The following is a 111,886-nucleotide window of genomic DNA, read 5'->3' on the forward strand; positions in this document are numbered from 1 at the left end:
AGCACTACCGCCTGAAGCCCGATGGCAACGCCGAGACGTGGCTCGGCTGGGGGGTGTTGCCCAAGCTCGACACCGACGACCCCGAGACCCAGGACAAGCTCCTCGAAGTCATCGATCGCTGGCCGGGCGTGGATGCCTGGCGGCTGGATGCGGCCCAGCACCTGCCCGCGAGCTTCCTGAGGCGCTTTCGCGAACGCCTCAAGGCCCAGAATCCTCATGCGATCGTCATCGCCGAAGAGTGGGAGGCGGTCCCTACCCAGCTGCGCGACGGCCTCTACGACGGGGTGCTCAACTTCCAGTTCCGGCGGCCGGTGGTGGATTTCTTCCGCGGCGAGATCGGGGCCGAGACCATGGTCCGGCGCCTTTCGGCCTACCTGGACGCCTACCCGCCGGAAGCCCTGCGCCACTGCTGGAACCTGCTGGACAACCACGATACCGAGCGCTACTTCGGTCATCACGCCCACGACGCACGGCGTCTGCGCCTGGCCCTCGCCCTCCAGATCCTCCTGCCCGGCACCCCGCAGCTCTACTACGGCAACGAGATCGGCATGACCGCCCGGGACTCGCACGCGGCGCGCGCGCCCATGGTCTGGGAGCCCCGGAAGTGGGACCGCTCGGTGCGCGCGGCCTACGACGAGTTCCTGGGGCTGCGCCGGGCCCATGCGGTCTTCGACGAGGGAGGCCTGCGCTGGGTCCACGCCTCGAACCGGACCAAGACGGTGGCCTTCGTGCGTGAGAGCGACACTGCCCGCGCCCTGGTGGCCGTCAACGCGGGGGACTACGACGAGACCCTGGACTTCGAGGGCGAGCGCATCCTCGTGAAGGCCCAGGATACGCGGGTCGTTTTCGCCTGAGCGCCTGATATAATCCTTTAGCTTGCTTTGATCAGCTCGACGTAAGGACCCGCGATGAAGCTTTCTTCTGGCTTGGGAGCGCTCTCGCTCGCCGCTTTGCTGGCGACGAGCGGGTGCGCGGTACTGGTCCCCTGGCGCCTCGCCTGGGGAGGCTGGCAGGAGGGGATCCCCCACGAGCCGCTGCTCTTCAAGAACGTCAGCGACGCCACGGCGCGCCAGGCGGCGGCCGGGGCGCTGGTGGGCCTCAAGGAGAAGCCCTTCGGCCTCAAGGACGTCCGGGTCGTGCCCGCCCCCGCCTCTGACTCGGTGCTCCTGATGGCCTCGCTGCCCTTCGAGCCGCCGAGCGTTTCGCCCGAGACCGAGGGCTACTACCAGGGCGCCGTCCTGCCGGTCTTCGTGAAGGTCCGCTGGGACGTGAAGGCCCTGACCCGCTTCGAGGTCTCGAGCCGCATCATTCGCTCGCCCTTCAAGGCCGACTGGGTCGACGCCTACGACGCGACCGGCAGCGCCGACGCCACCCCCGCCTATCTCATGCGTCGCGCGAGCGACCTGCGGACCCGCAGCGAGGCCGCCCGGATGGACGAGGCCCTGGATCGCTTGAACGTGACCCTGCGCGAGGCGGTCACCGCCGATCTGCCCTGGGTCGTCGAGGAGGTGGCGCGATGAAGACGGCGCTCGCACTCTCGATGCTCTTTGTCCTGGGGACGGCGAGCGGGGCGCTGGCGGCGGATGTCCGTCTGAGCGCAGAGGAGCTGGACCCCTACATGCTCGAGGCGCGCCCCGAGCTGCGCCACCGGATGCAGGCGGCGCACGTCCTCGGCTTCGTCGGTGTCGGCCAGGTCCAGGGCGAGGACGCCTACACGGCGGATCTGGCCGGGTGGTCGTACTGGGATCGTCGCTTCTACGCGGCTGCTCACCTGGGCGGGATCATGCTCTCGCCCCGGCTCTTCGGCATCGCCCGGGACCCGCAGAACCCCCAGGCGCCGATGAACACCCTCATGCCGATCGCAAGCGCCCTCTTGGGCTACAACCTGGTCGGCACCAAGCACGAGAGCCGCGAGCTGGAGCCCCTCTGGAGCCTGGGCGATCGCACTTACCTGAGCGTCGGGATGGGGACGGCCGCCGGCTTCACCGCCACCAAGGACGGCCTGTACGGCCTCGGCCTGACCGTGGGCCCCATGCTCGGCGCGCGCTACAAGCTCCTGGACTGGCGCAACGTGAACGCCTACGGCCACTACGTCTACGGCCTCAACCGGGCCGCCGACTTCTACGAGGCGGGTGTTCATGCCAGCTTCGGCTCGAACGTGATCGAGCTCGGCTACCGCGGCGGCCAGAGCGCGGCCTACCTCCAGCGGACGGTCTCGGGGGATACGCTCTTGGCCTCGCCCCAGGCCATCCCTTACGGGGCCTGGTTCCTGCGCTTCTCTCAGGGGTACTAGCGATGGATGTACGCACGTTCGAAGCCGCCTGCATGGCCAAACCCGGGGTGAGTGCCTCGTACCCGTTTGGGCCGGAGGCGCACGTCTTCAAGGTCCTGGACAAGATGTTCGCCCTGGTGGCGGTGGATAGCGCGCCCCTGCGGGTCAGCCTCAAGTGCGATCCCGAGCGCGCCTTGATCCTGCGCGAGACCTATCCCGCCATCCAGCCGGGTTATCACCTCAACAAGCGTCACTGGAACACGCTGACGCTGGACGAAAGCTTATCGGACGAGCTGGTGCTCCAGCTCGTCGCCCACTCTTACGAGCTGGTTGTTAAGAGCCTGAAGAAGGCAGAGCGAGAGCAGCTGAGCGCTCGGTAGGCAGGTGGGGAGCGAGCAGCTCGACCACGGCCTCCACCCAGGCGGGGTGCGAATTGAGCGAGGGCACCAGGCGCAGATCCTCGCCACCCGCCGCGATGAAGGTCTCCTTGGCGCGCATGCCGATCTCTTCGATCGTCTCGAGGCAATCCGCCGTGAAGGCGGGACACATGACGGCCAGGCGCTTGACGCCCTTTTTGGCGAGCTGGATGAGCGTCTCTTCGGTGTAGGGCTGGATCCAGGGGGTGCGACCCAGGCGCGACTGGAAGGAGACGCTGTACCGTTCGGTCGGTAGCGAAAGGGCCCCTGCGATCGCCCGGGCGCTCGCGTAGCACTGGGCGCGGTAGCAGTTGCGGTTGGCGCTGGTCATGCGATCGCAGCACCCGGCGCTCGCCAGGCAGTGGCTGCCGGTGTCGTCCCCCTTCTTGAGGTGGCTCTCGGGCAGTCCGTGGAAGCTGAAGAGCATGTGGTCGGGGGAGAAGTCCTCCATGACGGGCTGGGCGATCGCCGAAAAGGCCCGGACGAAGGCCGGGTGGTCGTAGAACGGCGCCACCACCTGCAACGACGGGACGTTGTTGCAGGTGCCCGCGGCGCGGTAGACCTCCTGCAAGGACGAGCCCCCGGTGGACGAGGCGTGCTGCGGGTAGAGGGGCAGCACCACGATCCGGTTGGCGCCCTTGCGGCGCAGGACGTGCACGGACGACTCGATCGAGGGGGAGCCGTAGCGCATGGCAAGCTCCACCGGCACCTCGGGCCCCAGGGCCTCCCGCACCAGCGCGAGCAGGTCCCGGCTGTGGAAGCGCAGGGGCGAGCCTTCTTCGGTCCAGATCTCCCGGTAGGCCGCTGCCGAGCGCTTGGAGCGGAAGGGCAGGATGACGAGGTTCAGGAGCATCAGGCGCACCGGAGTGGGCATGGTCAGCACCCGCGGATCCCCCAGGAACTCGGCCAGGTAGTCCCGGACCTCGGCGGTGACGGGGGCGTTGGGGGTGCCCAGGTTGATGAGCAGGACTCCGGTCGATTCCACGTTCTTCCCTTTCTGGCGCGCAGGGGCGCCATCTGGGGATTTTAAGCCGTTTCGAAGGGTCCGTCCAGCGCGGGCGCAGCCGACGAAACCGGGCATGTGACGGCTGTTGGCCGCCCTGGGCGGATCGTAGGAAAAGTGTCATCAGACGCTCAAAGGCCCCCCTGCATGCAGGGGGGCCTCCGGGGGGACGAACTAGGCGCTACATGATCCGGACGAGGGGCTGGTAGCGACCGTCGACGGTCTTGACGTAGATCAGGTCGGCCTGACCCTGGCCACCGCCGCCGCCCTTGAGCTGGAAGACCTCAAGCCCCTCGACGATGCCGAGCGAGACGACCTGGTCGTCCTTGAGGGGCAGCGACTCGCCGCGGGTCTGGTAGATCTTATTCTCGAAGGCGACGGTGCGGGTGCCGACCTTCTGATCGTAGGCGTTCTGGGACTTGCCGTGCATCATCCCGGCGCAACCGCTCATCAGGGCTCCGGTCATACCCAGGCAGAGCGAGAGCACGAGCAAACTCTTACGCATGCGGGAGTATCCTCCTCTATCGAGCCATCCCCCGCTCGGGGGAGGTTTTCGGGTGTTGGAGGGGAGCATAGCCGGCTTGGAGCCTGTGCGCCTCGGTCAGGCCCACGAAAGCCCTTGTGAGCGTTCTAGCTGAGGTTTTCCACCGGGATCGCGCGTAGCTCGGCGGCTTTCTCTTCAGGCAAGGTATCGTTGATGAAAGTGCCAGCGCCCGACTCGCAACCGGCCAGGTACTTCAGCTTATGGGCGGTCCGGTTGGGCGGGTAGAACTCCACGTGGAAGTGGCAGCCCGGGTGGTCCAGGCCATCGGTCGGCCGCTGGTGCATGACCATCATGTAGGGCAGGCTGAAGCCGAACAGCCCGTCGTACTTCCGCATCACCGTCTTGAGCATGCGGGCGAAGTCGAGCCGGGCCTCGCGATCGAACTGGTCGATCGCCTCCACGTGCCGCTTGGCGTAGAGGTGCACCTCGTAGGGATAGCGGGCGTAGAAGGGGATGAGCGCGATAAAGTGCTCGTTCTCGGCGACGATCCGGCGGCCGTCACGCCGCTCTTCTTCGAGCACGTCGCAGTGGAGACACCGGCCCGTCTTGGCGTGGTGCTTGGCCTGGCTCGAAAGCTCGCGCTCGATCTTGGGGGGCAGGTAGCTGAAGGCGTAGATCTGGCCGTGGGGATGGTGGAGGGTCACCCCGATGGCCTCGCCCTTGTTCTCGAAGATGAAGACGTAGGAGATCTCGTCGCGCGCGCCGAGGGCCCGGTAGCGGTCCTGCCAGACCCGAACGAGCCGCTCGATCTCGGGGATCGTGCGGTCCGCGAGGGTGCCCTCGTGCTTGGGGGTGTAGAGCACCACCTCGCAGGCCCCTGTGGCCGGCCGCACCGGCATCAGGTCGCTGCCCTCGACCGCGGGCGCGTCCGGGTGGGGCCTAAAGGAAGGAAACTTGTTCTCGAAGACCACGTACTCGTAGTCGGAAGCCGGCACCTCGGTGGGGAAGCCACCGGGCTTGGTCGGGCAGATCGGGCAGTAATCCGCCGGTGGCATGAAGGTGCGGTCCTGCCGGTGGGTCGCGGTGACCACCCACTCTTCGGCGATGGGGTTCCAGCGCAGCTCGGACATCAGTCGGCCTCCGGCACGAAGCGGTAGTAGATCAGGGTGCGGCCGTCTTCGAGGGTGATCGGCTCCTTCTCCATGCGCTCCGGCTCCTGGGCGGATCCGGCCGGGCCTGCGGGATCGGGTGAGGGCGTGGGCGTCATGGCGGCTCCTTTCAGGGACTCGGGCCCATGGTAACGGAATTCCGTCGCCCGGCCCAGGGCGCGATTTTTTTTCAAAGGAGACGCAAGATCGCTTGTTGGTTAAGCTATATTTAAGTTAAAATTAACCTCAGTTCCGTCGCCCCCTCGATCTCGCGAGGTACTCGTCTTGTTCAAGCGTTCGCTCCGCGCCGCCCTCTCGCTGTTCGCCGCCTCCATGGTCGCGAGCTGCGGCCTCGCTTCCGGCCCGCTGGGCGGTGACGGGGAAGGGGCGCCCATCGCCTTCTCCTCCAAGGACCAGATCGTCGCCGTCGAGATGACCTACAAGCAGCGCGACCAGCTCAACGCCCTGGTCAACGCGGGGGCCGACATCTGGTCGGTGGATCGCAAGGGCATGCGGGTCAAGGGCTCGCTCAACCAGGCCCAGTACGAGAAGGCCAAGACGCTCGGCTTCAAGATCGTCCGCCGCAGCGATCGCTACCTCAACAACACCTTCGACAAGGGCTACCACACCTACGACACCATGCTCGCCGAGCTCCAGGAGGTCGCGGCCAAGTACCCCCACCTGGTCGAGTTGCAGGACATCGGCGACGGATGGGAGAAGACCCAGGGCAAGGGCAGCCGCGACATCTGGGCGGTCCACTTCAAGAAGGCCGGCACGAGCAAGCCCACCGTCCTGTTCGCCGGTTGCCACCACGCCCGCGAGCTCGCCACCCCCGAGGTGGTGCTCAAGATGGTCCACCACCTGGCGGACGGCTACGGCAAGGACGCCGAGGTGACTGCGGCCGTCGACAACCGCGACATCTGGCTGGTGCCCATGGTCAACCCGGACGGCCACGGTCTCGCCGCCAAGGGCAACAACCACCGCAAGAACACCAACAACGTCACCGGCGGCAAGAGCCGCCTCGGGGTGGACCTGAACCGCAACTACGACTCGTCGTGGGGCACCGCGGGTGATTCGGGCAACCCCGAGTCCGACACCTTCCGCGGCACCAAGGCCTTCTCGGAGCCCGAGACCCAGACCATGCGGGACCTCATGCTCCGCATCAAGCCCGTCGTCTACCTCACCTTCCACTCCTTCAGCAACGCCGTCATGTGGCCCTGGGACAAGAAGGACGAGCCCGCTCCGGACAAGCGCCTCGCCCCCATCGGCCAGGCCATGGGCAAGCTCTCGGGCTACGATGCCTACCAGGGCAGCAAGATGTACGTCAACAGCGGCGACGACGTGGACTGGGCCTTCGAGAAGCTGGGCACCCTCGCCTACACCGTCGAGATCGGTAGCTACAACGACGGCTTCGATCCCCCCTACTCGCGCATGCCCCGCTTCTGGGACGAGAACCGCCCCATGATGCTCCTCGCCCTCAAGCTCGCCGACAACCCGGATGCGATCTTCGGGCCCAAGGTCCAGGCGGCAGGCACCGCGGGTCAGCTCAGCCTCCAGGCCGAGACCCCCATCGTCCAGGCCGAGTACTTCGTCGGCCGCCCGGGTGCCGCGGGCACCGGCACCCCGATGCAGATCGGCGATCGCAAGGCCGCCGCAGCCGTTCGCTCGGCCACGCGTCAGGTGGTCTACGTCCACGCCAAGGGTGCCAACGGCGCCTGGGGGCCCTGGGACACCACCTGGAGCAACTAGCAAAAGGATGTTTCGCCGCGAGGCCGCCCCTTCCACGGGCGGCCTCGTCGCGTTCGGAAGAGAGAACCCATGAAGACCAATGCCGTTCGTTTGCTGGATCAGGCCAAGGTGTCCTACCGCCTCGTCGAGTACGAGGTCGACGAGAGCGACCTGTCGGCCGAGTCGGTCGCGCGCAAGATCGGCCTGCGCGACGCGGAGATCTTCAAGACCCTCGCGCTCAAGGGCGACAAGACCGGGGTGCTCCTGGTACTGGTGCCGGCGGGCACCGAGCTGGACCTCAAGGCGATCGCCCAGGTGAGCGGTAACAAGCGTTGCGAGATGCTGCCTCTCAAGGACGTGCAGCCCGTGACCGGCTATATCCGGGGAGGCGTCTCGCCCATCGGCACCAAGAAGCGCTTTCCGGTCTACCTGGACCAGAGTGCCATGGATCAGGCCACCATCAGCATCAGCGCCGGGGTGCGGGGGACCCAGATCCTGCTTGCGCCCGCTGACCTGGTGAAGATGGTGCAGGCGACGCTCGCGCCCGTGGCCAAGCCTGCCGGATCGCCTTCGGCGGAGTTAGAATGAAGCCTGCCCCGATGAAGGGGCGTCACTTTATCACAAGGAGACATCATGGCCACCACCTGTTCGACGTGCGCCGGCAAGGGCGTCACGACCTGCCGCAAGTGCTACGGTTCCGGCAAGATGGATCATCCGGCCGGCTACGGCGAGACCATGTGCGATGCCTGTGACGGCGATCGCGAGGTCGATTGCGCGCGCTGCGAGGGGACCGGCGAGCTGGCATCCGCCTAGCGACAAGAGGGAGTTTCGGTGCACGATCGCGATTTAGACCATCTGCGCGAGGGCCTGAAGGCGATTGATGCCTGGAAGGATACCTTCGCGCCTTTCGAGCCCTCGTCGCTGCTCGCGGTGGAGCCGCAGACCGTCTCGACGGTCCTCTCCGAGCTGGCGACGAGGCTTCAGGACAACTACCCCTTCTTCCACCCCCACTACGCGGGGCAGATGCTCAAGCCGCCCCATCCCGTCGCCATGGCCGCCTACCACATGGCCATGCAGATCAACCCCAACAACCACGCGCTGGACGGGGGCCCCGCCACCGCCGCCATGGAGCGAGAAGCCGTCGCCGAACTGGCGCGGATGTTCGGCTATGCCGAGCACCTGGGGCACTTGACCAGCAGCGGGACGATCGCGAACCTCGAAGCCCTCTGGGTGGCGCGCTGCCTGCATCCCGACAAGGCGGTGGCCTTCAGCCGCCAGAGCCACTACACCCACCAGCGCATGTGCGAGGTCCTCGGCATTCGGGGAGTCGCCATCGAGGTGGACGATCGCGGCAGGCTCTCGCTCGACGATTTGCGCGCGAAGATGCAGCACGAGCCCATCGGGACCGTGGTCGCGACCCTCGGAACCACCGGGCTCGGCGCGGTCGATCCGCTCGATGAGCTGATCCCCTTCGCGAAAGAGGCGGGCCTTCGCGTCCACGTCGATGCGGCCTACGGGGGCTTCTACCGCCTGCTCGCCGAGCTCACGCCGTCTCCGGTGCCTGCGGCCCCCTTCCGCGCGATCGCCCAGGCCGACAGCATCGTGGTCGATCCCCACAAGCACGGCCTCCAGCCTTACGGCTGCGGCTGCGTCCTCTTCAAGGACCCGTCGGTCGGCGTGCTCTACCGGCACGACTCGCCCTACACCTACTTCACCTCGGCGGAGCTGCACCTGGGCGAGATCAGCCTGGAGTGCTCGCGCGCGGGCGCGGCGGCCGCCGCCCTCTGGGCCACCATGCGCTGCCTGCCTTTCGCCCCCGAAGCGGGCCTCGGGCTCAGCCTCCAGGCAAGCCGCCGCGCGGCGCTGGCCTGGGCCGAGCTTCTCACGGACAGCACGGCGCTTCACCTGGTGATGCCGCCGGAGCTGGACATCGTGACCTTCTTCCCGACGGGGGGCGGCTGGAGCGCCAGCGCGATCAGCCAGGAGGCCGATCGGATCTTCCGGACCCTGATGGAGGCCCCCGAGGCCCCCATCTTCCTCGCCAAGCTTCAGCTCCCGAAGAGTCTGGTGGCCCCCCGGGCCCCCGAGCTGGTCTGGGATCAGGACACCGTGACGGTCCTGCGCTCGTGCCTGATGAAGCCCGAGCACGAGCACATCGTCCCGGAGCTCCATCGAAGGGTCGAGGAGGCGGCTAGAGTGCCTTCAAGGCGCTGAGCAGCTCACGGGCCGGGGCCGTGGGGTGGACTCCCTTTCGCCAGATGATGAAGAGGTGATCGGCGAAGGCGCGCGGGGCCTCGGCCACCACGGCGAGCGTCCCCTGCGCGATCCGCTCCTGGATGGAGAGCTCCGGCAGGAAGGCGACGCCCACCCCCGCCTCGCAGAGGTGGATGGCGGTTTCGAGCAGTTCGACCTCCGCGACGATCCGCCGGGGGTGCGTCTCTTCCGGCCAGCCGTCCAGGCTCTCCGGCATCTCGCGCCTAAAGAAGCGGGGCACGATGTAGCCGAGCTCCTGCCATGGGCGCTTCTCCTGGGGGAGCCCCGCGATGACATAGGGCGTTCGCATCCCTTCCACCCACTCGAACTCCGCTCGCTTGGGCGGGGAGAGCAGCAGGCCCACGTCCGCCTTGCCGGTGGCCACCCAGTGTTCGACGTCGTCCGGCGGCATCTCGTGCAACTGCGGCCGGACCTTGGGGAAGCGCTGGATCAGGTCGGCGAGGATCGGGGGCAGCAGGTAGTGGTACCAGAGGCCATCCCCGGCGATGGCCACGGGCCCCATGGGCTCGGAGCCTCGCCATTCCGCCATCGCTCGCTCGGCATTCTCGATGCTGCGCAGGATCGCGCGGGCCTCTTGCAGGAAGACCTCCCCCGCGGCCGTGAGGCCCTCGACGCGGCGATCGCGCTCGACGAGCTTCAGGTTGAGCTGCTTCTCGAGCCCGGCGACCGCTTTGCTCAGGGCCTGAGGCGTGATGTGCAATTCGGTGGCCGCCGCGTGGAAGTTGCGGGCCTGGGCGACCGTGACGAAGTAACGGAGCCATTCTGCGTTCATGGGTCGATAGCCTCTCTCGGGAATAGCCGGTACGGGGTCTTGGGACGCAGAAGCCAACAGGCACGGGCCAAGGGCCGTGCCTGTTGCATGAGCTCGTATGGAGTGGGGGGCTTTATTCAGCCGTTATCGGCAGGACGTTCGCCGGCGAGACGAAGGCGAGCTCTTAACTCAACCATAGCCTTGAGGCCATCATAGGTTCGTTCGAGAGGGATGGAAAGCGATGAAATCTTGGGTTGTCGTCAACGATTGGTTGATAAGGCCTGTTTCCGGCTCAGAGGGCCTTCAGGGCCTTTAGGATCTCGCGGGTCGGGGCCGTCGGCTGGACCCCTTTGCGCCAGATGATGAAGAGGTGATCGACGAACGCGCACGGGGCCTCGGCCACCACGGCGAGCGTCCCTTGCGTGATCCGGTCCTGGATGGACAGCGCCGGCAGGAAGGCCGCGCCCACCCCTGCCTCGCATAGATGGATGGCGGTCTCCAGCAGTTCAACCTCCGCGACGATCCGCCGCGGGTGGGTTTCTTCCGGCCAACCGTCCAGGCTGCTCGTCGTCTCGCGCCTAAAGAAGCGGGGCACGATGTAGCCTAGGTCTTGCCAGGTGCTGCCTTCCTGGGGCCTTCCCGCGATGACGTAGGGCGTGCTGAGGCCCTCCGCCCACTCGAACTCCGCTCGCTTGGGCGGGGAGAGCAACAGGCCCACGTCCACCTTGCCGGCAGCCACCCAGTGTTCGACGTCGTCCTGCAGCATCTCGTGCAGCTTCGGTCGAATCTTCGGGAAGCGCTGGGTCAAATCGGCGAGGATCGGAGGCAGCAGGTAATGGTTCCAGAGGCTGTCCCCGGCGATGGTCACGGGCCCCATGGGCTCGGATCCTTGCCATTCGGCCATGGTGCGCTCGGCGTTCTCGATGCTGCGCAGGATCGTCTTGGCCTCCAGCAAGAAGGCCTCCCCTGCGGCCGTGAGCCCTTCGACCCGGTGGCTGCGCTCGACGAGCCTCAGGTCGAGCTGTTTTTCCAGCCCGGCGATCGCCTTGCTCAGGGCCTGAGGCGTGATGTGCAGCTCGGCGGCCGCCGCGTGGAAGTTGCGGGCCTGGGCGAGGGCGACGAAGTACCGGAGCCATTCTGCGTTCATGGGTCGAGAGCCTCTTTCGCGCGTAGCCGGCAGAGCGACGATGCCCGCCAACTGATATGGTAGGCCATCCCCCTGGCTTCTGTCTGCTAGGAAGGCGCACCATCACTCAGCCGAGCGGTGAGGACGCGGCCCCAAGAAGGCGCCCCCCCGACGTCATCGTCGGGGGGGCGCCTTCTAAGGCTTGATGGTTTAGCGCGTCAGGCGATTCACTTCGAGCCGCAGGGCGAACGCGGCCATGCCGACGCTCCAGGCGATGCGGCGATCGGTCTGCTTCTCTTCGGCCGCGCTGAGCTCCTCAGCGAGGGCCTTCATTTGGGCGGCGGTGGTGACGGCCTTGCCGTTCAGGGTCGCCGAGCCGAAGTCGGGCACGTAGCGATGGGGGTTGGGGTTCATGACGAGGACCAGGTGGAAGTCGCCCTTGGCGTTGCGGCCCTTGATGACCGTGGTCCCGGCGTCGTCGGCGGTGCCGGTCGCGCTGGTCACGACCAGGGTGGAGGTGGCGGAGGCGGCGGTCGCGGTGTTCGAGCTGGCGTTCGTGGGGGCGGCGACGGGGGCGGTACCGCAGCCAACGAGCGCGGACATCATGAGGACGGCGATGGCAACGGTGAACTTCTGCATTTTCGAGGCCCTTTCTTAATCCAAAACTCAACTGATGTTAGGGATATCGGGGGCGCATTTGAAAAGCTGAAGTGAACGATTGTTGACAGGCTGTCAACTTCTGGTTGGCAATCAAATGTATCGGGCCCGGGCAGCTGCCCGGGCCCGAAAAGGGCGGTGCGCTACGCCTCGCTAGGGATGTCGGAAAGGACGCGCTCAAGCAGGCCGCGCACCTGGGTGGCGACCGGCTCGACGGCGGGGTTCTCGACCACCGAGAGCATCTTGGCGGGCTCGATGGCCTTGACCCAGACCCCCTGCGCGTCCTCGTAGACCACCACGTTGCAAGGCAACAGCAGCCCCAGGTCGGGCTCGGCGGTGAGCGCCTGGTGGGCGAGGCCGGGGTTGCAGGCCCCCAGGATCACGTAAGGCGGCCGATCGACGCCGAGCTTGGCCTTGAGGGTGGCTTGCACGTCGATCTCGGACAGGACGCCGAAGCCGTTGGCCTTCAGGGCCTCCTTGGTCTTTTCGAGGGCGGTGGCGTGGTCGAGTTGGACCTTGCCGCCCAGCCCGTACGTCTCCATGGCGAATTGCATGTCTTTCTCCTTTATGGCTTGCGTGCGATGAACCGGGTGACGGCGGCCGCTCCCTGGTGGAACGGCCCTTCGTCCAAGTGGATGACCTCTTCGCGGGCGACCAGGACCTCCCAGCCCTCGAAGGCGCTCGAAAGCTCCGCGAGGGTCATGAGCATGTCGGGATCCTTGGGGCCCCCGCTCTGGTAGGCGAGCTGCTCGGGGGAGAACTGCTCGGTCATGAAGAGCCCGCCGGGCTTCAGGGCCCGTCGGATGGCCTCGTACAGAGGGCCCCTGGCCGACGACGGCAGGTGGCAGTAGATGTTGAGGATCGCATCCCACCGCTCGGTGCCCAGGTCGTGCGTGGTGACGTCGCCGAGGATGGCCTCGACCGCCACGCCCCGCTGCTCGGCGAGGCGCCGCAGCTTCTCGAAGCCCGCCGCCGAGCTGTCCAGGGCCGTGACGACGGCGCCCTGGGCCGCAAGATAGGTGGCGTTGCGCCCCTCGCCCTCGCCGAGGCTCAGGACCCGGCTGCCCGATGGCAGCAGGTGGGCCTGGTCGGCCACGAAGGTGTTGGGGGCCTCCCCGTAGACGTAGGTGTCTTGGCTGAAGCGTTCATTCCAGAAGGTGGCGGTCATGGTGGCGTCGAAGCTCCTTTCGAGGGATCAGTGGATGTCGAGCAGGCGAATGAGCGCGTAGCTCGTCACCGCGAGCAGGCCGAAGCCCGCAAGGCCCGCGTAGATGACCTTCATCCCGGCCTTGCGGATCATGCCGAGCGGGGTGTTGAGGCCCATGGCGGCCATGGCCATGACCATCAGGAAGATGCTCGCAGTCGAGAGCCAGCCCTTGAGGGCGCCGGGGAAGAAGCCGAGGGTAGCAGCCAGACCCATGGCCAGAAAGCCGATGACGAACCAGGGGATCGGCGGCTCCTTCCAGGTGTAGCGCAAGCGCCCCCCTCCGTCCAGGGCGAGCCCGACCACGACGAGGGCCGGGGCGAGCAGCACCACCCGGGTGAGCTTGACCAGGGTGCCCATGTCGCCTGCCTCGGTGCCCCAGGTGAAGGCGGCGGCCATGACCTGGGCGACCTCGTGCAGGGTGGAGCCCGAGAGGATGGCGAGCTGGTGGTCCGTCAGCCCGAAGAAGCGGCCGGTGAAGACGTAGAGCAGCACCCCGGCGGTGCCGAGCAGGCCCATGAGGGCGACGGCGAGGGTGGTCTGATCCTCGTCCGCCTTGGCGACGCTCGACGCCGCGGCCACTGCGCTCGCGCCGCAGATGCTGGTGCCGACGGCGATGAGCAGGCCGAGCTTGCGCTCGACCCCGAAGCGCTTGGTGATCCAGAAGATCCCCGCGATCCCCAGCGCGATCATGACCACGTCGAGGAAGAGGACCTTGGGCCCGGCCTGGGCGACCACGCCGAAGTCGAGCCGGGCCCCCATCAGGACGATCCCGGCGCGCAGCACGGTCTTGGCGGTAAACTTGGTGCCCGGTACCGCGACGGCCGGCAGCCCTGCGGTGGCCCGCCACAGGATGCCGATGAGCAGAGCGACCGTGAGAGCGCCCACCACCTTGAGACCGGGGAAGGTGGCGAGCCAGTAGCTGGCGGCTGCGAGTACCAGCGCCAGGAGCAGCCCTGGCGCCGGATTCGACTTGAGGGGCGGGGCCGGAGCGGTCGTGGTGATCATGGGCGGCCCCTTAGATGAAGAGCGACGTGCGGCTCTTGAGCGCGTCCGCCATGAAGGCCGCCACCCCGCCGAGCTCCGCTTCGGGCAGCAGCTCTTCGCGCTTGATGCCCATGACGTCCATGCTCATCTCGCAGGCGGTGAACTTGACGCCCATCTCTCGGGCCAGGCCGATGAGATCCTCCAGCGAGGCCACGTCCTTTTCCTTCATCATCTGCCGCAAGAGCGCCGCTCCCGCGCCCATGAAGGCCATCTTGGACGGGTTCAGCTCCTGGGAGCTCGAAGGGGTCATGAGGGCCATCATCCGCTCGCTCAGCGACTTGTCGTCGAAGAGGCGCTTCTGCTTGATGGCCGAGAGCCCCCAGAAGGTGAAGAACATGGAGACGTCCATGCCCATGGTGGCGGCACCCGTCGCGATGATGAAGGCGGCGAGTGTCTTGTCCAGGTCGCCCGAGAAGACGACCATCGAGACCTTGTCCTCGGGCACGTTCTCCCTGATCGCGGCGAGTTCCGATTCGAGGCGCGAAAGGCGCGCCTCCAGGGCTTCGAGCGTGGCGGTGGCTTCCATTACGAGTCCCCCTAGCCCTGGCGCTCGATGATGTGGACGTACAGCTCGGAGCCGTCCTCGGTTTTGATGCTCTGCTGGTCGAGCAGGCGGGCGGCCTTGTTGGTCTTGCTCCAGCCCTGGAAGTCCAGCACCGAGCCTTTGTCCGTCGCGACGACCGCGAGGGTCTCGCCGGGGGTCATGGTGTCCAGCGCCTTCTTGGCTTTGACGATGGGCATGGGGCACTTGAGGCCCTTCACGTCGAGGGTCTTGGTGGTGTTCAGGCTATCCATGGGAATGCTCCTCTCTGTCTTCACGGTACATCGGTAGGGTATCTTTGGGCTAAACGATGGCCTTGCTCGCGGCGCACTGGTTCTTGCCGATCTCGAGGGCGGTGCGCTGGTCCTCGCAGGCTTCCACCAGGCCCAGGTTCACCCGGCGGATCTCGCCGTAGAGTTCGGGCTGGGGGCGCATGTTCTCCTGGATGAAAGCGACGAAGGCCTTGGCGTCCTCCAGTTGAAGGGCTGGGTTGTTCTGGCGGATCTCACCGAGCTCGCCCGACACGATCCCGTCGTCGCGGATCTCGTCCAGGCTCGCGTAGTGGCCGGGCAGCACCGTCGTGTCGTCACCGAGCCGGCGAATCTTCTCGACCAGGGTCTGGTAGAGGTCGTGGGCCCACTCCTCGGCGTGCCCGCCCAGGTCGGGACGGCCGACCGACTTGACGAAGAGGGTGTCGCCCGCGATCAAGAAGCGCTCGTCCACCACCAGGCTGGTGCTGCCGGGCGTGTGGCCCGGGGTGTGCTCCTGGAGCACGTCCACCACCAGCTCGCCCAGCCGGATCTGGCCCTCGCCGGTTGCGACCTCCAGCTTGCCGAAGCTCGCGTCCGCCTCGTGGAGGTGGTAGGGAGCGCCCGTCACCGCTGCGAGCTCGGGAGCGCCCGAGACGTGGTCGGCGTGGACGTGGGTGTCCACCACGTGAGTGATGCTCAGGCCGCGCTTTTGGGCCTCTTCCAGGTACTGGCCGACGTGCCGTCCCGGATCCACCACGATGGCTTCCTGGCCCGAACCCACCAGGTACGAGAGACAGCCCTTGCCGACCCGGTTGAACTGCAGGAGGGTGAGGCGATCGCTCGAAGGCACCACCTCGCGCACCTCGTACAGGTCGCCCCAGCCCTGCATGCCCTGCGCCATGTTCAGGGCGTTGTAGCCCGCCTCGCGCAGCATTTCCGCCACGAACTCGGAGGAGCCGCCCTTGGCGCAGACCACCACGATCTCCTGCTCGCGCGAGAAGGGCAGGGAGGCGATCGCCACCTCGGCGTCCTCGATGAAGTCGAAGTACGGCACGTGGGCCATGGGGAAGCCGTGCTTGCTCTCGATGCGCCAGGCCTCGTACTCATCGGCGTTGCGCACGTCGAGCAGGGCGATCGCCTCCTGGCGATCCAGGCGCGCCTTGAGCTCGGCGGGGGTGAGTTCGAACATGGCTACCTCCTGCTTGATGGTTATTTACCATACCCCACTAGGGTATTAGTCGGGCATCGTAGGGGATCGCGATGGAAGAGTCAACCACCGCCTGTTCAACCCCAGGTATCGAGGGCCATCTTGAGGGCGGTCGCGCCGATCACGAGGGCCATGGCCCAGCGCAAGGCTTTGACCGGGGCGCGCAGCGAGGCCTTGGCCCCGATGGGCGCGCCCACGACCGCCCCTGTGACCAGGAGGGCGGCATGTTGCCAGGGGATCTGGCCGGTGAGGGCCTTGGCCGTGGTGGCCGAGAGGGCCGAGAGGAAGACGATGGCCAGCGAGTTGCCGATGATGAGGCGCAGGGGCAGGCCTAGCATCGAGCGCATGAGCGGGGACAGCAAGAAGGCGCCGCCCGCTCCCAAGAGGCCCGAGAGCACGCCCACGCCTGAGGCGATCGCAGCGGCTCGTGCGGGCTTGAAGTCTTCGGGCAGCGTTTCGCCGTCGGCCGAGGCCGGGGCGGGCAGGACCATCAGGAGCGAGGCCGTGGCGGCGAGGGCCGCGAAGAGGCCGCTCAGGGCCCCGGTCGGCACGTGGCGCGAGAGGGCGCCGCCGATGGCCGAGGCCCCGGCCATGGCGAGGCCCATGGGCAGGGCCACCCGCGTCGAGAAGTGACCCGCCTTGCGGTGGGAGAGCAGGCCGATGAGGGAGGCCGCGAGCACCTGGACGATCGACATGCCGCCGATCTCGACGAGGCCGAGGGGCGTAAAGCCCAAGAGCGGGGGCAGGTAGAGCAGCATGGGGATCAGGACGATGGCCCCGCCCACCCCGATCAGGCCCGAGATGAAGGCGCCCACGAAGCCGATGACGAACAGCAGCAGGGTCATGGCGATTCTCCGAGATGGGTAGTACGGGGTAGGGGTATGATAGTTCCAATTCTCGGTGGCCGTCAACGTCCGCTTCTCAAACAAAACAGGGGGCAGGCCATGCCTGCCCCCTATTGTTTCGATGAAGTTTTTACGATTCGCCGCGGGACTTGCGCTGGCGCATGGCCAGGGTCCAGACGGTGGCCGACGCGATGCCGAAGGCGGCGATCGCGACCATGACCATGGCGTTGTAACTGGCGACCAGTGCGGTGGCTTTCTCGAGCATAACTTCTCCTCACGCAGAAAGAACACGATCCGGCCTTCATCGTAGGCCGGATCGTGTTGCGTGCGGGTGATCTCTGGCTTAAGGCCGGATCTTACTTGATCAAGCCGATCTCGCGCAGGCGCTGGTTGAGGAACTCGCCGGCGGTGATGGGGGGATCCTTGCGGGGATTCTCCTCGGTGACGAACATGTCGAGGGCCGTGAGGTCACAGGCGCTGTAGGGGTGGACGAAGAAGGGCATCGAGTAGCGCTCGGTGTTCTCGCCCTCGGGGTTGACGACCCGGTGGGTGGTCGAGGGGATCACGTGGTTGGTGACGCGCTGGAGCATGTCGCCCGAGTCCACGACGATCTGGCCTTCGAGGGCGTCGATGGCCATCCACTCGCCCGTGTGGGTGAGCAGCTCCAGCCCCGACGAGGTCGCCTCGCAGAGGATGGTGATCATGTTGATGTCTTCGTGAGCGGCGGCGCGCACGGCGCGGGGATCGGCGTCCGGCGCGAGGGGCGGGTAGTGGATGGTGCGCAGGATGCTGTTGCCGTCCTTGACCATGTCCGAGAAGGTGGTCTTGGGCAGCTCGAAGTAGTCGGCCAGGGCGTAGAGGAAGGTGTCGACGCAGCTATCGAGCTGGCTGTAGAGCTCGAGGACGGTCTCCTTGAACTCGGCGATCTCGGCGGGCCAAACGTTGTCCGGGTACTCGGAGCGGAAGGGATGGCCGGCGGCCAGCTCGCGGCCGACGTGCCAGAACTCCTTGAGGTCGGGGACGGGGTTGCCCTTGGCGTTCTCCGAGCCGAACTCGGTGTAGCCGCGCTGACCGCCGTGGATCTTGCCGTACTTGCGCTTGGTCTCGAGGTCCAGGGCGAAGAAGTCCTTGTACAGGCGATACGCCTTGCGGATCAGACCCTGATCGATGCCGTGGTTACCGACAGTGATGAAGCCGAATTCCTTGAGCCCGTCGCCGAGCGTCTTGACGAACTTGTCGCGGGTCTCGGGCGAACCCGAGCGATAGTCGTTCATGTCGACGACAGGGATTCCCACGCGTTGGGTGACTTGCATCATTCCTCCTCGAAAGAGTGGTGTCCTGCTCTTATCATCGGACCTCCCGACAGGATCCTTGCGAAGCGGCGCGAAGATTCCCGGGGATTGTCGACTTTATTTTTCTTTATGGTAGCTGAAATGGGCCAGTGGCGCTCCTCTTGAACCACAAATACCTGGGTTTTTGCTGAAAAAAAGCACGAGTTACGTACTTTCTACGTAACGCATTATTGCGAGCGCGGGAATACCTTCCAAGTAGCTTTTCCCCTGAAAGTCGCAGCATTACTTCACAGCCGTTCAAGAGGAGGGCCATTCGATGACCATGCTCCACCAGAAGTATCGCCTCAACGACTCCAACCTCGCCCTTCGCCGGCAGTTCATGCGCTTCACCGCCCGAGAGACGCGCCTGCTCGCGAGCCTTGCGTCCTGGGCGGAGCGCGTCGCCGACGCCATCGCGCGGGACTTCTACACCCACCAGTTCGGGTTCCAGCCGACGCTGGACTTCTTCGGGGCCAACGCCCGGCGCAAGGGCGTGAGCCTGGAGCAGCTGCGCGCGCACCTCGAGAAGGCGCAGGCCGGCTACTTCCGCGAGATCTTCCGGGAGGCGGCGCGGGGCGGGGACTTCGGGGTGGAGTACTTCGAGAAGCGCCTCAAGGTCGGCAAGCTCCACAACGTCATCAACCTGCCCATCAAGTGGTACGTGGGCAGCTACCCTTATTACCAGGAGCTGGTGGCGGCTTATTTGCTCAAGGCCTTCCCCATGCGCCCCCTGTTGCGCGCACGGGCCGAGCGGGCCATTTCCAAGGTCTTCAACTACGACATTCAGGCGATCACCGAGGCGTTCTTGCACGACCAGTTCGAGACCATCGGCTTCAAGCTCGATCGCGTCGCGGTCGAGAGCCCCGCGCACGACCTCTCGGACGGCTACGCCGCGATCAAGGAGGTCCTGCGCCAGTCGATCGAGGGCATCTGCGACACCAGCCACACCCTGGTGGCCTCGGGCGAGATCCTCTCGGCGAGCGCTGCGAGCGGCCTTGCGGCCATTCAGCAGAACAGTCGCAACATCCAGCGCATCTCCCATGACGTGGAGGGCCTCTCGGCGGGCATGGAGACGGCTTCGAGCGTCATCGCCGAGATGGTGACGAGCATCCGGCACGTCGCCCAGAACGCCGATCGGGTGGCCAGCGAGGTGGGCGACACGTCGGCGGCGATCAACCAGATGGCCGCGAGCATCCAGAGCGTGGCTCAGTCCGTTTCGGATGCCAACGGCGAGGCCGAGCGCGCCGCCCGGGTCGCGGATGAAGGCAACGGCGCGGTGGCCCAGGTGGCCGAGGGGATGGCGCGGATCAACCGGGTCATGGCCGAGGTGGTCGAGGTGATGGGCGGGCTCGACCAGCGCTCCGCCGAGATCGGCTCGATCGTCGAGACCATCGACGACATCGCCGAGCAGACGAATCTACTGGCGCTCAACGCGGCCATCGAGGCGGCCCGTGCCGGCGAGCACGGCCGGGGCTTCGCGGTGGTCGCCGACGAGGTCCGCAAGCTCGCCGAGCGCTCGGCTGTCGCGACCAAGGAGATTGCCGGCCTCATCAAGGGGATTCAGGCGAGCAGCCATCAAGCGAGCCTTGCGACCCGCAACGGCGAGGAGGCGATCCGGGTTGGCACCGAGCTCGCGCAGAACGCGGGCGGCTCGCTGAAGGTCATCGTGGGCTCGATCGCGCACGTGAGCGCCCTGATGGCGCAGATTACCCAGGCCACCCAGGAGCAACGCCGGGCCTCGGCCCTGATCACCCAGGCGGTCGGGGCCATCACCGACCTGACCCGGCAGATGACCCAGGCGACCCGCGAGCAGGCCTCAGGCTCCGAGCGGATCGTCGAGGCCGTGACCCACATGGATCGCCTGACCCGCGAGGCCGCGAGTGTTACCGAGGCCCAGAAGCAGGATGGGGTGCAGGTCGAGCAGGCGATCGTCCGGATCGATCAGGTCGCGGGGGGGCTGCGCCAGGTGGTCGAGGGGCTGCAGGAGGCGAGTTCGCACTTCGCGCGCGAGGAGCAGGCCTCTCGCCAGGTGCCCGCGCTGCGGCCGGCGGTGCCGGCGCTGCCCTCGCGCGATTGGGGGCGGTACTCCGTCTAGGCCCCGGAAGGCTCGTCGTCGTGGAGGATGCGATACTTCTCGCCCTCCACGTCGTCGTATTCTCCGGCCCGGATCCCCTTGATCAGGACGTGCAGCAGGTAGGCTGCGCCCAAGAGGGTGATGGGCATGATGAAGAACATGAGTTCCAAGGCGTCACCTCGACAGGCGCAGGGAGTTGAACAGGACCAAGAGCGAGCTTGCGGGCATCAGCACCGCTGCCCACTGGGGCGAGACCCAGCCCATGGCTGCGATCGGCACCGCCACCACGTTGTAGAGTGCCGAGAGGGCGAAGTTGGCGCGGATCGTCCGCACTGTCGCCTCCGAGAGCTGGAAGGCCTCCAGCAGCTGCGCGAGGCGATCGCCCAGCAGCACCACCCCCGCGGCCGAAGCGGCGATCGCCGCCCCCTGCCCCATGGCGATGCCCACGTCGGCGCTCGCAAGGGCCGGAGCGTCGTTCACCCCGTCGCCCACCATGGCCACGGTGCGGCCCGGGCCTCGCTGGGATTGTACCACCGCGCGCTTGCCGTCGGGCAAGACGTCCGAGAAGGACCGCCCCAGGCCGAGCGCGCGGGCGATAGCTTCGACCACGGGCTTGCGATCGCCCGAGAGCAGCATCCCCTCGATCCCGCGGCCCTTGAGTGCGTCGAGGGTCTCGGTCGCGTCCGGGCGCAGGGTGTCGGCGATCGCCAGAGAGCCCACCAGCACCCCGTCGCGCTCCACGAAGATACGGCTCTCCGTTTCCTGCCGAATTTCGGCTTCCGCCTCGGCGCCTAGCCAGGCGGCCTTGCCGACCCGCACGCGAGCGCCCTGAACCATGCCCTCGACCCCGTGGCCGGGCACGGCCTTGAAGCCTTCGACTGAAAGTGGCTCGATCCCTTGCTCGCGGGCGTAGGCCGTCACCGCCCGGGCCATAGGGTGCTCCGAGAGGGCTTCGAGCGAGGCGGCGAGTGCCAACCCCTCGCCCTCCACCTGGGTCACCCGCATCCGGCCCGCCGTCACGGTGCCCGTCTTGTCCAGGATCAGGTGGGTCACGGCGCGCAGGCGTTCGAGCTCCTCGCCGCCCTTGAACAGGATCCCCTCGCGGGCTCCGCGCGCCATGGCCACGGCGATCGCCGCGGGGGTCGCGAGCCCCAGCGCGCACGGGCAGGTCACGATCAGCACCGAGATGGTGTTGCGGATGGCCGCATCCAGCCCGCGCGGCCAGTTGAGCCAGAACGTCACGGCCGCCACCAGCACGAGCAAGGGCAAGAAGACCACCGCCGCCTTGTCCGCGAGGACCTGGGAGGGGGCCCTGGCGGCGTCCGCCTCGCTCACCCACTTTACGATCTGCGCAAGGGTCGTCTCGGCGCCCACCTTCTCGGCGCGGATCACGAGCGCGCCTTCCAGGTTGAGGGTGCCCGCCGTGACAGGGCTCGCAGGCTCCTTGGAGACCGGGACCGACTCGCCGCTGAGCATGGCCTCGTCCACGTGGCCGCTGCCTGACTCCACCCGCCCGTCGACGGGGATGGTCTCGCCGGGGCGGACTAGGAGGCGATCGCCCACCCGGATGGCGGCAGTGGCGACCGTCTCCTCGCCCTCATCGCCGAGCCGGGTCGCGCTGGGCGCCGCCAGCCGCCAGTGGCGCTCGGCCTGACCGAGCACCCGGCGCCTCACCGATCCTTCGAGGGCGCGGCCGAGCAGCAGGAAGAACAGGAGCGCGAGCAGGCAATCGAAGTAGACCGGCCCGCGGCCCGAGACCGTCGCCCAGACGCTCGCGAGGTAGGCCGTCAGCGAGGCGAGGGTGATGGTGGCGTCCATGGTGAGCACCCGGGCCCGCAGCCCGGTCCAGGCGGACTTGAAGAAGGGCCAGCCCACGTAGAGGGCGGCGGGCGTCGAGACCGCGAGGCCGATCCACGCCAGCATCCGGCGCAGCTGGTGCTCGCTCGCGTCGAACCCGCCCCAGTTGAGCCCCTCGCCCACGAACATGGCCCCGAGCGCGGCGAGGGCCGCGACCGAGAGCCGGATCAGCATGGTGCGCTGGCGGACGCGGGCCTGCCGATCGGTGCCGGTGGGGTCGTAGGGGGAGGCAGGGTAACCGAGCGAGGCCAGCAGGCCCGCGATCGCTCCGAGCCCGATCACGGCGGGATCCCAGAGGATGACGGCGCGGCGGGCGGTGAAGTTGACCCGCACCGAGGCGATCCCGTCGCGCTGGCCGAGGATGCGCTCGATCAGCCACACGCAGGCCGAGCAGTGGAGCCCTGAGAGCTCCAGGACGACCTCGCGCATGCAGGCGCCCTGGGGCGTGGAGATGCTCTCCTGGAAGTGGGGATCGTCGTAAGGGAAGTCCTGGGCGGTTTCGGGCTTGAGGCCGAAGCCCTCGCGCTTGGCGTAGAAGCTCGAAAGCCCCTGATCGCCGATCAGCTCGGCAGCGAGCCTACAGGCCTTGCAGCAGAAGGTGCGCGTCTCGTCGCCGACCTGCGCGAGCACGGGGGAGGTGGCGTCGAGCCCGCAGTGGAAGCAGGCGACGATGCGCGGGGTCCCGGCCGTCGGCGCGAGCGGGGTCATGACCCGGGGGCCTCCAGGTGCAGGCGCTCACGATGGTCGTAGCGCGTCGCGCCCTGTTGGATCTCGACCGTGGCGTCCCAGAGGCCTTCGAGCGGGACGGTGACCGGGGCCTCGAAGCGGCCCGCTCCGACGTGGGCGAGGGTGATGCGCTGGTCGTAGCCTGCCTTGGTCGGCCGGAAGAGCTGGAGGGTGACGGTGGCGCCGTCGAGCGGGCGGTTTTCCCGATCCTTGAGCGTCACGGTCGCCTGCGCGGCGCGCTGGGCCGTCTTGGGGGCGTCGAGGACGACCTGCCAGCCCTGCCGGTTTTCGCGCTGCGCGCGCTGGACGTCGTAGTTGAGGCCGTGCTTGTAGTAGTGCTCGACCACCAGGCCGTCGTCGGTCCTGGCCCCCGCCACGATGGTGCCGATGTCGACCGCCAGGGCGATGACGAGGATGCCGATCATGCCGCCGACGAACTTCTGGGCGTAGGTGAACTTCATGAAGGCCTCCTCTTAGCTTCCGGTCCCTTGGCGGACTTGGCGATCGGGCAGGACGAAGGTGCTGCCGCGCTTGGCAACCTTCTTGCCGGTCTCGGTGTCCACCAGGACGAACGTGAACTTGTCGACGCTGGTCGCGTCTTGCACGGGATTGACGGCCAGCGCCACGCTCTGTTGTACCACCTCGCCCGCGCGGGCCGCGATCTGCGACGAGCCGCCGATCACCTCGGCGTCGAGCCCCTCGATTTCCAGGCGGTAGGTGTGGTCGTGGTCGTCCTTGTTGAGGGCCTTGACCATGTAGACGTTGCTGATGCGGCCGTCGGGCAGCTGCTGGTAGACGAAGCTGCGGTTGCGCAGCACGTCCAGGTCGGTGGTGGGGCGCACGGCGATGGAGGTGGCCATGGTGCCGACCACCACCAGGAGGGCGGCGCCGTAGAAGGCCAGGCGCGGGCGGAACTTGCGCGGGGGCTGCCCCTTCATCTCGCGCTCGGTGGCGAGGCGGATGAGGCCCTGCTCGAAGCCGACCTTGCCCATCACGTGGTCGCAGGCGTCCACGCAGCGCATGCACGAGATGCACTCGTACTGCAGGCCGTTGCGGATGTCGATGCCGGTGGGGCACACGTCCACGCACAGGTTGCAGCTGACGCAGTCGCCCGCCGTGCGCTCCTCGCCCTTGCGGAAGAACTGGCGCGGCTCGCCGCGCTTGACGTCGAAGGTGACCACCATCGACTCGGGATCGGTCATGATCCCCTGGAAGCGGCCGTAGGGGCAGGGGAACTTGCAGACCCAGTCGCGGGCGTGCCCGAAGTCGGCGTAGGCGAGCGCCGTGAAGAAGGCGAGCGCACCCCAGTTGGCGGGGGTGAAGCCCAGGGTGACGAGGCGGCGCAGCACCTCGGGGGCCGGGACGAAGTAGGCGAGCAGGTTGAGGCTCAGGAGCAGGGACATGGCGACCCAGATGCCGTGCTTCAGGAAGCGCTTCTTGGTCTTATCGAGCGTCCAGGGGGCCTTGGCGAGCCGCATCTGCTGGGGGCGATCGCCGTCGATCCAGCGCTCGACCTCGAGAAAGAGACTGGTGCCCACGGTCTGGGGGCAGGTGTAGCCGCACCAGGCGCGCCCGACGAGCATGGTCGTGGCGAAGAGCAAGAGTGCGGCGGTGATGAGGAGGAGGGTGAGGAGGTAGACGTCCTGCGGCCAGAAGGTCACCCACAGGATGTGGAACTTGCGGCCGGGGATGTCGAGGAGCACCGCAGGCCGATCGCCGATCCGCCACCAAGGCAACAGGAACCAGCTCACGAGCAGGAAGGCGAAGACCTTCCAGCGTTGGGCCTGGAAACTGCCCCAGATGTTCTTGACGAAGATCTTGCCCTTGAACATCTCGGTGTTGGGCTTGTAAGCGGCGGGATCGGCCATGGCGGTACTTCTTTCTAGTTACTTGTTACTTGCCGGGGTTCTCCAGGTGGTAGATGAAGGCAGTGACTTGCTGGACCTTGGTCTTGCCGAGCACGCCTTCCCAGGCGGGCATGCCCTTGGCGGTGCCCTTGGAGATGATGTGCTCGATGTCGGCGGGGGTGCCGGTGCCGTAGGCCCAGTAGGGGGGCGTGACCAGGTTGGGGCCGATGCCGCCCTCGGCGCTGACCCCGTGGCAGGCGGCGCAGTTGGCCGCGTAGACGGCCTTGCCCGCCTCGATCGCCTTGGGGTCCTTGACGATGGCGTCGATGCCGAGCGCGGCTTCGCTCGAGGCGGCCTTGGCCGCGACCTGGGAAGCGACCTGGACCTCATGGTCGTACTTCTTGACCTGGCTCCACTTGAGCAGGCCGGGACCGAACCAGCTCGGGAAGAGGACCTGATAGACGAGGGCGAAGACGACGGTGGCGTAGAACGTCGCGACGATCCAAGGGGGGCTCGGGTTGTCGTACTCGCCGATGCCGTCGATGGTGTGCAGGATCTTGGGTTCGGGCTTGGGCTTGGGTGCGGACATTCGCTTAATCCTCTTGCAGCGGGATGAGGGCGTAGGATTCCAGGCGGGTCTTGTTCCGCCGCCCGTACGCGTAGAAGACCACTCCCACGAAGATCGGGAAGAACATCAACAGCGAGACGATTTTGCAGGCGGTGGCGAAGGTATCGAAGCTCATGGCTGCTTACCTCTTGACCGCAGAGCCGAGGCCCTGCAAGTAGGCGATGAGGGCGTCCAGCTCGGTCTTGCCCTCGAGCGCGGCGGGGGCCGCGGCGATCTCGGCGTCGGTGTAGGGCTCGCCGAGCATGCGCAGGCCCTTCATCTTGGCCTGGATGCCGTCGGTCTTGAGGGCGGTCTTCTCGAGCCAGGGGTACGAGGGCATCACCGACTCGGGGACCATGCTGCGCGGGTCGCGCATGTGCTGGACGTGCCAGGAGTCGGGGTACTTGCCGCCCAGGCGGGCGAGGTCCGGGCCGGTGCGCTTGGAGCCCCACTGGAAGGGGCGGTCGTAGACCGACTCGCCCGCGAGCGAGTACTGGCCGAAGCGTTCGGTCTCGGTGCGGAAGGGGCGGACCTGCTGGGTGTGGCAGGTGTAGCAGCCTTCCTTCACGTAGAGGTCGCGCCCTTCGAGGGCCAGGGCGGGGAGAGGCTTGACGCCTTCGAGTGCCGGCACCGCGTTCTTGAGGAAGAACAGGGGCAGGATCTCGACCATGCCGCCGATGCTCACGGTGATCGCGACCATGACGCCCAGCTTGAGGGGGCTGTCGTAGAGATTCTTCAGAAAAGCCATCGGTGATCTCCTAACAAATAGCCGCAGGCGCTAGGAGGCCAGGCTCGGCTTGGTGGCCGACTGAGCACGGGCGCGGGGCGAGAGGGTCTTGTAGGTGTTGTAGGCCATCACGAGCATGCCGGCGAGGAACAGGGCGCCGCCGACGGTGCGGATGACGTAGAAGGGGTGCATGGCCGCCACGGTCTCGGCGAAGGTGTAGGTCAGGCTGCCGTCGGCGTTGGTGGCGCGCCACATGAGGCCCTGGCTGATGCCGGACATCCACATGGCCGCGACGTAGAGCAAGAGGCCCACGGTCGACATCCAGAAGTGGGTGTTGATCAGGCGGGTGCTGTACATCTGGGCCTTGCCCCAGAGGCGGGGGATCATGTAGTACATCGAGCCGATCGAGATCATGGCGACCCAGCCGAGGGCGCCCGAGTGGACGTGGCCGACGGTCCAGTCGGTGTAGTGCGAGAGGGCGTTGAGCGAGCGGATCGAGAGCAGCGATCCCTCGGTGGTGGACATGGCGTAGAAGGTGATCGCCGTGAACATGAACTTGATGATGGGATCGGTGCGCAGCATGTCCCAGGCGCCCTTGAGGGTCAGCATGCCGTTGAGCGAGCCCGCCCACGAGGGGCCGAGCAGCATGATCGAGAAGGTCATCCCCAGGGTCTGGGCCCACTCGGGCAGGGCGGTGTAGAGCAGGTGGTGGGGACCGGCCCAGATGTAGATGAAGATCAGGGCCCAGAAGTGCAGGATCGACAGGCGGTAGCTATAGACCGGCCGGCCGGACTGCTTGGGCAGGAAGTAGTACATCAAAGAGAGGAAGCCCGCGGTCAGAATGAAGCCCACCGCGTTGTGGCCGTACCACCACTGGATGAGCGCGTCCTGGACGCCCGCGTAGAGCGAGTAGGACTTGGTGAGGCTGACGGGCAGCGACGAGAGGCCGTTGAAGACGTACAGCATCAAGACGCCCAGCAAGAGCGCCATGGTGAACCAGTTGGCGACGTAGATGTGCTTCTCCTTGCGCTTGGCGAGCGTGCCGAAGAAGTTGATCGTCGCGATGATCCAGGTCACGCCCAGCACGAGCGCGATGGGCCATTCGGGCTCGGCGTACTCCTTGCCGCGGGTGAAGCCCAGGGGCAGGGCGATCGCGTCGGCGACGATGACCAGCTGCCACAGCCAGAAGTGCAGCTTGGAGAGGGTGTCGTTGAACATGCGAACGCGGCAGGTGCGCTGCACGACATAGTACATGGAAGCGAAGAGCACGTTGCCGCCAAAGGCGAAGATGACGGCGTTGGTGTGGACGGGGCGCAGGCGGCCGAACGAGAACCAGGGGGTGTCGAAGTTCAGCGCGGGCCAGGCCAGCTGGCCGGCGATCCAGACGCCCACGAACATCCCGATGATGCCCCAGAAGATCGAGGCCAGGACGAAGTTGCGCACGGTCTGGTCGTCGTAGACCGGTGCCTCCTCCGCATGGCCGGTGGTGTTTGCCAAAGTTTGTTGCATCGTCCCTTCTTCTCCTCCGAGGTGTGCGGGGATCGCGCGTGGGCGATCGCCGCAAAAGACGCTTGATCAGGGAGCTTACCCCTGATGTTCCATCCACATCATAGATAAGTGCGCCGGACGGCAGATCCGTAGTATCTACGGGCCTCGCCCCCTCAAGGGGGTAAGATCAGTAGTTCACCCGGACCCGCCGCGGGGGCTTCGGGCATAGGATCCAGGTGTCGTCTCGCTAAAAGGAGAAGTCATGGCCGGTCTCGAACCCTCCCGTTCCGCGCTCCCCAAGCTCGGAGCGCTCGTCCTCTTGGTGCTCGTCCTGATCGCAGGGGTGCTCTTCTCGCGTCAGATGATCGGGACCCAGCGGGCCTCGCAGGCCCCGGCCGGCGAGTTGCGCCTTGCGATCGCACCGCTTGCCGAGCTCAAGGCCTTCAAGCCCATGCCCTTCGAGGTCACGGTCCGGACGCCGGATGGCTTGCCGCTCGAAGGCGCCGAGGTTCGCTTCGATCTGACCATGCCCGACATGGAGATGCCCCTCAACCGCTTCGACGCCCAGCCGGTGCCGGGCCAGCCCGGCGTGTACCGGGGCGAGGGCAACTTCACCATGGGCGGCCGCTGGCAGATCGAGGCCACCGCGAAGCAGGGGGATCGCACCGGCGCGGCCACCGAGCTGGTCGAGATCTCCACGCGATGATTCCCCTCTGGGCGGCCCTCTCGCTGGGCTTCCTCTTCAGCTTCGCCCACTGCCTGGGCATGTGCGGCGGCATCGTCGCCGCCTACTCCTCGACCCTGCCCGAGGGCGGGCGCGGGAAGTGGACCGTTCACCTCCTTTACAACCTGGGACGGACCGCTTCGTACGCCGTGATCGGCCTGGGAGTCGGGGCCTTGGGCTCTGCGGTCGCCCTCGGCGGGCGCCTCGCGGGGATGCAGGGGGCGCTCAGCGTCGTCTCCGGTGTTCTCATGATCCTCTTGGGGCTGGGGATGCTCGGCTGGCGTCGCCTGAGCCCCGAGGCTCTGCCCTCTTTCGCCGAGGCTCCCTGGTTCAAGGGTCTCTTCCGTCAAGCCATGACTCTCGATCCGCACGCGCGCGCCTTCGGGGTCGGGGTGCTCAACGGCTGGCTGCCTTGCGGCATGGTCTACAGCGGGGCGGCGATCGCTGCCACCACCGGCTCGGCGCTCGGCGGCGGCCTCACCATGGCGAGCTTTGGCCTTGGCACCCTGCCGGCGATGCTCTTGCTCGGCCTCATCGCCTATCGCGTTGGCGTGACGATTCGCCAGCGCCTCCAGCAGGTCGGCGCCCTCGTCCTGATCGGGATCGGGGTCCTTACCGTTTTTAGGGGCCTGGTCTGAAAAATTTTTCCGAGAATTTTTAGAGATTTTTTCGATCGAGCCGTCTCTCCACCCTGGAGGGACGGCTCGAAAGCAAGACGGGGGTTCGCTTTGAGCAATAGGTTAAATAAAGGTTAAATAGTTAAGGTAGGGTTATTGACAGTTAAGGTGGATTAATCTATTCTGAATCTTGTCGATACGTTGCCGGGCCGAAGACGCCCCACCGCGCAAGGAGTCACCCGTGAAGAAGAACCTCGTCGCCTTGATGCTTTCCTCGGTTGCCGCCGCGAGCGCGCTCGTGGGTTGCGGCGTCCCCGGCGCCTCGATGGTCAACGGCGAGACCGGTTCCCTCAAGGGCATGAGCGCCGTCACCGGCACCAAGCGCGCCTTCCTGGTCGGCATCAACGACTACATGATGCAGGGTGCCGACCTGCGCGGTTGCGTCAACGACATCAAGAACGTCCAGGCCAACATGCTGAGCGCCGAGGGCTTCAAGGCGAACGACACGACCGTCCTGCTCGACCAGCAGGCCACCCGCGAGAACATCCTCGCCGGCCTCAAGGCCGCGGTCGCCGCCACCAAGAAGGGTGACTTCCTCTACTTCCACTACTCGGGTCACGGCGCCCAGGTCCGCGACACCAACGGCGACGAGCCGGACGGCATGGATGAGATCCTCTGCCCCACCGACCTGGCTTCGGGCCCCAACGGCTTCAAGAACGCCATCCTCGACGACGAGCTGCAGAGCATCCTCGGTCAGCTGCCCGCCGGCGCCTCGATGCTGTTCGTCTCGGACTCCTGCAACTCGGGCACGGTCGATCGCCTCAACCGCGTCCGCGGCCTGAACCTCGAGAACAACACCCGCAACCTGGACGCCGTCCGCGTCAACACCAAGGCGATGAGCACCTTCGCGGCCCGCGCCAACAGCGGCGCCTACACCCTGATCTCGGGCTGCCAGGACGACCAGACCTCGGCCGACGCCTACATCACCGGCACCTACAACGGCGCGCTGACCTACTACCTCGTCGACTCCTACAAGAAGGGCGGCCAGGCGATGACCTACGCCGACTGGCACAAGGCGACCGTCTCGGCGATCAAGGCCAACCGCTACTCGCAGACCCCCAACCTGCAGGGTGCTGCCAACGCCAAGATCTTCAGCATCGTCAACTAACAACCAGACCTCTCTGGTTCAAGGGAACAGGCAGTCGCATCACGCGACTGCCTGTTCCCTTTTCGGGGCCGCTGCAACAGTGGCGTGCGCTGGATAAGAAGCCCTTGAAGGGTCTTGTATGCTAGACTAAATCATAGCGTTCGGAGGTATAGCTCAACGGTCAGAGCAGGGGACTCATAATCCCTTGGTTCAGGGTTCGAATCCCTGTGCCTCCACTATTCCCCAGAGTCAGTCGTAGTGCTGATTCTGGGTTTTTTTATTTGCTGCTCAAATAATGGTTTTTCTTAGTCGAGGTAACAGGTGGGGTAACAAATCACCAGCCGTTGCCCTCTGGGGGCTTAGCGATTCTTTGAGGGAATGAGGTTTCTGAGCCTGCTCAACCGAAGCTCAAAGTCATTCTCCTAATGTTCGCCTTGCTGAGGGTAGGGCGCTTCTAGGAACCAAGAGGCTGCTTTTCCGTATAGCTCGGCATATGATTGAGAAGGGCAAACCAAGAGCGTTTCGTCCTGTCGTTAATCGTGCTGCTTCCGGTCGGTTGATGAATTGAAACCATCCAAGACTGCATCCAGGAGATATGCAGGAACTCCTTGGACGCTCATTTGAGAGTCTTTTGTCGTAACTATACATGGAGTGCCTGCTATTTCAGGTTTTATTTCCATTAATTTTTTAATCTTTAGCGCGCTGCGTCGCGCAATATCATTATCTTCAGCTAACAGGTCGATCATGATTCGCTTTAGGCTGTATACTGTGCTGTTAATATGAGTTGTTACATCAATTTCATTGGGTTGGTCCTGAATTTCTTTTCTTAGTTTTTTCCAATCGAAAGATTCAAGAAGTTGATCGCGACTTATATGTGCTCGAATGCTGTAAGTTACCGAGTTTGTATTTTCGTCAACTAATTCATAAGTTAAACCAACGGACCCGATGGGAAGACCGCAGTGTTGTGCGTAGTTTCTTAAACCATTCAGAAATCGATACGAAAAATGATTTTCATATTCGCGAGAGCAGGATGCCTTGAATTGTTTAAGCTGTTTCGAGTCGTTACCAAATTCCCGGTTTAGTCGAGTCTCTGTATGGTGTAGGAAGGATCTGATTGATGTTAGTAAGTTGAGCGCTAGTCGATTTGTTTCAATTACAATTCTGTCCATCTTGGAAGCAGACTTCGAACCGTTTTTTACAAAATCTTTTAAGCATTCTTCAAGAAATTTGTTGTACTCATGGTGGTTCATCATTATCATTACGAATAGCTGCGATTGGCTAAGGATCTTTGACAGCGTATTCATCGCTCCCAGAAGCTCAGAGTATTCCTTAAAGTGTAGCTTCTTAATGATTTCGATCTTGTCGCCGTTTAGCAGAGCAAATTGATGTTCCATGGTCCCTCGCTAACCTTCTTCCGTTAGGCCGCCGCTTCGAGCTTCAAGTGGTCTGATGAGTCGATCGATTCGTTTAGCAACGGTTTCGTTGACGACCGTTCCATTGGCAATGTAGCCATGAATACGCTCGCCCGTTAACCATCTTACGATCACATCGCTAGTTGCCTTTGCTTTTCTGGGGTCTGCGGGATTGAAATCCTCCCAGAGAATGAGATAGGACGATTTTTTGCAGCGCTCTTCCTGGCGATGGGGTGGGGCTTGCCCTCGCTTGCTTGCGATTACTACGACGAAACAGATCTGGTTGATTGTTGCGGAATGTAAAGTGTTGCGATAGAGTATCGACACAAACCAAAAAGGACGTCGGTTCCGAGCCCGGCTTCGGCCGAATACCAGGATCGATGCCTGGCGACCTCTCGCCACCAAGGCGAAAGCTTTGAACGGGAGAGTCACCCCCCGTAATAGGGGACAATGGTTTCGGGAGAGCCCAGGGGTGAAAACCTCTGGGCTCTCACCTTGAGGCCCCGGAAAGGATGGTTGTGATGGCGACGCTCAAGAAACGGCTGCCCGAGAATGTCGCGGGCGAATTCTTCGTCGACTCCACCTGCATCGACTGTGGCACCTGTCGCCAGCTCGCGTGCCGCACCTTCGGGGAAAGCGGCGACTTCTCCTACGTCTACGCCCAGCCCCAGTCCGCCGATGAAACCCATGACGCCCTGCGCGCCCTCTTGTGCTGCCCGACGGGCTCCATCGGCACGGTCCATCCCAACCAGGCCCGCGAGGTGATGGCGGACTTTCCGCTGCCGCTCGATGATGGGGTCTACTACAACGGCTTCAACTCGCCCAAGTCCTTCGGCGGCAACAGCTACTTCATCCAGCACCCGCAAGGCAACTGGCTCATCGACTCCCCCAAGTACCTGTCCCACCTCGTCCAGCGCTTCGAGGCCATGGGCGGTATCCGCTATATTTTCCTGACCCACCGAGACGACGTCGCCGATGCCGACCGTTACGCCGAAACCTTCAAGGCCCAGCGCATCATCTACGATGCCGATCGATCGGCCGTACCGGCGGCGGAGACCATCCTCAACGGGGATGAGCCCGTGGAGCTGGCCAAGGGCTTTGTCGTCATCCCGACCCCAGGCCACACCCGAGGGCATGCCGCCCTGCTGTACGAGAACCGCTACCTGTTCAGCGGCGATCACTTGTGGGGCTATCCGGATGATCGGAGCCTCGGAGCCTCGCAAAGCGTGTGCTGGTACTCATGGCCCGAGCAGGTCCGATCCATGGAGCGGCTTCTCGGCTACTCGTTCGAGTGGGTGCTGCCTGGCCACGGGGACCGGATCCACCTGCCGCCCGACGTGATGCATGCGGCCCTCGAAACGCTCGTGAGGCGCATGCGCCAGTCGCTCGTCGCGGGAACGGCAGCGAGGTGAAGGATCGCATCCATCTGTCTCTTCGAAAGCGGAGGCCGGTCGTCCAGACGACCGGCCTCCGGGTTGTTTAGCGCTGGGGGTGTGTCAGCGGGGAACCTTGGTGAGCTGGGCGCACAGCGTGCCGCACAGAGCCTCGATCTCGGCTTCCGTGTTGTAGTAGTGGACCGAGGCTCGCAGGATGGCCTCCAGCTGACGGGCTTCCATGTCGAGCCGGGTCGAGCTCATCGACGAGGTGCTCAAGTTGAGGCCCTGGGCCGAGAGCGCGTCGCGCAGCGCCAGGGGCTCGTGCCCGCGGACGGTGAAGGAGACGATCCCGCAGCGCCGGAGGCCTTGGTCATGCACCGTGACCCCGGGCAGGGCCGAGAGGGCGCCTCGTAGCCGTTCGGCCAGGTAAACGATGCGCTCCTCGATGTTTTCGAGCCCCCAGTCGAGGGCATAGCGCACGGCCGCCCCCAGGCCGAGCCGGCCCGCGAGGCTGGACTCCCAGCTCTCGAAGCGGCGGGCGTCTTGGCGAATTTCGTAGCGGTCGGGATGCGTCCAGGTCGCGGCGTGAAGGTCGAGCATGGCGGGCTCCAGCCGGTCCAGCACCCGGCGCGAGACGTAGAGGAAGCCCGTGCCGCGCGGGCCGCGCAGGTACTTGCGCCCGGTCGCCGAGAGGAAGTCGCACCCGATGGCCTCCACGTCGATGGGCAGTTGCCCCACCGACTGGCATGCATCGAGCAGGTAGAGCACGCCGGCTTCCTTCGCGATCGCCCCGACTTCCTCGGCGGGGTTCACGAGCCCCCCGTTGGTCGGCACGTGGGTGAGCGCGATGAGCTTGACCCGCTCGTCCATGGCAGCGCGCAAGGCGCTCAGGGAGATCTGGCCGTGCTCGTCGTTCGGGACGACCGTGATCTCGACGCCCGCCTTCTTTGCCAGCTGGAGGAAGGCGATGAAGTTGCTCGCGTACTCGGCGGCCGAGGTCAGGATGCGATCGCCCGCCTTGAAGGGAATCGAGTAGAAGGCCATGTCCCAGGCGCGGGTCGAGTTCTCGAAGAGGGCGATCTCGTCTCGCTGCGCGCCGATGAGGCGGGCAATGTCGTCGTAGACCTGCTCATGGGCCTCGTCCTGCTGCCGTGCCGCCTCGTAGCCCCCGATCCGGGCTTCGAGCTCCAGGTGCGCCATGACCGCATCCAGCACCGGCTGGGGCATCAGGGCGGCGCCCGCGTTGTTGAAGTGGGTGACGTGGGCGCAGCCGGGGGTTTCGGCACGGGCGCGGGAAAGGTCGATGGACAAGACGGCGTCTCCTTTGCGGGTGGGGCGCTATCGATTATAGGGACTTGATCCGAGGGTGGCCATGCGACATCCCGACGTCGGCATTGCCGATAAGATTCAATACGCGCTAAGCTAACATGTTGCCCTACTTCAAGAAGTCCGGAGAACGCCATGAGTTCGACGCTCGACTCCCCACCTGCCGGTACCGACGGCGGCTTCAAGCCCTACATCTCTCCTCATGAGCATCCGCCCGAGCTCACCTTCCGGGCGCTGGCGCTCGGAGCGGTGCTTGGTATCGTCTTCGCCGCCTCGTCGGTCTACCTGGCCCTCAAGGTCGGCATGACCGTCAGCGCGAGCATCCCCATCGCAGTCCTCGCCATCACCATCTTCCGCCTCTTCGGCCGCGCCACGATCCTCGAGAACAACATCGTGCAGACCACCGGCTCGGCCGGCGAGTCGATCGCAGCCGGCGTGGCCTTCACCATGCCGGCCCTGTTGCTCCTGGGTCAGGACCTCGAGCTCGTTCGCGTTCTCATGGTCGCCCTCTTGGGCGGTCTTCTCGGCGTGCTCATGATGATCCCCCTGCGCCAGGGTCTCATCGTCCACGAGCACGGCAAGCTGACCTACCCCGAGGGCACCGCCTGCGCCGACGTCCTCATCGTCGGCGAGGAGCGCGGCACCAATGCCCGCGTGGTCTTCCTGGGCTTCTTCGTCGGCGCCTTCTACAAGATCCTCAACGCCGGCACCCACCTCTGGAAGGAGGCCCCCGGCTGGCTGGTGCCCGGCTTCAAGGGCGGCTCGGTCGCTGCCGAGGTCTCTCCCGAGCTCCTGGGCGTCGGTTACATCATCGGCCCGCGCACCGCGGCGACCATGCTCGCGGGCGGTGTGCTGAGCTTCCTCGTCATGATCCCCGCCATCAAGATCTTCGGCGCGGGCCTGACGGTCCCCATGTTCCCCGCGACCAAGCTCATCGCCGACATGAGCCCCGCCGAGATCCGCAACGCCTACATCCTCTACATCGGCGCGGGGGCGGTCGCGACCGGCGGTATCATCAGCCTGGTGCGCTCCTTCCCCACCATCGTGAACGCCTTCAAGCGGGGCATGGGCTCCTTCTTCGAAACGCGCAAGGAACAGACGGCGCATCCCCAGCCCATCCTTCGCACCGAGCGCGACCTGCCCATGACGGTGGTCGTCTTCGGGTCGATCGCCCTCCTGCTTGCCATCTGCGTGGCGCCCGTCCTGCAGATCCACCCGGTCTCGGCGGTCCTGATCGTCCTGTTCAGCTTCTTCTTCGTGACGGTCAGCAGCCGCATCACCGGTGAGATTGGTTCCTCGTCCAACCCCATCTCGGGCATGACCGTGGCGACCCTGCTCATCACCTGCCTGCTCTTCCTCGCGGTGGGCTGGACGGGGATCAGCTACCAGGCCATGGCCCTCTCGACGGCGGCCATCGTCTGCATCGCAGCCTCCAACGGTGGCACGACCAGCCAGGACCTCAAGACGGGCTTCCTGGTTGGCGGTACCCCGCGCGCCCAGCAGATCGCCATCAGCGTCGGCGTCATCACCAGCGCCATTTTCATCGGCTGGACCCTGCTCTTCCTCAACAACGCCTACACCACGATCGTGCCCCGCTCGTACCCCGCCTTCACGGCGGCGGTCGCTGCCGACCACAAGCTCCAGAAGGGCCCGGACGGCAAGGAGTACCACGTTCACTTCCAGCCCGAGGCGGTGGGGGACGTGCCGGTGGGCAAGTATCTGGTCGATGACGCGGGCAAGATCGCCTACCTGGTCGATCCCGGCATCGGTGGGGTGGTCTCCGAGGTGGACGGCAAGCCCGTCACCAAGCTGGACGCCCCCAAGGCGCGCCTCTTCAGCATGATCGTCGACGGCATCCTGAGCCAGAAGCTGCCCTGGGGCCTGGTGCTGATCGGTGTCTTCCTCGCGCTCATGATGGAGCTGTGCGGCGTGGCGGCCCTGCCCTTCGCGGTCGGCGCCTACCTGCCCATCGCGACCTCGGTGCCCATCATGGCGGGTGGTCTCATCCGTTACCTGGTGGACCGCCGTCGCAAGGCGACCGAGACCAAGGAGTCCGAAGAGTTCGCGCCCGGCGTGCTCTTGTCCTCGGGCCTCATCGCGGGCGGCTCGATCGCGGGCGTCCTGGTCGCAGGCCTCGCGGGCGCCGGTATCGACCGCTTCATCGACCTGACGGGCGTTGCGGGCCCGCTGGCCGAGAGCGACCTGTTCGCCCTGTTGCCTTTCGCGGTCCTGGTGGCCGTGCTGTGGCGGATAGGCCGCAAGCGCCCCGAGACCACCTAGTTCGACCTCCGGTCGTCTTGAGCCCCGCGCCTATCAGGTGCGGGGCTTCTTGCTGGCGCTCGGGTTGCCTCACGAGAACAGGCGGGTATGAAAGCTTGGTAGGACGCTACTACCAGGCTTTCATATTCGCCAAGATCCCGGAGGCACGATGATCGAACCCTTGCCCGCACCCGCTACCTCGCACCAGGAGCCGCGCCTGGTCTTCGGGGTCATGGGGGCTGCAAGCGGCGAGATGAGTCCCGAGGCCCTGGATCTCGCTTATCGCCTGGGGGGTGCGATCGCCCGCGCCGGCTGCGCCATCCTCACCGGGGCCTGTCCCGGCCTGCCCCACCGGGCCGTGCTCGGGGCAAAGGCCGAAGGCGGCCTGACCACGGGCATCTCGCCGGCTGCGAGCCGCGCCGAGCACACTCAGCGCTACGGGTCGCCCCTCGACCACCTGGACTTCGTCGTCTACACCGGCGCGGGCCCGATGGGCCGCGAGGTGCCCAACATCCTCTCCAGCGACGTGGTGGTGCTGGTGGGCGGCCGCTCGGGAACCCTCGGCGAGTTCGCGATCGCCTACGAAGAAGGCAAGCTCATCGGGGTCCTGGAGGGCACCGGCGGCATCACCCCGGGCATCGCCGGGCTGGTCGAGCTGTGCAACAAGCCGACCGGGGCCGAGGTCCTCTACGACCAGGACCCCGAGGCGCTGGTCTCGCGCCTGCTTTCGCGCCTGGCATCTGCTCCCCGCACCGAACGCCGCAACACCGAGGCCCTCGGCTCCGCGTGATCCGTTCGCGCCTGAGACGAAAGGCAGACGAACGGGCCGCCTGATGCCAGGCGGCCCGTTCGCTTCGTTGGTTAGCGGCTTGCGCTGGCGAGCAGCGGCATCTCGCTCCGGCCGATGCGGCGCTCGGCGGGCGTGCCCTGTGCGGGGCCTGCGCCCGTCTCGGCCTGGAAGCCGGCGACGATCCCCTTGAGCTGATCGGACATGCCGGAGAGCTCCTGGGCCTGGATGGCCATCTGCTTGACCTGGGCGGCCATCTCGGCGGCGCTCGCGCTCACCTCCTCGGCCGAGGCGCTCTGGGTCTCGGCGCCGGCGGCGATCGTCTGCATCGCCTCGGTCACCTGGCCCGCCTGGGCGGACATCTGCTCGGTGGCCGCGGTGTTCGCCTCGACGACGGCCTTGATGCTCGCCATGGCCGTCACCACCCCGTGGGCGCCCGTGTTCATCTCGCGGGCGGCCGAGGCGATCGCCCCCACCTGAGCGGCGGTACGCTCGACTGCCGAGAGGATCTCGGCCAGGGCCTTGGCGGCCTGGTCGGCGCGTTCGGTGCCCTGCTCGACCCGGGCGGTACCCTGGGACATGGCGTTCACGGCCTCCTGGGTGCCCGACTGCACCTGGCGGATCAAGTCGGCGATCGCCTTGGTTTCGCGCTGGCTGCGCTCGGCGAGCTTGCGGACCTCGTCGGCGACGACCGCGAAGCCGCGGCCGTGCTCGCCGGCTCTTGCCGCCTCGATTGCCGCGTTGAGCGCGAGGAGATTCGTCTGCTCGGCGATGTCGTCGATGGTCTCGACCACCGCCCCGATGGTGTCGCTCAGCTGGCCGAGCTCGGTGATCTTGCGGGCGGCTTGCGCGACCACCTGCTGGATCTCGCCCATTCCCGTCTGGGTCGCGCGGACCGCCTGGGCGCCGCGCTCACTGGCCTGCTTAGCGAGGGCGCTGGTCTCGGCGACCTCCTGGGCGCTCTGGGAGACCTGCTCCACGTTCTGGGCCATCTGCTGGGCGGTGGCGGCGGTCTCCTGCACCTCGCGGGCCTGGGAGATGGCGCCCTCGGCGATGCTCGCGACGGCGGCGGCCAGCTCGCGGGCCGAGATGTTGCTCGACTGGGCCGAGTGGTTGGTCGAGACCGCGCTCGAGGCCACGTGCTGGATCGCGAGCGATACCTGCTGGACGGCCAGATCCGACTGCTCGGTCGCCGAGGCCATGTTCTCGCTGGAGGCGCTCAGCTTCTCAGCGTTCTCGCCCACCTGGGCGGCGAGCTCGGTGAGGCGCGCGATCATGGCTTGTTGCTGCGCCTGCATGGCGAGGTTGCTCTTGAACTGGTGGTTGAGGGCGCCGGCCAGCTTGCGCAGCTCCTCGGTGCCCACTTCGGTGAGCGAGGTGGCGCCGCCTTCGAGGGCGCGGATGTAGCCGACGATGGGCAGCCCCACCTGGCTGCGGAAGATCCAGAGGACCGCCCCCATGCCGATGGGGATCAGGACCGAGAGCAGACCGAGGATGCCGAGCGCGCGCTGGGTCAGGGCGCGGGCTTCCTCGCTGCTCTTGGCGGCGCGCGCGTTCATCATGCGCTGGAACTCGGTGATGGGTCCTTCGATGCGGGCCTTCTCGGTCTCGTAGGCGGCGTCGTAGAGGATCTCGCGGGCCTTGACGAGCTTGGCGCCGTGGCCGAGCGCGTGGTCGGCTCCCGCGAGCGGGCGGCTCGCGATCGCCGAGGGCATGTTCCCCTCGTTCGCACCGGTCGCCTCGAGCATGAGGCGCATGGCGCGGATCTCGGTGGCGATCAGGGTGTCGGAGTTCCGCTTGGCCTGCTCCAGCAGGTCGAACTCCGCCTGCGGGATGCCGAGCTCCTTGAGGCGCGCGAGGGTCTTCTCGCCCGTCTTGGTCTCTTCGACCTCGCGCCAGTAGGCGCGCAGGTGGGTGGGATCCGCCGTCACCGCGTACTTGCGGACCTCGTCGGTGAGCAGGGCCGAGGCGTTATGGATGTCGAAGCCGAGCTGCTTGAGCTCGGCCTGCTCACTGACGGCCGTGCGCTCGGCGTTCACCGCCGTCCCGACGAAGTACACGCTGCCCGCCAGGAGCAGCGCCATGATGGCGAAGGCGATACCAGCGACGAGGTTGATGGTCGATTGTCTGATGGACATAAGCGGCGCTCCTCGATCATAGAAGTGGGCGTAGCCCGTTCTACTCGAAGGAGCGCGCGCAGGGCGAGGGACTAAAGTCCCGATGCGTGGCTTGTTAACGCCTTGGCGGTGTGAGGTGTGGTTTTGAGGGCCGCGCGCGCGGCCACGGCGAGCCAGACTTCGCTCGCGCCCGCCTGTCGCAGGGCGCTGGCGGCCCCCCATGCGGTCGCCCCCGAGGTCATGATGTCATCGACCAAGAGGATGCGCCGCCCCTTGATCCGGCTGGGCTCGCCCTTGAAGGCCCCCTGGGCCGCCGCCCAGCGCTCCGAGCGCCCGCGTAGGTAGAAGGGGCGCCCGTTCGTCGGCCGTCTGAGGGCCTGGGGGGCGTAGTCGAGCTCGAGCCGCCGGGCCAGCTGCCAGCCGAGAAGCTCGGCCTGGTTGTAGCCGCGCTGGCGCTGACGATCCTGGTGCAGGGGAATGGGGACTACCAGCCAGCCGGGATCGGTGAGCATGCGAATCCGGTCGGCCAGCTGGGAGCCCAGGTACAGCCCCAGATCGACGCGGTTCTGGTACTTGAGCAGGCGGATGAGCTTGCGCAGGCTCCCCGCGTAGGTGCCGATCGCAAAGACCCCCTCGACCCCGCCCGGGTTCTGCCGGCACAGGGCGCAGTCGCCCTGCGCATTGAGCACGCCCTGGCAGCGGCGGCAGCGAGAGGGAGGCAACGGCTCGAGATAGGCCAGGCAGTTGGGGCAGAGCGGCTCGTGTCCCGCTCGGTTGCACCCGAGGCAGGGTGTGCCGAGTAGCCGATCGAGCAGGGTCTGGGCGAGGACCTGAGGCCAGGCGGGCGGCAATAGCGGACGATCCATGCGGTACCTCCGATCTGGGTCGCGACGAGCGGGACGATCGCAGAGGGGCAGGCGTGGTCTGAGTTATTTGATTTTATAATGATAAATAATATTTGTGTCAATATCGCCGAAGGCGCCGCCAGAGCCAGCTCGCGAGCAAGGCCGTAGCAGCCCCCAGGGAGTCGATCCCCACGTCGGTGAGGGCGGGGCCGCGGCCAGGCACGAAGGCCTGGTGCCACTCGTCGGTGGCGGCGTAGGCGGTGGCGGCCGCCCAGGCGAGCATGAGGCGATAGCGGCCCGGCGGCAGTGCCCAGGCCCAGAGCAGCGCGAGGATGGCGTACTCGGTGAAGTGGCTGGCCTTGCGGAACAGGTGGCCGACGAGCGCGAGGCGCTCGGGCGTGGCGTCGAGGCCCAGGAGGCCGAACACGGTCCGTACCATGGCGCCCGAGTGGTCACCCGAGGCGGTGTCGGCGGAGGCCATGAAGATGACCGCCATCCAGCCTACGACCAGGAGCCAGCGGAGCGCGCGAGCACCCTTGAAGGGAAGCGGGATGGGGGGATCGAAGCGTTCGGGCATCAGGGGGCGCCACTCGTTTTCGTTCCGTTTGGCAAGCACGGCATGGGGGCATGAGGAAGCTTGGCAAGCCTTCTTCTAAAAGCTTACGGAAAGGGAGAAGACGCCGCAAGGTGCCGGGCGTCGAAACCTTTGCTAAGCTCATGAGGGGGCTGCAGGGACAGCGCCCGCACTCGTTCGAACGACCACTGGGGGTATCAATGGCGCGTATTTGTCTGGTCGGGCTCGGCCTCATCGGGGGCTCCCTCTACACCGCCCTTGCGGGTCACCACGACCTCATCGGGGTCGACCTGGACCCGGCGGTGCTCAAGCTCGCCAAGGAGCGCGGCATGGAGGCCACCAAGGACCTCAAGGTCGGCGTCGAGGGCGCGGACCTCGTCATCGTGGCCGTGCCCCTGGGCAAGATCCCCCTGGTCTTCAAGCAGCTTGCGCCCCTGATCAAGCCCGGCACCCTCGTCACCGACGTGGGCAGCGTCAAGGGCACGATCGTCCGCGCCGCAGCACCCCTCTTCTCCGAAGGGACCTTCGTCGGCGGCCACCCCATGGCGGGCACCGAGCAGCGCGGGCTTTCCAACGCGGATCCCAAGCTCTTCGAGGGCCGCACCTACGTCCTGACCCCCACTTCCGACGCCGAGCGCAAGGCGGGCGAGCGCGTTCAGGAGCTGCTGGCTCCCCTCAACGCTCGCTTCGTCGAGATGGAGCCGGCCGCCCACGACCTGGCGGTGGCCTATACCAGCCACATGCCCTTCCTGATGGCCACCTCGGTGGCGCGCATCGCCCAGGGGGCCACCAAGGACGTGCCCGACCTGCCCCTGGTCGCCGCCGCCGGCTTCCGCGACACCACCCGCCTGGCCATGAGCAACCCGACCCTCGGGGCCGACATCTGCATGGCCAACCGCGAGGCCCTGCTCCATGCGATCGCGGCCATGCGCTACCAGCTCTCCCAGTTCGAGATCATGCTCCAGAACGAGATCACCGTCGGCCTTGAGGGCCTCTTCGCCGGGGTCGGCAAGTGGCGCGAGGACCTCAAGCTTTGAGCCCCGCCCACCCCCTCGATCGCCTGAGCGTCGCGCCCGGCGGTGCTCTGCGCGGCACCGTGCGCATCCCGGGGGACAAGTCCCTCTCGCACCGGGCCGTCATGCTCGCCTCCCTGGCCAGCGGCTCGTCGCGCATCACCCACTTCTTGCCCGGCGAGGACTGCCTGGGGACGATCCGCTGCTTCCGCGCCATGGGGGTGCCCATCGAGGGCGCAGGCTCCGAGTGGATCGTCCACGGCCAGGGGCTGCACGGCCTCAAGGAGCCCGGCGAGATCCTCGACGTGGGCAACTCGGGCACGACCGTGCGCCTGATGCTCGGCCTTTTGGCCGGTATCGACGGTTTCGCGACGGTGACGGGCGACGCCTCGATCCGCAAGCGGCCCATGGGCCGGATCGTCGCGCCCCTGCGCCAGATGGGGGCCTCGATCGACGGACGCGAGGACGGAACGCTCGCGCCCCTTGCGGTGCGCGGGCGCAAGCTTTCGGCCATCCACTATCAAAGCCCGGTCGCAAGCGCCCAGATCAAGAGCGCGGTCCTGCTCGCGGGCTTGCGCGCCGAGGGCACGACCTCGGTCACCGAGCCGCTGCTCAGCCGCGACCACACCGAGCTGATGCTCGCGGCCATGGGCGCACGGATCCGGCGCGACGGCCTCACGGTCTCGGTCGAAGGCGGCCACGAGCTCTCGCCTTGCGACGTGGAGGTGCCCGGCGACATCTCGAGCGCGGCCTTCTGGCTGGTGGCGGCCTCGATCGCCCCGGGCTCGGATCTCTTGCTCGAGAACGTGGGCATCAACCCCACCCGTACCGGCGTCCTCGACGTGCTCGAACGGATGGGGGCCGACATCACCCGGCTCAACGCGCGCGAGATCGCTGGTGAGCAGGTGGCGGACCTGCGGGTGCGTGCTGCCAAGCTCACGGGGACGAGCATCCAGGGCGAGGTCATCCCGCGCCTGGTGGACGAGATCCCGATCCTCGCTTTGGCTGCCGCCTGCGCCACGGGCACCACCCTCGTGCGCGACGCCCAGGAGCTGCGGGTCAAGGAGTCCGATCGCCTCAGCGCGATCGCGACCGAACTCGGCAAGCTCGGCGCCAAGATCCAGGAGCTGCCCGACGGCCTGATCATCGAAGGCGGCACCCGCTGGCACGGCGAGCGCTGCGAGAGTCGGGGCGACCACCGGATCGCCATGATGCTGGGGCTTGCGGCGCTCGTGACCCCTCAACCAGTGGAGATCGAAGGGGTGCGCTGCACCGAGACCAGCTATCCCGGTTTCTGGGAGACGCTTACAGGCCTCCGAGCCTGAGCTATTCGCCCCCTGCGCGTCCTTGCATCTTCTGGTCGGCGATGATAGGATCGCTGTCGGCGGAGCCCATGCGTCCATGTGGCGCGGACTTCGACCAAAAATTAAAATCCGAAAGAGAGTGCATCAAACCATGAGGGAACTGGAAACCCACGCGCAAGAAGAAGAAATGATGGAGATCGACTACGAAAGCACGTTCGTCGACTTCCAGCAGGGCGACATCGTCAAGGGACGTGTCGTGCGCGTTTCGCCCGACGAGATCCTCGTCGACGTGGGCGGCAAGTCGGAAGGCGTCATTCCTATCAAGGAGCTTTCCGCGATTCCGGTCGGCAACGTCCGCGAGTTCATCAAGGAAGGCGAGGAGCTCGAGCTCTACGTCCTGCGCGAAGAGGATGAGGATGGTCAGCTGACCCTCTCCAAGCGTCGCGTCGACCAGGCCCGCGGCTGGGTCCAGGCCCTCGAGGACTACAACCAGGAGCGCGTCATCCAGGCCAAGGTCACCGGCGTGGTCAAGGGCGGCGTGATCGTGGATGCCTACAAGCTCCGCGGCTTCGTTCCCGCCAGCCAGCTCCGCACCAAGGGTTCCCACGAGGAGCTCGTCGGTACCGAGCTGCCCCTCAAGATCATCGAAGTCGATCAGCGCCGCAACAAGCTCATCCTGTCGCACCGCCAGGCGGTCGCGGCCGAGAAGGGCAAGCTCCGCGCCGAGGTCCTCGCGACCCTCGAAGTCGGCCAGATCATCACCGGCAAGGTCGTTCGCATCGCCGACTTCGGCGCGTTCATCGACCTCGGCGGCATCGATGGCCTCCTGCCCATCTCCGAGATCTCGTGGCAGCGCATCCAGCACCCCTCGAACGTCCTCAACATCGGCGACGAGCTGACCCTCAAGGTCCTCAAGGTCGACCGCGAGGCCCACAAGATCTCGCTGTCGCTCAAGCAGCTGCAGGAAGATCCCTGGACGACCCTTTCGGATCGCTTCCAGGAAGGCATGACCATCCCCGGTCGCGTCACCAAGCTCGCCAGCTTCGGCGCTTTCGTCGAGATCGAGCCCGGCGTCGAGGCCCTTCTGCCCACCGCCGAGATGAGCGCCCAGCAGGTCAAGCCTGAGGACGTCGTCGAAGTCGGTCAGGAGATCACCGCCCTGATCAAGCGCTTCCGTCCGGAAGAGAAGCGCATCTCGCTCTCGCTGCGCGACAAGGATCGCCCGGCGGGTGATGAGGGCGATGAATAACAAGGGAGGCATCATCACCGCGATCGCGCCCCAGAGCCTGGCCGAAGAGGCTGGGCTCCGGGTGGGGGATATCCTCACAGCGATCAACGGCGAGACCCTCACCGATCTCATCGATTACCGCTACCAAGTGGCGGAAGAAGTGGTGGAGCTGTCCTTCGTTCGCGAAGGGCAGCTTCTCACTTGCGAGATCGAGAAGGATATCGACGAGGATCTGGGCCTGGAGTTCCAGGACGCGGTGTTCGACCAGATCCGGGTCTGCGCCAATAACTGCACCTTCTGCTTCATCCACCAGCAGCCCGAGGGGATGCGCGAGTCGCTCTACATCATGGACGACGACTACCGCCTCTCCTTCCTGCAGGGCAACTTCGTGACCCTCACGAACCTGCCCGAGCGCGAGTGGAAGCGGATCGAGGCCTTCAGGCTCTCGCCCCTCTACGTGTCGGTCCACTCGACCAACCCGGAGCTGAGGGCCGAGATCCTGCGGCAGCGCCGTGGGCGCCTGGTGCTGGACCACCTGGATCGGCTCAAGGCCACCGGGATCCAGTTCCACGCCCAGATCGTCCTGATGCCGGGGGTCAACGACGGGCCCGAGCTCGATCGCTCCATCCGCGAGCTGACCGAGCGCTACATGCCCGAGCTGCTCAGCATCAACGTGGTGCCGGTCGCGCTCAACCGCTTCCGGGAGATGCTGAACCTCACCAAGCTCGAAGCCCCCACCCCGGCCTGGTGCCGGGAGGTGATCGAGCAGGTCAAGCCCTGGCAGAAGAAGCTCAAGAAGGAGTGGGAAGACCCGATCGTCCAGCTCTCCGACGAGTTCTACGTGCTCGGCGAGGTGCCGGTGCCCAAGCCCGCGACCTACGGCGACTTCACCAACGTCCAGGACGGGGTTGGCGGCGCGGCTTTGCTGGGTTGGGAGTGGAAGAAGCTCGCCAAGAAGCTGCCCGAGCGTCTCGATTCGCCTCGTCAGGTGCAGATCATCACCGGCAAGGCGGCGGTCCACATCGTCAAGCCGCTGGTGGACGATCTGGCGAAGGTCGAGGGCCTCGACGCCGAGCTGGTGGATACCTCCAGCCGGTTCTGGGGCGAGCTCATCACCGTCACGGGCCTGCTCACCGGTCAGGACCTGATCGACGAGCCCCGGCTCAAGGCCGGTGAGGGCGAGATCTGGCTGCCGGATATCACCCTCAAGGCCGGCACCGAGGTCTTCCTCGACGACCTCACGATCAAGGACGTGGAAGAAGCGCTCGGTCGGACGGTCCGGATCATGCCGACCACGGCCCAGGGCCTGTTCGACCTGGTCGCCGGCACGGCGCGCGCCTCGCGCGACGACACCCGGGCCCGGTTCGGCAACTACGAGCCCAGCTTCGAGCTACAGCTCGCCAAGCGCCGCCGGAGCGCCCAGGCGTAGCCGAGAGGAGCCCCCCGCAAGGGGGGCTTTGCTCATGGGGGGCAGCAGCGCGGGTCGTCGCACGGCAGCCGGAGCAAGAAGCGGTTGCCCTTGCCTTGGGGGTGGTCGAGGCTGAGCCGGCCGCCGTGCAGCTCGGCGAGCATCTTGACGATGCTCAGCCCGAGGCCGAGCCGCCCGCCCAGGCCGAGCCGATTGAAGGGCTCCCACAGCCGGGCCTCGTCCTCGGGGGCGATCCCCGCCCCCGTGTCCCAGACCTCGATCTGCACCCCGCCCGGTGTCGTGTGGGCGTTGAGCCCCAGGTGCCCGCCCGCGGGGCTCGCCTTGCAGGCGTTGTCCAAAAGGGCGATCAGCATCTGGGAGAGGCGCCGCGAGTCGCCCGAGAGCGGCGGCAAATCGGAGGCGATCGCCACGTCGAGCCTCAGGTCCTTGAGCTGGGCCTCGCGCTCCACGAAGGCCGTGGCGTTCGCGATCACCTCGTTCAGGCTGACCTCGGTCTTGTAGAGCGGCAGGCTGCCGGTGACCAGGGCGCTGTAGTCCAGGATGTCGTTGAGGTGCGCGGTCAGGCGCTGGCCGCCGTCGATGATGCCCGCCACCAGCTCCTTGGCTTCGCAGCGCTCCTCGATGAGCTCGGCGTAGCCCAGGATCAAGGAGAGGGGCGTCTTCATCTCGTGGGAGATGGTCGAGAGGAACTGGTCCTTGAGGCGGGTCAGCTCCTGGGCCTGGTGCAGCTCGGCCAGCCGGCGCGCAAGCTCCATCTCGGCCGCTTCGACCTCGCTGAGGTCCCGCCCCTCGGGCAAGAGCCACAGCACCCGCCCGGTCTCGTCCTGGATGGGCTTGAGCGAGAAGTCCACGTCGATCACACCCCGCCGGGCCGTGCGGTTGCGGACCTTGCGCCGCACCACCCGCCCCTGGGCGGCCTCGCCGATGGCCTCCTTGAGAGCCGCCTGCACCTCGGGCGAGAAGTCCCACCACGGCGTCTCCCAGAAGTAGCGGCCGATGAGCGCGTCCGGCCGCGAGACCCCCGCGGCCCGCAGGGCGGTCTGGTTGACGGCCAGGACCCGCCCGTCGGTGGTGAGCAGGCCCATGAACTGGAAGGTCTGGTCGAAGACCGCCCGGAACTTGCGCTCGCTCTCGTGCAGGGCCTCCTGAGCGTGGCGCTCCTCCGAGATGTCCTCGATCTGGGAGACGAAGTGAAGGGGCGCGCCTTGGCAGTCGCGAACCAGCGAGACGCTCAGCCGCACGATGACCTGGTGGCCGTGCTTGTGGAAGTATCGCTTCTCGAGCTGGTAGCTCTCGCGCGTGCCGTTGAGCATCTCGTGGAGGTAGGCCAGGTCCGCCGCCAGCTCGTCGGGGTGGGTCAGGTCCTGGAAGCCTCGCGCGAGCAGCTCGGCCTCGTCGTACCCCACGATCCGCTCCCAGGCGCGGTTGGCCCTGAGAAAGCGCCCGTCGAGCCCGACCAGCGCCATGCCGATGGCGGCGCTGTCGAAGATCGCCCAGGCGCGGCGTTCGCTCTCCGTCTGGTAGGCGAGGGCATGGCGTGCGGCTTCGAGTTCGCGCTCCAGATGGGAGCGGACGGCGTCTTCCATGGGGCCTCCGGGTGCTCGGGCGTGCGCGAAGGGTCTGTCCATCATAGCGTACAAGAATGATATCTAATCAATTAATGAAGAAATCTTCATTTCAGGCTCACGGTAACTGCTCGAGCTTGAAGTCGTCGAAGTTGACCTCGTTGCCGATGGCGCGCAGGGCCACCATGGCTTTGCGCGACGGGTCGATGAAGTCGAGGGTCGCCTCTGCCTTGGGCACGCCGTCGTAGAGCAGCTGGAAGTTGCGCCGGGGCACGTCCACGATCGCCCCGATCCGACGGGTGTCGTAGGGGCGGGTGGAAAGGGCCTCGCTCCAGATCTTGGTCCAGCCCGCCGAGGAGTCGGGGGTTCCCCCGTCGCAGACCCAGAGCTGCAGCTCGCGCGGGGTGGTGACGACCTCCACGTAGTGGTTGGCATCCAGGTAGTAGGGCTGGATCGCCTGGTCGCCGGTGGGAGGCAGGTTGTAGGGGCTGCGGACGGGTTGCTGCGTCACCTCCATCCGATAGCGGGAGGGCATCTGGCCGTCCTCTCCCCCCGCGAACGCCCCGCGGTAGCGGACGAAGGTGACCGGGGGCCGCTCCTGGACCTTGGTCTGGCGGAGCACCCGGCTCTTGAGGGTCGGGGTGTCCACGTCGGCCACCTCCCAGGTGCCGACGTAGAGCCACGAGGGCAGGCGCTCGCCCTTTGCGAGCATCTCGGCCCCCACGTCGACGAAGGGGAGGTCCCTCCCGATGGCCCCCAGAGACGCGTTCGAGAAGTCGAGCGTCACGAGGCGGACGGGGGTGGGGGTCGGAGCGGGGGTCGGCTGGGGACCGCCGCCGCCGCCCGGTGGGGCGGCCGCGGGGGCGGCACAACCGATCATGCAGCCGATGAGGCAGGTGAGGGTCGGGGCGGGCCACCACCGGAATGGGATCATGCTTGCCTCCATGGGATCGAGGGCGCGCTGCTCAGCCTAGCGGGGGCTCGCCCATGGGGATAGGGCACGGGCGGCAGTTCCACTTGTGCAATTGGAGAGGGGGGCGGCTCAGGCCGCCCCCCTCATGACGCGCGCTTCCTAGAGCGGAGGCTCTCGCGAAGGTTGCTCGCTCAGCTCCTCGGGGAGCCGGGTGACGGTGATCCGGCTGGGGATCCCGCCCTTGTAGAGGGTGGTCATGCCCTCGGCGATCTGACGGTTGGGGACGAGCACCGACCCCTCGTCGGTCGCAAGCCGGGTCATGGTGGGGCCGATGGCCTCGATTCGCCCGGCGATCACCGTGCCGTCCTCGTCCTTGAGGCTGAGGCTCTCGCCCACCTTGCACAGCTGCAGGACCGAGGCGCTGGTGACGAGATCCGCCGCCTGGTGCCGCAGGCCCAGCCCGAAGGCGAGGGCGCCGGCGAGGGCGACCGCGCCGATCAGGGCGGTGAAGAGGGTCTGGATCAGGGCCGGGGCGATGTTGAGCTGGGTGAGGGCCGCCATGACCGCGAAGACCAGCACCGCGTAGTAGGCCACCTGGCCCAGCACCCGGGAGCCCGTAACGGGGGCGCTGCGGACCAGGTTGTGGACGAAGGCGGCGAGCACCGCCCCGAAGCCCAGGATCAGCACCGCAGCGATGACGTTGGGGATGTAGCCGATCACCGAGTTGAGCGCTGCGGTCACCTGCGGCAGGCCCAGGGCGTCCGAGGCCACCAGGATGGCGACCAAGAAGACCAGCCACTTGACCAGGTTGCCGACCAGGTTGCTCGGCTCGATCCGCATGCCGGAGCGGGCGATCGCCTCGTCCACGTGGGCACGGGCCATCCACCGGTCGAAGTGGATCGCGTCGAGGCCGCGGTCGGTCAGCTTGCCCAGGACGCTCGCGATCCACCAGCCCACCAAGAGAACGACGATCGCCCCGATGAGGTGAGGGATCCATCCCAGGAGGTTGGAGAGCGCCGCGCCGGTGGCGGCCCATGCGGCCGCGCCCCAGCCCGTGATTTGTTCAGGCATATCATCCTCTCCTTACTAAGAGGGTCGCCGCCTTAGAGGCCGCGCTCGGGCTCGGGCGGCTCCGGCGGAGTCATGCGATCCGCCGTGCGCTGCTGAGGGAGCTCGTGGGGCAGCTCCTCCTCGAGCCGAGAGGCGATCTCGTCGGCGCGCTCCTGCGAGCTCTTGACGAGCTCGGTGACGCGCATGCGCCCCTCGCGCCACTGCCGCTGGGTGAGATCCTGCAGGTCGTTGGCGCTATCCAGGATCCTGCGGCGGGTCTCTCGCCCGGAGCGCGGGGCGAGCAGGATCGCCGCCCCCGCCCCGACCAGCGCCCCAACCAGGGTTGCCGACCACCGGTTCATCGGGTCCTCCTTCGATGGATCAAGCAGGGCCTAGCCCGCTCGCTAGTATCCCCTGCGCTGGCCGAGCTGGCCCGAGATCAGGGCGTACAGCCAGACCACCACGGCCGCCCCGATGATCGAGGGGATGATGGCCAACCCCCCGATTTCGGGACCCACCGGCAAGCGCAACAGCCCGAACAGGTAGCCGCCGACTGCCGAGCCCACCAGCCCCGCGATGATCGCTCCCACCCAGCCGCCGGGGATCGTGCCCGGGGCGATGGCGTCGCCGATGAAGCCCGCGATGGCCGCGACCAACAACATCACCAGAAAACCTAACACCTGGCACCTCCTTTGGAAGGCCCGTCGCCTGCAGCGGTGCGGGAGCGTCCCATGTCAAGGGGAGTATGAAGATTTGTGAAGACTAGCAGGGGGAGCCGCGATCTGCAACGGGCGAGCACCAGGCGGCGCGGGGCGCTCCTTAGGACGCTCCCCGCAGGATCCGCTCGTAGACCGAAAGGTACCCCTCGACCATCGCCTCGGCGCTGAACCTCGCCTCGACCCAGCCTCGGCAGCTCGTCGCCGGGATGTGCGCGGCGCGCGAGACCCCCTCGACCAGCCCCTCGAAGTCGTCGGCGATCCAGCCGCTGACCATGGGTTCGACCACCTCGGGGACCGAGCCGTAGCGGGTGGCGACCACCGGGGTGCCGCAGGCCATGGCTTCAATCATCACCAGCCCGAAGGGCTCGGCCCACTGGATCGGGAAGACCAGGCACCGGGCGCGCGAAAGCAGGTCCCACTTGGCCGCGCCGTGGACCTCGCCCACGAAGCGGATCTTCGGGTCCGAGAGGTGGGGGGCCACCTGGGCCTCGAAGTATTCCCGATCGACCGGATCCACCTTGCCTGCGAGCACCAGGGGCAGGTCGAGCCGCTGCGCGAGGGCGATGGCGGTGTGGGTTCCCTTGGCCTCGCACAGCCGGCCCAGGAAGAGCAGGAAGTCCTCTTTGCGCGCGCGCGGCCGCTGGGCGCTCAGGTCGATGCCGTTGTAGACGGTCCCCACGTAGTTGAGGGCATCGAGCCGGCTGGCTTGGGCCTTGGAGATGCTGACGTAGCGGTGCTTGGCGTGCGCGAGGTAGGTGGTGCGCCGCTCGGGGGTGAAGTCGTTGTGGATCGTGGTGACGACCGGGACGCTCACCGAGGCGGCGCGCAGCACCCCCTGGGTCTTGGTGTGGTCGTGGATCAGGTCGAGATCCGAGGCCTGGGCGAGGCTCCACTCGGCGTGCCGGGCTTCGAGCGGGAGGTACTTCTCCTTGGTGTCGTAGCCGAGCGGGGTGAGGGCCCTGGGGTGCAGGGCGCGCAGCTCGGCCGTGGTCCGGGAGTCGCCCGAGGCGAAGAGCACGACCCGGTGCCCCCGCGCAACCAGGCCGTCGGCGAGCATGGCCACGACCAGCTCGGTCCCCCCGTAGCCCTCGGGGGGGATGCTCAGGGCAACCGGAGCCAGCAGGCCGATGCGCACGGTCCCTCCTTTTTGATCGACTCGCCCGGAGCATAGGGTCGTCCCTCGGGTCTGTAAACCAACGCTTGTCCCGTTTCTCCGGGACGAAAGGGGCCAAGCATTGGTTGTTTCGCCGCGTACGCCCGTGCTAGGGTATGAGCGCCTGTTCTTAATGAATCTTCATCATAACAAGACGGGCGCTGGAAGGAGGCTCGGGTGAGACGAACGACAAGAGATGCGGCTCTGAGCGATTACCGCGCGGCGATCGCACGCCTCTGCCGGGACGACCTGGGAGGCTGCAACTTGATCGTCGCTTCCAACCGTGGGCCCGTGGAGTTCCGTCGGGAGGGGCAGGGTCGCCTGACCTACCGTCGGGGCCAGGGGGGGCTGGTGACGGCCATGCGCTCCATGGTCGAGGTGCTGGACACCACCTGGGTGGCCTCGCCGCTCTCCGAGGATGACGCCCGCGCCCACCAAGAGGCCGGCGGCAACCTGACGGTGCCCATGGGGGACAAGCAGCTGCGCCTTGCCTTCGTGCCTTCGGATCCAGCCTGCTTCAGTGCCTATTACGACGACGTCTCCAACTCGCTCTTGTGGTTCCTGCAGCACGGCATCACCAACGCCCCCGAGCATCCCGAGTTCGACACGCGTGCCTGGCAGGCCTGGGAGTCGTACCGCCAGGTCAACCTCGAATTCGCCCAGGCGATCGCGCGCGAGGCTTCGCGATCCGAGCGGCGGCCGGTGGTGCTCGTTCAGGACTACCACCTCTACCTGGTGCCCCTCTTCTTGCGTCGCCTGTTGCCCGAGGCCTTCATCCAGCACTTCACCCACATTGCCTGGCCCAGCAGCGACGCCTGGCGGCAACTGCCCGGCGCGATCCGCGAGGAGTTGCTCAAGAGCCTCTTGAGCTGCGAGATCATCGGCTTCCACACCCCGCGCTACGTCAAGAACTTCTGTCTGACGTGCGAGGACCTCTTGGGGGTCGAGGCCGACGCCCAGGAGGGGCGCGTGAGCTACCAGGGCCGGGAGGTGGCGGTCCGGGCCTACCCCATCTCGGTCGACCCGGACGAGCTGAGCCGCTTTGCCGCCTCGAGCGAGGTCGCCGAGCAGGAGCGCCGTCTGGTCGAAGGCCGGATCAAGCAGACCCTCAACCTGGTCCAGGTGGCCCGCACCGACCCCAGCAAGAATATCCTGCGCTCGCTAAAGGCGTTCGAGCTCTTCCTCGACCAGCACCCCCAGTACCACGGCAAGGTCCGGTTCTGGGGGGTCCTGCCCGCGAGCCGCCAGGGGGCCAAGGGTTACCGCGACTACCTGGACCGCCTCAAGGCCAAGGCGGAGGCCATCAACCGGCGCTTCAAGCGCTGGGGTTGGGAGCCGGTCTCGTGTACCTTCGAGAACCAGTACGCCCGGGCGATCGCGGTCATGAAGCACTACGACGTGCTCCTGGTCAACAGCCTTGCCGATGGCATGAACCTGGTGGCCAAGGAGGGCCCCATCGTCAACCAGCGCAAGGGGGTGCTCCTCTTGTCCGAGACGGCGGGTGCCTGCGAGGAGCTCTCGGACGGGGCCCTCTCCATCAACCCCTACGACCTGGTGGGGATGGCGGATGCCCTCAAGCAGGCCCTGACCATGCCCATGCCCCAGCGCGAGCGCCTGCAGGGCCTCCTGCGGCGTCGGATCCAGTCGAACCCGGTCTTCCGCTGGGTGCACACGCAGCTCTCGGACATCGCCGAGGCCCAGGCCGCCAACCCCACCCGCTTGTGGGTGGCGGGCCCCTGGCTGCCGTCCGGCGAGGCCGCCGCGGAAGGAAAGGAGCGACCCCAAGATGCCTGATCGGCTCGACGTGCACGACCGCAACGCGTGCGAGGCGCGCCTGCTGGAGTGGGGCCTTGCGGGCCCGGTGCCCAACTCGCGCGAGGCCAACCTGCGGGCCATCAGGCTCTTGCTCGATGGGGTCGTCTTCTACACCTTCGGGATCGACAGGGTCGCCGACGCCGCCCGGCGGGGCCTCCTCGACGAGGCGGGGCTGGTGGCGCTCATGGCCCGCGTGAACGGCCACGCACGGCCCGAGGACTTCCTGGGGGAGATGGGCGAGATCAAGGCCCGGGCGGCCTACGACGGCCTGGTGGAGGCGGCGGGGCTCTTCGGGCGGGTGGTGGCGAGAAAAGGGACGATCGCTTTCGGGACGGGCCATCCGGGCAGCATGCTCTCGTGCTACAACCGCCTGGCGGCCTATGCCCGCTCGCGGGGCGCGACGATCGCCCAGGCCAAGGCCGGGTTGCCGGTCGGGGTGGACTGGTACCTGGACTACGTGGGGGACGTGGCGGTCACGAGCGACTACTGCGGGGTGCTGCACGGCCACGCCACCCGCCCCATGGAGCAGGTGATCGCAAACGCCGGCCCCCTCGACCTGGTGGTGGGCGATCACGGCCACGCGGGGGCGGCGATCAACGCGGGCATCGCGACCCTCGCCATCATGGACACCAACGACCCGGCGCTCGCGGTCGCCAAGCAGCTAGGCTGCGACCCCCTGGTGGTGGTGCCCCTCTTCGACAACCGCCCCAACGCCGTGACCGTTCAGCTCGCGGACCTCTTCGTCGCCATGGTGGAGGCGGGGGCCACGGCGCGCGGTTTGTGCTAGACTGGTAGAGCGCCTTGCGCCCCGGGCGGTTAGCTCAGTTGGTAGAGCGCCTCGTTTACACCGAGGTGGTCGCGGGTTCGAGTCCCCCACCGCCCACTTCGAAAGCCCCCTCGCCGATCCGGCGAGGGGGCTTTTTGGTTTTTCAGCGGGTGCCCCCCTGGCCGAACGAGGCGGTCTGGTAGCCGGTGAGGGTGGTCTCGGTCACGGTCTCGCCCTGGACCGAGCGGGTCTTGACGATGCCCAGCTCGGGCTTGAACCAGAGCTGCATCCGGGTGCGCTCGCTGGCGGGCTCCCCCTTGGTGGCGGCCTGGTAGGCGATGCGGTAGCAGCCCGCGAAGGTGCCCGCGGGCACCGTGACCGTCTCGATGGCCTCGAGCCGGGCGAAGATCCGAAACTCGGTCACACTCCCGTCCGTGTCCCGGTAGCGGCCCGATTGGGCCGTCCAGGTGTCCTTGGGGGCGGAGTTGGCCAGGTAGCAGATGAGAGGCGACTGCTCCATGCTCGAATCGTTGGTAGGGCCGAGCACCAGGGCCATGCCCTGGTCGGTGCGCACCCACGTCAGGCGATCGCGCGTCTCCTGCTTGGGGGTGTCGTGGGTCTCCTCGACCAGCGCCAGGGTGCGCCCGTCGTCCCCGCGGGTCTTGACCACCCGCATGACGTACGAGTCGCCGCCGGTGATGGCATAGCGCATGGTGTCGCCCACGTGCGGGGTGAAAGGAGCGCGCGGCGCCGGGGCGGCGAGGGCGGGCGCCCCGACCCCCAGGGCGAGGAAGAGCGAAAGGCCAGCGGCACGGCGAGCGCGAAGCGCGAAGGGTGATCGCATGGGGGCAGCCTCCGTCGAGCGCGTGGGGGCGGGCGGCGTGCAGGCTGCGACGGGTGAATCCTAACGCTTGCTCGGTGGCTTTCCTACGGCCGGATCGGAGAGGCCCCCTGGCGATCACTCACGAGATCGTCCCGACCTCCTTGAGGCGCGACAGGGTGTGGGGGGAGAGGCCGGGGATGTGCTCCAGCTCGTCGAAGGAGGCGAAGGGGCGGTGGCGGATGATCTGCTCGGCCAGGGCCAGGCCGATCCCGCGGACCTGGGCGAGATCCTCGGCGCTGGCGCGGTTGAGATCGAGCGAGAGGGGCGGGTTCGTCACGTTCCGGTCGAAGACGTGGTGCTCCAGGAGGTCCTGGGACCGCGCCCGGCGCGCGGCCTGCACGATCCGGTCCTGGGCCTCCTGTCGGCGGTGCTGCCAGTTGCGCAACAAGAGTTCGAAGGGCAGGCGCAAGGGCAGAGTCGCGAGGCTCAGGGCCGCGCCGATCACTCCGCCGAGCGCGCCGCCGACTGCCGCTTGCCAGCCTTCGTGCTTGCCCTCGTAGGGTCTCAGGCCGGCCACCTCGGCGAGGGGGGGCGCGAGCTGAACGGTGTTGGTCTCGGGCTCGACCGCTTCGATCAGGTCCGCCGGTACCAACAGGTCGCGCTGGAACAGGAAGCCTCGCCGGACGATCAGGTGGGTGATCTCGTTGCTGTGGGGGCGTACCCCGAGCATCTCGAGCTGGCCGGCGGTCCCGTCCGGGCAGATCACCTCGGCGCCCGGCATGCGATCGAGCGCGGCGAGCGTCTCCTGATTGAGCATCGGCATTCTCCCTCGCAATGGTGGGGGTGGGCGCGCCTGACGGAGGCTTCCTCGTTTCAGGCGGCCATGAGCTGCGCTATGTTACGAAATGTATCGAGAGGGCCGCAAGGGGCGCTCGCTCCGTTCACCCTGGTCGGTTTTGCTACAATAGAGCTTTGCCCCGCGCCCTTCTCCCAGGAGACGACCCTTGAGTATTCGCGTTCGCTTCGCTCCCAGCCCCACCGGCTACCTCCACGTCGGCGGCGCCCGCACGGCCCTGTTCAACTGGCTCCTGGCCCGCCGCATGGGTGGCACCTTCGTGCTGCGCATCGAGGACACCGACGTTGCCCGCTCGACCGAGGAGTCCGTGCAGGCCATCCTCGACGGCATGTCCTGGCTCGGCCTCGACTGGGACGAGGGCCCCGGCGTCGGCGGCTCCTACGGGCCCTACTTCCAGATGGAGCGGCTCGACAGCTACCAGCGCTACGCGGATCAGCTGGTCAACGAGGGCCACGCCTACCACTGCTTCTGCACCAAGGAAGAGCTGGACGCCATGCGCGCCGAGGCCCAGGCCAAGGGCGAGGGCTTCCTCTACCGGGGCCGCTGCCGCAACCTCCTGCCCGAGATCGCCCAGCGCCTGCGCGAGGAGGGCCGCACCCCGGTCCTGCGCTTCAAGGCGCCCATCGAGGGCGAGACGGTGGTCGAGGACCTGATCCACGGCAACGTCACCTTCCAGAACGCCATCCTCGACGACTTCGTCCTGGTCAAGGCCGACGGGGTCCCCACCTACAACTACGCGGTGGTGATCGACGACGCGACCATGGAGATCAGCCACGTGCTGCGCGGGGACGACCACCTCTCCAACACCCCCAAGCAGCTGATGATCTACAAGGCCCTGGGCCTCACCCCGCCCAAGTTCGGCCACATCCCCATGATCCTCGGCGCCGACCGCACCCGCCTCTCCAAGCGGCACGGGGCGACCTCGGTGATGGCCTACCACGAGCAGGGCTACCTGCCCGAGGCCATGCTCAACTACCTGGCCCGCCTCGGCTGGGCCCACGGCGACGACGAGATCTTCTCGCTCGAGGATCTGATCGCCAAGTTCAACGTGGAGGGCATCAACAACACCGCGGCGGTCTTCGACCAGGCCAAGCTCGACTGGCTCAACGGGGTCTGGATGCGGCAGCTGCCCTCCGAGGTCCTGGCCGAGCGCCTCAAGCCCCGCTGGGAGGCCCGCGGCTGGCTCACGGAGCGCCACACCGACACCTGGCTCAAGAGCCTGGTCGATCTGCTCAAGGAGCGCGCCCGCACCCTCGAGGAGCTGGTGACCTACTCGACCTTCTTCTTCGATACGCCCATCGCCTACAACGAGGAGGCCGTCGCCAAGTTCCTCACGCCCGAGAACCGGCCGATCATCGAGGCGCTCGCCGAGCGCCTGCCCAAGGTTCAGCCCTGGGAGCACGGGGCCATCGAGGGGGTGTTCCGGGACCTTGCGGCCGAGCGCGGCGTCAAGGCCGGCGCGGTGATCCAGCCGGCGCGCGTGGCCCTGGCGGGCACCAACGTCAGCCCCGGCATGTTCGAGACCGCCTACCTGATGGGGCCCGAGCTGTGCGCGGCGCGCCTCAAGGCGGCCCTCGAAAAGACTCCCGCGGCGGTCTAGGACCGCAGGGCGAGCTCGATCAAGCGGCTCAGGTCGTTGGACCGTACAGGGCGAGCTTGATCAAGCGACTTGCCTGGAGTTTCGATAGCGACTCGACCGGGGCTGGCAACAGCTCCGGTCGTTTCTTCGTGAGCTTCTTGAGGTAGTTCTGCTGCTTGTCGGTGGCGGGCTGCCGGTCCAGGTGCCGCTCCTTGGCCTCTTTCCGGATCTCCTTGGCCTTGGCCTTTTGCCCGGCTTCGCGCTTGAGCTGGGCGAGCGCGCGGGGCACCTCGCGACACCAGGCGTCCGAGGCGAGGTAAGGCGCAAGCCAGGTCCCCTCGGCGAGCACGGTCTGCTCGTCGTGCCAGATCTCGGTGATCTCCTCGGCGCTGAGCGCGGAGTAGTCGCGCAGGTAGACCTTGAGCTGGGCCTTGAGGCGCTTGCCCTCTTGTGTCGAGAGGGCGTCGAAGCGAAGGCTAGAGCCGAGCATGGCGATCCCTCCATCAAGTGTGAACAATTGTTCTAATCATAATCCCGCGATCGCCGTCCGTAAAGTAGGAATGCGGCCTGAGGGTTTTTAGCGATCGAGCTTTGCGGTATAGAAGGTGAGAGACCCCCGCACCCGTTTGTGAGGGAAGGCCCATGCCAGCCGCCTCGGATCACCACTTGCTGCCTGCGCGGCCCATCTTGCTCGGGCGCCTCTCCTATGACGCGATGGTGGAGGATGAGACCCCGCGCGCACTCTTCCGTGAGGAGGAGCCCTTCTGGGCGCGTCTTTCCGGCCTGATGTTCGATGGCTACCGCACCGACGTGCAGCAGGGGCGCTACTTCTCGCACTTCGGCCGTGCAGAAGCCCCCGCCCCGGTCAAGCCGCGTCTGAGCGAGGCCGAGTCGGCCCAGCCCGTGACCCTGCGCCAACCCTTCGAGCTCACCGCCGACGTGCAGGTGGCGGTCATGCGCGCAGGCGGCGAGCTGGATCCGGCCTGGACCCTGCGATCGCGCACGCCTTCCGGCCAGGTGCTCGTCACCCGCCCCTCCGAGCACGGGGTCCTCAGCAAGCTCTTGAGCCTGGAGGAGCTTCTGCGTCACAACCTGCATCTGGTGCCCGAGGGGCTGACCGTGCAGGTGCCGCGCTCGAGTGGCACCCTCGATCCCGGCTGGCGCACCGGCGGCATGCGGGGCGAGCGCCTCATGGTCGAGAAGCCGGGGGTCGGCCGCAAGCAGCTCACGGCCGAGCAGTTCCTCGCCGCCAACCGAGCGTGGCTCGGCTCGGCCGGAGACGCGGTCCAGAGCACGGTGCGGCCACCTGCCGAGGCCTCGTCGGAGGCCATCGCCCAGCGGCTGGCCTTCGCCAATGGTCATCGCCTGGAAGGGCGTCTCCATGACGGTTTCTCGGACGCGGGCCGTGGCGTGACGCTCGATGCGCATGCCTGGCCGGTGGATGCCCGGCGCGAGGTGCTGGTGGTCGATCGCCTCTGCGATCCCGCCCTGCGGCGTCACCTGGCCTACGCCAAGGACCTGCGCTCTCAGGCGCCGCTCTCGCGCCTCAAGGACCTGGTGCGCTACGTCTACGACCAGCTCGGGGGCCCGGTGGCTCGCATCGAGGCCCGGGTGGTGCTCGCGGCCTCCACCCTGCGCGGCTGCCCCCTGCTCATCGGCGAGGTGGACCGCGCCCTGGGCGGCGGTCTCTCGCGCCATCGCGCCCTGCTGTTCCAGGTGCTCGCCGACGAGGCGGGGTTGCCGTGCGCGCTGGTGCGCGGCAGGGCGGGCCTGATGCCTGGCGGCCACGCGTGGAACGAGGTGACCCTCGGTGAGGGGGCCGAGGCGGTGCGGGTGCTGGTGGATTTGTCGCGGCTTCCCGAGCAGGCGCTCGTCTCGTTGATGGATCCGCGCACGGCCCGCTACTACCGGCCTGAGGCGGGAGGGGCGTCATGAGCCGCATGCGCCGCACCACGACCCAGCGCCTCGCCACCGGAGATCTGCTCGACGGCTACGTGATCCTGGGCCTGATGGGTGAGGGGGGCTTCTCGAAGGTCTACCGGGTCCGCCTGCCCGATGGGGGCGAGGCGGTCCTCAAGCTCGCCAAGCGCGCGAGCCCCAACCCCTTCGGCGGGGGAACCCTCGCCTTCGGCTTCGCCCAGCCCATGGCCTTCCATACCGGCGGGCTCGGCGCCAGTGACCTCACTCCGAGCCAGATCCTGGCGCGGGAAGGCCGCCTGCTACAGCGCCTGGCCGATCCGCTCTTCCCAAAGGTGCTCGCCATGGGGAACCTGGGGGCGCGGGCCTACGTGGTGTTCGAGGCGATCGAGGGCGAGACCATGCGCAGCCGCCTTTCGCGTCGCGCCCGCATCCCGTTCGCCCTGTTCGTGGCGATCGCCGAGGCCCTCGCCCTGCGCCACCGGGAGGGCCGCTTGCCCTTTCACGGCGACCTCAAGCCCGACAACGTGCTCCTGGACGCCGAGGGGGGCTTCCGCCTGATCGATCCGTCGTGCGCGGCGGCCGAGGGGACGCCGCTCGGCTCGCGGACCCTGGTCACCACCCCCGCCTATTACCCGTACCTGATCCCCGACGATCGGGGCGCGCTCGCCCTGATGATGATCGAGGCCCTCGCCGGGGTCATGCCCCTGAGCGTGGAGCTGCCCTTCCCGCCCCAGCGCACCACCGAGGCCTTCCAGGTGTGGATGGACACCCTGATGGCCTCGGGTCGTGGGCGCTACGCCCAGGCCTTGCGCCACATGCCGCGGCTGGAGGATCTGTCGATCCTCATCTCGCACGAGCTGGCGGCGGTCTTGCTCAAGGCCTTGCGCCTGCGCCGCGCCGAGGACGGCCACCTGGACGTGGATCCGGGGTATGCGGGCTGGGCCGATTTCATCGCCGATCTGCGCCGCGCGATCGCCGTGGAGACGCCATGAACCTCAAGACCGCCCGCGTGATGGCCCTTGCGGCCCTCGAGCGCGAGGACTACGACGCGGCCATCCGCGCCTGTCTGCAGGGCCTCTACTCGGCCCCGCGGGCCACCGAGCTGCACCTGATCAAGGGGCACGTCCACATGCGCGCGGGCCAGCCCGTCGAGGCGGTCGCCGCCTTCGAGGCTGCGCTTGCGACCACGAGCGGCAGCACCCGGATCCGCGCCCAGCTCGCGGCCGCGAAGGATAAGGCGGGAGACCTGGAGGGCGCCATCGCGGAGTACCGGGAGGTGCTCTTGCAGGAGCCCCTGCGGGTCGCCGCCCGTTACAACCTGGCCCTCCTGCTGGTCGAGACCCAGGACGTGGCGGGCGCCATCCGGGAGTACCAGGAGCTCTTGCGCCACGAGCCCCAGTGCGTGCAGGCCTACAACAACCTGGGCGTGCTGCTCTCGGCCCAGGGCGACGCCGACGGGGCGATCGCAAGCTTCGAGCGGGCGCGTCGCGCCTGCCCCGAGGATCCGGTCTCGGCCCTCAACCTGGCGCGCGAGTGGGCCGCCCGGGGCGCCTACGCCCGCGCCGAAGAGGCCCTCTCCCTGGTGCTCGCCCTCTCGCCCGAGTTCGGCGAGGCCCTGGCTCTTGCCGCCTGGCTTCACCTGCGCCAAGGCCGCTGGGTCGAGGCCGAGCGCTACTATCGCCTGGCCTTCGAGGCCGGCTTCGACACCCCCGAGGTCCAGGCGGGACGCGAAAGTGCCATCCGTTCGCTCGCCTGAGGGGCCCAAGGCCTCGCGCTGGTTAGATTTGGGCCCGTGCTCGGTATATTGATCCCGGGTGGCGCCTGTTTGCTTCCAGGCCTGGCATGAGGGTGATCCGATGAAGAAACGCTGGCTGGGGGTTTCGCTGCTCGTCGCGGCGTCGGGCTGCGCCCTGCTGCCGACCCAGGAGGCCCCGAGCGCCCCCGATCTCGCGGGCCAGGTTCGGATGTCGGCCCTGGGCTTCCGCACCCAGGCCACTTCCATGACGGACATCGCCGACGCGGCCACCGTCAGCCTGATCGACGTGGCGGATAACCGTTCGATCGCGTCCAACGTCACCTCGACCGAGGGCAAGTTCAGCCTCACCTTCGGCCGCTCTTTCCGGCCGAGCGCCTCGGCGAGCTACTTCGTCGAAGCGGTCAAGGGCCTCGATGCCAACGCGGCGGGCAAGCCCGCGGCGCGCGTCCGTACCCTCGTTCGCTACCAGGACGGCAAGTGGATCTCCCTGACCGGAGAGACCATGTTCGTCACGGAGGGCAGCACCGCCGTTTCCGCGATCGTCAGCCACCGGAGCAAGTTCCCGGCGGTGGCGGTGGACGTGAGCGGCCTGATGGGCAAGCTCGCCTACAACGTGCCGGACAACAACCTCTTGCCGACGACCAAGGACACCTTCAACGACCGGGCGGACTATGCGAACTTGAAAAACGCCGAGTACCACCAAGTCTACGGCATGGTGGAGGCGGCCCTGACCCAGGACCGCGACCCGCTCGCCGGCATCGCCTACGAGAGCGGCAGCGACAGCTTCGTCCTCTCCAACAGCGGAGCCTCCACCCTCAACCTGACGCCCTCGGCGGCGACCGGGGCGAGCGTGGGGCAGACCCTCACGATCAAGGGGCTCACCTTCAGCGCCAACCCGGCCAACAACGTCGTCTCCATCAACGGGGTGGCGGCGGCACCCGTCTGGATCTCGGCCGATCGCCAGACGGCGACCTGCAGCATCCCGCTCACCGCCAAGAGCGGCCCTTTGGCCGTCACCGTGGACGGGGCGACCTACGGCGTGCCCAACTACCTGATCCTCTCAACCGCCGAGATCTCCATCACCTCGCTCGGGCGCTGAGTCCCTTCGACGCGAACGGCCCCCGGCTCAGGCGAGCCGGGGGCCGTTCCCAATGGGGTGATCAGGGGGTGACGGTGATCGAGGCCGTCGCCGTCAGGTTGCCCGAGCGGATCCAGACGAGGGCCGAGCCGGTGGCGCCGTTGGAGACGAAGCGTCCTTGCTGATCGAGGGTGCCGATGGGCGGCAGGTAGGAAGGCGGCATTGGGCTCGCCTCCGGATCGGGCGAGGCGTCCGGGTCGGGCTCGCTCGGCGCGGCAAGGGGCAGGTCCAGGTTCCAGGTCACGGTGGGCCCCAGGAAGCCCACGCCCGTATCGGTGGTTGCCTGGGCGGTGAAGGCGGCGCTGTCGGTCGCAGCGAGCGAGAAGGTCCAGCTCGCGGGCGAAATCCCGAGCGCCGAGAGGACGGTGAAGGTCGCGCCGCTCGGCGTCCCGCTCACGCCGTCCGCGACGGGGGTGATGGCCCCGGTGCGGGCGCCGACCGGCACGAAGACCGAAACGCTCGCCTGCCCCTCGGGGGTGCCCGTGGCGCTGGCGCCGCCCTCGCCGAAGGTGAAGCTGGGGAAGAGGCCCCGATCGAGGCCAAGCTGGGCGCCCTCGATCAGCACCGAGATGCCGGGGCCGCCGTTGGTGGGGCTGAAGCCGGTGACGGCGGGGGTGGCGTAGGGGGTGAGCGTCACCGTGACCGGCACCCGGGTGTTGGCGAGAGCGTCGAAGTCGGCCGTGCCCTCGGCGATCGGCGTGTCGCCGCCGTCGTAGGCGGTGACGACCAGGTGGTAGTCGTTGCCTGCTGCAAGCTCCAGGGTTTCCAGGCTGATGGGCGCCTCGCCGGGCGGGCGCGTCACGTCCTTGGGCGTAGGGTTCTGCTCCGGCTGGGGGCCGGTGAAGACGAGGCGCAGGCGGCGGGTGCTGGTGGGGATCGCCTGGGCCACGTAGGGCCACTGGATGGCGATCGCCACCTCGCTTGTGACGCGCGCGACCTCGGGATGCGAAGGAGCGGGCGAGCCGATGGCCTGAGGGGCGCCGGTGCCGATCAGCGGGAGCTGCTGGCAGCCCACGAGAGCGAGGGCGATCAAAGCAAGCTGGAGGTGGGAAGACGGGCGCATGCGCTACCTCACGATCACGTCGACCTTGCTCTTGGCAAGGACCGTCAGGTTGCAGACGGCGGCAATTTTCGGGTCCTTGGCCGCCTTGGCGGTCAGGGTGACACTGCCGTCCTGCAGGGCCGTCACCAGGCCGCTCGCGCTCACGGTCGCAACCGTCGGGTTCGAGACCGTCCAGACCACGGCGCTCTCGGTGCTGCCGTCGCTGAGCGTGACGGTAGGCAAGAGCTGGCCCGTCGTCGGGTACCCGGCCGTGTTCTGGCCGTCCGGCGAGGGGACGTACAGCGTGAGGCTCGCGGGCGAGAGGGTCAAGCTCGTCACCGTGAGGGGGGTGGCCGTGACGCGGACCGAGACGGTCGCACGGAAGGAGCCCGAGGCCGCGGTCACGATCACGGTGCCCTGGTAGTTGTCGGTGGCGGCCTTGAGGTTGCCGTTCGCCTCGACGAGCAAGGCATGGTTGGGGACCCACGACCAGTTGGCGGTGGTCCCGAGCTCGCGATTGTCCGAGTACCGGGCCGAGACGGTCAGCTTGCCCTGGCGCGCGCTCGGAGTGGCGAGCGGAGCGCTCGTGATCGTCTGATCCGCAGGAGCGAGCAGGAAGGCGGTCACGGTGGGGCCCGCCGGCTTGGGAGTGGCGCCGCCGTTGTTCACCTGGCCGTCGACGCCCGAGCTGCCGCTGGGGGTGGGGGCGGGCGTGGCAACGGGGAGGGTGCCTGCTATTTCGTCGTTCTCAGGGCAGGCGGTCAGCAAGCAGCTGAGCGCAAGGGCAAGCGGAATGCCAAACCGGCGCATGGCCATGGTCTCCTATTTTTTGGAAAACCCTTCCTCGATCTCTTACCCGCCCCCTTGCCCTTCAAACGCCGTGGTGACTTAATTTCAAGGCGAAGCGCTGGATCAGAACCTGATCCAGCGCTTCTTGGTGTCTTTTGGGGGTGGTGCCTAGCGGCTCCAGACGGCCTCGGTGGGACCCCACTTGCCGTCGGTGCCCTGGGCGCGGACCAGGACGACCTGGCGGCTCTCGGTGAGACCCGAGGGCAGGGCGAGGGCGGCCGTGGTGCCCTGAGCGCGGACCTTGGTGCCGGTGCCGGGAGCCCCCGCCTGGCCGACGAAGGTCTCGACCTGGGCGATGGGGGTGCTCGACTGGACCTGCACCTGGCCGCCTGCGACCTTGACGCTGGTCAGGGCGGGGCCGAAGACCGCGTCGGGGTTGTCGGCGAGCTTCAGCAGGTATAGGGCGCCGGGGCGGTTCTCGTTCCAGAACTGGGTCATCTTGGCGTAGGGGGGATCGAAGTTGTCGCCCCACGAGCCGATCTCGCTGGTGTACGAGAGGATCCCGAGCTCGCCGAAGGCCCAGTCGGTGGTGTCGCCCGAGGTCTTGTAGAGGTCCTTGGACTGCTGGGGCTTGTAGCCCGAGAGCGCACCCAGCTTCATGCCGATGGCGGGCAGGCGCTTGTCGGGGGGCGGCGCGTCCGAGAAGCCCCAGGGCCACAGGATCAGGTTGCTGAAGCTGTGGTAGGTCATCAGGAAGGCGAACTTGCGGCTGCTGACGAGCTGCTTGATCGCCTGGGTCTCGGGCTCCGAGAAGGCGCCCACGCCCATGAAGGTGTCGTTCTCGGGATCAGCGCTCGCGCCGCCGTTGTTCCACTTGTAGCCGTAGTTGCGGTTGAGGTCGACGCCGATGCGGCGCTTGCCGCCGGTGACGATGTTGGTGTTCTTGCGCTGGTTGGCGCCCTTCTCGGCGTGGACGTGGCCGTCGGGGTTGACGGTCGGCGCCAGCCAGATGTCGCGCGAGTCGACGTAGGCGGTGATCTCGGGGTCCTTGCCGTAGCCCTCGAGCAGCATGTGGGCGATGTTCAGCACGATCTCGGGGGTGACGATCTCGCGGGCATGATGGTTGCCCAGGAAGATGACGCCCGGCTTGCTCGCGGTGTTGCCGCGGCCGATCTTGAGGACGTAGAGGTCGTGGCCGGTCTTGCCCTGGCTCTTCTCCCAGCTGTCGCCGAAGTCTTCGAGCTTGGTCAGCTCAGGGTACTTGGCGGCGAGCGCCTTGAGGTCGGCCTCGATCTCGGTGGTGGTCTTGTAGCCCTTGTCGAAGGAGTTGCCGAGGGTGCGCGTGGACTCGACGGGCAGGTTGAGGCGCTCGATGACCGCGAGCGAGGCCGCGTTGGCGCTACCCTTGACCCGCTTGCCCTCGACGCCCCAGACGTCGAAGCCGGCGTTGACCAGCTCGGTCAGGTTCTTGGCGTTGTCGTGGGTGACGGTGACGTTGACCAAGCCGGTGGTCGAGCGGGCGGCAGCGGCCTTCAGCTTGGAGACCTCAGCGGGGTCGGCCCCGGTACGCATGGGGTTCATGCTACAACCGGCGAGCAGGCCGAAGGTCAGGGCGACTGCGGCTACCTTGCTCCAGGGAGAGAGGGAACGGGACATTCAGCAACTCCTCCGATAAACGGGACTTAACTCATGCTTAATCTTACTCTTAATATCCCTTGATCTGAAGGAGGACTTGCGTCGGTTTTTAAAAAAATTCCCCGCCCCTTGGTGGGACGGGGAGGAAGCGTCGATCAGCGGCCGGCTGCGACGGGCTCGGGAGGCTGGGAAGGCGTGGCGGGTTTGCGGCCCGGCCCGGTCTCGGGCAGCAGGAGGCCGCCCAGGGCGAGCACCCACGAGAAGGCCGCCCAGATGCCGAAGCCCAGGGTGAAGGTGCCGGTCACGTCCCGCAGGTAGCCCACCACCACCGGCGAGAGCGACGAGAAGACGTAGGCGAAGCTGAAGACCGTTCCCATCATGAGGCTGACCTTCTGCGGGGTCATGCCGGGCAGCTCCATGGGGGCGGTGAAGAGGGGCGAGACGTAGGTGAACAGCGCCACTCCGAGGCACACGGCCGAGAGCATCAGGAGGGCGGGCTGGTTGAAGAGGAACATGCCGAAGCCCGCGAAGCCCATCAGCATGCCCGCCCCGATGATGAAGGGCCGGCGCAGGCCGAGCTGCTTGGTGAGGATGCCCGCGATGATGGCGGTCGGGATGCCGACCAGGTTGAAGAGGCCCGTGTACTGGGAGGCGGCGGCCTTGGTCATGCCGAAGGCCTCCATGTAGTACTTGGGCAGCCAGGTGTTGAAGGCCAGGTACAGCGCGAGCGGGCCCGCGAAGCTCAGGGCGATGATCCAGGTCTCCTTCATTCGCCACACGTCCGCGTAGCGGGCCTGCTCGGCGCTCTGGGCCTTGGCGTCTTTGGCCGCGAGGCGATCGCGCCCGAAGATGGCCCAGGCGACCAGGAGCCCCACGCTGATCAGGCCGTAGACGAGCAGGGTCTTGCGCCAGCCGAGCACGCCCGAGAGGGGAACGGTCGTGAAGAGGGTGACGGTGATGCCAGTATTGACCGCCACGTTGTTGAGGGCGTTGACCAAAGGCAGTTCGCCCTTGGGGAACCACTGCATCACCGCGGCGCTCAGGAGGGTGACGACCATGGCCCCGCCCACCCCGAACACGAAGCGCGAGACGAGAAACAGGTTGAAGTCGCCGGCCAGAGGCGCCAGGGCCGCGCACGAGATGCACAGGCTGCCGATGAGCACGGTGCGCTTGATGCCGATCTTGACGGCCAACAGGCCCGTGACGAGCGGGGCGAGGACCTTGGCGAAGGAGACCAGGGTGTTGATCAGGCCGAACTGGGCGGCGGTGATGTGGAAGCTTCCTTGGATCTCGGCGCTGAGGGGCGTGACGGCGATCCACGAGAGGCCGAAGACCGCGTAGGTGAGAAACAGCAGGGCCTCGATGACGAAGCGGTACTGGGTGGGCTTGTCGGTGGTCACGGTCTTCTCCATTATCACTAGCCGCGGGCGCTAATCGTCGCGGCCTGGGCGGCGCGCAGGGCGTTCTTCACGACCTTGCCCGCCGAGTTGCGGGGCAGGGCGTCGCTGAAGACGACCGACTTGGGGATCTTGTACTTGGCGAGCCGGTCTCTGAGGAAGTCGAGCACCTCGGCCTCGGTGAGCATGTGGCCCTCGCGCAGGACCACGAAGGCGCGGCCGACCTCGCCCCACTTGGGGTCGGGCACCCCGATCACCGCCGCTTCGTGGATGCTCGGGTGGTGGTGCAGGGCCTTCTCAAGCTCGGCGGGGTAGACGTTCTCGCCGCCCGAGATGAAGAGGTCCTTCTTGCGGTCCACGATGTAGTAGTACCCCTCTTCGTCGCGCCGAACCAGGTCGCCGGTGTGCAGCCAGCCGTCACGGATGGCGTCGGCGGTCGCTTGGGGATTGCGCCAGTAGCCCGCAAACACGTGGGGGCCCGAGATGAGCAGCTCGCCGATCTCGCCGGTGGCCACCTCCTTGCCCTCGTCGTCCACCACCCGCACGTCCAGGTGCATGTTCGGGAAGCCCACGCTGCCTGCCTTGCGCACCGAGTCCTTGGCATCGAGGGTGAAGCAGTTGGGGCCCGCCTCGGTGAGGCCGTAGCCCTGCTTGAAGGTCACCCCGCGCCGGGCGTAAGCCTCGATCAATGGCACCGGGCAAGGGGCGCCGCCCGTGATGAAGAAGCGGATGCTCGAAAGGTCCGAGCTCTCGAAGTTGGGCGCATCCAAGAGCATCTGGAACATGGTGGGCACGGCGAAGACCACGGTGCAGCGCTCCTGCTCGATGAGCGAAAGCGAGCGCGTCGCGTCGAAGCCGCGCATCACCACGACCGTGCCGCCTCGGTGCAGGAGGGGAGTGGTCAGGACGTTGAGACCGCCCGTGTGGAAGAACGGGGTGTGGGCGAGGGTCACGTCGTCGTGGTGCAGGTCCCAGCCGACCTGGGTGTTGATGGCGTTCCAGGTGATGGTGCCGTGGGTGAGGATAGCGCCCTTGGGATTGCCCGTGGTGCCCGAGGTGTAGAGGATCAGGTGCGGATCGTCGAGGGCGATCTCGGCGGGGGTGGGCACCTCGTCGGAGGCCATGGCGAGCAGGTCCTCGTAGGCGGTCAGCATGCCGTCCGGAGCGAGGGGGACCACATATTCGAGCGCAAGCTGCGGCAGGATCTCGCGGACCAAGGCGTCGAACTCGGGTCCGTAGAACAGGGCGCGGGGGCCGCAGTCGTCGAGGATGTAACGGACCTCGGGGGCAGCCAGCCGCCAGTTGATCGGCACCAGCACCGCGCCGAGCTTGCCCGCTGCGAAGAAGAGCTCCAGGACCTCGCTACAGTTCTGAGCGAGGACGGCGACGCGATCGCCCTTCTGGATGCCGAAGCGGTGGCGCAGGACATGGGCCAGGCGATCGCAACGCTGGTTGAGCGTCCGGTAGCTCAGGCGGCGCTCGCTCGCTTCGTCGATGACGGCGACCTTCTCAGGGGTGTAGGTCGCCCAGCGGCTGAGCCAGTCTCCAAAGTACATGCCGATCCTCCTGTCACGGGTGGGGGGCTGAACGTTGGAGAGGACGTTAAGTTTTGTTTGTTACAGGTCGGTTACAGGGGCCGATCGGGTGATGCGCTCGAACAGCTCCTCGGTCTCGGGCATGGGGTCCACGTCCAGCTCCTCGGCGAGGGCCGCGACGCAGCGGTCGTAGGTGCGCAGGGCCATGGCGCGATCGCCTTGGCGGTAGTAGGCGCGCATGAGCAGGCGGTAGGCCTCCTCGACGGAGCGGTCCTTTTCGAGCAGGCGCTGGCACCAGTGGGCCGAGCCCGCGTCGTCGCCCCGCTCGGCCAAGAGGCGTGACAGACGCAGAGCCGCCTCGTTGTAACGGTCCTTGAGGCGCTCGCGCTCTTGCTCGCACCACGCGTCGTAGTGGACGAAGTCCTGAAGGAAATCCCCCTCGTACAGCTCCAGGGCCTCGCGGTAGCACGCGCTGGGGTCCTCGCCCATGGCCTCCGTGGCCCGGGCGGCTTCCAGCAGGCGCTCGCACTCGGCCACGTCGAGCCAGACGTCGGCACCCGTCATGAGGCCGTAGCTGAGCCCCTCTCGGCGGATGAAGCGCGGTGCCTGACCGCTGGCGCGCTCGGGCTCCAGGGCCTTGTTGAGGGCGTTGAGGGCCACCCGGAAGGTCTGGTCGGCGGCCTTCGCGTCCAGGTCGGGCCACAAGAGGTCCAGGATCCGGGTCTTCGGCAGCCACTGGCCGCGGTAGGTCACGAGCAGGTGGAAGAGCTGGCGGGCTTTCTCGCGGCCCCAGGCGCGATCGCCCAGCTCCTGCGCGCCGCGCCACACCCGGAACTTGCCGAGGGTACGGATCCTGAGCACTTCCACGTCTAATGCTTGGGGGGCGCTCTCCTCTTCCTGGAGCCAGGGCTGGAGGGTCGCTTTGGGCACGCCCAGCGCAAGGGCGTCGTCGCAGAAGGCCTGAGCATCCTCGGTGCGGGCGAAGCCCAAAAGGGTGGGGCGCTTCAATAGGAAGCCGTAATCGTGCTTGCGGACGAGGGCAGCGAGGGTGCGGAAGCGCAGGGCGAGGGCCTTGGGCTCGCGCAAAGCAATCGAGAGGCGCGCGAAGCACAGAGCGCAGAGCGCCTGACCGAACGGGTCGCCGCAGCGCTCGAAGCCGCTCTGAGCCTGCATGAGCCAGCGCTCGGCCTTGGGGTCGCCCGCCGCGGCGTAGACGGCGCCGAGCGAGAGGCCCAAGAGCGCCGAGAGCCACACGTCGCCGGTCGCCTGGGCAAGCTCCAGGCCCTCGCGGGCGAAGGCCTCGGCTTCAGAAAGCCGGCCCTGGCGCCCGGCCAGCAGCGCGAGGCCCATCAGGGGCTCGGCCTTGAGACGTGCCACTCCCACGGGGACGGCAAGGGCGAGGGCCTCGCGGTAGCGGGCCTCGGCCGTTTCGGTTTCCCCTTGTACCAAGTAGGCGTGCCCTTCGCGGATCAAGGCGACGGCTTCGGTCCAGCGGGCGCCTTGCCGACGAGCGCGTTCCAGGGCGCTCGTGGCGTGGGCGAGGGCTGCTTCGCCGCCGCCCGTGAGGGCCTCGATGAAAGAAAGGATGAGGGCGGCCTCTCGATGGGCCTTGGTCGCGCCTTCCCGGTCGGGAGCGACGGCTGCGATCAAGAGGGCATGGGCCGAGGCCAGGCGCCCGGTGCGCAGGAGGATGCGCCCCATGTGCTCGAGGGTCTCGGGGCGCGCGCTCAGGCCCGCCTCTTCGAGCATGCGCTCGGCTTCGGGGGCGCGGCCCTGGTTGAGAAGGTTCTCGGCCAGGTGGGCGCGAAGCGCACTCTGGCGCGCGGGGTCCGGGTCGCAGGCGAGGGCTTCTTGAAGCCAGCGCTCGGCCTGGGCCGGTTGCAGGGTGTCCAGGTAGACCATGGCCTTGGCCGCAAGCGCCTGGGCGCGGGCCTCGGGCATCTCCGCCCAGCCCCGCTCGGCTCGGTCGTACCAGGCGATCGCCTCGTCGAAGCGCCCGGCGAGGCGGCAGGCGTCGCCGTAGGCGAGGGTCAAGTCAGGGGTGCGCTCCACCAATTCGGCGGGCAGAGCCGCAAGCCACGATCCGAGCGGCGCGAAGCGCCCCTGCCGTACCATCTCGGGCGCAAGCCCCGTCATGAGGGCACAGGCCTCGGCGAGCGCACCGGCCGAAAGCAGGTGGGCGATCGCTTCCTCGTCGTCCCCCAGCACCTGCATGGCGTGGGCGGCCTCGCGGTGTGCGGCTTCGAGCGCGTTGCGCTCTAAAAGGCGCGCGAGCAGGAACTCTTGAAAAAGCGGGTGCAGCCGATAGGCGTTCGGGCCGAGTGTTGCCAAGAACAGGCCGCGCTCGCCCAGGCTGCGCAGGCGCTCGGGGGCTTCGGGGTCGTCCAGGAGCGCGCCGCAGGCCCGGGCGTCGAGCCGCGCGAGCGGGGCGACGGCCAGCAGCAGCTCGCGCTCGGCAGGTTGAAGCTTGGAGAAGACCTCGCGGGCCAGGTACTCGAAGAGGTCTCGCAAGGAGCCCGCTTCGTCCAGCCCGCTGGTGCCGCCCGCGCGCTGGGCGAGCAGTTGCAAGGCCATGGGCCAGCCTTCGGTCTTCGCGATGAGGCGATCGGCCTCTTCGGAAGCGGGTGTCTCGCTGCCCAGGTGCGCAAAGAGGGCGCGGGCCTCGTCCGGGGTGAAGGCGAGGGTGCTTTGATCGAGCACCTGAGCATCCCCTTGCAGGCGATAGCGGGCGAAGTCGGGCAGCTCGGGCCGCTGGCGCGAGACCAGGACCAGGTGCAGCGCAGGCGGCAGGTGTGTCAGCAGGTGGTTGATGAGGGCGAGGGCCTCGGGGGCGCCGTGCAGGTGATGAAAGTCATCGAGGACGAGCCAGGCTTCCTCATCCAGGCGATCGAGCAAGCTATCCGCCAGGCGCTCGATGGCTTCCAGGCCGTGCACGCTGGCTCCGCCCGGCTGGGCCAAGAGGGCGAGGGCACCGTCAGCCACTCCAGGGAAGCGCCGGTGGGCGAGGTGCGCCAGGTGCAGGGCCAGGACCTGCGGGTCCCGGTCGCGCTCGGAGAGGGCGTACCACAGGGCGGCCTGCTTGCTGCGCTCGAAGTAGTCGGCCAAGAGTGCGCTCTTGCCGTACCCGGTGCCTGCGACCACGGCGACGAGCGGCAGCTCCCGCGCTCCATCCAGCCACGCGTCGAGCCGCTCACGCCTCAGCGGCGCGCGGCGCAGGCGCGGGGACAAGAATTTGGTACGCGTGACGACCTCAGCGCCGAACAAGCTGCCTCCTCTCGTTCCTCCTTAAGTACCCCCGCTCGATCTCGCTCAACCGGATCGCTCCTTCGTGATCCTTTCTTTAATGCAAGATGAACGATCTTTTAATTCAGATTGAATGCTTGACGGTCTATGATAAAAGGAGGTCTTCCCGAGCGTCTGGAGTTTTCGCCGATGCGTGCGCGTCCTTCCTGGCTCACCATGCTCCTCATGGCCGCTCTTGTCTCGGGATGCGGCGCATGGGATGGGAGCTCAATGGGCAGGGTACCGGATCGATCCAGTGATAGCGTTCGCGCGGAAGCTTCCGCGGGCGCTCGCTACCGCTTGGCGGGCACCGTTTCGGGCCGCGAGTGGCAGAAGCTCGAGCGCCTCGTGAGCACCTCGGACGACTTCCCCAAGGAGAAGCTGCGCCCCAACGGCCGCCACACCGACGCGGACATCGTGAAGGCCTTCGGTACCGACGCGCCTCCTTCGAGCGACGTGCTCTTGCACTACTATTCGGGCTGGGAAGAGGCCAAGGGCGTGCCGGTCCTCTTGGTCCACGGGACCATCCTCGATGCCACCAGCACCTGGATCAAGCCCCACGACCAGAAGGGCCTCGCCAAGGCCCTCGCCGAAAAGGGCCACCGGGTCTTCGCCGTCACCTTCGCCAACCGCCACGGGGACAATGTCCTGCAGGCCGAGCAGATCGCCTGGGCGATCGCGCGCATCAAGCAAGTGACGGGGGCCGCCGAGGTGGACGTGATCGCCCACAGCAAGGGCACCGTCGCTGCTCGTGCCCTGGCCTCGGACGTACGCTACGCCTGGATGCCCAAGTTCAAGCGCGACATCCGCCGTTTGGTGCTCATCGCCGGGCCTCACCTGGGCCTCGACACCACCTTCCGCCACCCGATCATCAACTACGGCCTGTATCCCGAGAAGAGCGATCCGCGCCTCAACGCCCCCATGTCCTGGACGGGGATGCTGGTGATGGGAGTGTGGGTCGACACCTCGGCCCAGACCATGTTCAAGAAGTTCGGCGACTACTTCCCCGGCCAGCTCCAGATGCTCGCGCGCTGGGACAAGGAGTACCCGCTGCCCCAGACCGAGGTGGACTGGTACACCACCTACCACGGCGGGCAGGGATTCTTGAGCCGCTCGCCCGGCATCGACCAGGCGATCGAGGACGGCGGGAACTTCATCGAGCTGTTGCGCCGCTCGCCCCTGGTCCCGAACGTCGAGCTCGCGGTGCTTGCGGGCAACCGCGCGGACCTCGCGGGCATCCACAACGAGCACACCGGCCCCTCGGACGGGGTGGTCTTCGTCAAGAGCGCCACGGCCACCGACGACATGACCCGCGCCGGCGCGCGGCTGGTCGCCAAGGACCTGTTGCACCTCAACCACATGGACCTCGTGATCTCGTCCCAGGCCCACACCTGGGTGGCCGACGTCCTGCGCTGACCATCTCCCTGAAATCTTCACCTTTTTCCAGGGCTTAGAGTCCTGGCCGCGGGGTATTTAGAGAATCCCGTGCCCTTTGGTTGGTGAAAAAGGTGTGAGATGAGCATCAAGCGTGTGGTCCCGCCCGTCGCCCTGGCTCTTTTGCTGGCGCTTGCGCCCCGCCCCGCCGTCGCCCTTCCGATCAACTTCGCGAACGCGAAGATCCCCGCCCCCGGTCACGGGCTGTTCATGGTCCATCCCACCCTGAGCGCCACCGGTGCCTCGCAAACCCTCTGGGGCAACCTGGAGCTGGGGGTCGCGGATCGCCTCAGCCTTTCGCTCGATGGGCTCGCGCTCGCCATGCCGCAAGCCAGCGATTTTGGGACTTCTTACCTGGGGCTCAGCTACTCGGCCGGACGCCTCTTGCCGTGGCTGAACCTGCGCCTTACCCCGCTCTACGGCTTCAAGGTGGGGCGCTTCGGCGAGCGCCAGGCAGCCCTCAGGGCCTACCTCGACCTCTATCCCACGAGCCGCTTCACGATCTACACCATGGCGGCCTACCATCATCGCTTCGACGCCGCCGCGCCGGGGGCCGCACGCTTCGATGTGGCCGGCGAGTACCGCCTGATGGACGGGCTCAACGCCGACCTCGAAGTGCTGTCGGGCACGCCCAGCTGGGACTTTGGGCCGAATTGCAGGTTGGCGATCGCTCCCGGCCTCACGGCGAGCATCGACCGCTACACCCTCAAGGCTTCTTTGCGGATCCCGGTGGTCAAGGCCGAGACGGCGCAGGCCCTCGAGGCGCCGTTCGTCGCTCTAGGGCTTGGGACGCGCTGGTAGCAGCGCCCCGGGGCGCTTTGCCGATCACGCGGATCGTATCCATCCCTTCGTCCATGGCGGGAGGGTTGAGCGAAAGGCGGTTCGCCATCTTGCGGATGATTTCCTCGTCCACGGGCTTGGAGCGCGTCTTGTTGCGCAAGAGGCAGGTTTCGAGCCCCACGTCGAAGACTTGCACCTCGACGTGAAAGCCCAGCTCCTTAAGTAGCTTGATCAGCGCGCGCCGGTAGCGCCGGACGGTATTGGTGTCGGAGATGACCACGTTTCGGCCCGCCTCGGCGGCCTTGCGGATCCGCCGTGCCTGCTCCCGGTTGATCCAGCCTTCGCGCGTGAAGTCCTCGTAGGACCCCGTCAGCTCCAGGCGCAGGTTGTCCCGGTTGATCTCCTCGTAGCCCTCGATGGCGGCGGCCTCGGTGCTCTTGCCGCAGCCGGGCATCCCGACCATGACGATTGCCTTCATGGCTCATCTCTCCTTGGCCTTCAGCTTATCACTCCGCGCATCTTGTGCTTGTAACGACGGGGTGTAACCGCCCTGTAACGTCGGGGGTCTAAGCTGCAGGGCAGTCAGTGAATCGAGCAGGAGGAAAGCCGCCATGTCGAACGCCTCGTCCCAGACCGACCCCTTCGCCGCCTGGAAGCAGATGTTCGACCAGTTCGAGCAAGCCTTCTCCAAGCCCCTGCAAGAGACGCTCAACAGCGAGGCCTTCGCCGCGACCCTGGGCGATACCCGCGAGCGCCAGATCGCCTCGCAGCAGGCCATGCGCGAAGGGATGGAGAAGTATCTGCAGAGCATGCGGGTGCCCACCAAGTCCGATCACGCGGCCCTCGCTGCTCAGGTCGTCGCCCTCGAAACCAAGATCGAGGCCCTCGAAGACCGCTTCGACGTCGTCGAGGACAAGCTCGACCAGATCCTCGCCAAGCTTTCGACCCTGAACTCGGCGCCCGCCGCGGCTCCGGCCGCGCCCAAGTCCCGCCGCTCCCGCTAACACGTTTCGCTCTAAATAGGAGAATCCGATGAACAGCACCACCGAGCGTCCCCTCTTCGACACCACCTCGCTGACCGGCGAGTTCTGGGGCATGGCCCGCACCGGCCTCCAGACCATGTTCTGGGCCCAGGAGCAGGCGGATGCCTTCGCCACCGCATGGCTCGAGCAGACCCGCGTGAGCCGCATGGAAGGCCAGAAGCTCGCCGAGAGCATGCTCTCGCAGGCCAAGGCCAACCACGAGGCCCTCAACCGCATGGTCGAAGGCGGCGTCCGCGACACCATGCGCTGGGCCCCCGGCGGGATCTCGTTCGTCCAGCGCTAGTTTCAATTGCTTCCCCCTCGCCTTGATAGGCGAGGGGGAAGCTTGTCGTTACGTGAGAGGATTCGCATGAGCAGCCACACCGAATCGACGGACCAGGCCAAAGAGGCCTTCGAGCGCACCCTGAAGCGGACCGAGGCCGCCATGGCCTACGCCAAGCGCCCGCTTGCGCCCATGGTGGGGCAGACCCCCAAGGACGTGGTCTGGACCAAGAACAAGGCTAAGCTGTACCGCTACCATGCCAAGGGCGAGCGCAAGCACGCGACCCCGATCCTCTTCGTCTATGCCCTGATCAACCGCCCCTACATCCTGGATCTCGCGCCGAGCAACAGCATGGTCGAGTTCCTGGTCGGCGAGGGCTACGACGTCTTCCTGCTCGACTGGGGCATCCCCGGTGAGGAGGACGCGGGCCTCAAGTTCGACGACTACGTGCTCGACTACATCCCCCGGGCGGTCAAGCAAGTGCTCAAGCACTCGGGCGCCAAGGACTTCAGCCTGATCGGCTACTGCATGGGCGGCACCATGGCGACCATGTACGCGGCCCTGCACCCCGAGGCCCCCTTGCGGAACCTGGTGCTGATGGCGACCCCCATCGACTTCTCGGAGGCGGGCCTCTTCTCCAACTGGCTCGACCCCAAGCACTACGACGTGGACCGGGTGGTGGACGCCTACAAATTGGTGCCCGCCGATTTCGTCGAGTTCGGCTCCAAATTGCTCAAACCGATCCAGAATTACATGAGCCCCTACGTGACGCTCATGGACCGGCTCGACGACGAGCAGTTCGTGCAGGGCTGGTTGGTGATGAACCACTGGATCAACGACGGCATCCCCTTTGCGGGCGAGGCCTTCCGCCAGTGGATCAAGGAACTCTACCAGCAGAACAAGCTCGTCAAGGGCGAGATGCGCCTTGGCGGCCGCACGGTGGACCTCTCGAACATCCGCTGCTCGCTCTTGAGCGTGGTCGCCGAGCTGGACCACATCGTGCAGGTCTGCCAGTCCACCCCGCTTCTGAGCCGCGTGTCGAGCGACGATGCCGAGCAGCTGGCCATCAAGGCCGGGCACGTGGGGCTGGTCGCAGGGCGCAGCGCCAAGCAAAAGTTCTTCCCCAAGCTCGATACCTGGCTTGCCGCCCGCTCCAACTAAACGAGGAGAATCCAATGCGCCTTCAGGACAAGGTCGTCATCATCACCGGCGCCGGCCGCGGTATCGGCCGCGAGAGCGCCCTCACCCTCGCGCGCGAAGGCGCCCGGGTCGTCGTCTGCGATCGCGAGCCGCAGGGCGTGGCCGCCACGGTCGCGGCCATCGAGACGACGGGCGGCAAGGCAATGGGCCTGACGGCCGATGTCACCAAGCGCACGGACCTGCAGGCTTTGGCCGATCGGGTCGTGGCCGACTGGGGCCGGATCGACGTGCTCATCAACAACGCGGGCATCACCATGGACGCGACCCTCGCCAAGATGACCGAAGAGCAGTTCGACCGGGTGATCGACGTGAACCTCAAGGGCGTCTTCAACTGCACCCAGGCGGTGTTGCCCCACATGATCGCCCAAGGCAAGGGCAAGATCATCACCACCACCAGCGTGGTCGGCCTCTTTGGCAACTTCGGCCAGACCAACTACGCCGCCACCAAGGCCGCCGTCATCGGCATGACCAAGACCTGGGCCAAGGAGCTCGGTCGCAAGGGCATCACGGCCAACGCCGTGGCGCCGGGCTTCATCGCCACCGAGATGACCGAGGCCATGCCCGAGAAGGTGCTCGTCGCCATGAAGGACAAGACCCCCGTGGGGCGCCTGGGCCAGCCCTCGGACATCGCCAAGGCCTTCCTCTTCCTTGCTTCGGACGACGCCGACTTCATCAACGGCCACGTGCTGAGCGTGGACGGCGGCCTGATCATCTGATCCCATTCAGGCGGCGAGGGGCTTGACTCTCCTCGCCGCTTGCTTGTATCTATAGGTTAGAATTATTCTAAATTTAGCCCCATGACAAAGGAGCGCCTCCCTTTCTATGAGACAAGCCATTCGTTTCTCGCTGCTTTCGGCGGCGGCGATCGCCATCGCCGCGGCCCTTGGTGCCCCCGCTCAGGCGGCGGTCCCGGCCTCGGTCCGCGCCCAGTGGGAAGCCTTCATCCTGCCCGAGAAGCCGCCCGTGCCCAAGGCCAATCCCATGACCCCGGCCAAGGTCGAGCTGGGGCGCCAGCTCTACTTCGACCCCCGGCTTTCGAGCACCGGCAAGGTCTCGTGCAACTCCTGCCATGACGTGATGGCGGGCGGCGAGGACAACCGCGCCACCTCGCTCGGCGTCTTCGGCAAGACCGGCGGCCGTTCGGCCCCCACCGTCTGGAACTCCGCTTTCTTGTCGGTCCAGTTCTGGGACGGCCGTGCTGCGAGCCTCGAAGAGCAGGCCAAGGGCCCCATGGTCAACCCGGTCGAGATGGGCAACCCCAACCACGACGTGGTGGTCAAGCGCCTCGCGGGCATCCCCGGCTACGTCAAGCAGTTCGATGCGGTCTACGGCAAGAACAGCCTGAACATCGACAACGTGGCCAAGGCGATCGCCGCCTACGAGCGCACCCTCGTCACCCCCAACAGCGCCTTCGATCGCTACGTGAAGGGCGACGAGAAGGCCCTCACCCCGGCCGCCAAGCGCGGCATGGACCTGGTCCAGCAGCTCGGCTGCATCAGCTGCCACAGCGGCCAGAACTTCTCGGGCCCCCCCATGCCTGAAGGGACCGGCTTCTACCAGCGCTTCCCCCGCATCCCGAGCGCCTACGACGCCAAGTACCAGCTCAAGAAGGACCTGGGCCGCTACGAGGCGACCCGCACCGAGTCGGATCGCCACATGTGGCGAGTGCCCACCTGGCGCAACGTGGCCAAGACCGCGCCCTACTTCCACAACGGCTCGGTCAAGACCCTCGACGAGGCGGTGCGCGTGATGGCCAAGTCCCAGCTCAACACCACCCTCACCGATGGCCAGACCAAGGACATCGTGGCCTTCCTGAGTTCGCTCACGGGCGAGTTCCCCAAGCAGAAGGCCCCCAAGCTGCCGGTCTAGTAGCAGCCATGACAAAGAGGCCCGACGGCAATCCGTCGGGCCTCTTGAATTTGGGTCTTACATCGCGGTCCAGCCGCCGTCCACCAAAAGAGTCTGGCCGGTCACGAGGCTCGCGGCGGGCGAGGCCAGGTAGACCACGGCGCCGACGATCTCTTCGGGGGTGCCGAGGCGGCCGATGGGCAGGCGGCGCAGGATGTCCTCCTTGAAGCCCGGATCGGCGAAGGTGACCTCGGTCAGCGGCGTCTCGACGAAGGTCGGGCCCACCGAGTTGACGTTGATGCCGTGCTGGGCCCACTCGATGGCGAGCACGCGGGTCAGGTTGACCACGCCCGCTTTGCTGGAGCAGTAGGCGGCGCGCTTGAAGTAGCCGACCACCCCGTTCTGGGAGGTGATGTTGACGATGCGCCCGCCGCGTCCCTGCGCGACCATCCGGCGGCCCGCGGCCTGGCACGCGAAGAAGGTGCCCTTGAGGTTGATGTCGAGCACCTTGTCCCAGTCCTCCTCGGTGACCTCGAGGGCGGGCTTGGGGATGTTGATTCCGGCGTTGTTCACGAGCACGTCGATGCCGCCGAAGCGGCCCACGGCGGCCTCGAACACGGCCTCGATCGAGGCGACCGAGGTGATATCGAGGGAGACTGCGAGCGCTTCGCCTTCGAGGGCGGCGATCTCGGAGACCGTCTCTTCGGCGAGCGCCATGCGGCTGGGCAGCTCGGTCAGGACGACCTTGGCGCCCGAGGCGGCGAACCCGAGGGCGATCGCCTTGCCCAGGCCGGAGCCCGCGCCGGTGACGACGGCGACCTTGTCGGTCAGCCGGAAGTTGGGCAGGACGTGGGCGAGGGCGTCGGAGGCGCGGGCGGTCGTATCGAGCATGGCCTTCTCCTATCGGTTCGAGGGGGATCGCAATCGTTCATAGCCCCCGCTCGTTACAGCCTCGTTACAGGGCCTTGTAACCGCTGCGTAACGGCGCATCGCTACCTTTGGAGGCGTCGCTCACCCTACCTGGAGAGATCCGATGCCCGAAGCCCCCCTGAAACCCGCTCCTTTGCTGACCACCAAGCAGGTCGCCACGATCCCCGAGCTCAACCTCGCGTGCGGCGAGCGCCTGCGCGAGGTCACGGTGGGCTTCGAAACCTACGGCCGTCTCAACGAGGCGCGCGACAACGTCATTCTCATCTGCCACTTCTTCTCGGGCCACTCGCACGCGGCGGGCCGCTACGCGCCTGACGACCAGGAGCTCGGCTGGTGGGACGCGGTGATCGGGCCGGGCAAGGCCATCGACACCGATCGCTACTTCGTCGTTGCGATCGACGCGCTCGGTTGCGTTCGCACCGACGCCCCTCACGGGGTGACCACCAGCGCGGCGAGCATCGACCCGGCGACCGGCGAGCCTTATGGGCCCACCTTCCCGGCGCTGGCCATGGCGGACGCGGTCGCAGCCCAGCGCCATGTCCTTACCCAACTCGGCGTCGAGCGCCTCGCGGCCGTGGCGGGTCCCTCGCTCGGGGCCATGCAGGCTCTGGAGTGGGCCGTCTCGCGCCCCGGCGAAGTCGATCGCGTGATCGCATCCATCGGCCTGGCCGAGTTCCAGCCCCGCGAGATCGGCCTCTACCGGGTGATGATGGACGCCATCCGCCTCGACCCGCGCTTCAAGGACGGTCGCTACGACCGCGAGGACCCGCCCATCGAAGGCTTGGCCGCTTCGATCAAGCTCATGCTGCTGCTCTCCAGCGGTCGCGAGACCCTTCAGGAGTCTTTTGGTCGCGCTTTCGCCGACGCGGAGTGCGATCCTCGCCTGGATCGCACTGCCGAGTGGCAGGTGGAGACCTGGCTCGAGACCGAGGGTCGCCGACGTGCCGCGCTCTGCGACGCCAATGCCTGGATTGCGATGCTGCGCGCCAACATGCGCTGGGATCTGGCCCACCGTCACGGCTCGCTCGCCCAGGCCTTCGCGCGGCTCAAGGCACGCGTGCTGCTCATCCCCGGCGAGGGCGACGAGCTGGCGCATCTGCCCAGCTACCACCTGCCCATGGTGCAGGCCCTGGAAGAAGCGGGCGCGGATTATGCGGTCGCGCCCTTGCCCCCGAAGCGCGGCCACCTGGCGGGCCTCGCCGACATCGGGCTCGTCGCGGACGCCATCCGGGCGTGCCTGGAGACCCCGCTTCGGGCCTAGGGCCTTCGTTCTGGTTGCTTGAGGAACCATGCCTGTTAGGCTAAAATTGGCGTGGCTTCGCCCTTTGATGGCGAAGGAACGGATGGGCCGATTGCGAGAGGGTCTGGGCGAGGGATGATCGACAATACGATCCTGGAAGCCAATGAGCGGGTGCGCGTGGTCGCCGACCAGTTCGCGGAGATCCTCACCGAGGTCAAGCGCGTTATCGTCGGGCAGGCCACGCTCCTGGAGCGCCTGATGATCGCCCTCTTGGCGGATGGCCACATCCTGCTCGAAGGGGTGCCGGGCCTGGCCAAGACCCTCTCGATCAACACGATCGCCAAGGTCATGCAGGCGGATTTCGCCCGCATCCAGTTCACGCCGGACCTTCTTCCCGCGGACCTCCTGGGCACCTCGATCTTCGATGCCAAGAAGGGCCGCTTCCAGACCAAGCAGGGTCCCATCTTCGCCAACTTGCTGCTTGCCGACGAGATCAACCGCGCGCCGGCCAAGGTCCAGAGCGCGCTCCTGGAGGCCATGGCCGAGCGCCAGGTCACCATCGGCGGCGAGACCATGCCCCTGCCCGATCCCTTCCTGGTGCTCGCCACCCAGAACCCCATCGAGAACGAGGGCACTTACCCGCTCCCCGAAGCGCAGCTCGACCGCTTCATGTTCAAGGTCAAGGTGGGCTACCCCACCAAGGCCGAGGAGCTCGAGATCATCGAGCGCATGACCAACCCCCAGCCCGTCGAGCTCAGCCGCATCGGCACCCCCGAGCTGATCCGCCAGGCCCGCGAGATCATCAGCACGATCCACGTCTCGGACAAGATCAAGCGCTACGTGGTGGACATCGTCTACGCCACCCGCACCCCCAAGGACTATGGCCTGGAAGGGCTGTCGTCGCTCATCGCTTTCGGGGCGAGCCCCCGCGCGAGCATCTACCTGACGCTCGCCGCCAAGGCCCACGCCTTCCTCAAGAAGCGCGCCTACGTCATGCCCGAGGACGTCAAGGCCATGGCCCCCGACGTGCTGCGGCACCGGGTCCTTTTGTCCTATGAGGCCGAAGCCGAGGAGGTCTCGGTCGAGGATGTGGTCCGCAAGATCCTCGCCGGCATCAAGGTTCCCTAACCCCTCATGGCCGATCAGCCCGAGCTTTCCCGCCGGATCCGCCGCCTGGAGATCAAGACCACCCGCCTGGTCTCGAATATCTTCGGCGGCGAGTACCACTCGGTCTTCAAGGGCCGCGGCATCGACTTCGACGAGGTGCGCGAGTACCAGGAGGGCGATGACGTCCGGCTCATCGACTGGAACGTCACGGCCCGGATGGACCGCCTCTTCGTCAAGAAGTTCGTCGAAGAGCGCGAGCTGACCATCATGCTCGCGGTGGACCTGTCGGCCTCGCTATCCTTCGGCTCCAAGGGGCGCCTCAAGCGAGAGCTCGCCACCGAGTTCGCCGCAGCCATCGCCCTGTCGGCCATGCAGAACCATGACCGGGTGGGCCTTTTCCTGTTCAGCGACGGGCCCGAGCGCTTCGTGCCGCCCCGGCGGGGCCGGGCGCACGTTCTGCGGATGATCCGGGACATGCTGGTCTACCGTCCCGAGGGGCGCCGGACCCGCTACGCCGAGAGCCTCGCCTACTTCCAGAAGGTCCTGACCGGCCGGGCCATCGTGTTCGTGGTCTCGGACTTCATCGACCTGGATATGGAAGGGCCGCTCAAGGGCCTCTTGGCCAAGCACGACGTCATCGCCGTGACCCTGGTGGACCCCCGCGAGCTGGAGCTGCCGGACGTGGGCCTGATGGAGGTCGCCGACCCCGAGACGGGAGAGACCATGCTGGTGGACACGGGCAGCGCGCGCCTGCGCGCCGATTACGCCCGTCGGGCCAAGGACCTCGCGGACAACCGCTCGGCCCTGTTCCGCTCGCTCGGCATCGATGAGCTGGTGCTCAGGACCGATCAGACCTATGTGAAGCCCCTGGCTGAGTTCTTCGAGCGCCGTGCCAAGCGCCAGGTCCGGCGTCGGAGGGTGGCCCTGTGAGACGGCTTGCCATTGTTTCGGCGCTTGCCATGTCGGTGGCGATCGCGCCTGCCGCCTGGGCGTGCGAGAGCTGCAAGAAGAAGCCCGCACCCGAGGCGCCTGCCGCTGTCCCGGCTGTCTCGACCGAGCCACTCGAGAAGATCGAGTTCATGGCAGCCGCAACGGCGAGTGCCGCGCCCGAGGGCCTCTTCGTGACCCTCGAGGCCGAGCGCGTCGAGGCGGTGGACGACGAGGACGGCTACGTGACGGCCACCGGCAAGGTCCGCGCCGAGTACGACGGCATCACCCTCACCGCCGACGGCGTTCGCTTCGATCGTTCGACCATGCGCGGCGAGGCGAGCGGTAGCGTCCGCGTCTCGCAGGGGATCTACCACCTCAAGGCCGACCGCATCCAGTTCGATCTCGCCAAGCGCACGATCGACGCCAACGACTGGCAAGCCACCATCGAGCACCAGGCCTGGTTCGGCGGCCGGCGCCTCCACTTCGCTGAGGATCTCACCTACTCCGAGGACGTGCGGGTATCGCCGTGCGCCCAGGAGGACCCCGGCTACTGGTTCTCGGGCGATCGCCTCGAATGGCTGCCCAAGCGCTCCAGCTGGAACCTCAGCGGTCGCTGGGTGAAGGTCGTGGTCGGCGGGGTGCCGGTCATGGTCATCCCCTACTTCGTTGCGACCATTGGTCAGGAGGCGTGGAAGATGCGCCTCAACCTGCCGGAGACCAAGCTCGACGCCACGGTGGGCTTCAATGACGCGCAGGGCGTCTTCGTCGACGCGCGCGCGCCCTATCACCTGGGCCCGGAGATGCCGGGCTCCATTCCCGTCCGCGTCATGTCGTCGCGTGGTGTCTCGGCCGGGGTGATCCAGGACTTCCCCACCCTGGAGGGGGTGAGCGGCCGCTTCGACGCCAATTACACCCAGTACTTCCCCTGGATCCCCATCAATCCGGGGACGCCCGACCAGGGCCGTCAGGGGCCGCACGCCAACCTCTCGCTCGCCAAGGACTGGGGCGGGGCCCGTTCGGTCATGAACGTGGGCTACCGCGTCGACGTGGGCCGCCGCACCGACGAGCAGTACCAGGTGGACCCGGGCGGCTTCCCCGTCCATCGCCTGCCGGAGGTCACGACCACCTGGCAGAGCCAGGCGCTGGGTCCCGTGACCCTCGGGCCTTCGGTGCGTGCCGGCTACCTCTTCGAGGAGAACTCGGGGGTCGGCTCGGGGGTCCTGTCCGCCAACCTGCACATGGGCTTGCCGGGCTGGAATCCAAACTCTTTCTGGAGCACCGGGTTCTACGGCAGCGCGAATGCCGCCTACTACACGGCCGATCGCAGCCAATCCATCCTCACGCTCGGCATGGGAAACACCCAGCGCTGGACGCCCTGGCTCATGACCAACTTCAACCTGGAGACCCAGCCGGTCCTCAAGACGGGAGCTGGATCGGGCACCCCCTTCCTCCACGATCGGGCGACGGCCCTCGATCGTCTCACCCTGGGCTCGAACCTCTCGATCTACGGCCCCTGGGGCCTGGGAGCCGGGGCCTGGTGGACCCGGACCCACGATACGGGCAAGGTCGGGATGGGTGACCTGTGGTTCAGCCTGCGCTACGCCGTCAACTGCCTGAGCCTCGGCGTGACCTTCCGTCCGCCCCGTCCCGAGCAACCGTTCACCCAGTTCTCCTTCGACTACCAACTCGCGGGCTTCTAGCAGGAAGACCTTGTGATGGCGTTGGCGCACACCTAGGATGGAGGCGCTTGCGAAAGGAGGCCTGCGATGGCTGACGACCTTTCCCGCCTGGACACCGCCCGGCTCAACCCAGAGTCCAATGCCGATAACCCGCAGCGTGTCGGGATCGCCACCCTCATGGACGCGGTCGAGGGGGTGCGCTTTCCCATCAAGAAGGACCGATTGATCGCCCAGAAGGGCGACGAGACCATCGATCTGACGGGCGATCGCCCGGAGAAGCTCCGGGTCATGCTGCTGCGCGTGGATGACGATGAGTTCCTGTCAGTGACGGATCTGGTCCAAAAGATCGAGCACGCCCTCTAAGAGCTGCCGTGCGTGGGTACAATATCCCCAGAATCGGCTTCTCATGGGGATATCCGCCGTGGCACTCATCAAGTCCAACCAGCTGATCCAGACCGGCACCGCCGTGGTGGCCGGCGATCAGATCATGGCCGGCGAATTCACCCCGGCGGTTTCGGTGCCGCAGCCTGCGCCGCAGCCGGAGGCCATCGAGCACGTCGTTCCCGCCCAAGCGCCCGAACCCGAGCCGGAGGCCTGGAGCGAAGAACCGATCGCCGAGGAACCGGCCTTCGTCCCCGAAGAGGAGGCCGAGCCAGCGTACGCCGAGGCGATCCCCTTCGAAGATCCCGGCGATGACGCCCCCGCCGGCGTCACCGACATGCTCGGCGACTTCGACGTCGAGCAGGACCAGGTGCTGCAAGCCGCCCATGAGGCCGCCGAGTACGCGGCCCAGGAGGCGATGGCCGGGTTCGGCGAGCCTGACGTGGGGTCTGCCATGGACGAGGCGGTTTCGGCGATCCAGGAGGCCTTTCCGGAGGGGGGGGCTCCCTTCGACGCGGCCCTCGAAAGCGTTACCCCCTACGTCGGTCAGCAGGCCGCCGCGGCCTTCGCCGAGATGGCTGCCCAGGCGGCGAACGATGCGCGTTGGCGCGAGCTCGCGACGGCCGAGGAGCAGCTCGCGGGCCTGGTCGATAACTACGCGCAGCGCGTGCTCTCCGATCCGCCCCCCGAGCTTGCGTTCCGTTCGCTCTTGGCCGAGCGCGAGGGGATCCTCGCCGAGGCCCGCCTCAAGGCGGCGCGCATGGTGCAAGAAGCCGAGGTCCGTGCCGCGCAGCTGGTCAACGAGGCCCATTCGCAGGCGGCCGGGATCATCCTCGAGATCGAGACCAAGCGCGAGGCCATGCTCGCCGATCTGCGCCAGCAGGGCTACGCCGAGGGCTACCAGGAAGGCCGCAGCCAGGCGGACGAGGAAGGCGCCAAGATCATCCAGGATGCCATGGACTCGCTCAACCGCATGGCGGGTGCTTTGCGTGAGGCGGTCAAGCAGAACGAGGAGAAGCTGCTCCATCTGGCCATCGGGATCGCCGAGAAGGTCCTGATGGACGAGATCGCCGTGCGCCCCGACACGGTCCTCAAGACCCTCGACGAGGCCATCTCCAAGGTCTCGGACCTCGAAGAGGTGACCATCAAGGTCAACCCCGAGGACATGCCCGTGGTCCAGGAGCGTGAGGAGGCCTTCCGCGATCGCCTCAAGAACGTTCGTAAGGTCGAGTTCCAGTCTAGCCCCAAGATCCAGCGGGGCGGCGTGCTCATCGAGACTTCCTCCGGCTCGGTGGACGCCCAGATCAAGACCCAGCTCTCGGTCATCATGGAGGCTTTCGATGCGGTGCGTCGCGAGTACGCCGAGGAGCCCCTGGACATGACGGGAGGTTAGAGATGGCGATCGAGCTACCGCCGCAGCGCGACTTCGGCTTCGAGGCCTACAACTTCGCCCTCAAGGACACGGCGCCCATCCGGGCCCGCGGCCAGGTGGTCCAGCTCGTGGGGCTGGTCATCGAGGCGGTCTTGCAGGGCGTGCGCTACGGCGAGCTGTGCTACATCTACTCGATCGACAAGTCCCGGATCTTCCCGGCCGAGGTGCAGGGCTTCAAGGCCCGCCGCGTGATGCTGATGCCCCTGGTCGAGATCGAGGGCCTGGGTGCTGGCTGTGAAGTGGTCGCCACCGGCCGGATGGTGTCGGTCAAGGTGGGCCCGGGCCTTCTGGGTCGGGTCCTCGACGGGCTCGGCAACCCCATCGACGGCAAGGGCCCGATCATCGCCGAGACGGCCTATCCCCTCATGAACCCGCCGCCCAACTCCATGACCCGCAAGCGCATCGACACGGTCATGCCGACCGGGGTGCGGGTGATCGATGGCTTCTTGACCCTCGGTGAGGGGCAGCGCATCGGCCTCTTCGCGGGCTCGGGGGTCGGTAAGTCCACCCTGCTCGGTCAGATCGCCCGGAACTGTCAGGCAGACATCTCGGTCCTGTGCCTGGTGGGAGAGCGCGGCCGCGAGGTGCGCGAGTTCATGGAAGAGTCGCTCGGCGAAGAGGGCCTCAAGCGTTCGGTGGTCGTGGTCGCCACCTCGGACACCAGCTCGCTGATGCGCTTCAAGGCCCCTCTGGTCGCCTCCAGCATCTCCGAGTACTTCCGCGACCAGAACCTGCGGGTCTTCTTGATGATGGACTCCATGACCCGCTTTGCCATGGCCATGCGCGAGATCGGTCTGGCCATCGGCGAGCCACCCGCCCAGAAGGGGTACACCCCCTCGGTCTTCGCCCTGATCCCGAAGCTGCTCGAACGTGCGGGCACCTCGGACAAGGGCTCCATCACCGCGATCTACACGGTGCTGGTGGACGGCGGCGACATGGACGAGCCCATCGCGGACTGCGTCCGAGGCGTTCTGGACGGCCACGTGGTCATGCTGCGATCGATCGCCTCCCAGGGTATCTTCCCGGCCATCGACGTGCTGCAGAGCGTCAGCCGTCTGATCAACTTCCTGGCGACCAAGGAGCACTACAAGGCCCAGATGAAGGTCCGCCAGATCATGGCCGACTACCGCGAGGTGCAGGACCTCTTGAACATGGGCGCTTACGTCCGCGGCACCAACCCCAACTTCGACAAGGCCATCTCGCTCTGGGACCAGATCAAGAGCTTCCTCAAGCAGGGCATCCACGAGAACGACCCCTACGAGGAGACGGTCAAGACCATCCTCATGCTGGGATCGGACACCTCGGCCGCCAGCATGTTCTCGTAGCGAACTCTTAAACCTTCCTTACCGAAAGTCGCCCCCCACGGGGCGGATAACTACCTTGTGCGCGGCAGGATGCGCCCGTGGCCGAGGTAAACATGAGCGATTATGTCCAAATTCTCCAGCAGGTCTCGCAGTTCGCCTACGGCGTCTCGGAGATCGCGCGTCAGATCAAGGGTGAACCTCCCGCCCAGCCACAGCAGCCGGTCCCGACGATGCAAGGCGACCGGGCTCAGTGGTCGCAGCCCTACCAGCCCCCGGCGTCGGCCCCCGTCGCACCCCTGCAGGCTCCTGCGCAGGGCATGGGGGTGATGTCGACCTTGCGGGCCATGGGCTCGCGTCTGATGGACTTCCTGCGCCGCCTCTTCTCGCCGGGGGCCTCGGCACCTGCCGCACAGCCCACGACCTCCTGGCCCGCCGTCAACCCCGACGCACGCGAGCAACTCTTCGCCCAGTTCCCCACCGGTCGTGGCACTGTGCTGGGCTTCGTGTCGGTCGAGGCCCGCCGGGAGCCCGATCGCTTGGTCCTCGAGGCCTCGGGCTTCGGCGGGGCCACCTTCTCGCGCCAGAACGGGACCTACGTCTTCGCCCAGGACGGCAAGGCCCCCATTCGGATCAGCCAAGTGACGAGCGAGCGCGCTCCCAGCGGAGACACCCGCTTTTCGATCAGCCTGGAGTCGGGCAAGACCATCGCGCTGGACCTGCTGGCCAATGGTCGGTCCCTTCGCTACGACAACCGCGTCGTCACTCTCTCCTGAGCCTTTCAGCAAAGCGCCCCGCCGATTCTTCGGCGGGGCGCTTTGCTGTGGGTGGGGGCTACTTCCCGCTCGTGGGGCCCGAGATGCCGCCGAGCAGCTCCTTGATGCCGCCCAGCGAGCCCAGGACGCCCGTGGCCTCGTAGGGCATGTAGACGACCTTGTTCTCCTTGCCCGAGACCATCTCCTTGAGGGTCTCCAGGTAGCGCACGGCGATCAGGTAGCTCGCGGGGTCACCGTTGCTCGCGGCGATCGCGCCGGTAACCTTCATGATGGCCTCCGACTCGGCCTGGGCGACCATGGAGCGCGCACCGGCCTCGCCCTCCGCGGCGAGCAGTCGCGCGCGCATCTCGCCCTCGGCCCGGTTGATCTCGGCCTCCTTGTAGCCCTCGGACTCGAGGATGCGCGCCTGCTTCATGCCCTCGGCCTCGAGGATGGCGGCGCGGCGATCGCGCTCGGCGCGCATCTGCTTCTCCATGGCGGCGCGGATGTCCTTGGGCGGGTTGATGTCCTGCAGCTCCACGCGGTTCACCTTGACGCCCCACTTGTGGGTCGCCTGGTCCAGGATGACGCGCAGCTTGGAGTTGATGGTGTCGCGCGAGGTGAGGGTCTCGTCCAGGTCCATCTCGCCGATGATGTTGCGCAGCGAGGTCTGGGCGAGCTTCTCCATGGCGTCCGGGAGGTTCGCGATCTCGTAGACGGCCTTCACCGGGTCGGTGATCTGGAAGTAGAGCAGGGCGCTGATCTCGGTGCCGACGTTGTCCTTGGTGATGACGTTCTGCTTGGGGAAGTCGTAGACCGTCTCACGCAGGTCGATCCGGTTGATGCGCCGCTGCCGGACCAAGGTCTTGCCACCACCCTGCTCTTCGACGTAGCGCCAGTCCACGGCGCGCGGCGTGTCGATGACCGGCCAGATGATGTTGATGCCCGATTCGAGGGTCCGGTTGTAGGAGCCGAGGCGCTCGATCACCATCGTCTCCGACTGCTGCACGATCTTGACGCTCTTGGCGACGATGACCACGGCGGCCGTCGCGACGATCAACAGGAAAAAGAGGAATCCCATCTTCGCTTGTTACTCCTTGCTCAATACGTTTCCACGATCAGACGTGAGCCATCGACCTTGATCACCTTGACCTTCTGGCCTTCCGCGAGTTCGCTTTCCGCGAGCGAAACGACCGACCAGTCTTCGCCGTCGACCATCGCGCGCCAGGTCCCGAGCGCGTCCAGGGGGGCCTGCGAGACGATCCCCGTCTTGCCGATCAGGGCGTCTGTGTTGGTCTTGACCGCCTTGCCTTCTGGGAAAACCCGCGAGAAGAGCGGGCGGATCAGGAACAGGGAGGCGAAAGAGACCGCCGCGAAAGCGATCGTCTGCACGGCCGCTCCTGCCTTCAAGGCCGCCAGGAGGGCGGCGGCGCCGCACCCCAGGGCGAAGCACGCCAGGACGAACCCCGGCGTGAAGACCTCTCCGATCAGCAAGACCAGGCCCCCGATGGCCCATAGTTGCCAGGCTGTCACCACTCATTCCTTTCTGGGCGACCTGTCCAATCAGGTCGTTCGCTAGGACTGAAGCTTTTCTACCCGAAATGGTCGAATATCTTTACAGTCGTTTACTTGGTATGTCGCCGGGGAGGGTTTCATGAACCTGCTGACGCAAGCCGGCATCCTCGCGCGCGGGTTCGCGCGGCGTCTCTTCGCCAGGTGGCAGCGCCCCGAGGATACGATCGCCTACGTTCTCGAGCAGCTCCAGCAGGCCCTCAATCGCCACAAGCTGCACCTGGCCGAGCTCATCGTCGAGCACCGCCAGGGCGAGCGCCAGCTCGTGGCGCTGCGCCTTCGAGATCCGGTGGATCAGGCGCTGGTGGGGCGGCTTGCCGAGCAGGTCGCAGATCAATGGCGCCGGATCGAGCAGGGGCGCCTGACCTTGGTGGCGCTCACCTCCCAGATCGCCCACCTCAAGGCCAAGCAGGGCGACGTGCGCTTGCGCGCCGAGCTTTTGGAGGCACAGGGGGCGCTGCGGCGCCTGGTGGGCGGGCTCGGCGCGACGAGCGTGACGGGGCTGGTCGATCAGATCGAGGCGGACCTCGGCCGACGCGAGCAGGTGCAGCAGGTCCTGGACCAGCTGGATGCCCTCTCGGCGGCGCCTCGCCCTTCGCAGGAGACGGGCCTGGAGCCGCTCGGCTGAAGCCTGCCTTAGTTCCCCGTGACCCCCAGGTACTCCCGTGCGATCTCCTGCGGGCTGCGCGGCGCGTCGTAGATGCGCAGCTTGTCGATCGTCGCGTTCTGGGCGTAGGTGGTGTTGCCGGTCATTCCCGACAGGTAGAGGTTGCCCAGTGCGGTCTGGCCGCTGGAGCCGTTGGTGTAGATGCCGCCGCCGTACGGGTTGGTTGCCACCTGTTGGCCGTCGAAGTAGAGCGCCATGCCGTTGGCGCCCCCCCAGCTCAAGGCCACGTGGTGCCACGACCCGGCCGTCCAGAGCGGAGTGGGAGACGCCCAGTCGGCCGAGACCCAGCCCGTGCCGTGCTGGATGCCGAACGTCAGGTTGTTTTTGACCTTCTTGAGAAAGAGGATGGTGCTGTCGTCGCGATCGCTGAGCCCCATCATGCGGATCGGTCGGGGCGACGAGTTGCTATCGTCCCAGCGGTTATCCGATGCGTCGTAGAAGGGCGAGAACCAGTACGAGAGAGTGCCGGCGTTGCGCGGGACGTAGCGGGGATCGACGGCGAAGCGATCGAGGCTTGGGCCGCCCACGTAGGGGTGCGCCGTCGTGCCCTGCTCGAGCTGCACCATGGTGAAGGCCACCACGGAATTCGCCGTCATCGTGTCGATGGGGAACACGGTGATCGAAGTGTTGGGACCCGAGTTGAAGCTCAGGACATAGTGCTTCCAGACGCCGGCGGTCGCCGTCGCCGCGTTGGCCACGACGAGATTGATGGCGCTCGGGTTCGTGCCGATGCCTAGCCACCATTCCGTCACGGCGTTCGGGAAGTAGACCCACTCGCTGAGCGTGTAGTTGGTGTAGGGTTGGACCGCGATGTTCTGGTAAACGGGCTCGAACTGGGTGGCCGGAGAGTGCGTGAACTGGAACACGGCGGTGTTCGGGCAATTGGGCGGGGTGCCGTAGGCCGTGGTCAGGACCAGCGATGAAGAGGGGGCCGTGTAACCGGCCGTGCCGTTCTGGCCATGGCCGTTCGTGACGAGGTTGATCCCCGCGTCCAGGACCACGCCCGTCCCGCCGTTGCGGCCGGGGCCGTAGGTGATGCCTGAGCCATTGGCCGGGGTCGTGGTCGAGTCGTAGAGCAGCTTCGGCGAGGTCCCGGCGTAGGGGCTCGCGCTCGAACCGACTTCCAGCTGGGCGGCATCGACCCAGAGATTCTCGGGGTAGCTCACCTGCCCGGGGTCGGAGCCCGCCCGGACGAAGACGACGGCCGCGGGCGACGAGATCGGGGCGGTGAAGGTGTAGCTGTAGCGTTGCCAGCTCGTCGTCAGGCTGAAGTTCGGAGCGCCGCCCAGCTCCTTGAACTGGGGGAGCCCGCCGGACACCCGCAGGCCGATGCGTTCGCCGCCGACCGCGCCCTTGGCGTAGACCGAGAAGGTATAGGTCGTGCCGGCGATCAGCGGCACGACCGTGCGTCCGACCCCGAGTCCGGTGATCATCCCCTGGCCCACCCAGGTATCTCCCGCCCCGGTGACGGTGATCTTGCAGGCGCGCTGCCGCTCGAAGGCCGTGCCCGCGTCGGGTACCGCCGAGCCGATACCAGCGGTCGTGCCACCCACGCCCCAGCTGCTCATGACGCCGCTCCCCTGCTCGAAGCCGGGGTTGAGCAGCAGGTTGGTCGAGGCGCTCGTGAGGCCGAGGCCCATGCCCCCGTCCGGGGCCGGGCGAACGGCCTGCACGGGGTCCAGGTTCAGGGCGAGGGCCTGCTGGACCTGGGCCTCGGCCTGGCGGACCGCCTCGTCGGAGAAGGCGCTGCTCAGCGCGCTCGCCGTGCTGCGCTTGGTGGTGGGATCGTAGGAGACTTTGCCGATGACGTTCGCGGCCGAGAGGCTCTTGTACCGATAGATCAGGGCGACGGCGGTCGTCGTGGTGCTGATCGTGACCCGGCTGCCGCTGATGCTCGTCCAGCCCCCCGCGTTCAGCTGCACCAGGGTCCGCAGCGCATAGCTCCCGTTCTCGGCTCCGCTCGGCGCCTTGGTGACCTCGAGCAGGTAGAGGCCCCCCAGGGTCGGGGTGAAGGTCGAAAGGGCCGTGACGGTGAAGGTGCCCGACGCGTCGGTGAGGCCGGTGCCCTTGACCTGGGAGGTGGCAGGGTCGATCAACGAGACGACGGCCCCCGCCGAGAGGTTGGAGGCGATCGCCTGGGTGCCATAGTCGGCGGGCTCCACCACCGTCCCGTCGAACAGGGCCCGCTCCGCGCGGGCCACGGTCGGCGTGGCGTCGGGGGCCGTCAGCGCGGGCGGGCGGCAGGCCGCAAGCAGCAGGCCCAACAGCAGTATCCACTGGATCAGCGCGAGGCGTCGCATGGCGCTCTCCTACTCCTGCTCGACCATCGCCGCGTCCCGCCGGATCTCGGCCTGGGACTTGGCGTAGTCGTAGATGCGCACGCCCGAGATGAGCGCGTTGGCATGCTCGCCGCCTCCTGCCTGCCCCACCTCGATCAGAGGGGGCAGGACCTGGATCGGGCCGGCTGCGGTCTTGCTGCCCATCATCACGCCGTCCAGGTACAGCGTGATGACGTTGTTGGTGTCCCAGGTGAAGGCGATGTGGTGGTCGGTCTGGGGCGTCCAGCTCGAGATGTCGCCGGGGATGCCGATCCCGGAGTTGGAATGGGGCCAGAAGTCCCCCCGGATCTGGGAGCCGCTCTTGTAGATGCCGATGCCGTCGCCGGTGCCGCTCGCGCTCATGTAGACCTGGAAGAGCCGGAAGGTGCCGGGGGTGGTCCCGGACCAGGTGGGACGGATCCAGCCCTCGATGGTGCCGGCCGCGAGGTTGAAGCGGCCGGCCGAGCTGTAGGTGAGGGTGGTGCTCGCCGGGGCGAAGCGCTGGATGCGGTGGTTGTACCAGTCCGCCACCAGCAGGTTGCCGTTGACGTCGAACGTCATCCCGCGCGGGTAGTCGAAGGTGCCCGGCGTCGAGCCGGCTTGGCCCGCCGTCGAGATCTGCCCCAGGTAGTTGAAGGAGGGATCGAACTTCTGGATCCGCAGGCCGCTGGCTTCGCTGACCCAGAGGTTCCCGGCGGGATCGATCACGATGCTCTCGGGCCGGTTGAACTGGCCGGCCGCCGTGCCGTTCGCGCCGTAGGCCCCGAGGAAGCCGCCGCCCGAATCGAACTTCTGGAGGCGATGGTTGCCGCGATCGCATACCCAGACGTTGCCCTGGGCATCGAAGGCGAGCCCGGTGGGGGCGGCGATGCCGGCGCTGCCGAAGCTGCTGGCCCCCGCGCCGAAGGCGGGAGGATCCGCCGGGGTCGCCGAGGTCCAGGTCTTGCCGTTGCCGATGCCGCGGAGGAAGCCGCCGCCCGGGGCGAAGACCATGATCCGGTAGTTGCTGGTGTCCGCCACCCAGATGTTGCCCGCGCGATCGAGCTTGAGGTAGTGGGGCTGGTAGAGCCACCCGTTGGAGGGGCCGGAGCCGACCGCGGGCGGCCCGCCGGGCGGCCAGATGGCGCCCTGTCCGATGCCCAGCAGGAAGTTGCCGTTCGGGTCTAGCTTCTGGATGCGGTGGTTCAGGTAATCCAGCGCCACGATGTTCCCGAGGGGGTCGACGGCCACGCTCGTGATCTTTTCGAACTGGCCGTTGCCCGTTCCGTTGGTACCGAAGGAGGCGAGGAAGTTGTCATTCGGATCGAACTTGTCCACCCGGTGGAGCTGGAAGTTCGTGACGTAGACGTTCCCCTCTCGGTCCGTCGCAAGGTCCATGGGGTTGTTGAAGCTGCCGCCCCCCGCGCCGTAGCTGCCGAACTGGCCGAGGTAGAGCCCCGCCTGGCTCGACACGGCGTAGCCCGTCCCGTACCGGGTCCGGATGGGGCTCGGGTTGATGCCCGGGTTGGGCGGGGTGCTGCGAAGGTCGAAGAGCAGGTTGCCGTTCTTCGGTCCGAGCCCAGCCAGGTAGGTGCCGTCCGCCGACGACCAGGTGATGTGGCGCACCGGGTCTAGGTTGGCCAGGAGGGTGCTCGAAACGAGGCCCTTGACCGTCGTGTAGTCCGCAGCGGGGATGCCCGTGCCGCCCGGGACGAAGGTGCCTGTGGTCGGTTCCAGGGCCCCGAGCATGTTGCTTGCCGCGAGGCCCCGCAGCCGCTGGATGGCGGCGATCGCCGTCGTCCCTGCGTTGATCAGCACGCCGCTGCCCGCTGCGGTCGTGCCGGAGACCGAGGTCCAGTGGGTGCCGGTCCACGACACCAGGGTCCTCAGCCTGAGCGCGGCGCCCTCGTTGCTGCCCTCGAAGCGCTTGGATAGCTCCAGGACATAGACGGCGTTCGTCGTCGGGGTCCAGCTGACGAAGGGGTTGAGGCTGAAGGCGCCGCCGCCGTCGGTGGTGCCGGTCGCCACCACGGCGTTGGCCGCATCGAGCAGGGCGATCGTGCCGAAGGGCTTGAGGTCGCTCTCGATGGCCTGCGCCTGGTAGACGCTCGCAGCCCGCCCCCACAGAGCGCGGCTGTCCTGCGTCGAAGCGCCGGGTTGCGACGTGGGCTGAACGGTCTGAGAGAGCGGGTGGCAGGCCGCGAGGAACAGGGCGATCGCCGCAAGACGGAAGGTCTTCATCAGTAGGTCACCCCCACTTCCTGGACCTCGGGGGTCGAGGCCGGATTGGTCGAGGTCAGGGTCAGCTGGTACTTGAGAAAGCGGCTCTTGAAGCTCGCGCCCGAGAGGCTCGCGATGTTGTTGCCGGCCACGCTGCCGGCGGCGACCGGCTGGAAGGCGCTCCAGTTTACTTTGTCGCTGCTGGTGGCCACCGCCACGGCCACGCCGGTGTTGGCAGGGAGGCTCGCGACCGCCCAGTCGATCGCCCCCCAGGTCACGACGCTCTGAGCATCGAGCACCGACGAAACGTAGGTGCCGCTCGGCGCGTGGTTGCTCGGTCCCGGCGAGCGGGTGCCCGCGAGGCGGATGCCGCCGGTCGTATCCGTTGGGCTCGCGCCCTTGAACTTCGAGATGACCCCGGAGAAGATGTCGCCGACATAGGCGTCGCCCGCGGCGTCGAAGCTGAGCTCGCGCGCCTGCTTGAGCTGGGTGGCCGAGGGGCCGGTGATGCGCGCCTGGTACTGGCCGCCCGCGGTGAAGACCTGGAGGTAGTTGAGGCCGGCGGTCGGGTCGAAGTTGCAGACCCAGAGGCGGCCGAACGGGTCGAAGGCCGAAACGCCCGCTTTGCCCGGGAACTGGCCGTCGGCGCCGCCGACGCTGCCCCACGAGGAAAGGTAGGCGCCACCCGGCGAGAACACCTGGATGCGCGAGTTGTAGAGGTCCTCGACGTGGAGGTTGCCCTGACGGTCGAAGCCGGTCGCCCAGGGGCTCCAGAACCAGGCATTGGCGCTGCCCGAGGCCGCCGCGGGGGCCGCGGGGGCCGAGGTCCAGGTCGTTCCCTGCCCGATCCCGAGCAGGAACACGCCGTTCGGCGAGTACTTCACCACCCGGTGGTTGCCCAGATCCGAGATCCAGACGTTGTTGTCCCGATCGATCAGGGGCTTGTGGGGGGCGGTGAACAGGGCGGCGGCGTTGCTGCCCGAGGTCGGCGCGGGGGCCGCCTGGGAGCTGTTCCAGGTCTGGCTGCTGCCCCAGCCCATGAGGAAGCCGCCGCCCGCGTCGAACTTCTGGACCCGCTGGTTGTTGTGGTCCGTGACGTAGAGGTTGCCCTGGGCGTCGAAGGCGAGGCCCGTCGGACTGTCGAAATAACCGTTGCCGTTGCCGGCGACCGGGGTGGGGGCGGGGCCCGAGGTCCAGATGCCGCCGTTGCCCATCCCCCGCAGGAAGTTGAAGCCGGTGTCGAAGACCTGGACGCGGTGGTTGAGGCGATCGCAGACGTACATGTTGCCCTGGCGGTCGAAGGCGATGTCCTCGACCTGGTTGAACTGGCCGTTGGCGCTGCCGGTCGCGCCGGGGCTGCCCCCCAGGGCTCCCAGGTAGGCGTACATGCCGGGCACGAAGAGCTCGGTGTTGGTCACGGCCCCTGCCTGGAAGTCCGCGATCGTCGTCTGCCCCCACTGGCTCGTGCCCACCTGGGTCTGATTGCCCGCCGGGCCGCCGGTCAGATCGTCCGACCCGGCGCCTGCCCCCACCCGAACGGAGAGGCCCAAGCTGGCGCTGTTGGCTCCGCTCTTGATGCTCAAAGGCAATGCCCCCCAGCTCATGAGGGTGCCGGTGGCGTTGGGCCCGCTGTAGGCCCCCGCGTAGAGGGTGTAACCACCGCCAGGCGGCAATGCGCTCAGGAGGATGCTCTGAGGACCGGCGCCGTTGACCGTCGCGAGGCGATCGCTGTCCAAGAGGCCGGGATTGCGGAGCAGGACCTTGAGCGACTGGGTGTTGCCCACCAGGGCCTGGGCTTCGCGTGGCAAGCTGATGCGGATCGCGAGGGTGCCCGAAGACGCGGCCGCCTCCGGGCTGGACGCGGGCTCGGTACCGTGGAGCGGCGCGATCCGTGGCGCAGCGCAGCCTGCGGCGAGGCTCATCGCTGCGCAAAGCGCCAGGAAGCGGGTGAAACAAGAAACCGGCTGGGTCATGGCGGGTGTCCCCTCAGGGATATTCTACCCAGCGAGCGGCTATTGTAGTGCGGAACTGGGTTTCAGCCGCGGACGCGCCGCTTGGAACGGGCGATTGCCTTCTTGGGAACCTGCCGGGCGACGATCGGCTTCTTGGCTTCGAGCCGGGGGTTGGGACCGGCGTGCAGGACCTCGCGGGCGAGCAATTGCCGATCGGCGCGGTTGGTCTCGGCGGCGGCTGCGCGCCACTCCTTGCCGTAGCGCACGAGCGCGGCGTAGGCGGGATCCTGCGGCCCCAGGAGCGAAAGGATGGCGAGGGCCTCGGTCCACTGGCCCGCGCGGGCCTGCTCGTGGGCGCTCAGGGTCAGGCGCGACCAGAAGGCCTCCGTGTCGGCGGCCCCCAGGACCCCCGACCGGACGAGCTTGATGCCCTTCTCCCACTGGCTCGAGGCCATGAAGCGCTTGATGCGGGTCTCGGGCGCATCGACCAGATCCAGGCGGTAGGGCCCTTCGAGCCGCTCCTCCAGGTCGTTCGGGCCGCGCACCCCGAGCGTCACCGTCACCGTCGGCAGGCCGAACAGGGGGCGCAGCTGGCCTTTGTCGGCCAGCGCCAGGGCGTCCTTGCCGTTGACGAAGCGCAGCCGGTAGACGCGATCGCCCGCGACGCTCAGCCGGGCGCCGTCCGCCGGCGAGTGCGGGTCGATCCCCGTCACGAGCAGGCTTTGCGGGGTGCGCTCGACCTGGATCCCGGAGTTGCCGAGCTCGAAAGCCTCGGCCGCGGGCGCCATGAGGGCGGTAAGGGCGATCGCCGCCCCTAATCGTCCGAGAGTTCGAGCCATTCTTCGGTCAACGCTTCGTGCCGCGCGCGGCTCTCGTCGAAGTCCGCGGTCACGGCGGCGGCCCGCACGTGGTCCTCGTAGAGGGCGGGGTCCGCGATGAGGGCCTCGAGCTCGGCGATCCGTGCTTCAAGCTCGGCGATCTCGGTTTCCAGGGCCTCGATCCGGCGCGTGCGCTGGAAGGCGTTGAGCTTGGGCTTCTTGGGGCTCGAAGTACTCGCGGCGGCTTCCGTGACCGGGGCGGGCTTGGCGCTCGGCTTGGCGGCAGAGGCCGTGACCTGCGCGTTGCTCGCGCCCTGGGGCCGTAGCTGCTCGCGGTAGGCGGTGTAGTTGCCCACGAACAGCTTGGGGCCTGCCTCGCCGAAGGCCATGACGTGGGTGGCGACGCGGTCCAAGAGGTAGCGGTCGTGCGAGATCAGGATGACGGTGCCGGCGAACTCTTCGAGGGCGTCGGCGAGCATCTCCTTGGAGCCCAGGTCCAGGTGGTTGGTCGGCTCGTCCAAGAGCAGCAAGTTCGCGGGCTTCATGAGCATCTTGGCCAGGCAGAGCCGTGCGCGCTCGCCGCCCGAGAGCTTCGAGACCGGCTTGAACACGTCTTCGCCGCGGAACAAGAAGCGCGCAAGCAGGCTGCGGGTGCGCTCCAGGGTCCAGGCGTCTCCGTCCACCGAGCGGTACGCCTCGTCCAGGACCGACTGGTCCTCGTTGAGCTGGTCGGCCTGGTGCTGCGAGTAGTAGGCGGGCTTCACGTTGTAGCCGAGGCTCGCCTCGCCGTCGTCCGGCTCCTCTTGAAGCGCGAGCATGCGCAGGAGGGTGGACTTGCCGCACCCGTTGGGGCCCACCAGCGCGAGGCGCTGGCCGCGCTCCAGCTTGAGGCTCAGCGCGGAGATGACGGGCTTGCCGTCGTAGGCCTTGGAGAGGTGGGAGCCCGAGAGCACCAGCTGGCCGCTCGGCGGCGCCGGCGGGAAGCGGAAGCGCACCGTGTCGAGGACGGTGGGTGCTTCCAGGCGCTCGATTTTCTCCAGCTGCTTCTCGCGGCTCTTGGCCTGGGTCGAGCGGGTGGCCGAGGCCCTGAACTTCTCGACGAAGGCCTGCTGGCGGCCCAGCTCGCGCTGCTGGCGGTCGAAGGCCACCTGCTGGGCGGCGACGCGCTCCTTCTTCTGGTCCAGGTAAGTGGTGTAGTTGCAGGCGTAGTCGTCGATCCGGCTCTGCTCGAGCTCGGAGATCCGGGTGACGACCCGATCGAGGAAGCGCCTATCGTGCGAGATCACGACCACCGTGCCCGGGTAGTCGCGCAGGTAGTCCTCGAGCCACTCGATGGCATCCAGGTCCAGGTGGTTGGTCGGCTCGTCCAAGAGCAAGAGGTCGGGCTGGAGCAAGAGGAGCTTGGCGAGGGTGACGCGCATCTGCCAGCCGCCCGAGAAGCTCTCGACCAGGCGCTGGCGATCGCTCTCCGAGAAGCCCAGCCCCGAGAGCACCTTGCCGATCTGGGTCTCGACGGTGTAGCCCCCCATAGCCTCGAAGGCCTCGGTGGCCTGAGCCTGCGCCATGGTCAGGTTCGAGAGCTCGGTGGCATCCGAGGCGCGGGTGAGCTGGTCGGCGAGCTCGGCGAGGCGATCGGCCTGGGCCTGCAGGGCGGCGAAGGCCGTCCACATCTCGGCCTGGAGGGTGCGGCCGGCGATGCCGGGCAGCTCCTGCGATAGGTAGCCGAGGGTCGCCTTGGGCCGCAAGAGGACGCGCCCCTCGTCGGGGCTGGTCTCGCCGAGCAGGATCTTGAGCAGGGTGGACTTGCCCGCGCCGTTGGGGCCGACCAGCCCGACGCGATCGCCGGGGGAGACATGCCAATCGACCTCGTCCAGGACGGTCTTGGTCGGGAAGTGCTTGGAAACGCCGGAAAGGGTGATCATCCCTGCATGTTACCAGGCGCCGGGGTGGGCATCAATCCGGCATGGGGCTTCCGGGCGGCAAGCCGACGAGTCCCACCTTCCGTGAGGGGATGGCCTGGGGCGCCCACTGGCGCCGGATCCGCCCGAGGGTTCCGTCCTGTTCCATGGCGCGCAGGGCGCCGAGCCAGCGCTGGATGGTCGATGCCGGGGTCCCGCGCGAGAAGGCCAGGTAGAGATCCTGGCGCTTCACCAAGAGCTTTCGTTCGACCTCGTCCGGGCGGTGGCCGATCTCGCGCAGCAGGTGCGGCACCGTGAGGCTCGAGTCGCTCCACAGCTCCACCCGCCCGGCCAGGAGCTTGCGCGCCGAGGTCTGGGGGGACGAGGAGATGTCCAGGTTGGTGAAGCCGAGCTGGCGCAGGGTGCTCAAGTAGCTGGTGTCGCGCTGGGTGGCGATCCGCTTGACGCGCTTGGCGTCCTCCAGGCTGCGAATGACGAGCGGGCTGCCGCGCCGCGCGAAGAGGACGTTGTCGAGGCTCGCCACCGGCCCGATCAGGGTGAGGTGCTTTTCCCGCTCGGGGGAGTGGAGGGTGGGGAAGAGCATGACGTCCGGCAGGCGCAGGGCCGTCTGGTACCCGCGGGCCCAGGGCACGAGCTCGACCGGGGTGCGGTCCTTCAGCCGGGCCTGGATCTCCTGGACGATCGCGCCGACCATGCCATCGGGGATGCCCCGGTGCGCGCCGCTGAGGGGCGGCCAATCCTCGGTGACGATCCGCAGGGCGGCGGCAGGGGGTGCGAGGACGAGCCAGGCGATGAGGCCGAGGCAGCCGAGACGCTGCGAGAAGGCGCGCATGAGGGCCTTCTTTTCTCGGACGCTCATGATCCGCCAAGGGCTTCGGCGTGCGTCGGCATGGGGCTGCCGGGGGCAAGGCCGGTGAGCTCGATGTGCGAAGGCGGAGTCTTGCCCGGCAGCCACTTGCGGTGGATCCGGGCCAGGGTGCCGTCGCGGCGCATGGCCTGGAGCGTCGTATGCCAGGCGTGGACGGTCGCGGCGGAGGTCCCGCGCGAGAAGGCCAGGTACACGCCGGTGCGGTCGACCACGACCCGGGGGGCCAGCTCCGTCGGGCGGTGGCCGATCTCGTTTAAGAGCCACGGCATGCTGAAATCGGCGTCCAGCCAGAGGTCGATCCGGCCGACCAGGAGCTTGTGGGCGGCGATCTTGGGGGTGGCCGAGACGTCGAGGTTCTTGAAGCCGTGCTTGAGCAGGAAGTCCATGAAGACGGTGCCCGCGTACACGCCCACGCGCTTCACCTTGCGGGCGTCGTCCACGGTGCGCACCTCGCGGTGCCGATCCTTGCGGGCGTAGAACACGGTCTGGTACTCGGCGAGGGGGCCCAAGAGGGTGAAGTTCCGCTTGCGCTCGGGGGTGCCGCTGACGCTGAAGAGCAAAACGTCGGGCTGGGTCTTGAGCAGGTGAAGGCCTCGCGCCCATGGGACCATCTGGATGGGGACCTTGGAGTGCTGGCGGGCGAGAATCTCCTGGACCACCTCCACGCTCAGGCCGCGGGGGCCGCCGGGCGCCGAGAACTCCAGCGGAGGCCACTCGTCGGTGACGATGACGAGCGCCCGCGCCGGGCTCGCGAGGCCGAGGCCGGCGGCGGCGGCGAGAATCGAAGCCCCCATGATCCTTGCGCGCATGCCTCGTCTCCCGGTCTCTCCTGCCGCACTCGTGGCGGCAGCATAGCACATCGCTCCTAGCCGAGCCCGATGCGCAGCTCCTCGCCCCGCGCCTCCAGGTGCACGTCGGCGAACCCTGCCGCCTGGAGGGCTTGTAGCGCCTGGGCGATCGCTTCTCGGCGCGGAGCATCGAGCCTGCCTTCAAGGGCCGCGAGCGGGATGCGTTGCCAGGCCTTGTCGCGGGCGCGCTTGAGGATCTCCTCACCCGCCAGGCGCATGCCGGCGACGAAGCCGAGGGTGTAGCCTTCGAGCGGCGCCATGGGGCCCACGCCCCAGAGCCCTTGCTCGGTGAAGGTGAACTCGGCCGCTCGTTCAATTGCCGCTTTGTCGCTGAAGTCCATCATGCGCTTCTTATTCCCCGCTTGCCTCGCCCCTTCCCTTCCGGATGGTAGCGAAGGGGCGCGCGATTTCAAAAGGCCTGCCGGATGATTCCTCGACGACGCGGCGCGCCTGAGGAACAAAAGTCCCTTGCAGCCTTCGCCTCCCTCGCTTATGTTAAGGATTGTAAGCGATAAGCGTGCTCAGGAGCGCCGGAGCGTGGCGGAAGGAACGAAGCATGGGGCGGCGGAGGCCGCGATGAAGGGGTCGTTCAGGGCGGGGTGGGAGAGCCTGCGCCGCTGGGCCGTTTCGCTGCGCGGCGCCATCGTCCTCACGCTGGTGCTGGGCCTGCTCATTCCCGCCACCGTCGCGAGCACCGTGATGCTGCAACGCCAGCACCACGAAGGCCTCATTTCGCTCGCCTCCAGTCAGACCCGCCTGGTCAGCATCCTGGCGCGGGGGATGGAGCAGCCCCTCTGGAACCTCAACGCCGAGGAGGGCCAGCCCCTGGTCGATGCGATCATGGGGGATCGGCGGGTGGTGCGGGTCGAGGTCCGGGATCCGGCACTCGGCGTCTTCGTCCGGGCCCAGAGCGCGCCGCCCCAAGAGGGACGCCTCTACGTCATGCAGCGCGAGGTGCGGCACCAGGACCAGGTGATCGGCTCGGTCCTGCTCGAGATGTCCGATGCGTCCCTGGTGGCGCAGATGGCCGCCAACCGCGCCTGGCTGCTCGTGGTGCTGGGGGCCCAGATCCTCTTCAGCCTGCTCTTGATCCTGCTCTTGCTCCAGCAGCGCCTCTTGAACCCCATCCGCCGCCTGATGGGCGAGGCCGAGCGCCTGGAGCACAAGCAGCTGGATACCCCCTTCGTCTGGGAGCGCAAGGACGAGCTGGGCCGCCTCGGCAATCGCCTGGAGACCACCCGCCAGGCCCTGCGCGCCCTCTTCGCGCAGCTCGAAGAGAAGAACCGCGAGCTGCAAGAAGACATCGCCATGCGCGAGCGAGCCGAGGCCGAGCGCGCCGAGTCGATCCTGCGCGAGCAGAAGGCACGAGCCGAGCTGGAGGCCGCGCAGGGTCTCGATCGTCTCAAGAACGACTTCGTCAACTCGGTCTCCCACGAGCTGCGCACCCCGCTCACCACCATCAAGGGCTACACCGAGTTCCTGGAGGACGGCATCGGCGGCGATCTCTCCGATACGCAGCTGAAATTCGTCAAGCAGATTGGCCAGAGCACCGGCCGCCTGGAGCGCCTGGTGGACGACCTTCTGGACTTCGCCCGGATGGAGGCCGGCACCTTCCGGCTCAACGTGGTGCGCGAGGATCTCGCCGCCAAGGTCCAGGAAGTGATCGCGAGCCTCGAGCCCCAGAGCGAGGCGGCCGGGCTCACGCTGCGCCCGGTCCTGCAGGATACGGAGCTGTGGCTCGAGATGGACCCCCAGCGCATCGCGCAGGTGCTCATCAACCTGATCGGCAACGCCATCAAGTTCACGCCGCCCGGCGGCCTGGTCGAGGTGCGGCTGTGCGCCGAGGACGACATGGTCCGCTGCGAGGTCGCCGACAACGGCGTGGGCATCTCCCCCGAGGACCAGGCCAGGCTCTTCCAGCGCTTCAGCCAGCTGTCGCCCGGCATGCGAAAGGGCGGCACCGGCCTGGGCCTCTCCATCTCGAAGGCCCTGATCGAGGCCCACGGCGGCCAGATCGGCGTCGAGAGCATCCCGGGCCGCGGGACCACCTTCTGGTTCACCCTGCCGCTTGCGCCGACCCTCGCGGGGGTGAAATGACGTAAAATAAGGGTATGAGCGCGATTGACGACCAGATGTCCCTGTTTGCGGCCGGCAAGGGCGGCACGGGGATCGACCCTGATTCCCCTCTGGCCCACCGGATGCGCCCGCGAGGGATCGACGAGTACCTGGGCCAGGAGCACCTCCTGGGCGAGGACAAGCCCCTGCGCAAGCTGATCGAGGCCGACAAGGTGCCCTCGCTCATCTTCTGGGGGCCGCCCGGGGTGGGCAAGACCACCCTCGCCCAGCTCATCGCCCGCGCCACCGAGGCCCGCTTCGTGCCCTTCTCGGCGGTCACCGGCGGGGTGGCCGAGCTGCGCGAGCGGCTCAAGGAGGCCAAGGAGCAGAAGCGCCTCGGCCGTCGGACCATCCTGTTCATCGACGAGATCCACCGCTTCAACAAGGGCCAGCAGGACGCCTTCCTGCCCCACGTGGAGGACGGCACCGTCACCCTGATCGGGGCGACCACCGAGAACCCCAGCTTCGAACTCAACGCGGCGCTGCTCTCCCGGGCGCGGGTGCTGACCCTTCAGCCCCTGCCGGACGAGGCGATCACGGGCCTCTTGCGCCGCGCCTGGACCGATGCCGAGCGGGGGCTCGGCCAGGATGCCGACGCGCTGAGCGACGAGGTCTTCGCCCTGTTGACCGAGTTCGCCGGGGGCGACGCCCGCAGCGCCCTCAATGCCCTGGAGACGGTGCGGGACCTGGCGGATCGCTCGCTCGAATCCATCGCCCAGGCCCTCCAGCAGCGCACCATGCCCTACGACAAGGGCGGCGAGAACCACTACGACACCATCTCGGCCTTCATCAAGACCATCCGGGGATCCAACCCGGACGCAGCCCTCTACTGGCTGGCTCGCATGCTCGCAGGCGGCGAGGACCCGGTCTTCATCGCACGCCGGCTGCTCATCCTCGCCAGCGAGGACGTGGGCAACGCCGACCCGAGAGCCCTCTCGGTCGCCATGACCACCTTCCAGGCGGTGCAGGTCCTGGGGATGCCCGAGGCGCGCATCCCCCTCGCGCAGGCCGTCACCTACCTGGCGGCGGCCCCCAAGAGCAACGCCAGCTACATGGGCATCAACGAGGCCCTCTCGGCCGTCGCCAAGCTGCCCACCTACCCGATCCCCCTCCATCTCAGGAATGCGCCCACCAAGCTGATGAAGCAGCTCGGCTACGGCAAGGAGTATCTCTACCCCCACGACTATCCCGGTGGCTTCGTGGGCCAGGCCTACTGGCCGGAGGGGATGCAGCCGCAGCGCTTCTACCGCCCCACCGAGCACGGGGAGGAAGGCCGGATCAAGGCACGGATCGAGGCCCTGCGCGCCTCGCTCAAGTCGAAGCCGCCGGAGCGCCCCTGATCCCTGCGCGCGCGAGCGGCAGCCTAAACCAGAAGATGCTCCCCTTCCCGGGGCTGCTCTCGACCCCGATCCGCCCCCCGTGGGCCTCGATCAGGGCCTTCGAGATGGCCAAACCCAGGCCGGTTCCGCCCTTTCGCATGCCCGGTTCGAGCTGACTGAAGCGCTGGAAGAGCTTGGCTTGGTCCTCGGGCGGGATCCCGGGCCCGTCGTCCTCGACCTCGCAGACCAGTTCGTCCGCCTCGCGCTTCAGGCGGACCGTGACGTGGCCGCCGGGTGGGGTGAACTTGAGGGCGTTACCGATCAGGTTGATGAGCACCTGCCCGATGCGCTGGGCGTCCGCCTCCAGGTCGAGGGGCGCGCTTTCGATCTGGCTGATCAGGGTCACCTGGGCCTGAGCGGCCTGGGGCCGGAAGCTCTCGACGATCTCGTCGACCTTGTCGCCCAGATCGAACGGGGCCACCGTCAGCCGGAAGGTGCCGGCCTCGATCCGGGCGAAGTCCAGGAGATCGTCGATCAGCCGCTTCAGGCGCTCGCTGCTTGCCTGGATCTGCTTGACGAACTCGAGCTGCTGGGCGGCCAGGGCGCCGCCCACCTCGTCCTCCAGGAACTCGGTGTAGCCCATGATCGAGGTCAGAGGGGTGCGCAACTCGTGGGAGACGGCGTTGACGAAGGCGCTCTTGAGGCGATCGAGCTCTTGGAGCTCGCGGTTGCGCTCCTGGAGGGCCTCTTCGAGCCGCTTCTGCTCCGAGATGTCGATGATGAGCCCTTCGAGCCGGATCTCGCCGGGCTGCTCGCCCAGCACGCTCACCCCTTGCTCCCAGACCCACTTGGTCCGGTCGTCGGCGGTCCGGAGGCGGTAGACGAGGCGGTAGGGGCGGTGCTCGACGAGCGAGGCCTCGACCTCCTGGCGCACGCGTTCGCGATCGTCGGGGTGGATCAGGTCGGTGTACCCCAGGTGTCGGTTGTGGACGAGATCGCTCGGCGCGTAGCCGGTGAGGGCCTTGCTCCCCTCGCTGACGAACTCCATGGTCCAGTGGGGATCGAGCCGGCAGCGATAGGCCATTCCCGGCAGGTTGGAGAGCAGGGCGGCCTGGCTCCTGCGGTTGGCCTCCAGCTCGCGGGTGCGCGCCTCGAGGCCCTCGGTGGCATCCCGCAGGCCGGAGAGCATCGCCTGGGCGCTCTGGCCGAGCTGGTCGTGCGGGCCTCGCGGTGTGATGGTACCCGAGAAGTCGTGCCGGGCGATGCGCTGGAAGTGCGCGCTGAGCTCGTTCAGGTAGGCGATCGCCTGCCTGAAGGCTGTCGCCATCCGGCCGAACTCATCGTCGCTCGGCAGTTCTCCGAGCTGGTTGACGAGCCGCCGGACCTGGTGGAGGTCCCCCTGGGCGAGGGCCTCGCAGGCGGCGGCCATGGGGGTGAGCGGCCGCGTGGCCCTGCCGATGAGCCAGATGAGCATGGCCGCGAGCGCGAGCAGGATTCCCGTCGCGGCCAGCGCGCGGGTCCAGAGGAAGTGATTGAGCGGCCGCAAGGTGGCCGCCTCGTCGACCAGGAGCATGACGTGCCAGCCACCCGTGCTCACCCGGTTCGAGAAGACCCAGGCGGCCTTGCCGTCGATGGGATCGGTCGCCTTCGCGAAGGAGCCCGGGCTCAGCCGGCTCAGGTGTGGCCAATCGAGCTTCGCGAGCGACGAGGAGGCGTAGGGCAGAGCGTAGTCCGCGGGCCGCGGGGTGACGATCAGGCGCCCCTGCGGGCTCAGGACCAACAGGTGGGAGTGGGGCATGGTGGGCAGCCGTGCGATCGCGCGGTTGATCGATTCGAGGCTCAGGTCGGTGCCCGTGATCCCGACGAAGCGCCCGTCGATTCGCAGAGGCAGGGTGAAGGAGACCATGGAAATGCCCAGGAGGCGGTAGGGCTCGGTGATGAAGGGGATGCCGAGCCGCTTGGTCTCGGAGTAGAACGCGAAGGAGTCGATGTCCTCGACCCCGGTCAAGCGCAGCTGCTCGCCCGAGCGGTACCAGTAGGGGGTGAAGCGCCCGTTCGGCATGGCGGGGTGCGATCGCCAGCGCGCGTCTTGGCCGTCGGCGTTGGGCTCGTAGTTCACGTAGGTGGCCAGGATGTTGGGGGTGTGGCGCACGAGGCTCTGCATGAGGGAAAGGACCGCCTCTCGCTGTCCGAAGCCGCCGCTTTCCTGCATGGCCAAGAGGTCGCGCGAGATCTGCTGGGCCCGCAGGTTGTCGGCGTTGAGCTCCTGGGCGACGCTCGCGGTGACGCGCCGACCGTCCTCCGCGATGCGTTCGACCAGCATCCGCTTGAGGAACGTGGCGCCGCTCGCGATGAGCAGCCCGAGCAACAGGGCCGTGATCAGGCCGACCTTGGCGGCGATCTGGGCGTTGAGGTGCTGGAATGCGAAGGGCTTCTTCATCAGGGCCTGCCGGGGCGCGGAGAATCAGCGCAGGGCGCGCTCGCGATCGCCCGCCGACATGCTCGCGGGCTGGAGGTAGATCTCTTCGACCTTGCGCTGGAGGCGACGGAGCCTCGCGAGCATGAACCAAATGTAGCTCGCGAGGCTCTGGTCATCCGCTTCGAAGAAGAGCTGAGCCGTCTCGCGGACCTGGCGGCTGTGCACCGACAGGTGGCGCGGGTGCTCGCGGGCGAGTTCCTCGAGGAGGATCTGCTCCGCACCGTTTGCGGCTGGTAGGTAATGTTTGAAGCTGCCCATCGCCTTCACCCCTTCGTGCAAGCGTTCCACTCCGTCGCGCGCGGGTGGCCTCTCGCGAGGATCTCGCGAGGCTCGAACGGGTCTGATTGTTGCGGTGATGGGGCCTGACGGGGCGGCGGGCCTGGTGGGTCAGGGGGTGTTTCTTGGTCCTGGGGTCAAGTGTAACTCCCGGTGAGGGGGTGTCAACGGCCTGCCCCGCGCATGCTAGAATCCAGACGGATGGCGGCTGCTCTCGATGGGGCGGCGTAGAAGCGAGGGAGGCTTTAATGAAGCGAGTCTTGATCCCGGCGTTGGCGGTGGCGGCTTTGGCGGCGTGCACAACCCCGCCGATCGATACCCCGAAGGCGACCGGCAGCGTCACTCTGAGCGAGTTGACGGGTCTTCCCCGCGAGACGGCCGGCCCCGCCATGGTGCCCGCGGTCCCCGCCTTCAACATCAACGCGCCGGAGGGGCTCGCGATCCCCGTGCCCGACAACGCGCGGCAGGTGACCCTCTCGACGGCGACGCTCCACATCAAGTTGACGAACCGGATGGCGATCCCGCTGCAGTTCAGGCTGGCGCTGTCCAAGACCGACCGTCCCTACGAGGATGCGTCGGCCAGCCTCACCCCGGAGCCGCTCCTCATCGCGGAAGGCGAGTCCAAGCAAATCGATCGGCCGGTGGATCCCACCCTGTTCAAGCAGCCCAAGGTCTACATGGGCGTGACCCTGAGCACCCCGGGCAACTTCCCGAAGATCGTGACGGTCCGGGGGACGGACGCCATCGACGTGGAGTCGTGGGTGACGGTGCAGGTGAAGCTGCTGTAGTAGGTCAGGGCGCGACGGCCGAGGTGCGCTGGGCCTCCGGGCGTACCGGCGTGCCGTCGTCCGCCCAGACCAGGCCGGCCTCGGTACGCACGAAGAAGGTGCCGTTGACGCGGCGGTGACCCTGGATGGTCGGTTCGGCGCTCGCCGGCTCGGGCGCGGCGGGCTCGGACGGCCGGGCGGCAGGGACCGGAGGCGCCGGCGGCTGCGGCGCAGCGGCAGGAGCTTGGCGGCTGGGGTAGACCTGCTCGGCCAGGCGCTTGCTCCATTCGCCGCGCACGGGGGTCTTGTCGTCGGCCCAGACCAGCTGGCCCTGCACGATCCGGTAGAAGTGGCCGTCGACGCGGCGGTGGCCCTGGAACTGGTCCCCCACCACCCCGGGTTGGAGCGGCTTGGCGGGCACCTGGCGTGCGGGCGGTCGGCTCATGCGCGGGGCTTCGCGCTTGTCGACGGGCGTGATCGAGACGTCGAAGCCGCCGTCCGGCTTGCGCGACACCACCGCGCGAGAAGGGGTCTGCTTGGCCGTATGCTTGCCCAGGCCCTCGGTGGTGCGCAGGGAATGCTTGGAGGGCTGCGTGGCCTGCCGGGTCTTGGCGCTGGGCGCCGCGTGATCGGGGGCGCTGGCGCGCGCGCTCGTCGGGATGAGCAGCAGCTGGCCCGGATAGATCAGGTCGGGATTCTGGATGATGCCCTGGTTGGCGGCGTAGAGCGAGCGCCACTGGCGGCCCTTGCCCAGGAGCACGCGCGAGATGGTCCAGAGGCAGTCGCCCTCTTTGACCCGGTAGCGCTGCGCCGGCGTCTCGCGTACCAATCGGACGGGCTTTTCCGGCACGGTGATGGCCGGGGCGGGCTCGGGGGTCTGGGCGGCGTCGGGCAGCGGCTGGGGAGGCGCCTCGGGGGCGTGCGCGGCAGCGCTCGCATCCACCGCCGTGGGCAGCACGAGACCCGCCAGCAGCGTGGCGGCGACGACGGGATTGGTTAGAGTCCTGCGGACGCGCATCGGATTCCCCAAACAGGCGGAAGCTATCCCATGATCTCGGCGGAGCCTTCACGATCTGAAGGGTCCCCATCGATCTATACCTTGAATGGTCCTTTACTTCAAGGTCAGGCCTTACGGGTCTTGGGATCCAAGAGGTCCCGAAGCCCGTCGCCAAGCAGGTTGAAGCCCAAAACCACCGCCATGACGGCGAGGCCGGGGAAGGCGACGGTCCAGGGGGCCGAGCGGATGAAGGCGCGGGCCTGGTTGAGCATGGTCCCCCACTCGGGCTGGGGCGGCTGGGCGCCCAGCCCCAGGAAGGAAAGGCCCGCCGTCTCGAGGATGGCGGTCGCGATCCCGAGGGTGGCCTGCACCAGGATGGGGGTCAGGCAGTTGGGCAACACGTGCCGCCACAGCATAAAAGCGTGGGAAGCCCCCGCCATCCGCGCGGCCTCGACGTACTCCTGCTCTTTGAGCCCGAGGGCTGCCGCGCGCACCAGGCGCGCGTACTGCGGCACGTTGACCAGCCCGATGGCGAGCATGGCGTTGGTCAGGCTCGGTCCGAGCACCGCCACCACGAGGATCGCAAGCAGCATCCCGGGGAAGGCCATGAGCATGTCCATCAGGCGCATGAGGGTCTCGTCCACCCACTTGCCGGCGTAGCCCGACACGAGCCCGATGGGCACGCCGAGGCCGAGGGCGATCGCCACCGACAGGAGCCCCACCTGCAAGGAGACCCCCGCCCCCCACAAGAGGCGCGACAGCAGGTCCCGCCCCAGGTCGTCGGTGCCGAGCCAGTGGGCGAACGAGGGCGGCTGCAGGCGCTGGGCCAGGTCCTGGGCCAGAGGGTCGTGAGGGGAGAGCCACGGGGCCAAAAGCGCGATGGCGAAGTACGCCAGCACGAGCGCACCGCCCGCGACCGCCGAGCGGTTGCGCGCGAAGCGCCGGGCAAAGAGCGAAAGCTGGCTCATCCGCGCAACCTCGGATCGAGCCGGGGGTAGAGCAGGTCGGTCATGAGGTTGACGAGCACGAACGAGAAGGCGAATACCAGCACGCACCCTTGTAACAGGGGGAAGTCCCGGGCGAAGACCGCCCCCATCGCGAGCGAGCCGATCCCCGGCCACGAGAAGATGCTCTCGGTCAGGACCGCCCCCGAGAGCAGGGTGCCCAGTTGCAAGCCCGCGACCGTCACGATGGGGATCAGGGCGTTGCGAAGGGCGTGGCGCCAGACGACCACCTTCTCGCTGAGGCCCTTGGCGCGGGCCGCGCGCACGTAGTCGGCGCCCAGCACCTCCAGCATGGCCGCGCGGGTCATGCGGGTGATGACGGCCATGGGCACCGTCGCGAGCGTCAGCGCGGGCAGGATGAGGTGCCGCGCGCTCGAAACGAAGGCTTGAGGGTCGCGGGCGAGGAGGCTATCGAGCAGGTAGAAGCCCGTCACGGCCGGGATGTCGAGGGCGAGATCCAGCCTTCCCGAGAGGGGCGTCAGGCGCAGGAAGGCCGAGAAGACCAGCATCAGGACGAGCCCCAGCCAGAAGATGGGCATGGAGGTCCCCACCAGCGCGCCCGAGGTGGCGAGCATGTCCACCCACGAGCCCTTGCGCCGTGCCGCCAGGATCCCCACGGGCACCCCGACCGCGAGCGCGATCGCAAGGGACGCCACCGCAAGCTCGATCGTCGCTGGCAGGCGGCGGGCGATCTCGACCGTCACCGCCTCGCCGGTGGTGATCGAGCGGCCCAGATCCCCGTGGGAAAGCCGCGCGACGTAGGTGCCGAACTGGACGACAGGAGGCCGGTCGAGCCCGAGATCGCTGCGGAGCTTGGCGATGGTCTCGGGCCGGGCCCGCTCGCCGAGCATCACCTGGGCGGGATCCCCCGGCACCAGGCGCACGGCGACGAACACCACCAGGGTCACCCCGAACAGGATGGGCACGAGGAGCAAGAGGCGCCGTAGGAGGGTCTGGAGCATGACGGTCTCCTGACTAGTCGGAAAGCCAGACCCGCTCGAAGTACTTCGTGCCCGTGGGGTGGAGCGCGAAGCCCTTCACGTCCCGGCGGAACGCGGCGAGCTGCTTGGCGTGGAAGAGCGGCACCATGGGCGTATCGGCCTGGATCAGGACCTGGGCCTCCTCGTAGAGGCGCTTGCGCACGGCGGGATCGAGGGTGGTGCGGGCCCGGGTCAAGAGGCGGTGGACCGCCTCGCCCCGGTAGAACGAGTAATTGGTCGCGCTGCCGCCCGGTCGGGCATTTGCCGCGTCCAGGAGGGTGTAGAGGAAGTTGTCAGGGTCCCCGAAGTCGCCCACCCACCCGATGAGCGCCGCCTGGTGGTCGCCCTTGCCCACCTTGTCCAGGTACGTCCCCCACTCGTAGGTCTTGATCTTCGCGCGGATGCCCACCTGGGCGAGGCTCTGCTGGATGGCCTCGGCCGTGCGCTGCCCCTGGGGCATGTAGGGCCTTACCACCGGCAGGCTCCACAGCTCCAGGTCGAAGCCCTTGGGATAGCCGGCTTCGGCGAGCAGGCGCCGGGCTTCGGTCGGGTCGTGGGGCAGGTCCTTGAGGCGGGTGTTGTAGCCCGGGATGGTCGGGGGCATGGGCACCACCGCACCCTCGCCCAGCTTGCCGCCCGCGAAGAAAGCCTTGACCAGGGCGGGCTTGTCGATGGCCAGGGCGACGGCCCGCCTCACCCGTGCGTCGGTGAAGGGGGGCTTGAGGTTGTTCAGGGCCAGGTAGCCCACGTTGAGGCCTGCCTGGGAGTAGAACGCAAGCTCGGGGTCGGCCTCGATCCGCCCCACGTCGTCGGGGTTGATCCCGTCCATGCCGTGGACCTCGCCCACCTCCAGCTCGAGCAGGCGCACCGCGTTGTCGGTCACCGGCTTGAAGACGAGCTTGTCCAGGTAAGGGCGGCCGTCCCAGTAGTCCGGGTTCGCTTCGAGCACCAGGCGCTCGCCCGG

The 111,886-nt window shown here is 67.4% G+C and carries 106 protein-coding genes and 2 tRNA genes (2 of these 108 running past the window's edge); 47 read left to right on the plus strand and 61 right to left on the minus strand.

Annotated elements, in window-relative coordinates; all coding sequences use genetic code 11:
* The 4 genes in view from J7643_13220 to J7643_13235 are tightly spaced (at most 54 nt apart) and all read left to right on the plus strand, a layout consistent with a single transcriptional unit that may run on beyond the window.
* Window positions 1–854 carry the 3' portion of a glycoside hydrolase family 13 protein gene (locus tag J7643_13220; protein ID MBO9541543.1) on the plus strand. The gene continues 460 nt to the left of window position 1, outside the view, so only the last 854 of its 1,314 coding nucleotides appear in the window; the start codon falls outside the window, past its left edge; the stop codon is at window positions 852–854.
* Window positions 855–908: 54 nt separating this feature from the next.
* Complete coding sequence (locus J7643_13225; GenBank protein MBO9541544.1) at window positions 909–1,520, plus strand: hypothetical protein; 612 nt, start codon at window positions 909–911, stop codon at window positions 1,518–1,520.
* A complete protein-coding gene (locus tag J7643_13230; protein MBO9541545.1) occupies window positions 1,517–2,293 on the plus strand; it encodes a hypothetical protein in 777 nt (258 codons plus the stop codon). The genes J7643_13225 and J7643_13230 overlap by 4 nt, the downstream gene beginning before the upstream one ends.
* Window positions 2,294–2,295: 2 nt before the next feature.
* Window positions 2,296–2,652, plus strand: a complete 357-nt coding sequence (locus J7643_13235; protein ID MBO9541546.1) for an MmcQ/YjbR family DNA-binding protein — start codon at window positions 2,296–2,298, stop codon at window positions 2,650–2,652.
* On the opposite strand, the gene hemH is transcribed toward J7643_13235, so the two are convergent.
* The 4 genes from hemH to J7643_13255 all read right to left on the minus strand — a co-directional run bounded on the left by hemH (window position 2,606) and on the right by J7643_13255 (window position 5,442).
* Entirely contained in the window at window positions 2,606–3,769 is a 1,164-nt protein-coding gene (hemH, locus tag J7643_13240; GenBank protein ID MBO9541547.1) for a ferrochelatase, read from the minus strand. The two genes, J7643_13235 and hemH, sit on opposite strands and share 47 nt — an antisense overlap.
* A 103-nt stretch (window positions 3,770–3,872) precedes the next feature.
* Entirely contained in the window at window positions 3,873–4,196 is a 324-nt protein-coding gene (locus J7643_13245; GenBank protein ID MBO9541548.1) for a hypothetical protein, read from the minus strand.
* A gap of 125 nt (window positions 4,197–4,321) precedes the next feature.
* Complete coding sequence (gene galT / locus J7643_13250) at window positions 4,322–5,305, minus strand: galactose-1-phosphate uridylyltransferase (GenBank protein MBO9541549.1); 984 nt, start codon at window positions 5,303–5,305, stop codon at window positions 4,322–4,324.
* Complete coding sequence (locus J7643_13255; protein MBO9541550.1) at window positions 5,305–5,442, minus strand: hypothetical protein; 138 nt, start codon at window positions 5,440–5,442, stop codon at window positions 5,305–5,307. Before J7643_13255 ends, galT begins: the two co-directional genes overlap by 1 nt.
* A gap of 166 nt (window positions 5,443–5,608) precedes the next feature.
* Between J7643_13255 and J7643_13260 the strand changes: the two genes are divergently transcribed.
* The 4 genes from J7643_13260 to J7643_13275 all read left to right on the plus strand — a co-directional run bounded on the left by J7643_13260 (window position 5,609) and on the right by J7643_13275 (window position 9,265).
* Window positions 5,609–7,072 carry a zinc carboxypeptidase gene (locus tag J7643_13260; GenBank protein ID MBO9541551.1) on the plus strand — a complete coding sequence of 488 codons (1,464 nt, stop codon included), beginning with the start codon at window positions 5,609–5,611 and terminating at the stop codon, window positions 7,070–7,072.
* A 69-nt stretch (window positions 7,073–7,141) separates the two neighbouring features.
* Window positions 7,142–7,639, plus strand: coding sequence for a Cys-tRNA(Pro) deacylase (gene ybaK / locus J7643_13265; GenBank protein MBO9541552.1), 498 nt, complete (start codon window positions 7,142–7,144; stop codon window positions 7,637–7,639).
* 45 nt (window positions 7,640–7,684) lie between these two features.
* Window positions 7,685–7,864, plus strand: coding sequence for a hypothetical protein (locus tag J7643_13270; GenBank protein MBO9541553.1), 180 nt, complete (start codon window positions 7,685–7,687; stop codon window positions 7,862–7,864).
* A gap of 42 nt (window positions 7,865–7,906) precedes the next feature.
* Window positions 7,907–9,265, plus strand: coding sequence for an aspartate aminotransferase family protein (locus J7643_13275; GenBank protein MBO9541554.1), 1,359 nt, complete (start codon window positions 7,907–7,909; stop codon window positions 9,263–9,265).
* Here J7643_13275 and J7643_13280 read toward each other — a convergent pair.
* From J7643_13280 to J7643_13330, 11 genes are all read right to left on the minus strand, one after another.
* The gene (locus tag J7643_13280) at window positions 9,243–10,097 is read right to left on the minus strand and encodes a LysR family transcriptional regulator (GenBank protein MBO9541555.1); all 855 of its coding nucleotides are present in this window, start codon (window positions 10,095–10,097) and stop codon (window positions 9,243–9,245) included. The two genes, J7643_13275 and J7643_13280, sit on opposite strands and share 23 nt — an antisense overlap.
* A 271-nt stretch (window positions 10,098–10,368) precedes the next feature.
* On the minus strand, window positions 10,369–11,223 hold the full coding sequence (locus J7643_13285; protein ID MBO9541556.1) for a LysR family transcriptional regulator: 855 nt from the start codon (window positions 11,221–11,223) through the stop codon (window positions 10,369–10,371).
* Window positions 11,224–11,412: 189 nt separating this feature from the next.
* The gene (locus J7643_13290; GenBank protein ID MBO9541557.1) at window positions 11,413–11,841 is read right to left on the minus strand and encodes a hypothetical protein; all 429 of its coding nucleotides are present in this window, start codon (window positions 11,839–11,841) and stop codon (window positions 11,413–11,415) included.
* A 161-nt stretch (window positions 11,842–12,002) separates the two neighbouring features.
* The gene (locus J7643_13295) at window positions 12,003–12,401 is read right to left on the minus strand and encodes a DUF302 domain-containing protein (GenBank protein MBO9541558.1); all 399 of its coding nucleotides are present in this window, start codon (window positions 12,399–12,401) and stop codon (window positions 12,003–12,005) included.
* Window positions 12,402–12,424: 23 nt separating this feature from the next.
* A complete protein-coding gene (locus J7643_13300; GenBank protein MBO9541559.1) occupies window positions 12,425–13,027 on the minus strand; it encodes a class I SAM-dependent methyltransferase in 603 nt (200 codons plus the stop codon).
* 27 nt (window positions 13,028–13,054) lie between these two features.
* Complete coding sequence (locus tag J7643_13305; protein ID MBO9541560.1) at window positions 13,055–14,071, minus strand: putative sulfate exporter family transporter; 1,017 nt, start codon at window positions 14,069–14,071, stop codon at window positions 13,055–13,057.
* A 10-nt stretch (window positions 14,072–14,081) separates the two neighbouring features.
* The gene (locus J7643_13310) at window positions 14,082–14,636 is read right to left on the minus strand and encodes a DsrE/DsrF/DrsH-like family protein (protein MBO9541561.1); all 555 of its coding nucleotides are present in this window, start codon (window positions 14,634–14,636) and stop codon (window positions 14,082–14,084) included.
* 11 nt (window positions 14,637–14,647) lie between these two features.
* Window positions 14,648–14,905: a sulfurtransferase TusA family protein gene (locus J7643_13315; GenBank protein MBO9541562.1), complete on the minus strand. Its 258-nt coding sequence runs from the start codon at window positions 14,903–14,905 to the stop codon at window positions 14,648–14,650.
* Window positions 14,906–14,954: 49 nt separating this feature from the next.
* On the minus strand, window positions 14,955–16,091 hold the full coding sequence (locus J7643_13320; protein ID MBO9541563.1) for an MBL fold metallo-hydrolase: 1,137 nt from the start codon (window positions 16,089–16,091) through the stop codon (window positions 14,955–14,957).
* Window positions 16,092–16,186: 95 nt separating this feature from the next.
* Window positions 16,187–16,954, minus strand: coding sequence for a sulfite exporter TauE/SafE family protein (locus tag J7643_13325; protein ID MBO9541564.1), 768 nt, complete (start codon window positions 16,952–16,954; stop codon window positions 16,187–16,189).
* A 356-nt stretch (window positions 16,955–17,310) separates the two neighbouring features.
* Window positions 17,311–18,267, minus strand: coding sequence for an isopenicillin N synthase family oxygenase (locus J7643_13330; GenBank protein MBO9541565.1), 957 nt, complete (start codon window positions 18,265–18,267; stop codon window positions 17,311–17,313).
* A gap of 295 nt (window positions 18,268–18,562) precedes the next feature.
* On the opposite strand from J7643_13330, the gene J7643_13335 reads away from it, so the two are divergent.
* The gene (locus tag J7643_13335; GenBank protein ID MBO9541566.1) at window positions 18,563–20,380 is read left to right on the plus strand and encodes a globin-coupled sensor protein; all 1,818 of its coding nucleotides are present in this window, start codon (window positions 18,563–18,565) and stop codon (window positions 20,378–20,380) included.
* Here J7643_13335 and ccoS read toward each other — a convergent pair.
* From ccoS to ccoN, 8 genes are read right to left on the minus strand one after another with little or no spacing between them, the layout of a single operon-like run.
* A complete protein-coding gene (gene ccoS, locus J7643_13340; protein MBO9541567.1) occupies window positions 20,377–20,529 on the minus strand; it encodes a cbb3-type cytochrome oxidase assembly protein CcoS in 153 nt (50 codons plus the stop codon). The two genes, J7643_13335 and ccoS, sit on opposite strands and share 4 nt — an antisense overlap.
* A 4-nt stretch (window positions 20,530–20,533) precedes the next feature.
* Window positions 20,534–22,924: a cadmium-translocating P-type ATPase gene (gene cadA / locus J7643_13345; GenBank protein ID MBO9541568.1), complete on the minus strand. Its 2,391-nt coding sequence runs from the start codon at window positions 22,922–22,924 to the stop codon at window positions 20,534–20,536.
* Window positions 22,921–23,403, minus strand: a complete 483-nt coding sequence (locus tag J7643_13350; protein ID MBO9541569.1) for a FixH family protein — start codon at window positions 23,401–23,403, stop codon at window positions 22,921–22,923. Before J7643_13350 ends, cadA begins: the two co-directional genes overlap by 4 nt.
* Window positions 23,404–23,415: 12 nt before the next feature.
* Window positions 23,416–24,810 carry a cytochrome c oxidase accessory protein CcoG gene (ccoG, locus tag J7643_13355; protein MBO9541570.1) on the minus strand — a complete coding sequence of 465 codons (1,395 nt, stop codon included), beginning with the start codon at window positions 24,808–24,810 and terminating at the stop codon, window positions 23,416–23,418.
* Between the two features lie 25 nt (window positions 24,811–24,835).
* Entirely contained in the window at window positions 24,836–25,378 is a 543-nt protein-coding gene (locus J7643_13360; GenBank protein ID MBO9541571.1) for a c-type cytochrome, read from the minus strand.
* 4 nt (window positions 25,379–25,382) lie between these two features.
* Window positions 25,383–25,532, minus strand: a complete 150-nt coding sequence (locus J7643_13365) for a cbb3-type cytochrome c oxidase subunit 3 (protein MBO9541572.1) — start codon at window positions 25,530–25,532, stop codon at window positions 25,383–25,385.
* Between the two features lie 6 nt (window positions 25,533–25,538).
* A complete protein-coding gene (ccoO, locus tag J7643_13370; GenBank protein ID MBO9541573.1) occupies window positions 25,539–26,144 on the minus strand; it encodes a cytochrome-c oxidase, cbb3-type subunit II in 606 nt (201 codons plus the stop codon).
* Window positions 26,145–26,174: 30 nt separating this feature from the next.
* Window positions 26,175–27,632: a cytochrome-c oxidase, cbb3-type subunit I gene (gene ccoN, locus J7643_13375; GenBank protein ID MBO9541574.1), complete on the minus strand. Its 1,458-nt coding sequence runs from the start codon at window positions 27,630–27,632 to the stop codon at window positions 26,175–26,177.
* Window positions 27,633–27,873: 241 nt separating this feature from the next.
* Here ccoN and J7643_13380 point away from each other — a divergent pair, with 241 nt between their 5' ends.
* The 4 genes from J7643_13380 (at window position 27,874) to J7643_13395 (ending at window position 30,335) form a co-directional block, all read left to right on the plus strand.
* Entirely contained in the window at window positions 27,874–28,317 is a 444-nt protein-coding gene (locus J7643_13380) for a FixH family protein (protein ID MBO9541575.1), read from the plus strand.
* Window positions 28,314–28,973 carry a sulfite exporter TauE/SafE family protein gene (locus J7643_13385; protein MBO9541576.1) on the plus strand — a complete coding sequence of 220 codons (660 nt, stop codon included), beginning with the start codon at window positions 28,314–28,316 and terminating at the stop codon, window positions 28,971–28,973. Before J7643_13380 ends, J7643_13385 begins: the two co-directional genes overlap by 4 nt.
* A gap of 220 nt (window positions 28,974–29,193) precedes the next feature.
* Window positions 29,194–30,120: a caspase family protein gene (locus tag J7643_13390; protein ID MBO9541577.1), complete on the plus strand. Its 927-nt coding sequence runs from the start codon at window positions 29,194–29,196 to the stop codon at window positions 30,118–30,120.
* Window positions 30,121–30,262: 142 nt separating this feature from the next.
* Window positions 30,263–30,335, plus strand: a tRNA-Ile gene (locus J7643_13395).
* Between the two features lie 297 nt (window positions 30,336–30,632).
* Here the strand turns inward: J7643_13395 and J7643_13400 are convergent.
* The gene (locus J7643_13400) at window positions 30,633–31,493 is read right to left on the minus strand and encodes a hypothetical protein (protein ID MBO9541578.1); all 861 of its coding nucleotides are present in this window, start codon (window positions 31,491–31,493) and stop codon (window positions 30,633–30,635) included.
* 539 nt (window positions 31,494–32,032) lie between these two features.
* Here J7643_13400 and J7643_13405 point away from each other — a divergent pair.
* On the plus strand, window positions 32,033–32,923 hold the full coding sequence (locus J7643_13405; protein ID MBO9541579.1) for an MBL fold metallo-hydrolase: 891 nt from the start codon (window positions 32,033–32,035) through the stop codon (window positions 32,921–32,923).
* A gap of 84 nt (window positions 32,924–33,007) precedes the next feature.
* On the opposite strand, the gene J7643_13410 is transcribed toward J7643_13405, so the two are convergent.
* Entirely contained in the window at window positions 33,008–34,198 is a 1,191-nt protein-coding gene (locus J7643_13410) for an aminotransferase class V-fold PLP-dependent enzyme (protein MBO9541580.1), read from the minus strand.
* A gap of 150 nt (window positions 34,199–34,348) precedes the next feature.
* Here J7643_13410 and J7643_13415 point away from each other — a divergent pair, with 150 nt between their 5' ends.
* Window positions 34,349–36,493 (plus strand): oligopeptide transporter, OPT family, encoded by a 2,145-nt coding sequence (locus J7643_13415; GenBank protein MBO9541581.1) that lies wholly within the window; start codon window positions 34,349–34,351, stop codon window positions 36,491–36,493.
* A gap of 148 nt (window positions 36,494–36,641) precedes the next feature.
* Window positions 36,642–37,262 carry a hypothetical protein gene (locus tag J7643_13420; protein MBO9541582.1) on the plus strand — a complete coding sequence of 207 codons (621 nt, stop codon included), beginning with the start codon at window positions 36,642–36,644 and terminating at the stop codon, window positions 37,260–37,262.
* 71 nt (window positions 37,263–37,333) lie between these two features.
* On the opposite strand, the gene J7643_13425 is transcribed toward J7643_13420, so the two are convergent.
* From J7643_13425 to J7643_13435, 3 genes are all read right to left on the minus strand, one after another.
* Window positions 37,334–39,397 (minus strand): methyl-accepting chemotaxis protein, encoded by a 2,064-nt coding sequence (locus J7643_13425; GenBank protein MBO9541583.1) that lies wholly within the window; start codon window positions 39,395–39,397, stop codon window positions 37,334–37,336.
* A gap of 71 nt (window positions 39,398–39,468) precedes the next feature.
* The gene (locus tag J7643_13430) at window positions 39,469–40,242 is read right to left on the minus strand and encodes a ComF family protein (GenBank protein MBO9541584.1); all 774 of its coding nucleotides are present in this window, start codon (window positions 40,240–40,242) and stop codon (window positions 39,469–39,471) included.
* Between the two features lie 97 nt (window positions 40,243–40,339).
* Window positions 40,340–40,798 (minus strand): VanZ family protein, encoded by a 459-nt coding sequence (locus J7643_13435; protein MBO9541585.1) that lies wholly within the window; start codon window positions 40,796–40,798, stop codon window positions 40,340–40,342.
* A gap of 197 nt (window positions 40,799–40,995) precedes the next feature.
* Here J7643_13435 and J7643_13440 point away from each other — a divergent pair, with 197 nt between their 5' ends.
* The 4 genes from J7643_13440 (at window position 40,996) to J7643_13455 (ending at window position 45,769) form a co-directional block, all read left to right on the plus strand.
* Entirely contained in the window at window positions 40,996–41,832 is an 837-nt protein-coding gene (locus J7643_13440) for a prephenate dehydrogenase/arogenate dehydrogenase family protein (protein ID MBO9541586.1), read from the plus strand.
* A gap of 23 nt (window positions 41,833–41,855) precedes the next feature.
* The gene (gene aroA, locus J7643_13445; GenBank protein ID MBO9541587.1) at window positions 41,856–43,133 is read left to right on the plus strand and encodes a 3-phosphoshikimate 1-carboxyvinyltransferase; all 1,278 of its coding nucleotides are present in this window, start codon (window positions 41,856–41,858) and stop codon (window positions 43,131–43,133) included.
* A gap of 130 nt (window positions 43,134–43,263) precedes the next feature.
* Complete coding sequence (gene rpsA, locus J7643_13450) at window positions 43,264–44,361, plus strand: 30S ribosomal protein S1 (protein ID MBO9541588.1); 1,098 nt, start codon at window positions 43,264–43,266, stop codon at window positions 44,359–44,361.
* On the plus strand, window positions 44,354–45,769 hold the full coding sequence (locus tag J7643_13455; GenBank protein ID MBO9541589.1) for a DUF512 domain-containing protein: 1,416 nt from the start codon (window positions 44,354–44,356) through the stop codon (window positions 45,767–45,769). The genes rpsA and J7643_13455 overlap by 8 nt, the downstream gene beginning before the upstream one ends.
* Before the next feature lie 32 nt (window positions 45,770–45,801).
* On the opposite strand, the gene J7643_13460 is transcribed toward J7643_13455, so the two are convergent.
* The 6 genes from J7643_13460 to J7643_13485 all read right to left on the minus strand — a co-directional run bounded on the left by J7643_13460 (window position 45,802) and on the right by J7643_13485 (window position 51,151).
* Window positions 45,802–47,355: a PAS domain S-box protein gene (locus J7643_13460; GenBank protein ID MBO9541590.1), complete on the minus strand. Its 1,554-nt coding sequence runs from the start codon at window positions 47,353–47,355 to the stop codon at window positions 45,802–45,804.
* A 97-nt stretch (window positions 47,356–47,452) separates the two neighbouring features.
* Entirely contained in the window at window positions 47,453–48,268 is an 816-nt protein-coding gene (locus tag J7643_13465; GenBank protein ID MBO9541591.1) for a hypothetical protein, read from the minus strand.
* Window positions 48,269–48,406: 138 nt separating this feature from the next.
* Entirely contained in the window at window positions 48,407–49,318 is a 912-nt protein-coding gene (locus J7643_13470) for a mechanosensitive ion channel (protein MBO9541592.1), read from the minus strand.
* Between the two features lie 32 nt (window positions 49,319–49,350).
* Window positions 49,351–49,659 carry a YtxH domain-containing protein gene (locus J7643_13475; GenBank protein MBO9541593.1) on the minus strand — a complete coding sequence of 103 codons (309 nt, stop codon included), beginning with the start codon at window positions 49,657–49,659 and terminating at the stop codon, window positions 49,351–49,353.
* Between the two features lie 42 nt (window positions 49,660–49,701).
* On the minus strand, window positions 49,702–49,977 hold the full coding sequence (locus J7643_13480; protein ID MBO9541594.1) for a GlsB/YeaQ/YmgE family stress response membrane protein: 276 nt from the start codon (window positions 49,975–49,977) through the stop codon (window positions 49,702–49,704).
* Window positions 49,978–50,116: 139 nt separating this feature from the next.
* Window positions 50,117–51,151 (minus strand): glycosyltransferase family 4 protein, encoded by a 1,035-nt coding sequence (locus tag J7643_13485; GenBank protein MBO9541595.1) that lies wholly within the window; start codon window positions 51,149–51,151, stop codon window positions 50,117–50,119.
* 195 nt (window positions 51,152–51,346) lie between these two features.
* Between J7643_13485 and J7643_13490 the strand changes: the two genes are divergently transcribed.
* The 3 genes from J7643_13490 (at window position 51,347) to J7643_13500 (ending at window position 53,867) form a co-directional block, all read left to right on the plus strand.
* Complete coding sequence (locus J7643_13490) at window positions 51,347–52,963, plus strand: trehalose-6-phosphate synthase (protein MBO9541596.1); 1,617 nt, start codon at window positions 51,347–51,349, stop codon at window positions 52,961–52,963.
* A complete protein-coding gene (locus J7643_13495; protein ID MBO9541597.1) occupies window positions 52,956–53,771 on the plus strand; it encodes a phosphatase in 816 nt (271 codons plus the stop codon). Before J7643_13490 ends, J7643_13495 begins: the two co-directional genes overlap by 8 nt.
* A gap of 23 nt (window positions 53,772–53,794) precedes the next feature.
* Window positions 53,795–53,867, plus strand: a tRNA-Val gene (locus tag J7643_13500).
* 46 nt (window positions 53,868–53,913) lie between these two features.
* Here the strand turns inward: J7643_13500 and J7643_13505 are convergent.
* Together J7643_13505 and J7643_13510 are read right to left on the minus strand one after the other, a co-directional pair.
* Entirely contained in the window at window positions 53,914–54,594 is a 681-nt protein-coding gene (locus J7643_13505) for a hypothetical protein (GenBank protein MBO9541598.1), read from the minus strand.
* A 118-nt stretch (window positions 54,595–54,712) separates the two neighbouring features.
* Window positions 54,713–55,390 carry a helix-hairpin-helix domain-containing protein gene (locus J7643_13510; protein MBO9541599.1) on the minus strand — a complete coding sequence of 226 codons (678 nt, stop codon included), beginning with the start codon at window positions 55,388–55,390 and terminating at the stop codon, window positions 54,713–54,715.
* A gap of 187 nt (window positions 55,391–55,577) precedes the next feature.
* On the opposite strand from J7643_13510, the gene J7643_13515 reads away from it, so the two are divergent.
* Complete coding sequence (locus tag J7643_13515; protein ID MBO9541600.1) at window positions 55,578–57,029, plus strand: glutamate--tRNA ligase; 1,452 nt, start codon at window positions 55,578–55,580, stop codon at window positions 57,027–57,029.
* Window positions 57,030–57,057: 28 nt separating this feature from the next.
* Here J7643_13515 and J7643_13520 read toward each other — a convergent pair whose 3' ends face one another.
* Entirely contained in the window at window positions 57,058–57,498 is a 441-nt protein-coding gene (locus tag J7643_13520; GenBank protein ID MBO9541601.1) for a hypothetical protein, read from the minus strand.
* Window positions 57,499–57,650: 152 nt separating this feature from the next.
* Between J7643_13520 and J7643_13525 the strand changes: the two genes are divergently transcribed.
* From J7643_13525 to J7643_13540, 4 genes are all read left to right on the plus strand, one after another.
* Window positions 57,651–58,943, plus strand: coding sequence for a hypothetical protein (locus J7643_13525; GenBank protein ID MBO9541602.1), 1,293 nt, complete (start codon window positions 57,651–57,653; stop codon window positions 58,941–58,943).
* Complete coding sequence (locus J7643_13530; GenBank protein MBO9541603.1) at window positions 58,940–59,920, plus strand: hypothetical protein; 981 nt, start codon at window positions 58,940–58,942, stop codon at window positions 59,918–59,920. Before J7643_13525 ends, J7643_13530 begins: the two co-directional genes overlap by 4 nt.
* Window positions 59,917–60,684, plus strand: coding sequence for a tetratricopeptide repeat protein (locus J7643_13535; GenBank protein ID MBO9541604.1), 768 nt, complete (start codon window positions 59,917–59,919; stop codon window positions 60,682–60,684). The genes J7643_13530 and J7643_13535 overlap by 4 nt, the downstream gene beginning before the upstream one ends.
* Window positions 60,685–60,784: 100 nt before the next feature.
* Window positions 60,785–61,783: an IPT/TIG domain-containing protein gene (locus J7643_13540; GenBank protein ID MBO9541605.1), complete on the plus strand. Its 999-nt coding sequence runs from the start codon at window positions 60,785–60,787 to the stop codon at window positions 61,781–61,783.
* Window positions 61,784–61,844: 61 nt separating this feature from the next.
* Here J7643_13540 and J7643_13545 read toward each other — a convergent pair whose 3' ends face one another.
* From J7643_13545 to J7643_13570, 6 genes are all read right to left on the minus strand, one after another.
* Window positions 61,845–62,885: a hypothetical protein gene (locus J7643_13545; protein ID MBO9541606.1), complete on the minus strand. Its 1,041-nt coding sequence runs from the start codon at window positions 62,883–62,885 to the stop codon at window positions 61,845–61,847.
* Window positions 62,886–62,888: 3 nt separating this feature from the next.
* Window positions 62,889–63,674 carry an Ig-like domain-containing protein gene (locus tag J7643_13550; GenBank protein ID MBO9541607.1) on the minus strand — a complete coding sequence of 262 codons (786 nt, stop codon included), beginning with the start codon at window positions 63,672–63,674 and terminating at the stop codon, window positions 62,889–62,891.
* Window positions 63,675–63,821: 147 nt separating this feature from the next.
* Window positions 63,822–65,309, minus strand: a complete 1,488-nt coding sequence (locus J7643_13555; protein ID MBO9541608.1) for a zinc carboxypeptidase — start codon at window positions 65,307–65,309, stop codon at window positions 63,822–63,824.
* A 134-nt stretch (window positions 65,310–65,443) separates the two neighbouring features.
* Entirely contained in the window at window positions 65,444–66,688 is a 1,245-nt protein-coding gene (locus J7643_13560; protein ID MBO9541609.1) for an MFS transporter, read from the minus strand.
* Between the two features lie 17 nt (window positions 66,689–66,705).
* Complete coding sequence (locus tag J7643_13565) at window positions 66,706–68,241, minus strand: long-chain fatty acid--CoA ligase (GenBank protein MBO9541610.1); 1,536 nt, start codon at window positions 68,239–68,241, stop codon at window positions 66,706–66,708.
* Window positions 68,242–68,301: 60 nt separating this feature from the next.
* Window positions 68,302–71,484 (minus strand): hypothetical protein, encoded by a 3,183-nt coding sequence (locus J7643_13570; GenBank protein ID MBO9541611.1) that lies wholly within the window; start codon window positions 71,482–71,484, stop codon window positions 68,302–68,304.
* A 318-nt stretch (window positions 71,485–71,802) separates the two neighbouring features.
* Between J7643_13570 and J7643_13575 the strand changes: the two genes are divergently transcribed.
* Together J7643_13575 and J7643_13580 are read left to right on the plus strand one after the other, a co-directional pair.
* Entirely contained in the window at window positions 71,803–72,918 is a 1,116-nt protein-coding gene (locus tag J7643_13575) for an acetyltransferase (protein ID MBO9541612.1), read from the plus strand.
* Between the two features lie 99 nt (window positions 72,919–73,017).
* Entirely contained in the window at window positions 73,018–73,737 is a 720-nt protein-coding gene (locus J7643_13580) for a hypothetical protein (protein MBO9541613.1), read from the plus strand.
* Here J7643_13580 and J7643_13585 read toward each other — a convergent pair.
* Window positions 73,670–74,194 (minus strand): AAA family ATPase, encoded by a 525-nt coding sequence (locus J7643_13585; protein MBO9541614.1) that lies wholly within the window; start codon window positions 74,192–74,194, stop codon window positions 73,670–73,672. The two genes, J7643_13580 and J7643_13585, sit on opposite strands and share 68 nt — an antisense overlap.
* Before the next feature lie 133 nt (window positions 74,195–74,327).
* On the opposite strand from J7643_13585, the gene J7643_13590 reads away from it, so the two are divergent.
* The 5 genes from J7643_13590 to J7643_13610 all read left to right on the plus strand — a co-directional run bounded on the left by J7643_13590 (window position 74,328) and on the right by J7643_13610 (window position 78,090).
* Window positions 74,328–74,720, plus strand: coding sequence for a hypothetical protein (locus J7643_13590; protein ID MBO9541615.1), 393 nt, complete (start codon window positions 74,328–74,330; stop codon window positions 74,718–74,720).
* 28 nt (window positions 74,721–74,748) lie between these two features.
* Window positions 74,749–75,042, plus strand: a complete 294-nt coding sequence (locus J7643_13595) for a hypothetical protein (protein MBO9541616.1) — start codon at window positions 74,749–74,751, stop codon at window positions 75,040–75,042.
* Window positions 75,043–75,108: 66 nt separating this feature from the next.
* The gene (gene phaC / locus J7643_13600; GenBank protein ID MBO9541617.1) at window positions 75,109–76,182 is read left to right on the plus strand and encodes a class III poly(R)-hydroxyalkanoic acid synthase subunit PhaC; all 1,074 of its coding nucleotides are present in this window, start codon (window positions 75,109–75,111) and stop codon (window positions 76,180–76,182) included.
* Window positions 76,183–76,196: 14 nt separating this feature from the next.
* The gene (gene fabG / locus J7643_13605; GenBank protein ID MBO9541618.1) at window positions 76,197–76,937 is read left to right on the plus strand and encodes a 3-oxoacyl-[acyl-carrier-protein] reductase; all 741 of its coding nucleotides are present in this window, start codon (window positions 76,197–76,199) and stop codon (window positions 76,935–76,937) included.
* Between the two features lie 106 nt (window positions 76,938–77,043).
* On the plus strand, window positions 77,044–78,090 hold the full coding sequence (locus tag J7643_13610; protein MBO9541619.1) for a cytochrome-c peroxidase: 1,047 nt from the start codon (window positions 77,044–77,046) through the stop codon (window positions 78,088–78,090).
* 57 nt (window positions 78,091–78,147) lie between these two features.
* Here the strand turns inward: J7643_13610 and J7643_13615 are convergent, their stop codons facing one another.
* Window positions 78,148–78,960 carry a 3-oxoacyl-ACP reductase FabG gene (locus tag J7643_13615; GenBank protein MBO9541620.1) on the minus strand — a complete coding sequence of 271 codons (813 nt, stop codon included), beginning with the start codon at window positions 78,958–78,960 and terminating at the stop codon, window positions 78,148–78,150.
* 142 nt (window positions 78,961–79,102) lie between these two features.
* Between J7643_13615 and J7643_13620 the strand changes: the two genes are divergently transcribed.
* The 8 genes from J7643_13620 to J7643_13655 all read left to right on the plus strand — a co-directional run bounded on the left by J7643_13620 (window position 79,103) and on the right by J7643_13655 (window position 87,845).
* On the plus strand, window positions 79,103–80,260 hold the full coding sequence (locus J7643_13620) for a homoserine O-acetyltransferase (protein ID MBO9541621.1): 1,158 nt from the start codon (window positions 79,103–79,105) through the stop codon (window positions 80,258–80,260).
* A 114-nt stretch (window positions 80,261–80,374) separates the two neighbouring features.
* Window positions 80,375–81,367 (plus strand): AAA family ATPase, encoded by a 993-nt coding sequence (locus J7643_13625; GenBank protein ID MBO9541622.1) that lies wholly within the window; start codon window positions 80,375–80,377, stop codon window positions 81,365–81,367.
* Between the two features lie 6 nt (window positions 81,368–81,373).
* Entirely contained in the window at window positions 81,374–82,276 is a 903-nt protein-coding gene (locus J7643_13630; GenBank protein ID MBO9541623.1) for a DUF58 domain-containing protein, read from the plus strand.
* Entirely contained in the window at window positions 82,273–83,976 is a 1,704-nt protein-coding gene (locus tag J7643_13635) for a hypothetical protein (protein MBO9541624.1), read from the plus strand. Before J7643_13630 ends, J7643_13635 begins: the two co-directional genes overlap by 4 nt.
* Before the next feature lie 66 nt (window positions 83,977–84,042).
* Window positions 84,043–84,318, plus strand: a complete 276-nt coding sequence (locus tag J7643_13640; GenBank protein ID MBO9541625.1) for a hypothetical protein — start codon at window positions 84,043–84,045, stop codon at window positions 84,316–84,318.
* Window positions 84,319–84,376: 58 nt separating this feature from the next.
* Complete coding sequence (locus J7643_13645) at window positions 84,377–85,729, plus strand: hypothetical protein (protein MBO9541626.1); 1,353 nt, start codon at window positions 84,377–84,379, stop codon at window positions 85,727–85,729.
* 2 nt (window positions 85,730–85,731) lie between these two features.
* Complete coding sequence (locus tag J7643_13650; protein MBO9541627.1) at window positions 85,732–87,093, plus strand: FliI/YscN family ATPase; 1,362 nt, start codon at window positions 85,732–85,734, stop codon at window positions 87,091–87,093.
* Window positions 87,094–87,185: 92 nt separating this feature from the next.
* Entirely contained in the window at window positions 87,186–87,845 is a 660-nt protein-coding gene (locus J7643_13655; GenBank protein ID MBO9541628.1) for a hypothetical protein, read from the plus strand.
* A gap of 58 nt (window positions 87,846–87,903) precedes the next feature.
* On the opposite strand, the gene J7643_13660 is transcribed toward J7643_13655, so the two are convergent.
* On the minus strand, window positions 87,904–88,905 hold the full coding sequence (locus J7643_13660) for an SPFH/Band 7/PHB domain protein (protein ID MBO9541629.1): 1,002 nt from the start codon (window positions 88,903–88,905) through the stop codon (window positions 87,904–87,906).
* Between the two features lie 20 nt (window positions 88,906–88,925).
* Window positions 88,926–89,357: an NfeD family protein gene (locus J7643_13665; protein ID MBO9541630.1), complete on the minus strand. Its 432-nt coding sequence runs from the start codon at window positions 89,355–89,357 to the stop codon at window positions 88,926–88,928.
* A 121-nt stretch (window positions 89,358–89,478) separates the two neighbouring features.
* Here J7643_13665 and J7643_13670 point away from each other — a divergent pair, with 121 nt between their 5' ends.
* Entirely contained in the window at window positions 89,479–90,024 is a 546-nt protein-coding gene (locus tag J7643_13670) for a hypothetical protein (protein ID MBO9541631.1), read from the plus strand.
* An 8-nt stretch (window positions 90,025–90,032) separates the two neighbouring features.
* Here J7643_13670 and J7643_13675 read toward each other — a convergent pair whose 3' ends face one another.
* The 8 genes from J7643_13675 to J7643_13710 all read right to left on the minus strand — a co-directional run bounded on the left by J7643_13675 (window position 90,033) and on the right by J7643_13710 (window position 101,329).
* Complete coding sequence (locus tag J7643_13675) at window positions 90,033–92,363, minus strand: carbohydrate binding domain-containing protein (GenBank protein ID MBO9541632.1); 2,331 nt, start codon at window positions 92,361–92,363, stop codon at window positions 90,033–90,035.
* Between the two features lie 9 nt (window positions 92,364–92,372).
* Window positions 92,373–94,601 (minus strand): hypothetical protein, encoded by a 2,229-nt coding sequence (locus J7643_13680; protein MBO9541633.1) that lies wholly within the window; start codon window positions 94,599–94,601, stop codon window positions 92,373–92,375.
* Window positions 94,601–96,553, minus strand: a complete 1,953-nt coding sequence (locus J7643_13685; GenBank protein MBO9541634.1) for a hypothetical protein — start codon at window positions 96,551–96,553, stop codon at window positions 94,601–94,603. The genes J7643_13680 and J7643_13685 overlap by 1 nt, the downstream gene beginning before the upstream one ends.
* Before the next feature lie 62 nt (window positions 96,554–96,615).
* Window positions 96,616–97,371: a hypothetical protein gene (locus J7643_13690; protein ID MBO9541635.1), complete on the minus strand. Its 756-nt coding sequence runs from the start codon at window positions 97,369–97,371 to the stop codon at window positions 96,616–96,618.
* Window positions 97,347–99,272, minus strand: a complete 1,926-nt coding sequence (locus J7643_13695) for an ABC-F family ATP-binding cassette domain-containing protein (GenBank protein MBO9541636.1) — start codon at window positions 99,270–99,272, stop codon at window positions 97,347–97,349. Before J7643_13695 ends, J7643_13690 begins: the two co-directional genes overlap by 25 nt.
* Window positions 99,273–99,303: 31 nt before the next feature.
* Complete coding sequence (locus tag J7643_13700; GenBank protein ID MBO9541637.1) at window positions 99,304–100,128, minus strand: transporter substrate-binding domain-containing protein; 825 nt, start codon at window positions 100,126–100,128, stop codon at window positions 99,304–99,306.
* Window positions 100,125–100,946, minus strand: coding sequence for an ABC transporter substrate-binding protein (locus J7643_13705; GenBank protein ID MBO9541638.1), 822 nt, complete (start codon window positions 100,944–100,946; stop codon window positions 100,125–100,127). Before J7643_13705 ends, J7643_13700 begins: the two co-directional genes overlap by 4 nt.
* Before the next feature lie 56 nt (window positions 100,947–101,002).
* The gene (locus tag J7643_13710; GenBank protein ID MBO9541639.1) at window positions 101,003–101,329 is read right to left on the minus strand and encodes a hypothetical protein; all 327 of its coding nucleotides are present in this window, start codon (window positions 101,327–101,329) and stop codon (window positions 101,003–101,005) included.
* Window positions 101,330–101,522: 193 nt separating this feature from the next.
* On the opposite strand from J7643_13710, the gene J7643_13715 reads away from it, so the two are divergent.
* Together J7643_13715 and J7643_13720 are read left to right on the plus strand one after the other, a co-directional pair.
* Complete coding sequence (locus J7643_13715; GenBank protein MBO9541640.1) at window positions 101,523–103,082, plus strand: HAMP domain-containing protein; 1,560 nt, start codon at window positions 101,523–101,525, stop codon at window positions 103,080–103,082.
* 14 nt (window positions 103,083–103,096) lie between these two features.
* On the plus strand, window positions 103,097–104,440 hold the full coding sequence (locus tag J7643_13720; GenBank protein MBO9541641.1) for a replication-associated recombination protein A: 1,344 nt from the start codon (window positions 103,097–103,099) through the stop codon (window positions 104,438–104,440).
* Here the strand turns inward: J7643_13720 and J7643_13725 are convergent.
* Window positions 104,412–106,859 (minus strand): PAS domain-containing protein, encoded by a 2,448-nt coding sequence (locus J7643_13725; GenBank protein ID MBO9541642.1) that lies wholly within the window; start codon window positions 106,857–106,859, stop codon window positions 104,412–104,414. The genes J7643_13720 and J7643_13725 overlap by 29 nt on opposite strands.
* A gap of 24 nt (window positions 106,860–106,883) precedes the next feature.
* Window positions 106,884–107,177: a hypothetical protein gene (locus J7643_13730; protein MBO9541643.1), complete on the minus strand. Its 294-nt coding sequence runs from the start codon at window positions 107,175–107,177 to the stop codon at window positions 106,884–106,886.
* A 245-nt stretch (window positions 107,178–107,422) separates the two neighbouring features.
* Between J7643_13730 and J7643_13735 the strand changes: the two genes are divergently transcribed.
* Window positions 107,423–107,962 carry a lipoprotein gene (locus J7643_13735; protein MBO9541644.1) on the plus strand — a complete coding sequence of 180 codons (540 nt, stop codon included), beginning with the start codon at window positions 107,423–107,425 and terminating at the stop codon, window positions 107,960–107,962.
* A gap of 4 nt (window positions 107,963–107,966) precedes the next feature.
* Here the strand turns inward: J7643_13735 and J7643_13740 are convergent, their stop codons facing one another.
* The 4 genes from J7643_13740 to J7643_13755 form a co-directional block, all read right to left on the minus strand.
* Window positions 107,967–108,959: a LysM peptidoglycan-binding domain-containing protein gene (locus J7643_13740; GenBank protein MBO9541645.1), complete on the minus strand. Its 993-nt coding sequence runs from the start codon at window positions 108,957–108,959 to the stop codon at window positions 107,967–107,969.
* Window positions 108,960–109,063: 104 nt separating this feature from the next.
* The gene (locus tag J7643_13745; GenBank protein ID MBO9541646.1) at window positions 109,064–109,906 is read right to left on the minus strand and encodes an ABC transporter permease; all 843 of its coding nucleotides are present in this window, start codon (window positions 109,904–109,906) and stop codon (window positions 109,064–109,066) included.
* Window positions 109,903–110,904, minus strand: coding sequence for an ABC transporter permease (locus J7643_13750; protein ID MBO9541647.1), 1,002 nt, complete (start codon window positions 110,902–110,904; stop codon window positions 109,903–109,905). The genes J7643_13745 and J7643_13750 overlap by 4 nt, the downstream gene beginning before the upstream one ends.
* Before the next feature lie 13 nt (window positions 110,905–110,917).
* Window positions 110,918–111,886, minus strand: the 3' portion of a protein-coding gene (locus J7643_13755) for an ABC transporter substrate-binding protein (protein ID MBO9541648.1). Its footprint extends 597 nt past the window's final position; only the last 969 of its 1,566 coding nucleotides appear in the window; its start codon lies off the right edge, out of view; it ends in the stop codon at window positions 110,918–110,920.

Source organism: bacterium, from assembly GCA_017744355.1.
GTDB lineage: Bacteria > Cyanobacteriota > Sericytochromatia > S15B-MN24 > UBA4093 > JAGIBK01.

Bases quoted from the DNA above. Each gene is read 5' to 3' on its own strand.
- J7643_13530 (MBO9541603.1), top strand. From the start codon at position 58,940: ATGAGCCGCATGCGCCGCACCACGACCCAGCGCCTCGCCACCGGAGAT.
- J7643_13280 (MBO9541555.1), bottom strand. From the start codon at position 10,097: ATGAACGCAGAATGGCTCCGTTACTTCGTCACGGTCGCCCAGGCCCGC.
- J7643_13465 (MBO9541591.1), bottom strand. From the start codon at position 48,268: ATGATCCCATTCCGGTGGTGGCCCGCCCCGACCCTCACCTGCCTCATC.
- J7643_13330 (MBO9541565.1), bottom strand. From the start codon at position 18,267: ATGCAAGTCACCCAACGCGTGGGAATCCCTGTCGTCGACATGAACGAC.
- ccoO (MBO9541573.1), bottom strand. From the start codon at position 26,144: ATGGCTTTTCTGAAGAATCTCTACGACAGCCCCCTCAAGCTGGGCGTC.
- J7643_13660 (MBO9541629.1), bottom strand. From the start codon at position 88,905: ATGGGATTCCTCTTTTTCCTGTTGATCGTCGCGACGGCCGCCGTGGTC.
- J7643_13385 (MBO9541576.1), top strand. From the start codon at position 28,314: ATGATTCCCCTCTGGGCGGCCCTCTCGCTGGGCTTCCTCTTCAGCTTC.
- galT (MBO9541549.1), bottom strand. From the start codon at position 5,305: ATGTCCGAGCTGCGCTGGAACCCCATCGCCGAAGAGTGGGTGGTCACC.
- J7643_13365 (MBO9541572.1), bottom strand. From the start codon at position 25,532: ATGAGCTTCGATACCTTCGCCACCGCCTGCAAAATCGTCTCGCTGTTG.
- J7643_13510 (MBO9541599.1), bottom strand. From the start codon at position 55,390: ATGCTCAATCAGGAGACGCTCGCCGCGCTCGATCGCATGCCGGGCGCC.
- J7643_13320 (MBO9541563.1), bottom strand. From the start codon at position 16,091: ATGTTCGAACTCACCCCCGCCGAGCTCAAGGCGCGCCTGGATCGCCAG.
- J7643_13650 (MBO9541627.1), top strand. From the start codon at position 85,732: ATGGCGATCGAGCTACCGCCGCAGCGCGACTTCGGCTTCGAGGCCTAC.
- J7643_13235 (MBO9541546.1), top strand. From the start codon at position 2,296: ATGGATGTACGCACGTTCGAAGCCGCCTGCATGGCCAAACCCGGGGTG.
- J7643_13675 (MBO9541632.1), bottom strand. From the start codon at position 92,363: ATGCGACGCCTCGCGCTGATCCAGTGGATACTGCTGTTGGGCCTGCTG.
- J7643_13565 (MBO9541610.1), bottom strand. From the start codon at position 68,241: ATGTACTTTGGAGACTGGCTCAGCCGCTGGGCGACCTACACCCCTGAG.
- J7643_13405 (MBO9541579.1), top strand. From the start codon at position 32,033: ATGGCGACGCTCAAGAAACGGCTGCCCGAGAATGTCGCGGGCGAATTC.
- J7643_13315 (MBO9541562.1), bottom strand. From the start codon at position 14,905: ATGGATAGCCTGAACACCACCAAGACCCTCGACGTGAAGGGCCTCAAG.
- J7643_13300 (MBO9541559.1), bottom strand. From the start codon at position 13,027: ATGACCGCCACCTTCTGGAATGAACGCTTCAGCCAAGACACCTACGTC.
- J7643_13325 (MBO9541564.1), bottom strand. From the start codon at position 16,954: ATGACCCTGCTGCTGTTCGTCATCGGCTTCGTGGGCGCCTTCATCTCG.
- J7643_13310 (MBO9541561.1), bottom strand. From the start codon at position 14,636: ATGGAAGCCACCGCCACGCTCGAAGCCCTGGAGGCGCGCCTTTCGCGC.
- J7643_13625 (MBO9541622.1), top strand. From the start codon at position 80,375: ATGATCGACAATACGATCCTGGAAGCCAATGAGCGGGTGCGCGTGGTC.
- J7643_13230 (MBO9541545.1), top strand. From the start codon at position 1,517: ATGAAGACGGCGCTCGCACTCTCGATGCTCTTTGTCCTGGGGACGGCG.
- J7643_13335 (MBO9541566.1), top strand. From the start codon at position 18,563: ATGACCATGCTCCACCAGAAGTATCGCCTCAACGACTCCAACCTCGCC.
- J7643_13495 (MBO9541597.1), top strand. From the start codon at position 52,956: ATGCCTGATCGGCTCGACGTGCACGACCGCAACGCGTGCGAGGCGCGC.
- J7643_13700 (MBO9541637.1), bottom strand. From the start codon at position 100,128: ATGAGCGTCCGAGAAAAGAAGGCCCTCATGCGCGCCTTCTCGCAGCGT.
- J7643_13435 (MBO9541585.1), bottom strand. From the start codon at position 40,798: ATGCCCGAACGCTTCGATCCCCCCATCCCGCTTCCCTTCAAGGGTGCT.
- hemH (MBO9541547.1), bottom strand. From the start codon at position 3,769: ATGCCCGGTTTCGTCGGCTGCGCCCGCGCTGGACGGACCCTTCGAAAC.
- J7643_13535 (MBO9541604.1), top strand. From the start codon at position 59,917: ATGAACCTCAAGACCGCCCGCGTGATGGCCCTTGCGGCCCTCGAGCGC.
- J7643_13400 (MBO9541578.1), bottom strand. From the start codon at position 31,493: ATGGAACATCAATTTGCTCTGCTAAACGGCGACAAGATCGAAATCATT.
- J7643_13640 (MBO9541625.1), top strand. From the start codon at position 84,043: ATGGCTGACGACCTTTCCCGCCTGGACACCGCCCGGCTCAACCCAGAG.
- J7643_13670 (MBO9541631.1), top strand. From the start codon at position 89,479: ATGAACCTGCTGACGCAAGCCGGCATCCTCGCGCGCGGGTTCGCGCGG.
- J7643_13720 (MBO9541641.1), top strand. From the start codon at position 103,097: ATGAGCGCGATTGACGACCAGATGTCCCTGTTTGCGGCCGGCAAGGGC.
- J7643_13470 (MBO9541592.1), bottom strand. From the start codon at position 49,318: ATGCCTGAACAAATCACGGGCTGGGGCGCGGCCGCATGGGCCGCCACC.
- J7643_13695 (MBO9541636.1), bottom strand. From the start codon at position 99,272: ATGATCACCCTTTCCGGCGTTTCCAAGCACTTCCCGACCAAGACCGTC.
- J7643_13740 (MBO9541645.1), bottom strand. From the start codon at position 108,959: ATGCGCGTCCGCAGGACTCTAACCAATCCCGTCGTCGCCGCCACGCTG.
- J7643_13245 (MBO9541548.1), bottom strand. From the start codon at position 4,196: ATGCGTAAGAGTTTGCTCGTGCTCTCGCTCTGCCTGGGTATGACCGGA.
- J7643_13610 (MBO9541619.1), top strand. From the start codon at position 77,044: ATGAGACAAGCCATTCGTTTCTCGCTGCTTTCGGCGGCGGCGATCGCC.
- J7643_13290 (MBO9541557.1), bottom strand. From the start codon at position 11,841: ATGCAGAAGTTCACCGTTGCCATCGCCGTCCTCATGATGTCCGCGCTC.
- rpsA (MBO9541588.1), top strand. From the start codon at position 43,264: ATGAGGGAACTGGAAACCCACGCGCAAGAAGAAGAAATGATGGAGATC.
- J7643_13705 (MBO9541638.1), bottom strand. From the start codon at position 100,946: ATGCGCGCAAGGATCATGGGGGCTTCGATTCTCGCCGCCGCCGCCGGC.
- J7643_13305 (MBO9541560.1), bottom strand. From the start codon at position 14,071: ATGATCACCACGACCGCTCCGGCCCCGCCCCTCAAGTCGAATCCGGCG.
- J7643_13555 (MBO9541608.1), bottom strand. From the start codon at position 65,309: ATGTCCCGTTCCCTCTCTCCCTGGAGCAAGGTAGCCGCAGTCGCCCTG.
- J7643_13270 (MBO9541553.1), top strand. From the start codon at position 7,685: ATGGCCACCACCTGTTCGACGTGCGCCGGCAAGGGCGTCACGACCTGC.
- J7643_13455 (MBO9541589.1), top strand. From the start codon at position 44,354: ATGAATAACAAGGGAGGCATCATCACCGCGATCGCGCCCCAGAGCCTG.
- J7643_13460 (MBO9541590.1), bottom strand. From the start codon at position 47,355: ATGGAAGACGCCGTCCGCTCCCATCTGGAGCGCGAACTCGAAGCCGCA.
- J7643_13255 (MBO9541550.1), bottom strand. From the start codon at position 5,442: ATGACGCCCACGCCCTCACCCGATCCCGCAGGCCCGGCCGGATCCGCC.
- J7643_13580 (MBO9541613.1), top strand. From the start codon at position 73,018: ATGAGCATCAAGCGTGTGGTCCCGCCCGTCGCCCTGGCTCTTTTGCTG.
- J7643_13425 (MBO9541583.1), bottom strand. From the start codon at position 39,397: ATGTCCATCAGACAATCGACCATCAACCTCGTCGCTGGTATCGCCTTC.
- J7643_13630 (MBO9541623.1), top strand. From the start codon at position 81,374: ATGGCCGATCAGCCCGAGCTTTCCCGCCGGATCCGCCGCCTGGAGATC.
- J7643_13690 (MBO9541635.1), bottom strand. From the start codon at position 97,371: ATGGCTCGAACTCTCGGACGATTAGGGGCGGCGATCGCCCTTACCGCC.
- J7643_13540 (MBO9541605.1), top strand. From the start codon at position 60,785: ATGAAGAAACGCTGGCTGGGGGTTTCGCTGCTCGTCGCGGCGTCGGGC.
- J7643_13545 (MBO9541606.1), bottom strand. From the start codon at position 62,885: ATGCGCCCGTCTTCCCACCTCCAGCTTGCTTTGATCGCCCTCGCTCTC.
- J7643_13525 (MBO9541602.1), top strand. From the start codon at position 57,651: ATGCCAGCCGCCTCGGATCACCACTTGCTGCCTGCGCGGCCCATCTTG.
- cadA (MBO9541568.1), bottom strand. From the start codon at position 22,924: ATGACCCCGCTCGCGCCGACGGCCGGGACCCCGCGCATCGTCGCCTGC.
- J7643_13475 (MBO9541593.1), bottom strand. From the start codon at position 49,659: ATGAACCGGTGGTCGGCAACCCTGGTTGGGGCGCTGGTCGGGGCGGGG.
- fabG (MBO9541618.1), top strand. From the start codon at position 76,197: ATGCGCCTTCAGGACAAGGTCGTCATCATCACCGGCGCCGGCCGCGGT.
- J7643_13415 (MBO9541581.1), top strand. From the start codon at position 34,349: ATGAGTTCGACGCTCGACTCCCCACCTGCCGGTACCGACGGCGGCTTC.
- J7643_13440 (MBO9541586.1), top strand. From the start codon at position 40,996: ATGGCGCGTATTTGTCTGGTCGGGCTCGGCCTCATCGGGGGCTCCCTC.
- J7643_13350 (MBO9541569.1), bottom strand. From the start codon at position 23,403: ATGAAGTTCACCTACGCCCAGAAGTTCGTCGGCGGCATGATCGGCATC.
- J7643_13655 (MBO9541628.1), top strand. From the start codon at position 87,186: ATGAGCGATTATGTCCAAATTCTCCAGCAGGTCTCGCAGTTCGCCTAC.
- J7643_13745 (MBO9541646.1), bottom strand. From the start codon at position 109,906: ATGAGCCAGCTTTCGCTCTTTGCCCGGCGCTTCGCGCGCAACCGCTCG.
- J7643_13595 (MBO9541616.1), top strand. From the start codon at position 74,749: ATGAACAGCACCACCGAGCGTCCCCTCTTCGACACCACCTCGCTGACC.
- J7643_13590 (MBO9541615.1), top strand. From the start codon at position 74,328: ATGTCGAACGCCTCGTCCCAGACCGACCCCTTCGCCGCCTGGAAGCAG.
- J7643_13680 (MBO9541633.1), bottom strand. From the start codon at position 94,601: ATGAAGACCTTCCGTCTTGCGGCGATCGCCCTGTTCCTCGCGGCCTGC.
- ccoG (MBO9541570.1), bottom strand. From the start codon at position 24,810: ATGGCCGATCCCGCCGCTTACAAGCCCAACACCGAGATGTTCAAGGGC.
- J7643_13750 (MBO9541647.1), bottom strand. From the start codon at position 110,904: ATGCTCCAGACCCTCCTACGGCGCCTCTTGCTCCTCGTGCCCATCCTG.
- J7643_13380 (MBO9541575.1), top strand. From the start codon at position 27,874: ATGGCCGGTCTCGAACCCTCCCGTTCCGCGCTCCCCAAGCTCGGAGCG.
- J7643_13360 (MBO9541571.1), bottom strand. From the start codon at position 25,378: ATGTCCGCACCCAAGCCCAAGCCCGAACCCAAGATCCTGCACACCATC.
- J7643_13710 (MBO9541639.1), bottom strand. From the start codon at position 101,329: ATGATGGACTTCAGCGACAAAGCGGCAATTGAACGAGCGGCCGAGTTC.
- J7643_13725 (MBO9541642.1), bottom strand. From the start codon at position 106,859: ATGAAGAAGCCCTTCGCATTCCAGCACCTCAACGCCCAGATCGCCGCC.
- J7643_13285 (MBO9541556.1), bottom strand. From the start codon at position 11,223: ATGAACGCAGAATGGCTCCGGTACTTCGTCGCCCTCGCCCAGGCCCGC.
- J7643_13620 (MBO9541621.1), top strand. From the start codon at position 79,103: ATGCCCGAAGCCCCCCTGAAACCCGCTCCTTTGCTGACCACCAAGCAG.
- ccoN (MBO9541574.1), bottom strand. From the start codon at position 27,632: ATGCAACAAACTTTGGCAAACACCACCGGCCATGCGGAGGAGGCACCG.
- J7643_13615 (MBO9541620.1), bottom strand. From the start codon at position 78,960: ATGCTCGATACGACCGCCCGCGCCTCCGACGCCCTCGCCCACGTCCTG.
- J7643_13295 (MBO9541558.1), bottom strand. From the start codon at position 12,401: ATGGAGACGTACGGGCTGGGCGGCAAGGTCCAACTCGACCACGCCACC.
- ybaK (MBO9541552.1), top strand. From the start codon at position 7,142: ATGAAGACCAATGCCGTTCGTTTGCTGGATCAGGCCAAGGTGTCCTAC.
- J7643_13685 (MBO9541634.1), bottom strand. From the start codon at position 96,553: ATGACCCAGCCGGTTTCTTGTTTCACCCGCTTCCTGGCGCTTTGCGCA.
- J7643_13520 (MBO9541601.1), bottom strand. From the start codon at position 57,498: ATGCTCGGCTCTAGCCTTCGCTTCGACGCCCTCTCGACACAAGAGGGC.
- J7643_13505 (MBO9541598.1), bottom strand. From the start codon at position 54,594: ATGCGATCACCCTTCGCGCTTCGCGCTCGCCGTGCCGCTGGCCTTTCG.
- J7643_13430 (MBO9541584.1), bottom strand. From the start codon at position 40,242: ATGGATCGTCCGCTATTGCCGCCCGCCTGGCCTCAGGTCCTCGCCCAG.
- phaC (MBO9541617.1), top strand. From the start codon at position 75,109: ATGAGCAGCCACACCGAATCGACGGACCAGGCCAAAGAGGCCTTCGAG.
- J7643_13735 (MBO9541644.1), top strand. From the start codon at position 107,423: ATGAAGCGAGTCTTGATCCCGGCGTTGGCGGTGGCGGCTTTGGCGGCG.
- J7643_13585 (MBO9541614.1), bottom strand. From the start codon at position 74,194: ATGAAGGCAATCGTCATGGTCGGGATGCCCGGCTGCGGCAAGAGCACC.
- J7643_13225 (MBO9541544.1), top strand. From the start codon at position 909: ATGAAGCTTTCTTCTGGCTTGGGAGCGCTCTCGCTCGCCGCTTTGCTG.
- J7643_13550 (MBO9541607.1), bottom strand. From the start codon at position 63,674: ATGCGCCGGTTTGGCATTCCGCTTGCCCTTGCGCTCAGCTGCTTGCTG.
- J7643_13420 (MBO9541582.1), top strand. From the start codon at position 36,642: ATGATCGAACCCTTGCCCGCACCCGCTACCTCGCACCAGGAGCCGCGC.